The following is a 115343-nucleotide window of genomic DNA, read 5'->3' on the forward strand; positions in this document are numbered from 1 at the left end:
AGGAATACGCTTTGTCGTACTCTCTGTCAACCAGCTGCTTACGCCTTTTTTGTTTCTATTCTATCAATTCCTTCAATTCCCGCAACGCGATTTCAATGCCCCGCGCGTTGGCCCGGGCCGCATAAGCGGCAAGTGCTACGGTAATAGCACCAACGTTCATGGCAACAGGCAGATTCTCCATTTTCTGTATGGTTGTACGGGCCTTGTCGGTAGCTTCCAGTATTTGATTTGCCATATGATCTGCATTCGTAAAAGCCGGTCGGCAAATGCGGGTCTGAATATCCTGCGCCCGGTTGAGCAGGCTATTCTGGTATGCATTTAAATCTAACTGCTGCTCGTGGGTAAGTTCAGACCAATGCTGGGCCTGAAACTGATTTAATGAACGTGCCATGTTACCGTATGCCGTTGCTATTCCATCGAGTTGTTCAGATGTAAAATCTTCCATACGCTAATCTGACCTGAATCAGACTATTTTAATGATTGGTGTGACTTTTGACGGAAGATAAGTCCCTTCCAGACGATTATCTTCCAATTGATTCGACTTTTGAACGAACGGTCAAATCATCAAAACTGCAAGCTGGTCTTTTTAGTTAATTGTGCATGGAATCAACAACTGTAAATACTGGATATGCGTGCATAAACCTCAGTCTCCAGGCCGATAAAATCACCTCGAATCGAGGAATGATTAAAAAGACTTTTACAGAAAAAGGAATTGTCTATGCATCAGAACTGGCATTGAAAAACGTGCAGGATTTATTGAAAATCGTGGACTGGAATCTCGAAAATGGGTTTAAACTGTTTCGTATCTCATCCGATATTTTCCCCTGGTCATCTGAATACAGAATTGCCAATCTACCCGACTACGCTGACATTCGCGAAACGCTGGAAGAAATTGGCAGTCGCCCTATTCGCCTGACTGCTCATCCCGGCCCTTTCAATCAATTGGCCGGGCAGGGCAGGGTTTTGGAAAACACGATTCACGATCTCGAATCACAATCAGAAATCTTTGATCTGATGGGTCTTCCGCCCTCACATTGGAACAAAATTAACTTTCACGTTGGCGGCACTTACGGCGATAAGACAGCTACACTTGCCCGATTTGCTAAAAATTTCAGCTTGCTTTCCGAAAATCTACGTGCCCGTCTAACTGTCGAAAACGATGACCGGGTATCGCTATATAGTGTTGCCGACTTGAACTATCTACACGAAATCATTGGCATTCCCATTGTTTTCGATTACTTCCATCACGCCTTGAACCCTGGCCAGCAAACAGAAGAAGAGGCCTTTATGATGGCCTATAACAGTTGGGATGTTCGTCCTGTTTTTCACTTTTCAGATTCCCGCCGGGACCATGAGGACCCTAATGCCCGACGCGAAGCTCATGCCGACTGGCTGTATTCACCCGTGAATACCTATGGTAAAGAACTTGATATTGTATTTGAAAGTAAAATGAAAGAACTGGCGATTCTGCGAATGAAACAGATAGTATTACCATAACGGCTAGTCGGGTTTTGGTAGGTTACCAGTAATTGTTTAAAAGGAAACCCCGCCGGTTTAGAGCGGGGCTTCAGGAAACTATTCGTGATTAATGTTTCGCTAGCGCTATGCTCATTTAATCAAGGGAAGAGTGAGGTTGAGCTTGTTGTCTACGCAACGGTCTGACGGCTGTGCCTGAACCAACTTTCACAAGCTCTTTAAGCGGAGCACCTTCACCCCTCAGCAGGTACTCGGCAGAAATTCTGGGTTCTGCTACACAAATTCGTTCCAGAATTTCTAACCCCGGCTTTGTCCTGCCACCTACAATATTGTATATAGTCATCCGATTAAAACGGTGTTGCGTCAGGAACTTGTGCGGGGTTGTATCAAGGGCAGCAAAAATTGTTTTGATTTTTTCATCGATTGGGATCATAGTTTTATATTTATGGGACTGTGTCAAATATACAACTGCGCCAGTAGCATAAATAAAAATTTATATAAGAAATTAAAAAGTATTTACTTAAGTAAATGGAAAATAACGGAGTGACGAATTGTGTAATCCAGAAATCAATACTGTTTGCCTGATTTGGTCAACATGTTTAAATAAGTGGCCTTTTTAAATATAAAGTCTGATAACAGACATCAGCTTGGTTGGGTATATAAAAAAGCCCGCTGCTCTCTTACGAAAGCAGCGGGCGGAAATCAGGTGGTAGTCAGGCTTGTCCGAAAAGATTGACCACACGTAAGTTGAGAAAGTGTATTAAGCTGCACAAAAGCAACAGACGCTACACAACAAACAGTTTAGTGTTGAATTGCAATGCGACTCGTAAATTTCTTCTCATTTGGGCCAACTACGAACGTGTAAGCACCATCAGGAAGACCTGATAAATCGAATCGACGAACCGAGCCTTTAAACGTATCGGTCTGGACCAGAACATTCTGCGCATCATAAATGGCAACGTTGGCTTCATCAATGTTCTTGGCTGGCAAGATCACTTCGATTTTATTCTTCTCGTAAGCCGTCAGGGTTGGATGGGTCAATTGTTGCAGGCTGCGCTCGTCAACATTAACCGCATTGGCTTTGATAGTTAATCCCTGCGACATCCACCAGGCACTGTTACCGGCAGTCAGATAATACTGACCATCCGGCAGGTTGTTCAAGTTGAATGCTGTTGCCCGTTTGGCATTTTTTGAAATGACTCCCCGGTACAGAACGTTGCCGTCGACATCAATAATTGCCACGTCAACCGATGCTCCCGGCTGTGTATAAATGCGTACTTTCTTTTGCTCGGACTTCTCAACTTTCACACCATTCATTCCTGATCCTGTGTCAGCTTTTGCATCTCCCATGCTAGCCAGACTCATTGCTGATAATAGAACAGCGATTGTAAATTGGAATTTTTTCATTGGTTTGAAATTTTTGTTTTACCGGGACAAAGGTGTGGGCAGAACGTACATCAATGCAATAGGACGACCACTGGAAACCAACGTTTTACGAAATATTCATTTTTAAATTATATTCCTTCTGAGCAAATTAGGGCGTTTATTGGAAAAGTACAACAAGTCCCTATTTTATACTTATGAATTGTATTTTTCTAATATTTCTATATTTTAGGACGATCTAGTTTTGAGGGTCTAGTTTTCATGCTTATAATCCTATTTTCACAAAAAAGTACAACTAATTGATTTTGAACGCTGACTGCCTGAAGGGCATTTCGCACCATTAACAGTTGATTAATTTGTTGGTCAGGCTTGGTTAGGTCTGTACGTTTCAATCCATATTTACAGAAAAACAGACTTCGCGTGGTGCGTAACAAAATAACCCGGTAGTCGCTTATTAACTAAATCGTTAATGAACTTCATGGAACAGGTATTAAAAGGACAGGTCGCCGTAATTACCGGAGCGAGTAGTGGTATTGGCGCAGGTGTAGCAAAATCATTGGCTGATGCCGGAGCCACAGTTGTTATAAACTATCCTGTTGAGGCTACGAAACCCGCTGCCGACGCTGTATTAAAAGAAATCACAGATGCAGGGGGAACCGGAACGGTTGCTCAATGCGACGTTAGCAAAGAAGATCAGGTGATCAAGATGTTTGCCGATGTGGTCGCTCAATACGGTACCGTCGATATTTTGATTAATAATGCGGGCTTGCAGCGTGATTCGAAATTCCACGAAATGACGCTCGATCAGTGGAATACTGTTATCAATGTTAACCTGACAGGGCAGTTTCTCTGTGCGCGTGAAGCGATTCGGGAGTTTTTGCGTCGGGGCCCACGTCCGGATGTGTCGGCTGCAACGGGTAAAATAATTTGTATGAGTTCAGTGCATGAGCTTATCCCCTGGGGTGGTCATGTTAACTATGCTACCTCAAAAGGTGGTATCAAAATGCTGATGCAGTCCCTGGCGCAGGAGTATGGAGATCGCCGGATTCGGGTAAACAGCATATGCCCGGGAGCCATTCAAACACCTATAAACCGAAGTGCCTGGGAAACCCCCGAAGCGCTGAACAGCCTGATGAGCCTTATACCCTATAATCGGATAGGGCAACCAGCAGATATTGGCAATCTGGCAGTTTTCCTGTCATCCGATCAATCTGACTACATTACAGGTGCCAGCATCTTCATCGACGGCGGCATGACAGTGTTCGAAGGCTTTGCGACAAACGGATAAGAGAAGACCCATATCTTATAGCTACAAACAGTTGACAATCGAACACAATCGTCTTGAAGATCCTGCCTGGAGGCAGTGGGGACCGTATGTTTCCGACAGGCAATGGGGAACCGTGCGTGAGGACTATAGCGCCAACGGCGATGCTTGGAGTTATACAACTCATGATATGGCCCGCAGTTATACCTATCGGTGGGGCGAAGATGGTATAGCGGGTATATCGGACGATAAACAGCAGCTTTGTCTGGCATTGGGCCTGTGGAATGGAAAAGACCCTATAATAAAAGAACGCTATTTTGGCCTCACCAATGCCGAAGGAAATCATGGTGAAGATGTTAAAGAGCTTTATTATTACATAGATAATACGCCTACGCATTCGTATCAGCGGATGCTATACAAATACCCACAGGCAGCTTATCCATACGAAAAGCTACTAGGTGAAAACCACCTTCGTACGCGCCAGGACCCCGAATTTGAGCTACTGGATACAGGCTTGTTTGATGAAGATCGGTACTTCGATGTCTTTGTGGAATATGCAAAAGCAGGCCCGCAGGATATTCTGATGACTGTTACGGTGCATAATCGTGGGCCGGAAGAGGCTGTGCTGCACGTATTGCCAACGCTTTGGTTTCGGAATACCTGGGTGTTTGGCGACGACTCAGACGGTGTTCCAAACTATCGACCTTCGCTGGTATTGCAGCACGACAACACGGTGTCGGTCGAAGATTCTGCATTGGGCCGGTATGTTTTACACGCAGAAGGTCGTCCAGATTGGCTGTTTTGCGAAAATGAAACAAACTTGGCCAGGCTTTATAATACGCATACCGGTTCCCGCTATCCGAAAGATGGCATTAACGACCATCTTGTGCATGGAGCTGATACCGTAAATCCAGCTCAGACGGGCACCAAAGCATCGGCACACTACAGTCTGACCATTGCACCCGGCAACTCAACGGTTGTTCAACTTCGGCTCGAATACACTGGGCAAACCGGCACAGGTTTGGCTAAACCGTTTGCTGATTTTAGTAAAATATGTGCCATTCGTAAAAAGGAAGCCGACGAATTTTATGCTCAAATTCAGGCTGCCGAAGCGACTCCCGACGAAAAGCTTGTGCAACGGCAAGCTTTTGCCGGGATGCTCTGGAGTAAACAGTACTATTACTATGACGTGTCGAGGTGGCTGGCCGGCGACGAAAACGGCCCGCCACCGCCACCCGAACGATTGAACGGGCGTAACCACACCTGGTTACAATTGATTAATGCAGGCGTTATATCCATGCCCGATAAATGGGAGTACCCCTGGTATGCGGCCTGGGACTGGGCGTTTCATTGTGTTACACTCTCGATCATAGACCCTGGTTTGGCAAAGCAGCAATTAATGATGCTTACCAATGAATGGTTCATGCACCCAAACGGGCAATTACCAGCCTATGAGTGGAATTTCTCGGATGTGAATCCGCCGGTGCAGGCATGGGCTGCCTGGCGAATTTACCACCTCGAACTGGAACGGAAACCTCCCGGTGAAGAGGATTTGACGTTTTTGCGCGGCATTTTTCATAAACTGATGCTCAACTTTACCTGGTGGGTAAACCGGAAAGATGAATCGGGGAACAACATTTTTGAGGGGGGATTCCTGGGTCTGGATAACATTGGCGTATTTGACCGAAATACCGTGTTTCCCGGCGGCAGCCACCTCGAACAGGCAGATGGAACAAGCTGGATGGCTATGTATGCCCTGAATATGATGCGAATTGCCCTCGAACTGGCCCGGCATGATTCGGTGTATGACGAAATGGCAACGAAATTCTTTGACCATTTTCTTTACATCGCCGGGGCAATCACCAGTATTGGAAAGTCCAATATAGGGTTGTGGGATGAGGAGGATGCGTTTTTTTATGACCAGCTACGACTTGACGATGGTCGTGTGCAGCGGATGCGGGTTAGAACGCTGGTTGGCCTTATTCCCATGTTTGCTGTTGAGGTACTGGACAACGAACTACTTCAGGCCAACCCTGAATTCGTGAAGCGTATGGGCTGGTTTCAGGGCCACCGCCCCGATTTGTACCATCAGGTATCGCGTTATACGGAAAAAGGCATCGACGAAAAACGATTACTTAGCCTTCTGCGTGGGTTTCGTCTAAAAGCTCTGTTGACAAAGATGCTGGATGAGAGCGAATTCCTAAGCCCACATGGAATCAGAGCTGTCTCGAAAGTGTATCAACATAACCCATATGAATTTACTTTAGACAATACAACTTTTCGACTAACCTATACGCCCGCTGAAAGCGATAGCGGCATGTTTGGCGGGAACAGCAATTGGCGTGGACCGGTTTGGATGCCTGTAAACTATTTATTGGTCGAAAGTCTGGAGCGATTTTATCATTACTTCGGAGATAGTTTTACGGTAGAATACCCAGTAGGGTCAGGGCAGCAAATTACCCTAAAGGCAGTTGCCCGGGAGCTCACTAACCGGCTTATAAGCTTATTCACAATTGACTCAGATGGCAAACGACCCGTTTTTGGGCAGCATCCAAAATATCAGGATCCTAATTTCCGGGACTACGTGCTATTCTACGAATATTTCGACGGCGACAATGGCCGTGGCGTAGGAGCAAGCCACCAAACAGGCTGGACTGGCCTGGTGGCTGAACTGATTAATAGAAAATACAAAAATTTGAGCCTTTCCAGTAAGCCATAGGTTATCATTCATTTCCAGTAAAACTGTGCGCCTTCAGGACGTGATTTAGTAGTGCTTAACCACCATTATATCAAAAATACCTAGTATGTATATAAGATAATTACAACTAGTTGAATGAGAGATATTGTTAACAACAAGGACTAAAAAAATTTTGTATTGGCTTAAAATATTTAGACAAGTTCCCGAAATAGGCTATTTTTCGCCATAATTAGCCATGAGTTGCCATTCGGCTCTCAACAAACTCACCTGCATATGGCAAAGATATTGGTGGTTGAAGACGATGAGCAGCTTAGAAAAAATATCCAGGAACAACTGGAGCTAAATGACTATGAGGTTCGAGTGGCTAGTAATGGACTGAAGGCACTTGATCTGTTGCCTTCTTTTCAGCCTGACTTGATTTTATGCGATGTTTTGATGCCAGAAATGGATGGCATTGCTTTCATTCGGGCAGTAAAAAGCAATAAAAACTACAGGTTTGTACCGTTCATATTTCTTACGGCAAAAGTAGCTCAACAGGACATGTTTCTGGGGTTGGAAGAGGGAGCTGTCGACTATTTATCGAAACCGTTTCTGCACCGGGAATTGTTATTAAAGGTTAACAACATTACTCGCCAGCGGGCAGAATTTATTCTACATAATTTACAGAATTCCACTGAAGAGGAATCTGATTTTCAATTTGTCAAGCAGTTTTGGCCCTTGCTAGACGGACACTTCGATGATTCATCGCTGACAATAAGTAAGGCTGCCGAAGCAATGAATATGAGTTTATCGGCTTTTCAACGGCAGATAAAAACATTTTTTCCAACAAATTTTAACGAGTTACTCAAGGACTATCGTTTGCAAAAAGCTACGCACTACTTAACCCAAACGGATCAAAATCTTCAATGGATTGCGAACCGTTGTGGGTTTAGCAGTTTGTCGTATTTTTCGTTTTGTTTTAAAAAAGCCTTCAAATTGTCGCCCTTGCGTTTTCGAATGAAAAGCCGATTGTAGTCTTATACAATACACAACTGATAAGACGCGCGGCAGTCAGTACCCTGATCGTTTATTGAAGCAGATCGCTTAAATTAACCTGGTCAGTATAAGCTGTCAGCTGGTCTAAGCACGCTGGTTTATCGACAAATGCATTTACTTTATAGGGTTCCCAATGGGCACCCAAACCCCGATGTGTAGGCCATCGGTAGTAAATCTCCAGAAAATGATTGGCCCAATAATACAGTTTGACTTGATGATTATTACTTTGTCGTTGAGCCATGAAGCGTCCATTTATAGGAATTAGCACAACTTGTTCAGGCAACGTTAATTGATTAAAAAGAGTAACATTCATATTTACATTAGGTCAAAATGAAGTTGAAACGTCAGGTGCGATTGTTAATGGAAATAGTGTTGTGTAACTAAATCATCAATTGATTTATTTAACTGCTTTATCATGCTAACATGCTTGCTAAAAATAACTTTCTGAGCATCATATGGGCGAGTTTTTGGTTCATCTAATTCGCTTATAAAACGTTCCAAAGCAGTCATTAACCCCTTTTTTATATACTTAAAGTTAGATCTTGATTCGTTCGATAATTTTGTTGACTGATTCAATATCAAATCAATTAAAAAATAATTTCTATACAATTCTCGTATCTCTGCCTGCCAGGTAAGAAAGCCAGATATCTGACTAGTTGCAGTTTGCGATTTCTTAAAGCATGTGCCGTACATTGTGTTAAAAATCAATGAGTTGATTAGTCTTCTGGCTAAACAACCCTACAAACCTTTTTGTTAGAAAGGAATTTTTTCAAAACAAAATTATACAGATTTTTTTTTGATTTCGTGTCTCTTTTTTGTGAATCCTATTATGTATACTCTTGACTATGGTAATCACTGCGTATTTGGTGAGGATGCAAGTAATTTAACAGGATTTATATATTTTATTAAAAAAAATATATACATAATTAATGTTCATTAAGAGCTTTTTTTAAAGAATTGCTTTTTATTTATTTCAGACGAACAATGAATTACCTTGAGCAATCTTCTCCTTCAACAAAACAATTACCGGGTCAAACAAATGCTGTGGACCAAACGGATCTATTAAAGGAGAACTATGATTTAAGAACATTCTTTAATCTTGACAATGAACTGCACTGTATAACAGATCGCAACGGTAATATCTTGAGAATAAATCGAGCTTGGGAAATATTATTGGGCTACAGTCAAGCCGATCTTTTAAACCTTAATTATCTTGTTCTGGTCCATTCGAATGATATGATAGCGGCCTTGACCGGAACACCTTACCTGTCTCCTCATCAACCCGCACAGATCAAGCGTTTCAGATTACGCAAAAAAAATGGTGAGTACATGTCAATCGAATGGCACATCAGTTTTGTTGATGATCACGTATATGCCTCTGGTCGTGAACTAACCGGGAAGCGACAGTACGAGCAGGAAGAGTTATCTACAAATGGTGAGCCGGTCGATAAAGTAGCTATATGGGATGCCAGCATAGAGCGAAAGCAGGCTGAAGAAGCCCTACGCCAAAGTGAACAGCGGTTTCGGGCTATCTTCGATCTGACCTATCAGTTTATTGGCCTGATGAGGCCGGATGGCATTTTGTTGGAGGTAAATGAAACGGCTTTACAGGCAGCTGGACAAACGCTTGGTGATGTGATTGGCAAACCGTTCTGGGAAAACTTTTGGTGGCAAATTTCGGAGGAGGAGCGGCAAAAACTCAAGCGCGCCATACAGCAGGCTGCTAATGGCGAATTAGTTCGGTATGAAGTGGAGATACAGGATGCTAACCACGAAGTGCTGGCCCTTGATATGTCTATCAAGCCAATACTAAATGAACAGGCGAAAGTAGTATTGCTCATTTCGGAAGGCAGAGATATAACGAAAAAGAAACGAGCCGAAAATGCGCTACGAGAAAGCGAGCAGCGTTTTCGGGAAATTGCCGAAAATGTCAATGATGCCTTATGGATTCACTCAGCCCAGCCATTTCAGCTTTTATATATTAATCCAGCGTTTGAGCGTGGTGTGGGCTACACGGCTCAGCAGTTACGGGAAACCCCCGAATTACTGTTGGAGGCAGTTACTGGAGAGGATCGCACACGGTTTATGGCCGACTTTGTCAGGTATGGAAATGGAGAGGTATTGACAGGTCAGTATCGATTGCTTGGGGCTAATCGGATGAATCGGTGGTTCACCATTCGCACTTTTATTATGAAGGACTGTCAGGGCCGACCTCTTCGTTATATCGGTGTTGCCAGCGACATTACCAGTCAAAAAGAAAAGGAACTGGTTTTGCAGCAATCACTTGCCAGAGAGCGAGAGCTTAATAGATTGAAATCACAGTTTGTTGCCATTGCCTCCCATGAATTTAGAACTCCTCTGGCAACAATCCAATCCAGTGTTGATCTGATAAGTCTTTATCTGGACAAGCCAGAGTTAGTTGATAAGCTGTCAATTTATCGCCACATATCAGTCATTGAAAATGAGATTGTAGCTTTTAGTAAGCTGCTTACCGATGTGTTGACAGTAGGTAAAATGGATGAAGGGAAAATTACATTTACACCTCGACTGGTAGATTTCGTAGATTTGAGTCAGACTATTATTTCTACCCATTTTAGTCAATACCGCGATATTAGAGCAGTTCAACTGTCAATTGAGGGTGCGCCTTACCACGCTTTTATCGATGATAAACTAATTAAGCATGTACTAATCAATTTGCTGACAAATGCATTTAAGTTTTCGACGAGTGGCCCTGAGCTGCGTATTTTATTTACCGAAAAGCAGCTCATATTCTCGGTGACCGATTTTGGTATAGGTATACCAAAAGAAGACATGCCCTTTCTTTTTGAGCCTTTTTTCCGGGCAGGAAACGCCGAAACAGTGCAGGGTACAGGCTTGGGGCTAGCTATCTCCCGCCAATTTGTTGTGCTCCACGGCGGGCATTTTACGGTTTGCAGCGAACAACATCAGGGCGCTACGTTTACAGTTACTATACCAATAACTAACACCTGAAAGAGAATAAAGAACATTTTCCGGGTAAACTATATATAAAAAAGGGTTCTGAACTATCGATTAGTAGTTCAGAACCCTTTTTTATGTAGTCGAAAAATTTATCTCCGCGCAGGCCGTAGTACCGTATAGCGTTGCTGCAACAGATAATAACTACCAAACAGAACAGCGCTAAAGAACAAATCGCCTAGCAAGCCATTGAGGAAGAACGAGGTATTATTATAAAAGGCTAATCCTGCCGCGTAGCAAGTCATTAAACCAGCCGCCGTTTGCGGGTAATAGGTGCTGCCGTACCATACCGCGAAGTTCGTTATCAGAAAAAACAGCACAGAGGAAACAAGCGAAACTACAGCAATGCGTCCGGCTGTTGGCCGTTGTAAGGCTATGAGACCCAGTACCCAGGTTAGGCCAAAGCTTGCATATACTGCGCCCATGCTTCCATGAAAACCAATCAGGGTATCGCTCAATAGCATAGCTACCAGCGGGACTGCCAACCCAAGCCATTTCCGTTCGAACATTGCCGCACCAAATAGCGCTAAAGCCGCAATTGGTGTAAAGTTAGGCCAATGAGGTACTAAGCGAAACAAGGTAGCCGAAAGAACAAGTATAGAAAGGGTAGTTAAGCGAATTTGAAGGGGCTTCATGGTAAAATCAACAGTTAATGTCCAGACAAATAAAGGGCATTGCAAAACAGAAAGTATGATGCCGTAATGCCCAACAGGATTAACAAAGGTAACTCCTTAAATACACACAGCAAAGCGCTGAACGAGCAGACTCGCTAAAGAGCCTGTTTCGGTCTACAGTCAGTTTGATTATTGGGGTTAAGAGGTACAATAATTTAAGTGAGGCCTACCGATGGTATCAGACGTCTTTACTGCAAAAATTAGTTATCCATTACGAAAGTCGAGTTGAAATCCGCCTATCCGCAAAACGGCCATTCATCATTAACGATAACCACTGTTATATACTTAGGCAACTGTCTAAAGAAATAATTAGATAATTGTCGAACTATTTAATAGTACGGCAATGAACACCCTTTTTATAGCCTTAAGTGATCCAACCCGTCGGCAGATCCTGGACCTCTTGCGTGGGAGCGACCAGAATGCCGGTGAGATTGCCAGGCGATTCGATATGACTAAGCCAAGTATTTCTCATCATCTCGATTTATTACGACAGGCCGGACTGGTTGAAGCTACCAAACAGGGGCAGTTTATCAACTATTCTTTAAACACGACCGTTCTTGACGAGCTGCTGGTATGGCTCATGAGTTTTCAGAAAACCGAGGCAAGTGCTACCGGCTTTAACGCACCTGAAAAAATAGCTGGAGACACCTTTTAATTCATTTCCTCCAAACGCTTTATTTACGTTAAATTTCTATCAGCATGAACCGTTCTTTTGCTTTTGCTTATTATCTGTTTTTCATTTCTTCTTTTGCGGTTGCCCAAACAGAAGAGCCAATGCACTATAAAATAACTGTGCCGGCTGGAGCTGAATTAACCCTTGACGGTACATTGGCCATACCAAATAACCTAAAAAAAGCGGTGCCGGTAGTTTTGCTCATCGCTGGCTCCGGTCCAACCGACCGCGACTGTAATAGTCCCTACGGACTAAAATCAAACTCATTCAAAATGCTGAGCGACAGTTTGGTTAGTAAAGGCATTGCTGTTGCCAGGTACGATAAGCGGGGGTCAGGCAATAACATACAGGCTGCGACCAAAAACCTTAAATCAGAAGACCATCGGTTCGATTTTTATGTGAGTGATGCCGTTGGATTTATTCGCCAGCTCCAGGCCGATAAACGATTTTCGTACCTGATTGTTGCTGGTCATTCTGAAGGTTCTCTAGTGGGAATGCTGGCTGCTGAGCAGACAAAGGCAAAAGGCTATATATCCATTGCCGGTCCAGGGCGTAACATTGCCGATGTATTGAAAGCACAGGGACGCGCAGGAGGAAATCCGAAGGATATTCAGGCTGAAGTGGATAGCGCTTTGGATTCCCTGCGGGATGGCCATACCGTACACCCTAGAAACCCGCTTTTACAGGCCCAATTACCGCTTAAAGCGCAAATGGGTTTTATTTCCTGGATGAAGTACGATCCAGCGGCAGTAATTAAAAAGTATGGGGGTAATGTGCTGATTATTCAGGGTAAGAAAGATTTACAGGTAGCCGTGGCTGATGCCGAGTTGCTGAAAGCTGCCAGACCGGACGCAAAATTGGTTTTGTTCGATACTATGAATCATATTCTTAAAGACGTTGATGGACTGGACCCCAAAGAAAATTTTAAGACCTACAATAATCCTGAATTACCAATTACGCCAGGATTGGCAACTACAATTGCCCAGTTTGTGAAGCAATGACAGCGCTAAAAAAGGTGAGTAAACTTGTTTGCTGGAAGTCTACTGCCCTAAAAGAAATTAGTTGGCAGAGTAGTAGTGTAAATAAGAAATTAATCGCTCGAAACGAATTTGTTCGTGTCTGTTCTGTGTCTGGGCGAGAAGTAAATGACGATAAGTATCAACCAGAGCATCGAAGTGAGTATTATGATTCAGGCGGGCCGTAATCAGGCCTTTATAATAGCGATGCATTTGGTTAAATACATAAAGACAGGGCTGGCCCGGTTGATTATTTAGTAATCGATCGAGGGCAAGCAAGGAACTGGAAGCAGCTAGAAAATCAAAGCCTGAGGTAGCGAAAAAATGTTCAATTTGTTCACAAACGCTCAAGAGTTCATCTTCAGAATGAATGCAAAACCGGTCTATTGTAAAATCGCTGAACTGCCCGATCGAGATGAGCAACGTATTTGTATCAAGTTGGCTTATCGACTGGCTTGTTAAAAACTGTTGGGCAATTTGTTCAATCTGTTCATTTCGGCAACCGAGCCTGACAGCCAGCGTCGTTTCATGGGCATAAAAAGTTGGACAAAGCAGGATATGCTGGAAACCCGTATCCGTCGTTTTTCGGTATTGTTTCTTTTCTGGCAACAGCAAAAATTGATGCCGTTCGAAAAAAGGCGTCAGGTGTTGATACAGTGAAGTTTCAAACGAAGTAGAGGTCATCAGCGTAGTGCCAAAAGAGCAAAATACGGCTATTAGCGACTGTATAACTGGTTTATGAGCAAGAAGTTTTGATTGTACCTACAAAAAAAGGCACGTAACAATAATGTATAAACGTCGAACCAAAGACTATTGATCCGGGTTACTTACCTGCACACTCAAGTTTTGTGTGTCAATTTGGGGACGACCGGAATTGACAGCTTGCTGAGGTCGCGTGTAAGCATGCCAGGAGTTGACGGTATTTCCTGCCCAAACAAATCGTCAAAACAATAACTGGCGAATATAACTACGCCATGGCTGCCTAATCTGGAGGATTAAGCATTAGCCATTGTCTCCCCGGCCTACGTGCTGCTGGCTGGATCAGGAGGCATCGACTCGCAGCGCTGGCTCGGTTTATGGTGTTAACGGCCGAGTAAGACACAAGCACCTACGGATGACGCTTGGTTTGGTATACACCGGGCCGATTCCCGACAATCCCAAGTATACCTAAGCATGTAGAAGGCACGACGGGTTCCTTGACTGGACGAGAGTTCGAATCTCTCCGTCTCCACACTAAAAAGTCGGCAAATCATTGATTTGCCGACTTTTTTTGTGCCCTGACGATGATTATCTACTTTACTTTTATAATCTCGCCGAAGTAGTTCATCGTTACTAGGTAATCCAGGGTTTTTTTTGTGCCTGGTTCAATCAGCCTCATATTTACGGTAACGTATTTCTGACTGTTAAAGGTGGGTTTGTAGGTTACCGACTGAAGGATTGCCTGCTCAATAGATTTGTCGGATTTGGTAAAATACAATAAGTCATCTTTAAGAAGTGTCCGTTTAAATACCCGGCTCCCAGTCTTTTTTGTTGCCAGAATGGTAACGGTATTATTAAAATAACATTCGTCGGCAACTTGCATTGAACTGGTATCCTGGTCTACTGTTACCGATACTTTTATTGGTTTGGCTGATTCCTGATACTCATCTGATTTACCCAGTTTCTCGGGTTTCACCACCGACAGGCAACTCTTGGATGTCTGCGTTGTAGCTGTAACAGAATCAATTTTTGCGGGATTGCTTTTTTCTTTAGCGTTTTCTGTATGGCCACAGGCAACTAAAAGATTAGCAAGTAGGAGTAATAAAAATGAGCTTCTCATGCTGCAAATTTCGCTTTTATCCTGTTCTCAAACATAGGTTTTAGAAATTGTTTCTCAAACTCAGAAACTGGTTCGATAATTGATATTCAAATAAAATAGGCAGTCTACCGCTTATTATACTTGTCAAGGCGCAATGACTTGCCAACTAACTCAGGGTTTCGACCGTGCGTTAATCAAAACATACGTATACATTAAACTAATTTCACATTTGGCCAGCGAACAACAAGCTAAAATGTATTGAATTTCGTTTATTGTATTATACGGCTTATTATTTGTACTCTTATGAAACGATCTCGCTCAGTTTCCCTTGATCCAGTCAATACAATTGCCTGGGTGGGTATTTTCACAGTCTCTGTTTTACTTGCAGCTGGCCTTGCAAAAGTTTTGTTTTAGTTCTGTGCAACGGCTACAATATATCCCTCTGGCTGTAGTGAATCTGGCTACTGCCAAAGTACTCATGCGTGCAAACGAGGTTGACAAATTGCCAAATGTTGTTACTGATCCTAACATAGGGGTTTAGACCTGATATCTCTATCAGGTATGTCCGATCTGTGCTCAGCTATCCGGAGTTCTTATAAAATGTTTATTTCCGGTTTAAATCAGCTCTACTAAATCGGTATAGGCGAAAACTACACTCTATCCATTGTAGTTAGCCGCAAACATACCTGAAGTTTCCTAACCCTACTCCAGAAATGATCGAACAGACGATTTGGACGGATTTATTGGTAAAATTCATATATTTTCCTCCACTACATTCAAGTCATAAAACACAAGTGAACAGATAGACTATCTGTTCACTTGTGTTTTATGCTGTAAGTTGTTTCTGATGTGAAAAGGTCGATTGATAGTAGTTAATTTGCTGATAGATAGATAAATATGGCCATTCAAGCTTGATGAAATTAACTGGTGAAAATGGGAGTATATATGGTTGAAACTGGATAGCCGCTTTTATTATTACTAATAAAATTATAAACACATAACTACGTATTTTGAAAGTACACAACTAAATACTAAAAATAAAGTGCCTTGAATTTATCATTAATTATGGTGGCAGTTGATCAAGCTTTATAGTGAAATCCCAGTATAAATTCAGTAGTGTTAAGGTTAACAGATCGGTAACTGAACCATGGCTGGCAGAGTCTCCTGCTTAAGGAAATTGACGCATAAATAAACTATATTCGGAAAACTAACTTTACTTCTATATACATAAGGGTAAAAAGTTAGCTATAATTAAAATGCGATTCTCGCTTGCAAACTAATTTTCTGTTAATTTTTCAATACTTATTTAATAGATTTATTTTTTTGAAAATCAGACTTTGTATATTTGCATCGTCTGTATCTAAAAATAATCCATTTACTGTCAATGAAAGCTAAACAAATACGGTTCTTTTCTCCAGATGAGAATAGTGAATCAACAAAAAAAATTGAGAAAGCTGTTGTTAAGGCATCACCTGTAACGGGCTATATTTCATCGACGGGCAAATTGGTGTTTCCTGCCAAAGCTATTTCACAGTTAGGATTTGATCCGAATAATAATCGGTTCAAAGTAGGTACCCAGGAAGGAAAGCGGAAAATAAAATCGCTATTTCTGATCCCGGGTGATGATGGGCAAGAGCAAACGTTCGAGCTGACTCAGGGGGCTAAGAGTTACGGTATTTCACTGCCCTACATTCTACAAAAGGGCGGAATCGACTTTGCAGAGGCAAAATATAGTTTCACTGTTAAGCCATTTGACTATGATGAGAACGTAACAGGATACGAGCTAAAATTGTCGAGCGATAGTCCAAAACCAGAGTATACTGGCAAGCCACGTGGTCGGAAAAAGCTAAACTCAGCGGTTGAATAGTCTCTCTTTTTGATTGCCAGATTGGTCTTGAAGGAAATTTTTTTGTAACAAGAATGAGAAAGCGGATGAGTAATCCGCTTTTTTATTGAGCCATGTAGTAGTTGTTTTATCAAAGTAATCTGCATCTGGTCCGAAAGTTGGTTTAACTATTAGTTCGTTAAGCTATAATTATGTTCTGAAAATTTAATTCAACTAGAAACGATGGGCCAGGGTTGATGTTGATTTCAAGCCTGTTGTATAGCACCGTTAAAATTAACGTTGTTCTGGAAAGGAGCTAAACAAAAATTCTGATAGCTCTTTCTCAGTGAGTTGTGAGCATATTTAGTTAATCGGAATAAATTAGGGGCTCACCGGTACTACGAGAAAAAGTAGTACACAGCTAATTTGATTTCATTAGTTGATTTCGTTACAGGATAAGAAATTATTTATAAATAAGTCGTTAAGTTTTTTGATAGATGTTGATTTTTTCATTTGACTTGCCTGTTTGCGTTGGTAATAAATACCTATAGGCAATTGAATCGTTCGTTTACCCATAAATGATGAAATTGAAATAGAAAAATTTAATCCGTTTCTTGAACTGATCACCGCCTTAATATCATAAAAAGTCTAAATTGATGACTTTTGTGCCTCAGTAACTTAAGGGATGAGCAGGACAAATTGCTATAGAAGCTTTACTGAACTACCAGATAGTAATCAGTATTAAAAAATCATCCGTTAATAATCGGTACAGGTGGTAGTTTGTGTAATATATTTTATCAAAATTGGATGAAGAAGCAGGTATTATCAGTTAAAGAATAAATGCTTGCGTGCCTATTTTTCTTCTTATGACCCGTAATCAACTTGATGATTTAATAAGTCAGGGCGAACATACACGCCTGGAGTTCAAGCGTACTCTTTCGTCAGCCTACCGTATTGCCCGAACACTGGCCGCATTTGCCAACACGTCTGGCGGTACACTCCTGATTGGTATTACTGACAGTGGAAAAACAGTTGGTGTTGTATCGGAATTTCGGGAGATCGATAAAATTGAAGAAGCTACCGACAGGTTGGTAGAGCCATCCTTAGTTGTTAGCTACGAAACGCTTGCGCCAGATGGGCGGCTTGTCCTTAGTATTACTATTCCCGAAAGCAGCGAAAAGCCTCATTATGTTCTGGATGAATCTGGTAAACGAACAATTTATGTTCGCGCAAAAGATAAATCGGTGCCGACCAACAAGCTCATTATCACGCCTGAAATGGCGGACCGTGAATTACTAAAATCACCCATGGCCCGAACATTGATTCAATACCTTCGTAAGAACGATCATATTACGGCCGATAAGTTTGCGAAACTGATCAATATATCAGACTATAGAGCCGGCAAATTGCTCCGACAACTAGCTGAGCGGGGATTACTGATCCTTATTGATAAACCTCGCCCGGTTCGCTATGCCCTTAAACTGGCAGAGTAATCCTTGTTGTATCTTTGTGAGTATGATAACGCAGGAAGAAACGGTTTCTAAAGAAACAATCACCGATTTTTTTAAAGACCTTCAGGATCGAATCTGCCAATCGCTGGAGGAGGCCGACGGTGCGGCAACATTCCGTGAGGACGCATGGCAACGGCCGGGTGGGGGTGGAGGCCGCTCGCGGCTGCTCACTGATGGGGCTGTTATTGAAAAAGGGGGTGTTGGTTTCTCGGCTGTACATGGCGACGCAACGGAGGCTACACTTCGCACATTGAAACTGACAGAACCCGCCGAGTTTTACGCTACAGGTGTATCTATCGTGTTGCATCCTCGCAACCCAATGGTGCCCATTATTCACATGAATGTCCGGTATTTTGAAATGAGCACGGGGCATAACTGGTTTGGGGGAGGCATAGATCTAACGCCGCATTATGTTGTTGATGCAGATGCCCGCTTGTTTCATCAAGCGCTGCAATCCGTTTGCGACCGTCACGATCCTGCCTATTACCCGAAATTCAAGCCCTGGGCTGATGATTATTTCTACATACCACACCGCCAGGAAACGCGGGGTGTAGGGGGAATCTTCTTCGACTACTTGAAGCCGACAGATTCGGCTCATAAAGTCAGCTTGTTTGCTTTTGTACAGGAGGTGGGCAACTCGTTCGCGCCAATTTACACGCATTTCATGCACCAGAATCGGGATATCCCATATGGTGAGCGCGAAAAAAACTGGCAGTTGCTTCGTCGGGGACGATATGTCGAATTTAACCTGGTTTGGGACCGGGGCACCAAGTTCGGGCTTGAAACCAATGGCCGTACAGAATCTATTCTGATGAGTATGCCTCCCCAGGCGAACTGGATTTACGATTTCAAAACCGAAGCGGGCAGCCGCGAAGAGCAAACACTGAATCTACTTCAAAAAGGTATCAACTGGGTATAATAGGTCCATTCCAGTCAAATCAGACTGTATCTTTAGTGGTCAAACGATAAACTTAAAAACAATTAATTTCATCATTCATCATGAAGAGTATAAATTATCCGTCAGTAGCCGTAGTTATCCTGATTACACTCTGTTCGCTCTCGATCGCTCAGGCTCAGCTTAGAGTGCCGGCAGCCAGTCCTGTTCAAACCACCAAACAAAGTTTCGCCCTGGGCGATATTACACTGGAGTACTCCAGACCGGCGGTTAAAGGACGGGCGATCTTCGGTGATTTGGTCCCTTATGATAAAGTATGGCGTACGGGTGCCAATGCGACATCCAAGATCACTTTCTCATCGGATGTGAAACTCGAAGGTAAAGAGGTCAAGGCGGGCACCTACGGGTTATTCACGATTCCGGGTAAAACCAGTTGGGAAGTAATGCTTTCCAAAGACCTGGACCTGGGAGCTAATGTGGGCGATTACAAAAAAGAAAATGAAGTTGTACGGGTTCAGGTGAAACCGACTACGCTTGCCAATAAAGTAGAGACCTTTACCATCAATATCGCTGACATTTTGCCTAATTCGGCCGTGCTGGAAATTATGTGGGACAAAACCCGTGTTCCCGTTTCTATCACAGCCGATATTGATCAAACGATCGTGAAAAATATTAACGCTTCGCTCGCTTCTGATAAGCCTGCTTATTTTGAGGCAGCCAGTTACTATTATGATACGAATCGGGATTTGAAGCAAGCCCTTGGCTGGGTGACCAAAGCCACGGAGCAGAATCCGAAAGCCTTCTGGGTAATGTTGCTGAAAGCCCGGATTGAACTGAAACTTAAAGAAAAAGCCAGTGCGATCACCAGTGCTGAGAAAACAGTTGCACTGGCAACGGAAGCAAAAAATGCGGATTACGTGAAAATGGCGAATGACCTGATTGCTTCTGCTAAAAAATAGATGTCGATTCCCGGAAACGAGTTTGTTGGAGCCTGTTTTAAACATATTAACAGGAATGCCCGTGCAACCAGCGCGGGCATTCCTGTTTTATACCCTCTTGACTACGCTTTTGAGCCTGTCTGTTCACTACTATGTAGTTTCGTGAGCTTTGTGGCATCATAATCGCTTTCAGTGGGGTTGTCCTCACTACTGCTCTCACAGGTAACGGTGCGACCATTATCTTTAACAGATTTAACGGTCATAGGCGAACTGCCATCTAAAAGAGCGACCTGGTCGCCGGGCTGAAATTGAATGGGTAAATCTGCCATGTTTTGAAAAAGAAAAGGTTAACTGATTCGTTAAGATTGACTCTCCCAAAACTGGTTTGCCATACAAATGTTCAGGACCGATCAGAACCTGAAATCATCGGGTCGTTGAACAGACACGGTGCTTTTTGGTCTCAATTCTGGTACTTAATCACACCAATTGTCAGTGATTGTCTTGATAAGATCAATCATGTCCATATAAGTAGATGGTTTTGTGTAGAATTGATCGGCGCCCAAGGCCAGGGCTGTTCGTCGATCTTCGTTTGTAACCCACGATGAAGTCGTAAGCACGACCACCGTAAGATTATCATAACTTTGATTATCTCGTATTTTCTGTAATATATCCAGACCGCTCACCCGGGGCATATTAAGGTCCAGTAAAACTACTCTAGGTAATAAGTTGGTTTTTGTCATTCTGGATAGCAGTTCTTCACCATTGTCGAGCGTTATTACTGGAATATCGGGGCGAACGCTGTTAAACGCGGACTTGATAAAAAACTGATCGTTAATGTTGTCATCCACTACCCAGACAGGAGCTACTTTATTGACCAGCATGTTACTTAACCTGCTTTCTGCCGATTCAGGTAATTTGTAAACTCTGTGTACCTGTTGAATATAATGCGAAAACAATTCGTTAATCCGCTTGACAGTATAGTTTTCACTTGTTTGAGGAGAGTGATTCATAGGTATAGTGATTAGCTAAGTAATTATACTTACAAGATAAAATTTATACTAGCTAAAATTCAATTTCTTATTCTATGGTTTTTCTATTTTTTCGGTTAAAATCTCCCTTAAAATCAAAGTACATAAAGCCCCGAATAACACATTCCCAATCAAGAGATGAGCAAAAGCCAAAACCATCAGCCTATAGTTGTGTTACCTACGTGAGTGCCCCAGTTGACTATTGTGACACAGAAAAGCAATTCCATTTGCACATAACGTCCTTAGCCGGAGAAGCTTTACGGTATAGTGATACTGGTTACAATACGATTTAATGAAGAACCGTTTTTACTAACATAATGGAGCAAGCAGTAAAACCCCATCAGGCCGAGCGTGGACAGAAATCAACTTTAATAGGTATTGCCGTCAATATTGGACTGGTGTTGGTTAAAGGACTGGCAGGATGGCTGGGTAACTCCTATGCCCTGATTGCCGATGCCATGGAATCAGGTACCGATATTGTTACCTCAATTTTTGTCTGGTTCGGGCTTCGAACAGCCTCAAAGGCACCCGACCAAAACCATCCTTATGGCCACGGGAAAGCCGAGCCATTGGCTGCTATAGTTGTGTCGATGGCCCTTGTGGGGGCGGCTATATTGATTGCAGTGCAGAGTATCCGTAATATTCAGGTGCCTCACGAAATCCCGGCTCCATTTACCCTGGCCGTCCTGGCAGGCGTAGTACTGGTGAAAGAAATCCTGTTTCGTCGAGTTGCTAAAGTAGGGGTTGAAACAGAAAGCAGCGCCGTTAAAGCTGATGCCTGGCACCATCGCAGCGATGCCATTACGTCTTTAACGGCGTTTGTGGGTATTAGTATCGCGCTCATTGGTGGGCCGGGCTACGAGAGCGCCGACGATTGGGCTGCTTTGCTGGCTTCTGGTTTTATAGTCGTCAACGCCTATCTTATTTTTCGCCCTTCCTTTGGCGAAATCATGGACGAAACCCCAGCTGGCGATTGGCAGCAAGAACTCAGTACCATTGCGTTGACAGTGCCCCAGGTCAGGGGAATTGATAAATACAGGGTTCGAAAAACTGGATTTGAGTACTTTGTTGATCTTCACATAGTGGTAGCGGGCGATCTGACAGTCAGGCAGGGGCACGACATCGCCCATGCCGTAAAAGCGGCTATACTCAGTGAAAAGCCAGCCGTATACGACGTACTGGTGCATGTCGAACCGGTATAAGCAGCTAGATAAACACCAGAGCATGGTTGAGTCTAAGTTGCTAAAACCGATTCCTGTTTAGTTAGAATGTATATTGAATTGGAGGAAGCGTAATGGTTTCCCACCAATAAGAACGAATTTCCTGAAAGTACGAAAGCCAGTCTTTGAAATCAGTTGGTTTAACAACATAGGAAGAAACGCCAAGCTGATAAGCCGTTGAGATGTCTTCGGCACTCGACGACGAGCTGAACATCACAATAGGTATGTGATTGAACGGCGATGGCATGGTTTTAATTTGTCTCAACAATCCCCATCCTTCCTGACTATCCGGTAAATACAGATCCAGTAGGATTAATTTAGGAATTTCCCATTCCTGAAATTGCCAATCGCTCAGCAAGTCTATCGCTTGCTCCGGAGTGGACGCTCTTATTGGAGTTACTTCAGAAAGACACTCCTGCATGGCTCTGCGAATCAACATCCATTGATCGTCGTTATCATCAATGATCAATAATTTAGCCCGGCTAAAGTTGGCTTTAATTCTTGACTGGTCATCATTAGTTTTCATAACGTTTGTGAGTTAGGGAACCCTACTAGTTACCAACTAGCAATTAAGCTATTTGATTAATTTATTTGTTTTCATCTGCTGGTAATTGCGTATAAAATAGCATGTTGGCATCCAATAAACGACTAGTGCAGGGATTTTTCCGCCAACATCATATCCTTGATATTGTACCAGATATAATAGTTGCATAACCGAACCAGACCATTTAGTACGACGGTTGAAACTCTTATCAGAGTTTCCTGTATGTACCGCATAGGTATAACCGGTACATATAGTGAATGCTCAGAGAAAGTACCTGCTTAGGGATCAGGAGAGACAATTGCGGAAACGTTTATCCCGATAGCTGAGTCAGGCGAATCAGAATAACTTTATGGGAAATCTCGGCCTTGATCAGCCAGACTCGATTCCGGCTTATCATAGATTCGTATTGACTAATAACCCTAGATTTTAGTGGACCCGAAGAAAAATTTTTCTGTGTGCGCTGCAACAAATGCTCAAGCCGGTCAATCATCTTCTGGTAATTGGCGATCTTCTTTTCAAACTGTTTGACTCGTTGTTGAATAAGCAGGATAAGTTCATCACCGTTGGCTAACGATAAGGTGGCGGGTACCGTCAACAGGGATTGCCAGTCTTTCTCCAGTTCCTGCATAGCTGCCAGGAAAGGCTCGCCATCAAAAACCGCAATGGGTAAGTCGGTTCGTTGGCCATCGTCCAAAATGTATGCTTGTGACAGCGTGCTTCCTTTGGCCACGATATCGCTCAGAAAATCGAAGGCAACTTCGAGCGTATCCAGCTGACAAAAAAACTCACGGTCCTGGGATTTGTGGTCTATGGACGTCAAATAAAGCATCATGAGCCACTTCGTTTATCGGTTTTCACGAAACCCTACCAACAAATAAACAGAATACAGCGGCAAATGGATACAACAAAAAAAATAAATGTACAGATGATCGAGCTGGCATGGTATGTCAGCATGGAACGTTTACGATAAGCTTGTGCCTTATTGGCTTACGCCATCTTTTGGAATCGTATTCTTGGCAGAGTCACGGTTTTGAACCAGTAGTGCCGCAAAGATCTTAAATATGCCACCCAATCATTAAAGCAGGAGGGCTTGATGGTAAAGGAGGAGGCACCTAATGAATACGCATTATCAATATCAGCCTGAATTTGGCTGACCGTTAGAATCACGACAGGTAAATAGCGAGTTTCTGGATTACCACGCAAAAAGGCAAGAAAGTCCAACCCATTTTCCCTGTCCTGTAAATAGCAGTCCAGCAGTACGAGTTTTGGCCCGTAGCCGTCCAGGGATTTGATATAGGTGATTGCCTCGGCAGTACTGTGAACCTGCAGGAAGGATGCTTCCGGAAAGCCAAGCAGCGAAGACTGACTTAAAATCTCAGTAAGCAGCGGATCATCATCGACGATGAGGATAGGGAAGTGGTTCGGCATAGTTTTGTTACGGATAAGCAATGGCAAGTTAACTAATTTCCACAAAGTCTACATAGACACATTAGTAAACGGTCGATAATGGTTTGCATTTATGGAAAAATAAATGATTATCGTAACAAAATCGATATAAAGTAAACTTTTCGTTTCGCAAAATGGCTCGATTGGTCAGTCTACTCTCAATACGCACTCAATAATAGAATAGTTTCGCTATAAAAGAAGCTCCATCCCCAGAAAAAGAAGTAACTACCGTACCGCTGATGCCATTGAGGACCATCAGGCGAGTATATAAACAAGAAGAAGGGAAGCCAATAAATTGACAGATTCAGCAAAAGACTAGTTGCCAATCAAGATCAATTTAACTGATGGCGCTGAAAGTTAAACTGCCTCTAAAGGCATTAGGGGAGATTGGTGCGATGACTGTGATTCAACAAATCGGCTGTGAGAAGCGGGACTCTATTGATCAGCTGTAATATAAAAAATGCAAATGGTATTCAGTTTGGTACGACGGGAAGTAAACACCCGTTAGAGTCAAAGCTATTAGTCTGGCTAGTGCATTAAACCAGCAGCTTGACAACGCCGTACCAAAACAGGACAGACGACGAGACCAATACGGCCCAGGCGACAGCATTCTTAACGTCGGTAACCGTAAGGCTTGTTGTAATGATGATACGGATTTTCATGGCTATGCTAGTTGGGGTAGTCGATTCAACTAGTTTTCAGCAAAGTCCGTACCAGAAATAATGGGAATGGTAAAGTAATGGGCGAAGACAGCTCGTAATAGAATTAACGGAAAAGACTAAACCAGTGAGGAGTTTAAAATACCTACGTGCTGAACGCTTTAACGGTCGTGTATATTATCACAAACTGTGTCTCCACTGCAACAATAAATATGAGTGTGTTAGAATGGATTCCGCTTTCGGCTGTAATGGGTGTGCTAAAGCCGCAAGGAGGAAGCGTAAACTTCAATTTGTATAGTACCTTGTCAAATTATGATATTTATTTAAATGCTCTTGTTTAAAAGGCATTTTTTGTTTTTCTGTTGATATGATATGATATAATATATCAGATTCTCATACATAAATTTTATAATGCTACAAACTGTTTTATCTCCAATAAATAATTTAGAACTAAATGGTGATTCATAATTCTAATCTGTTTATTGAAGATAAAACTTTATGTACAAATTAATTAATTCCTTGTTAGCATTTCCAGCTTTTATGTGCGTTGTGAGAGACTCTACAACTTGTGGAATTTCTTTTAGCTTTTTATGTATATATGAATCATGCATATAATTTAGCCAATTTGGATTAAAGTTGTTATAATTATACTTTTCAGGCGACAAATAAAATTTCATATAGTCTTCACTAATAAATTTAGATTCATATATTTCATCAGTAATAGTAATATTTAGAGAATAAACAAGTCTAATTAAATTGAGAAAATTATAATTTATTATTTCTCTTTTTTGTGCTTGTTCAGATAATAAAGTATAAATATCATTAAATGAGTCAAAAGGAGTAGTATTGTTTTTTATGAAGTTTATATAATTTGGAAAATGTTCTTTATAATCAATAATATTATTGATAGAATAATCCCAATAAAGGCTATCTGAAAAATCTTGATTTAACTGATGTGTAATTTTATCTATAATTAATGGCTTTATATTATCATCTACCAAATACCATAAATAAAATAAGTATTTGTTCGTTTTAGACCGAACGCCACTATTGAGACCTTCTTGATTTAAAATAATTTTTTCAATAAGGTTAACTTCGTTGATTTTTTTTTCATTAGTTCTTGTTGAAAATATTCCTGCCATTGACTTAAATATTTCTTCGGTAATAAGTTTTGGCTTACGACAAAGCGCAGATAAAAAATTGTGATAAAAGTCAAGAGATAAATTATTTTTATTTCCCTCAATAAAAAAAACTAGACAATTAATATTATACCAATATAAAGTTTCAGTCGCATTTATAAAATCTATAAACTGATTGCCAATAAACTCAATTTCTACTTCATTTATGTCTACAATTCTTAATAGTAAGCAGATATTGTCGAAAATATCAGTAAACTTACTTTTATGGACACCAGCTTTTTGAATTTGGTAAGTGAATTTTTGATTCGCTTCAACATCTCTCCCAAAAATATTATTTTCAGAATATAAAGATTTGAGATAGTTATTGATAATTTTTGGTAACTTTATTTTTGCATCTTCATCAAGATCAATATTCTTTATCTCATAATTTCTTAATACTTTTTGTAATTTCTTAAAATTTCCATAATTAATAAAATAAGTACAAAATGAAAGATTAAGCGTCTGTCCACCGCGTGAATATTTTTGATAAATTTTATGATTCAATAATAATGCTTCAACACCGGTATTAAATAAATTCCTGTATTCGCTAAAAATATCGCTTACTATACAATTTCTTTCATAAAACATCTCAACACTACCCAAGTGAAAGTCTATTATTTTTGAGGAGTCGTGGGTATTATAAGAAGTACCTTTTTTGATACTTTCAAATAAGTCTTTTATTTTCTCATATTCATCATATACATTATTCACTGACCTTCGTAGTACTTCATCATCTCTTATAATTTTTAAAAGTTCAGATTCTTCCTTTGAAACATCATTTATTTGCCTATACACAGCTTCTAAATCAATTAAGCTAGCTTTAGCTTCTAACTCAGTAGTTAGTTTTGCTTCAATATTATTATATTCGTAAAGGCCCATATTATGGCCGAGTTTTATTAAATTAGACTTTGCGATAAAATATATTATATATTTCTCCATATGCCAAGCTTTCTGTGCAATATCTTCAAACATATTGAATGCCTGAAAATAATTTGACATCTTATAGTGAGAAAAGGCTAATAGAGAATCTTCTTTAATGTCAGTTGCATCTGTAATTTCTCCAGTCTGTATGAAATTGATTAACTTGTCAAATTTTAGATTATTTATTAAACAATTAGGACATTCACAAAATTTCTCAATACTATTTAAGAGAACTATATCATTTCTTTCAATAGTACCATATTCATTTACTGTTTCTTTTGAATGTAATATTGAAATTGCTGAATAGTTTAGAATTTTTATTATAAATTCACTAAATTTATTTATTTCTTTGGCGTAATTAATATTATTTAGTTGTTTAATATATTCATCTGTAATTTTAGTATTTCCGTTATTATAAATTGTATTGTTGTATAAAAAGTTTACCAACTCCGAATTATTTACTTTTAAAGAATATGTTTCATGCTCATTATAGTAAGTCTGCTTATCAGTGTTATTAAATGGATAAACATTTGCTATGAAAAAGTAGGGTAATGAATTTAATTCAGAAAATCTCTTTAAAGATAAATACATTTGTTCAAAATAATCTTTCTTCGCTAACCCTTCTATAAATCTATCATATTGATTAATAAAAGTAATTAAATCTAATAGTTCAATTCCTTTGTCTAATAAATTTGTACCTTCTCTTTTAAATGATATACTGTTAGCATTTTCACCCTTAAGAAATTTTTCTACAACTTCTTTGTTAGGTTCATAGCTTATGACATTTACACCTTTCTCTTTTAAATAATTTATTTTATACTCACTAAAATATTCGGGAGCTAATAAATATGAGCTTTGAAAATCCTTACCTAAGATGTTTCTTACTTTTTGTAAGATAATTTTTAAGTCTATGTCGGAATAACTATACCCGACAAAGAGTACAAGTTTTGTTGAGAAAATTGACTTAATGAATGCATCAAATAAAGGATGCTTAACATCATAATCAAGATAATCTTCTTCCTTCAAGGTAAAATCATCATTATCTAAATCTCCATGAATTTTTACTAAAAGGTTTGAATTAGAGGCATAAGGGAACTCTGAATCTTTTTTAATTATTGAAAAAGGTAATGCCCTATTTCTTACTACTTGTTCAAGTAAGTCGTCAAAATTAGTAGTTATAATATGTTCGGGTTGTAAATCAAAAATTGCTTCATTAATTTGATTATATTTTTTCTTCTTATGATGAAGGATATGTCTTATTTTCTGAATGTATTCTTTATGCTTCTTTTCGTTGAAATAAATTTGAGCAACCTGAAGGGGGTCTTCGGTATCCTCATTTTCTATCCCTATATCATCTTTAAGTTGATTTACCATATTTGTCCAGCTTGGTATACCAGAGTTCATAGAAACACCTGCTCCAACGAAAACGGGTGCATTTCAAATTGTCGCCTGATGTCGTTAGCTTAGGGCATGACTGAAGATGAATACATAGCCTTGGCCCGCCAAAAATATCAAGACCTGCAACAACTTAAAAGCAAGCCAACTTTCTACGACTATGAAAAGTCGTTCGATGAAATTTGGCAGGAATTGGGTCGGCAAGTCTTGGAAAAAAGCCTGAGTGATGTGCCAACTGACCGACGTAAAAAAAAAGATGACAACGCGTTACGGACAGATACAAATTGCTAACAGTGAATTATTTAGCCAACACCCCAACGGATTTGGCCTAGCTAGCTAGTGAATCTGCTACTTTAAACTGGACACTACAGTAAGAAACAGCTGCCTAAAAAAAGGTAGCAAGTCCAGTTCTAAACTAAAGACCCCATCCGTGGTTCATGCTAGGTTGTCTAGCGAAAAACTGACTAACCTAAACAGACTATCTGACTGCCTACTACGTATGACTCTGACTTATAGCCGGCGTGGGTCCGGTAAACCACTTTTGCTGCTTCACGGCATTGGCAGTTCCCTGAAGACTTGGGATCTCATTCTGGATGAGTTGGCCACCCAGCGGGATGTAATCGCGCTGGACTTACCCGGTTTCGGCCAATCGCCAGCCTTGGTCGGAGAGGTTTCTGTTCCCACCCTGGCCGATGCGGTGACCGACTTTTTAACCCAGCACCAGCTGCTGGGCATTGATGCCGTAGGGAATTCGATGGGAGCCCGGCTGGTGCTTGAACTCGCCCGGCGGGGCCAAGTTGTGGGAGCCGTCATATCCCTAGATCCAGGGGGCTTCTGGCAAGGCTGGCAGGTCGCCTATTTCTATCAGTCGGTTCGGCTATCGGCCCAATTATCCCAACTCATCCAACCCGTCTTACCACCCCTGGTCAACAATCCGGTAAGCCGTACGCTGCTGTTTGCTCAATTTTCAGCCCATCCCTGGACGATCCCAGCACAGGTGGCTCTTAATGAATTTCGGGAGTTTTTACCCACCCCCAGCTTCACCAAGCTGCTGGATAGTCTGGCTCATGGTCCCCCGCAGCAGGGTGCAGCAGTTGGTTCCATCCCGAACCTGGTCATTGGCTGGGGTCGTCAGGACCGTATTTGTCCACCCAGTCAGGCGAAACGGGCCTTAGAGTTGTTTCCTGACGCGCAGCTTCATTGGTTTTCGAATTGTGGTCACGTGCCCCAATTGGATGTGCCCGACGAAACGGTGGCGCTTATTCTGGCCGTAACGGAGGGGCGTTATGAAGCCCATTCCCAAACGCCCACCTTGGCTAAAGCGTCTGAGGTTTCAGGAAAAATCTTTGTTGGTTTAAGTGCTGCAGTGCTGGTGGTTGGCCTGTTTCTCGCCTTTGGCAGGAAAAAGTAAGGGCAACCCTGACCAAGCTTTAGCTGGTTAATCATTGCAGATTAATTAGCTACAGCTTGAGGTTAGTGTCAGTAAAGCGTAATCTATCTACGTTTAATTTATTGTTTAGGGTAGTGGCTAAGATCGGGAAGCTATGAGCAATCATAGTCGAAATGTACCATTTTCGAGGTCTCAAATTTCTACTGAAATTTATCGTCTTCTTCTAGAATAAATACAAGTTATAATTTTACTTGATTCGTTCACGAAAACGCTTCGACGAATGAACAAGATTTAATGGTTTTCAGTGCAGCTCGCTTAATTGCCTTTGAATCTAAAAGCGTTCACGAAAAGGTTACGTTTTCTGGACGATTACTATGAAAAGTACAAAATTTAACCCTCTCAACTTTGGCTTGATCTTGTCTTGAACAGATTTGTAAAGTGCAAATTTAGTGCCAATGAAATTGATCTTTGCCATCAAGCGAAAAAAAGCCAATACCCTACCTAAACGATGGTTTATCGTTTAAGCCAGAGCGAAATTTCTTTAATAGCTATATAAAAAAGCCGTTAAGCATAGAGCTTAACGGCTTTTGTCTTCGAAGAATCTAAGGTCTATTTCAATGCTTTTTTCAGCTCATCGGCGGCTAGCCTCTGCGCATCTTTCGCTTCGGGAAGAACCGTAGCCATGCCGAAGAACTCGTGAGTCACCCCAGTGTAGAGTTTGTAGGTAACCGAAACACCAGCGGCTTTCAGCTTATCGGCCAGGAGCTTGCCTTCAGTTTGCAACGGATCTAATTCGGCCGCAATCAGCGTGGTGCTTGGTAAACCCTCTAATTTAGCCTTAACAAGCGAAATTCGCGGATCACTGCTCAGCGCTGGACTTGTCAGGGTTTGTTTCACAAAATAGGCCATCATCGGCTTGTCGAGTGGTTTAGCCCCCGCGTATTTGGTATACGATTCACTGGTCATGTCGTTGTTGGCAATCGGGTACACCAACACCTGATGCTTGGGCATGGTTATCTTTTTATCGCGGGCCATAATGCTGACGTTAGCCGCCAGATTACCCCCCGCGCTCTCGCCAACGAGCGCTACCTTTTGGGGATCACCCTTAATCGAAGCGGCATTCTTTATCACCCATTCATAGGCGGCAAACGCCTGGTTATGCTGCGTCGGAAATTTGTGTTCCGGAGCCAGATCATACCCTACCGAGACAACGACCGCACCCACCTGCTCGGCCATGCTCTGCGCCGAGACATTATAGGTGTCGATATCGGCAATCACCCAGCCGCCCCCATGGTAGTAAACGATGACGGGGAAAGGCGCATGGGCTGACTTTGGGGTATAAATTCGAGCGTGGATGCTTCGCCCACCGCCCACCGGAATGGTTTGCCCGGCCGTATCCACCCGGGGCTCCGGCATAGTAATGTTATAGTCCTTCATGACTGCCATAACCGCCATCGTTGGGGTAGGATTCATCCGGGCTTCTTTAGGTGGAAGCTGCGGAATGGGCTTGGCCTGATAACTGGCCAGCTTTTCGAGGACGACCTGCATCGGCGGGGTGATGTCAGGTGCCCAGCCAGGCCCAGCTCCTTTAGGTTTCAACTCAGCGGGGCTACCGGATGCGCTATCGCTACCCATCGCCGTTTGGGTACTATCGGAAGTTTCCCCTGCTGCTGATTTCTTGGATGGAGTACAAGCTGCCAAATTCAGGATAGCCATTAGACATGCACCAGCTGTCCAGTGGTTTAGCGGAATTGAAGTGTATTTTTTCATCAATGTTGGTTTGTGGTTTAATTCCGATTAACCCTGGATAGAGGCGGATGTTTTGGCGATTAAACTAACTGCAGCCCGCTAACAGCCATTAACTTCTTTTTTTCAACCAAACTCCTTCGGGCTGGTTAAATAAAATATTCTCTATTAATCATCTATTATAGCCCGTTTATGCCGCTTAAGTTCTGCCCAAGAATAGCACTCGTAGTCAGTCTCATACTACCTTTAGTAGCTCAAGTAGTCCTGGCCCAATCTCCCAAAATGGAGCCCGTTTTTCAGGACAACACTTATCAGATAACGGGTGTAGCGGTGTCTAAACAGGGACGGGTCTTTGTGAATTATCCCTACTGGACAGATACCTATCGGTATGCCGTTGCTGAAGTGGGTAAAGATGGCTCGGTAAAACCCTATCCAACGGCTACCTACAACACCTGGCGGGAAGGACAGGCCGTTAGTCCTGATAAATGGATTTGCGTGCAATCTGTTCATGTCGATGCTAAAGACCGATTATGGATAGTCGATGCAGCTAGTCCTAAGCAAAACGGGGTCGTGGGTGGCGCGCATCGGCTCGTTTGCCTTAACCTGGCCACCAATCAGGTCGAAAAAGTCTTTCCCATGCAGGGCATTGTTGGTTCAGACAGTTACCTCAATGATATTCGGGTCGATACCGACCACGAGGTAGCTTATGTTACCGAATCGAAACAGGGTGGTATTGTGGTGGTCGATATGAAAAGCGGTAAAACGCGATTGCTGCTAAAGAACGACTCATCCGTAAAGGCGGATCCGAGCTATAAATTTGTGATCGATGGGCGTGAGCTTCGGGACAATCTAGGCCCCGTCCGGTTCCAGTCAGATGGGCTGGCGCTAACACCGGACTTCACCTATTTGTACTATAAACCCCTTAGTGATAATAAATTGTACCGCATTAAGACCGAACATCTTCGTGATTCGGCTTTATCGGCACAGGAAGTGTCAGCCCGGGTGGAGGATTTAGGCCAGGTAGCCTCGACGGATGGTATGATTACGGATAACAATGGAAATTTGTACCTGGGCGACGACCAGACGTACACACTTTACCGCATACCGGGAGCATCGTCGTCGGGAACCTTTAAACCAACCAAACAAGTCCTGTTGACCGACAAAAATCGGCTGATGTGGCCCGACAGCTACGCGCTTTACAACGGTTATTTGTACCTGACCACCTCACACATCCAGCACATGGCTAAACATAACGGGGGCAAGTCCACTCGCAAAGGGCCCTATGAAGTGCTGCGATTAAAGATTGAGTAATACGAATGTAGTAGAGAACAACCTTATTCGACTACGCAACGAATCTAATCAAGAATCATTCACTCATCTGTACCCGATCAACGTATACCTCCGTTGAATTAGTCGGATAGTAACCAATTTTTGACACGCCTTAACTAGAATAGTGTCAGCGGGTCAAGCTAATATTCTGGTTGGAACGTAGGAAACGTTGCTCAATAACCGGGTAAATCATGCTCTGGTTGGCTTACCAACCGGATATTGGCTCCATACGCTCCGATTTTTTACTATTAATTCACTTGTTTATATGACCCTTCGCCAGCATGCCTACGTCCCCTATTCGGACGACATCGAAGTCAAACAACCCAACGAAGACGAGCAAACCCGACAGGTAGTCGAGTCAATGGCCCGCGTGAATCGACTGATGTTTGAGAAACATCGCCATGCCATCCGCGATGCTCACGCCAAAAGCCACGGCATTCTACGAGGTGAATTACAGATTTATGACAACCTGCCCGAGCCACTAGCCCAGGGCTTATTTAAGACGTCTGCTACGTACCCCGTTATCGTTCGCTTATCGACGGCACCGGGGGCCATTATGCCCGATGGACAGCCCACCTTTCGGGGCATGGCCATCAAGGTGATTGGCGTCAATGGTCCCAAGTTCTTGCCCGAAGAGGCCGATGCGCTGACCCAGGACTTTTTACTGGTTAATCATCCCGTCATTCCAACCGGTACGGTGGAAACCTATCTGAAGCAACAACTGAAGCTGGAACAGCAAGCCCGTCTGCCCCAGGAACTGCAAGAAGCCCAGTCGAAGCTCATGACGGGGGTTCATAAGGTCCTTGATGCGGTTGGTATTCACCCAGAACCTAATGATCTGGGCATTGGCAAGGCGAACACCCACATTCTGGGTGAAACCTTCTTTAGCATGGCCGCTCTTCGCTACGGCGATTATATCGCTAAACTATCGGCAGTACCGGTATCGGATGAGTTACAACCCTTGCGCGGGCAGGAAATTGATGCCCGTAACGAGTCAGCCTTGCGTGACTTAGTGGTCTCCTACTTCATAAACCATGCAGCCGAGTATGAATTACAGGTCCAGCTCTGCACGGATCTAACCAGCATGCCGGTGGAAGATGGGTCGGTGGAGTGGCCCCAGGATCAGAGTCCGTATCAGCCAATTGCCAAACTGGTGATTCCGGCTCAGAACGCCTACAGCCCGGCCCGGCGGGTCTACGCCGATGACGTACTGACGTTCAATCCCTTTCACTGCCTGCCCGAACACCGGCCCCTGGGCAGCATCATGCGCGCCCGACGACTGGCCTATGACACGTCGAGTCGCTACCGGCACCAGATGAACGCACAGCCCCGCCTGGAACCACGTAGTATTGACGAACTGCCCGATTGACGGAGCGTAGTGAACCGGCCATGCCTACCACCGCTTATTCCCCTTTTTACGCAACGAACAGACGAATGGCACAACCCTTTAGTATCCACATTGACAAAGCGGTGTTGGCTGATTTACGCCAGCGCATCGCTGCCACGCGCTGGCCCGATCAAATCGAGGGAGCCAACTGGGACTACGGCACGAATGAACCGTATCTCAAGGAGTTATGCACGTATTGGGCTTCGGCGTTTGACTGGACAAAACAGGAAACGTACCTCAACAGCTTCCAGCACTTCAAGACGACGATAGACGAGAGTGGCCTCCATTTTATCCATCACCAGGGACAGGGCAAAACGTCGATCCCCATCCTGCTGATCCACGGCTATCCCGATAGTTTTGTTCGATTTCTCACCATCATTCCGCTGCTGACGCAAGCTGATGAACAGGGATTCTCGTTCGATGTGGTGGTACCCTCAATTCCGGGTTATGGCTTCTCGGACCGGCCCACTGAACCCGGTATGAATCCCAAAAAAATAGCAAGCCTGTTTGCGGACTTAATGGATGAGCTGGGTTACCCTAAATTTGTGGCCCACGGGGGCGATTGGGGCAGCAGCATTACCGAAAATCTGGGCTTATATCATGCTGATTCATTACTAGGCATTCACCTGACGGATGTGCCTTCTCAGCATGCCCTGATGCCCGTTGACGATCCGACGGCGGCCGAAAAGAAGTACCTTCAGCAGCGCCAGGAATGGATGCAGACGGAAGGCGGCTACTTTCAGATTCAGAGCACCAAACCCCAAACGCTGGCGTATGGCCTGATGGATTCGCCGGTGGGACTGGCGGGCTGGATTGTCGAGAAGTTTAAATCCTGGAGCGATAATGATGGAGAGGTGGAGGACGCTTTTACGAAAGATGAACTGCTGACCAACATTACCCTGTACTGGGTTACCCAAACGATTCATTCAGCGATTCGGATTTATTACGAAGCCAGACAGGACCTGCAGCAAAGTCAGCATAACCCCTTAATGAAGCTAAACCCGTTTGATAAGACAGGCGATAAATCGACCGTGCCAGCCGCCTTTGCGCTGTTTCCCAAAGACATATCCTCACCACCCAGCGAATTTGCCGAACGGTTCTTTACCATCAGCCGATGGACAAAGCTAGCCAGGGGTGGGCATTTTACCGCGATGGAAGAGCCGGAGCTACTGGCCAATGACATCCGGGAATTTGTCCGATCGCTACGCCAATCCGGCAGAACGACCATTACCCTCTGAGGTAAAAACTAATCTAGTAAATCTATATACGTTGCTAAATCAGCTCTATGACAACGCCTTATGTCTTATACAGTCCCCAGGTGGAGACAATTGACGAAAACGAGAATCAGGTCATTGACGACATTCTAGCCTCGATGCACCGGCTGGATGGGCGTACCCGGGAAATGTACGGGCACCATGTGCGGGTATCCCATGCCAAACCGCATGGTCTAGCCGTGGGTGAACTGACCGTACTGGACAGCCTGCCCGAACACCTGGCGCAGGGCTTATTCAGCCAAGCCGGGACGTATCCGGCGATTGTCCGGCTGGCCAATGTACCGGGTGAGGTAATCACCGATGCCGTGAATACCCAGCGGGGCTTTGCCGTCAAAATTCTGGACGTTGAGGGCCCAATGCTGGCGGGTCATGAGGGGCAAACGACCCAGGATTTCGTGCTGGACTCCGGCACGAGCTATTTTCCCAATGCGGATGCGACATCGTTTCTACGGCAACATCGCTTAGCCGAGCATTTTCCTCAGTTCCCGGATGCCGTTAAAGAAGCGGTATCGACCGTGTCCCGGATCACCAACGAAGCCCTGCAGGCGATGGGCACCGACAGTGCCAAGCTGGATTTTTTCGGTGACTCACGGATTCACCCGATGGCTGAAGCCTACTACAGCCAGGTACCAATCCGCTACGGGAAGTATATCGCCAAGCTGGCCGTCGTACCCGTTTCGCCCGCTCAGAAAGCCCTGGCCGAGGCGGCGGTTGCCGTCGATGGGGATAAAGACCCGAACGCCTTGCGAACGGCCACGGTGAGCTACCTACAGGCGAATGAAGCAGATTTTGAGATTCGGATCCAGCTCTGTACGGACTTAGCCAAGATGCCCGTCGAAGAGGCCACCAAAGAATGGAGCCAGGAGGAAAGTCCCTATTTACCCGTCGCTCGCCTTCACTTACCCAGGCAGGAGGCCTACAGTGAGGCCCGTCAGCAGTACGTCGAAGCGCTATCGTTCAGCCCGGCCCATAGCCTGGCCGCCCACCAGCCGCTGGGCTCGATCATGCGGGCCCGGCTGCGGGCTTATCCAGAACTGTCCCGGCTGCGCCGTTTGGGGAACCAGCAATCACTGGAAGAACCCTCCTCGATTGATGCGGTGCCGGCTTAGGCCAACTGGCCTATGTCTGAAGTTTTGCCGGTTCGGGCGTAAAACAGCCGTGGCCGTTGGTCATGGCTAGCCCATTTTTTAAGTAACGGTTTACGACTAAATGGGCCATTCTTCTCCAGATAAGCTAGCCGGCAACTCGTACTAAAATTATTTGTTTAACTAACCTGTCTGATTCCCAGTAGAAACCAGAGGAGAACTTATACGCTGGCGGAGGCAGGCAACCAAACACTCCGGTGCTCTGAACGGTACCTAAACGACATTTGATACCGATAACCTGGGTGGTCGATGGCGGGACGTTGGCCTACTTCGTTAAACCATCTTCGTCAGCCGTAGTTTAGGTTTCGCATAGTTACTTATTCCGTTTCATTTTATGAAAGCAGCCGTTTTTCACAAAGCCGGAGACATCCGCTACGAACAGTTTGAGGACCCTAAAATCGAAGATTCACGCGATGCCGTTATCCGCGTTACCTCCACGGCCATCTGTGGCTCAGATCTACACATCTACGACGGCTTTTTGCCCCAACTCCGCCCCGAAGTACTCGGCCACGAGTTCATGGGCATCGTCGAAGAAGTAGGTTCGGGCGTGACCAATCTACGGAAAGGCGACCGGGTGGTCGTGCCCTTTACCATCGCCTGTGGGCACTGCTTTTTCTGTCAGCATCATCAGGAAATGCACTGCGAAAATTCCAATAAGGAAGATTACGGACCCGATGGCGGATTATTGACCGAAAAAGGCGGGGGGCTTTTCGGCTACTCAGATCTTTATGGTGGCTACAATGGCGGACAGGCCGAAGCGGTGCGCGTACCCTTCGCCGATTACAGCCTTCGCCACGTGCCCCAGCAGCTAAAAGACGAACAGGTTTTGTTTTTGACCGACATCTTTCCCACCGGCTGGAGTTCGATCGAGTGGGGCGAATTGAAAGGGGGCGAAACGGTGGCCATTTTTGGGTCGGGCCCGGTAGGGCTGATGGCGCAAAAGTCGGCTTGGTTACAGGGAGCGGGCCGCGTCATCGCCATCGACCCAGAGAATTACCGCCTGGAGCGAGCCCGCCGAATCAATAAAGTCGAGACGCTCAATCCGCACGATGTAGATGTAGTGGAAGTCCTGCGCAGCATGACCGAAGGCCGCGGCCCCGATTTATGTGTCGATGCGGTGGGTATGGAAGCCGAACGCTCCTTGCTGGACAAGGCAAAAGCAGCTCTTAATTTAGAGAAAGGCACCGTAAGCGTACTGGAAACTTGTTTTCGGGCGGTGCGTCGGGGCGGTATCGTCACGATCGTGGGGGTGTACGGGACGCCTTTTGATAATTTTCCGGTGGGCCGCATGTTCGATAAGGGGGTAACCATTCGGCAGGGTCAATCACAGGTACATAAAAATATTGATTACTTACTGGACCTGGTGGTGCAGGGTAAAGTAGTGCTGGACGATATCATCTCGCACGTGCTGCCATTAGCCGACATTTCACGGGGCTATGACATCTTTAAGAACAAACAGGACGACTGTACCAAAGTTATTCTCAAACCTTAACCAGTTCACCCTCGTTAGCCTCAATCGCTCTAGGTCGCCATCCACATGACCATAAGCTAAAGGACGAGCAGGGCTGACGATGTATTCTTATCTCAATTCGTATGGAACCACAACCCAATGCTAAGACTAAGACCGTTCTGATTACAGGCGCAGCGAGCGGCATCGGCCAGGAACTGGCCCGGCTTTTTGCCAAAGACGGCTACCGGCTCATTCTGGTCGACAAGAACCAGGAAGGTTTAGACACGCTGGCCAGCCACTTTCAGAATCAGTACGGTAGCTCAATAACCCTCATTGCCAAGAATCTTGCCGATCCAGAAGCCCCCCAGGAAATTTATGACCAGACGACCGGGCAGGGCCAGGTGGTTGACATACTAGTTAATGACGCCGGTTTTGGCGTATACGGTTTATTTGCCACCGAAACTGATGTTGAGCAGGAAAAAGAGATTGTGCAGGTCAATGCCGTGGCGTTGATGCACTTGACCAAGTTGTTTCTCCGCGACATGGTCGCCCGCAACGAGGGCAAGATTTTGCTGCTGGGTTCGGAAGTCTCGGTGGCGCCCAGTCCGATGCAGGCCGTCTACGGGGCGACCAAAGCGTTCATCAAATCGTTCGGTGAATCGGTACGGAGTGAGTTGAAAGGCAGTGATTCGAAGGTAACGATCACGGTTCTGATGCCGGGGGCTACCAATACCAATTTCTTTAAAACGGCCGGAGCGGCCCATGTCAAAGGAGCCGATCCCCAAAAGACGGCTAATCCGGCCGATGTCGCTAAGGAAGGCTATGAGGCCCTGATGGCCGGCAAAGACCACGTCGTGGCGGGCTGGATGAATAAAGCCCGGGTGGCGATGGCTCATTTGCTGCCTGACCCCTTGGTGGCGGCCAGTGCCCGTAGGGATATGATGCCCAAAGAAGAAGCCGAACAGCAGCAACGTCAGACGATGATTGTGCTGGGTGTAGCCGCCGCCGTCATTGGCGGTATCTGGCTGTTAACGCGCAATAACTCGTCGGCCTTGCCAACGATCAGCGCTTACGACAAAGCCCGTTACCAGGACAAAGCTGGCAAGGGTAAACGGTCGGCTCATAAGGCGCTGACTTCCGCTACTGCCTCGGTAAAGGGCGCTTATGACACGGTTAAAGAAAACCTCGAGGACGCTCTAGCGTAATCAACAGCCCAATTGATGTCTCCCCGCTTTTGCCCTTGACTCGTATTACCCAAGTGGCACTACCAATAAAGCCCATGTAGTCACGGGCTTTATTGGTAGTAGTCCATCAGGCAGCTTAGACTTAGAATGTGTTTGGGAATTATCTTTTGCAATTCAAATAATTCGTTGCAACATGATCTGAAAGTTAGCTAAGTACAGCCAGCAGACCGAAGATGATACGGTATATTCATAATCTTTGACAATCCGCCGAAAGTAATTCGTCCAAGCAATGGTGCGTTCCACTACCCACTGCTGTATCTTGGAAATAGTCTACTTCTATAGCATCATTTTTTTTTAACGCTACATCAATTCATATCTTGACAAAATACAATACTCGAATTTGTAAATTTCGTTCATGAAAACCCTTCAATAATTGAACTACTAACCTGGGTAACCAACCTGCCAAGTCCGCTAACTTGTGAACCTAAAATCGTTCACGAAAAGGTTGCCTTTTATGGACGCACGCTATGAAAAGTACAACTAGTTAACAAACTCAGATCGCTTGTTGCTTCAATCGTAATAACGGAAAAACTTTACTTTGAGCATTCGGTCAGAGCGGTGCTGGTACGAAGATCAACAAAGGCCTATTCGCTACTGTATTTCTTCAATTAACGGTCGTGAATGCGTTGCCCCTTAACCAGTTTAGATACCTTAATTTAATCCAGCTTTACTCCCTGTAAATTCCAGGTAACCGACTTACCCCTACACAAAAAGAACAGGCTTTGGCGGCCTGTTCTCCCCTTGACTGCCTACAGACCGACCCGATGGCCTTAGGTGCGTTTGACGTTGACCGCATTCAAGCCCTTCTTACCCTGCTCGACATTATAGGTTACTTTGTCGTTTTCCCGAAGTTCTTCGCTGGTCGCTGAAATGTGCACAAACACATCCTCACCCCCGTCGTCGGGTTTAATAAATCCGAAGCCTTTACTCTCATTGAAAAATTTGACACTCCCTGTTGGCATTGTAATACGGTTAAAGTTTGGCTCAAGGACGCCAGAAGTGGCCAACTTACCAAACAGGGTTATTAAATGGTAGGCTTCTGATAGCGTGTTTGCCTAGTAGCCTAGTTCTTCCGTGGCCTTTAAGGTCTGACTAATTTTGGATGAAAAGTCGTTAAAGTAGGCTATGCAGCAAAATGATTACGGAATTGTAAATTGTACAATTCTTAGTCAAGTTGCATATATTATCTTATGTTAAGAAACTTTTCCAAGATTGACCACCCTATATGAGCCGTGAAAACAGGTTGAATTGTAACTTGGAAAGGGAAGAAAAAAGTCTTGGATTATGTTAAGGAGATATTTCTAGACGGGTCCTGGTAATGGTGAGTAAAACCCCGCCGGAAGAAAAAGTGCAAGCTAGACAACATCAGGTCACCTGGCTTTCTTTTCGCTCTACGCACAATTCTATAGCTGCTTTCAAGTGCCTCTAAAAGTACTCCGAGTGAAGTGTAGTGTGTGTACTATATCTTTATAAATAGTTTTGATAACTTAGGCACTCATGGCAAAAGCCGCAGCTAAACGAATAGCTATACAGCTAGAAGAGCTAATTGATAAAGTTGACTTATCAGCTCTCCCCTCCGATGAACAGGATAAGTTTAAAGTTTGGATGGCGAAAAGCACTAGCATGCAGGTCACGATCGAAACGGCATTGCGAAGGGGACATGTAGTGAAAGCCTATTTGAATAGTTATCGTAAACAAACGGAATACTGGGTAAAAATTGAAGATCCAAGGCATTAAGGCTAATTGATAGTCGTATGGATAGAAAGCTAATAAAATCTACGAAAACGTTACTTATTATAATCGCTTTAACTTTAGTCGTCTTGATAACGGTTGGGCTTCTGCAGTACGATCAGCTCTCTAATTTTGTCCTAGCCCTACTTAATAAATTGAAAGCCAGAAAGTAAGTTCGCCGCCTGTTATCGGTTTCTGTGACGTACCGCCACAGGTTTTTTCAGGCATACAGTACCCCTAACTGTATTAAAAGAAAAAACGGCCGCATTAAGCAGCCGTTTTTTGAAAATCCCACCATTCATTACACATTCTAAAATCTAAGAGATAACACTCTGTTCTCTATTTTGCTTTTTTTAGTACAGTTAGGGGTACTGTATGCCTGAAAAAACCTTGGGCCTTAAGGCAAAGCCCTAATAATTAATACAGCGTCGTAGACTCCGTTTAACATAACATTTACTTATACAACAATTAAAATCTATTTAGTGAGCAGAATAAAAATACCCCAACAAACAGGTAAAAAAATATTTGCCTTTGATTTAGATGGCACTCTATTCAGAAGTGATAAATCAATCTCTGATCGAGCGTTGAATACTATTAATCAATTGGCGAAGCAAGGCCATTTAATTGCCATTGCTACGGCTCGTCCACCTCGAGACATAGCTCGGTTAGTTCCAGCTAACCTACTTTGTCATTATTTGATTTGTTACAATGGGGCTCAAGTTTTTAAAGGAACTGCTAAGATTTTTGATCAATCTATTCACCCTGAATTAGCTTATAAGCTCATCGGCCAATTAGCCAGTTATCAGTCTACTTTGTTCATTGGTGTTGAGTCGCAAGATACCTTTCATGTCAATCAATCACCCCAACCTCTGTTTGGAGAGGTAATTCATACCCTTACCGCTTTCACTAACCCAAACCATCCTGTTTTTCAAGAAGGCATCACTAAAATCATTTGTGGAGGAGAAGCTAGTATACTTGACTCGTTGCCCATAGGACCATTGGCTGACATTTGCTCAGTTAGCCATACCGACAATGGGTTAATCATCCAAGTTATGGCCTATGGGGTTAGTAAATGGGTCGCTTTAGAACAAATAGCTAGAGAGCAGGGAGTCGCTATAGAGAACTTAGTAGCCTTTGGCGATGATCATAATGATTTAGCCATGCTGACCTCTTGTGGAGTGGGCGTTGCCATGGCTAATGCTACTCCATCCTTATTAGAAGTTGCAAGGTACGTAACGAAGTCAAATGATGAAGATGGGGTAACGTTGTTTTTAGAAGCTAATTACCTGTAAACGAACATAGGTTTAATACAAAAAACTGTAGATTATTTATATACTGAAGTATTATACTTTACAAGGACTAGTTGTATAACAAGACTTACGTTAAGAAACTTTTCTAAGATTTGATCGGCCAGTAGTCAGGCCATTTCAACGGGTTTAAGATTCATTTCTAACCAATATTGACAAATGATAGCCATCTGAGTTTTCATTGAGTCGAAATCGATTGACTTCTGTAAAATTGAATTAGCACAGGCTTCATAGGAGCCATTAATTTCTTCAATAGAAGCGTCAGCGCTCATCATCACCACCGGGATTTTCTTATAGATCGGATGCTCTTTTAGAAAAAGCAGCGTTTGATGGCCATCTAAGGTAGGCATATGCCGATCTAACAAAATCAGGCTTGGTAGCGGGTCTAGTTGAGAAAGCCTGTCTAAGAAATCGCTTCCACCGGGGAAAAAGGACACCGAATAAGCGGGAAAATGGCGGCTAAACAGTTGTTTAAGAATTAACCGGTAATCGGCTGCATCATCAACGATGCAGACCAGCGGAGTCGTAGTCATACAGTTGGACCGCCAATGCGGTTGTTAATTAAATTGAGATTTATCTGCATAACCCGCCAGACATGAGCTTGTAAGACGATATTGTTTTGCAATGAGGCAAAGGTCTAAACGAAAACAAATACGCTTTCGCTTAGTAACAGAAGGAATTGTCTAGGTTTATCTAGAGCTAACCGGGTCACAGCTTCACTCCCTATGCCATGAATGAGTACGACAACTCGCAGACCACCGTTCGGCGTAACCTTCGCCGGGCTAAAATTTTGCTGGTTGAAGACAATCCGGATCATCAACTTTTGATCCGGACCATCCTACGAACGCTGATGCCCGAAGTTGAGTTGTTGACGGCTGCCACAGTTGAGGAGGCCCTGGCCCAATTGGCCGCCTGTAGCAGCCTTCCCTCGCCCTTCCCCCGCTTGATTCTGTTAGATGTCTACCTGCCTAGTTGCGACGATGGATGGACCTTACTACGACACTTGAAAGAACCCACATCTGTTTTCCGACTCATTCCAGTAACGCTCTTGAGTCAATCGGATAAATCCGCTGATATTCAGACGGCTTATCAGTTGGGTGCTAATTCGTATATCGTTAAGCCGGTCGATCTTTCCCAGTGGCAGGCTTACTTTGAATCCCTCCAGCAGTACTGGTTGCATACGGTTACCTTACCCCTGCTTGGCCAAACGCAACGGTCTTAGACTGTCGGGTGAATCGGCATTCGAATGCGAAATAAAGTACCCCGCCCGGCTTTGCTTTCTACATCCAGATTCGCATCCAGCAGCTCACACAATCGCTTGACAATCTGTAAGCCAACCCCTTCCCCTCCCTTCGTGGGCCTGGTTGAAGCGTCCATGTCCGCCGGGGCTGGTATGGGGGGCAAGTCATCGGGTAAAACCGCTACGGGTTCGCTCTGATCAGGGCCTAACACACTAGTCGGCTCGACGGTTGGCTTAAGTTGCTGACCCAGTGTACCTACCGTCGTTGGGGGTAGGCCAGGTCCCGAATCCTGAATGCTAAACACCCATCGATAGTCCCCTTCCACTGACCAGGAGACCGCGACAATAGCCGTACGCTGAGGCGTCGCCCTGGTGTACTTGAGGGCATTGAGGAGCAGGTTTTGTACAATCCGCTGAAGTTTAATTCGATCGGTTTTCACCATCAGGCTAGGGGGGCCATCGGCCTGTAAGATGATATTCCGCTCGGCGGCCACTGGCTGTGCACTGGCCACCATCTCTTGGAGTAACCCAGCGGCATCAAACGATTCGATTTGCAGCGGCTCCTGACCCGCTTCCAGTCGGGACAGATCCATCAAGCTGGTAAGCATGGTCTGGACCGTGCCCAAATTGCGACTGAGCATATCGACAAACTGCTGTCGCTCTGGCTCACTAAGTCCTTCGTCCTTGAGCAGGTAAGCCGCTGAATTAATAATGCCGAAGCTGCCCCGAAGATCATGGGTAGACTGGCGCAACACGTCTCCTCGCTGCTGGGATAGCTCGGCCATTTGATCGACGGCTTGTTGTAGGGTGTTGGCCCGGTTGGTGGCTTGCAAGCGTTGCAGTTTATCATATTTGGCCACGCTGCCATCAATGGTCTCCTGCATCAGCCCACTGATGTGTTGTTGCACATCCAGCAACACATCCCGCTCCACGCGGGGAAACAATTGGCCGAATAGCCTCAGTTCACTGAAGAGCGTCTGGGTCAAGTGGTTCAACTCGTGCAGCGTGTCCATCAAGCCGTGGGCTTTGTGCCAGCGGTGGAGCCCATGCGCCTGCGCGGTGGTAGTAGCATCGACTTCTGAGGGTTTGTTCAGGATGCGTTCTTCGAGGATGTTCAGCACCAGGGGCAGCAGGTTGTTAAACTCTTCGCGGCTCAAGGCGGAGACCCTGCCTAAAGTGGGGTCCTGTTCGCAAGCCGAACGCCACTTGTTTAGAATGGATTCTCGTCGGGTAAATAAATAAGCGGCTAACTCAGCTAAGGCCTGTGGAGAATCAGCAGTATTCGCAGTGTGGGTTGCCATGAAGGGCTAGTAAGGGATCAACATCCGGTTGTGCGGTTCGTTCCGGAAGTGGTGAGTCCCAATAAGGCGACCAGGCGAAGAAAGTTAGTGGATAGTCAGTATAATGTTACTATCCACAACTCCGTGAACGCGATGATACAGGAATAGTTCAGATAGAATAAGCTAGCGGTCTGCTACTTAGCCGATGATCCATATTGGCGGCCGTTGTGCCCATCGAGCTTGATTCATCGGACACCTCTACTGAAGTAAGCTATGGAAGGTCGCTACTTGTTCATCCAAATACTTGACCTTTTTCTCACTACCAAACACAATACAGAGTGGACCCAAGTTTAGGGACAACAGACACTAAACCAAGTATAACTATGCCACGAGGAGACAAATCAGCGTACACCGACAAACAAAAACGGCAAGCTGAACACATCGAAGAAGGTTATCAAGACCGGGGTGTACCCCAAGAGGAAGCCGAGCACCGGGCTTGGGCTACGGTCAATAAAACGTCAGGCGGTGGTAAACAAAGCGGTTCAGGCCGTGGCCATAGCGAGAACAAGGAACCTGAACACAAGGGTGGGCAAAAAGGAGGAACTGCTTCCGCTTCGCGTAGTGCCAAAGAGCGGTCAACCTCGGCCAAGAAAGCGGCTGCCACCCGCCAGAAAAATGCGGATAGTTAGCCGCGTAATCCAGTACTAGAACCCGAGCAAGTAACGATAAGTAATAGTTTAGGCGTATGGTAGAGCAACTGTTGGGTGATTTGTTTCATAAAGATGATTCGTTAACCGATGGGCAAATGATGGGTCGGGCCTTGATCACCTTCTTGCTCGCGATTATCCTGGTTCGGTTAGCGGGCCGACGCGCCTTCGGTCTGCGCTCGCCTTTTGATACGGTTATTTCCCTGCTACTAGGCGCTACATTGAGACGGGGTATTGTTGGCGCTTCTTCGTTTACGGGCACCCTGGGTGCCTGTTTAGCCTTGGTTATTCTCCATCGAGTCCTGGCCTATGTATGCCTCCATAGTGACTTATTGAGTCGTTTGGTGAGTGGAAACGATAAAGTGCTGTACGAGAATGGGCAACTTCACCGGAGCAATATGAGACGTATGCTGGTCAGTGAACAAGATCTAAAAGAGGCTGTTAGACGCATGAGCAATGAAGCCACGCTGAGCGATATAGAGCGCGCCTTTATTGAGCGTAATGGAGAAATTAGTATTGTTAAGAAGAAAATTTCCAAAACTAAACGCGCCTACGTCTAACTCGCAAAGCCGTCAAGTACTATGTAAATAGTACTTGACGGCTATAGAATCTGTGTGCTTATGAACATTGGGGTAGAAGCTCAGTATTACCTAGTTCTTGCGTATGCTACTGATTAGATTGGACAGATATTAAAATCACCGTAAGAGGCCCTCGTATTGCACATTTCCGTACCTCACCTTTTTATAAGGGTACCATCGTAATTTGACTTTACGTTTTCGCTGGTGCATCTGGTGCGGGGTTAAATAATTCAGCGAAGCGTGCGGACGAACCGTGTTATAAGCGGTAATCGCTCGTTCAACACCCTCGGCAGCCGCGGTAAAAGAGGTAAACGTACGGCTTAGTTTGCAGTCGTCTTTCAGGGACTGAAGAACCCGCTCAGCCAGGGAGTTCTCGTTCGGATCACCCGACTCGGTCATACTTATGGTGGCATTCACCTGGCGCAATCGTTGAACATACGCCCAGGAGCAGTATTGGACGCCCCGATCAGAATGATGAATTAAGGACTGGCTGATATCTTTTCGAGCTAATAAAGCCATATTCAACGACCTTAATGCCCCTTTTGCATGCATGGTCTTTTCAAACGACCAGCCCACGATCTTACGCGAAAAAGCATCCATAATGATGTAGAGATACGCGTAAGTTGGCCCAACTGAAATGTAAGTAAGATCGCTCACCCACAGCTCATTAGCCCGAACGGGAATCACATTCTTGACCTTATTGGGGTATTTAAAATGAGTATGATTCGATTGAGTCGTGGTAACTTTATGCGCTTTTCGTTTAGCCAACATGCCATTCTCTTTCAAGAGCGCGTGCAAGCGATCCCGACCCAGCTTAATATGATGGCGGGTTAAAAATACTTGCATTTCATGATGCAGTTTGTGGGTACCCATGCCCGGAATGTCACGGCGTATTCGCCTGACCTCCTGCAGGATAGCATCCGTCTGAAACCCCACTTTCTCCTGTCGCCGGGTAGCCGCATACCAGGCTTGTCTCACTCGGCCAAACAGCTTGCAAATCAACTCCATCCCCACTAAGGGGTAGCGACGAGTTAATTTTTCGGCCGCCTGGCGCCAGGCTTTTTTACGATTGGAATGTTAAACTGCTCTTCGGCGATCTGGATCACCGTTTGGTAGGCCTCAGCCTGTAAGCGGAGAAACTGATTCTCCTTCTCCATGTCAGCTAGTTTGCGTTCCAGCGTTTTGACATAATCCGCGTCTCGTTTCATCGTTTTTCGGCGGTTTTTGGGTTGTAAAAGGGGAAGTAAGCGTAATCTGAAGTAGTTGCGGTTAAGACGGCGTAGCTCCCTCATAGGGATGCCCAGGGTTTCTTCCAGTTCGGAAGCCTGAACTCGTTCGGCCCGATAGGCTTCGACAACCTTCCATCGGAATAGGTGTCGAGTTTTCTTTTTCTTATAGCCTAATAAGTCATTAAGATGCGTATTCATACTGGATTTTGACTAGATTTTCCAGTAGCATACGAATCGTGCCAATAATCAGCGTTACAGACACCGTAAACTGTAGGACCACCAATACCCGGCGGGGTAGCGATGCAAATCGCCCTGCCTTGAATGTTCCTTTCAGCACACTGAGTGGATTGAAGGCCGATAGATACAGGGCTGGATAACTCCCGGCGACTAGGCCCGTCAGCAGACAAAATACAAGGCTTACAATCCAATACGCAGGATTCGACCAAGGGATAGCCGTCTGTTTATCGGCGATGTCGTTGAAAAAAGGCAGAGACAACACGGTCCCACTCATGGCCAACACAAACGAGAGGGCGACTACCAAAATCGATTCGCTGAAAAACTGACCAATGAGTTGCCCACGTAACGAGCCAACGGCCTTGCGGATACCTACTTCTTTGGCTCGTTTCTCACTCCGGGCGGTGCTGAGATTCATGAAGTTGATGCAGGCCAGCAGCAAGACAACTAAACCAATAATGCCGAAAAGCCAGACGTACTGAATGCGGCCACCCACGTTTACGCCGTTTTTCCAGTCCGAATGCAAGTGCCAGTGAGCCATAGGCTCCAGAAAGATTTCAGGTTTTGTCAGGGCGATATTTTTGTCAACATGCTCAAGTTTACTATTTTTAAGCAGCCTCGATATAGCCCCCATATCGGCTTTATCCGCCACTTGGACAAAGAGCTGAAATGAGTTATTGTCCCACTGCTGACTGGCCTGCCGTACCGATTCATCGTTGTTGAGCAGCAGATCCCAGGGTGCAATGAAGGTAAGGTCGCGGAAGGTGGTATTGTGGGGCAAATCCTGATAGACACCCGTTACACGAACGGCCATCTTATTGTCGAGTTTGAGGATTTTGCCCATTGGGTCGGTGTCGCCGAAGTAGGCTTTGGCCACCGATTCGGCCAGTAGAATCGACCCTGGATCGCGCAACCCCTGCCGGGTTCCTTTGAGCATCCGTAGGGATAGCATTTCGGGGGCATCGGGTTGCATAAAGCCACCTTTCTTGACAAATTTCCGGTCGCCCATGTCCAGCACATGTCCATAAATCCACGAAGTCAGCACAATGCGTTTGATGGGACTATTCTCCCTATACTTACTTCGTAATTCAGCCTCCAACGGAAGCGGGATTGAGTAATTTGTACTGACCTGCCCATCAACCGTTTGGTGTTGCATCACCTGAGCAATGTGGTCGTAGTGAGTGTGGTAGGTATCGAACGATAGCTCGTCATAAATCCATAAGCCGATGAGCATCGCCACGGCCATACCCACAGCTAGACCACCTATGTTAATGACCGAATAGGCTTTGTTATTGAAAAGATTTCTCCAGGCGATTTTAAAATAGCTTCGTAGCATGGTCGTATGGGTTGGATTGGGATATTCACTCGATACTCGTTTTGGCTCACGTCGGCGCGCAAAAGGGGGCAGTACCGATACCACATTTAGGACATAGCGCAGGGTGGCCTGGGTTTTGCCCGCCTGGCCATGCCAGTACGCATAGAGTTCGTCCAGATCGCCCTCCACTTCTTCGAGGGTGTCGGCGGGGTGCAACTGCCTGAGCAGTCGTTTGGCCCAGCGTGGTGGGGACGTGTCGGGAGCGTTCATAAGCCACTGAGCCGAAGTGAGTGGGGCGGCACCAGGTGCCAGAGCTGCTGGCGAAGCTGCTGAACCTCCTCCAAAGCCCGGCTACCCAGGGCCGTGACCCGGAACAGCCGCTTGCGTCGACCACCCCGTTCGGCGGTGGCTCCCCCCAGTTCAGACTGTACAAAGCCTTTCTCTTCCAGCCGGATGAGGGTGTTGTGGACGGTGCCGAAGGTAACCACCCGACCCGTATGTTCTTCCAGCGCTTGACTGACCGTAACGCCGTAGCCTTCCCCATCGAGAATGGCTACCATCAGGAGCACCACTTCTTCAAACTCGCCCAAATAGGTTCGACGCATTTCCCCAACTGATTAGTTTATATTTTATCGTACAAATCTGTTGCCAAAGGCAAAAAGGCCTATTTCTACGTGAAATAGGCCTTTTTGAAGATAACCATTGTCCACAAACGGACAGTTTCTGTACGATCCTGGACAGGCAATAGTATATTTAGGGAGTGACGCTCAACACGACTAGATTCTCATCCAAAGGTTGTGTTAGTCCAATCTCACAAAATGCTTCCCAAAGTGAGACGAAGGAGCATTCATGTATATGCTTCATAAATAGGGCTTTTAATGAGACGGTATAATAAGGCGATGTATGCCTAAAATAAGAGTAAAGAAGGGACGCGATGGCTGCCCGCCCCATTGACACTAAGATCTTCTTCACCAGAGATAAAATCATTAGAAAGCATTTAAATTTGCTGTTTAACAAACCCCCAGTTTTGTTAAACAGCAAACGATGATAGAGTATGCCATTTGATCCCACCAATCCCGTTATTCAACTCTGTGTGAAAGGCATGGAGATAGAAGCCAAAAGCCCAGAGCTAGCCAAAGATCTGTTTATACAGGCATGGAACTTAGCCACCACGGATGTTGAAAAATTTACGGCCGCTCACTATCTGGCCCGACAGCAGGATTCAGTAGCTGAAAAATTAGACTGGGATCTGAGAGCCTTACAACTGGCGCTGCAAAGTCAAGACGATAGTCTTACGGCTAGCTATCCATCCTTGTATTTGAATGTGGGAAAAGGGTACGAAGAACTGGACGATCCAGAACAGGCCAAGAGCTATTATCAACGGGCTCTTTCGTATACGCATCACTTACCAACGGATGGGTACGGGAAGATGATTAAGCAAGGAATCGAAAGCGGGTTAAAGCGGTTGATGGTATAGCCCTATTGCTGACCAAAGTCATAAGCCAATCAGTTCAACTTCTTAGTTGAATTTCATAGCCTAAGAGTATGTTTTGGATAGGACAAAATCGAGAATCGGTCGTATCTTGAAATCGCCAGATTATCAAGATTATGAACGAAGCCGTCCAGGAACTGACCGATTCTCAGTGGAAACTTATCGAAAAAAATTGTAGACGACCAACGCCAGCGTTGGCATTCGTTGCGAACGATTATTAATGCTATCCTGGCCATCAACCGAACAGGTGTTCAATGGCGTGAGTTGAATAGCAAGTACCCGCCTTGGCAAACGGTTTTCTACCATTTTCGGCAGTTCAAGCTGCGCGGCATCTGGGAAGAAATGCTGGATAAACTGGTTGTAAAAGAGCGAGTTCGCCAGCATTGCCAGGAGACTCCCAGCTTGTTAGCTATTGATAGCCAGAGTGTTAAGATTATGCAATTTATTGAAGAGGAGACGGGTATAGATGGTAACAAAAAGATTAACGGGCGTAAGCGTAGTATTGCAGTTGATCGGTTAGGCTTACCTTGGTCGTTGGCTGTTACCTCCGCCAGCACCTCGGATAATGAAGCCGGGCGATTAGTCGTAGACCGCTTGCGAGGCAAAGTACCTCGTCTGAAAGTTGTTGCTGCCGACCACGGCTATAAAGTTAGTTTCATCGAGCATGTTGAGCAGCATCACGGCTGGAGAGTTGAGATTGCACAAAAGCCCGAAAGCAGTCGGGGCTTTGTACCAGAAAAGAATCGTTGGCCAGTCGAACGCAGTCTTGGCTGGCTCAATTTTAGACGTCGTTTGTTTAGGGATGTGGAGAAAACGGTAGAAAGTTCGGAGGCCATGCTACGAATTGCCTTTATTTCCATTATCCTAAATCGCTTTGCCAAATAAACTACCAAAACAAACTCTAATTCTAGTTCTACAACATACCTAGGAATTATGCTAAAGTAGTTCCTATAGACTGCCTTTCAAAAACTAGATTATTTTCATATACCGGACTTAACCAAGCGAAGCAGATATTGGCTTGAAGATCTCCCAATGATGACCAAACGGATCAACAATACGCCCAAGCCGATAGCCATACTCTTAGTCACTGACTGGGTAGATTTCTGTGGCTCCTGCCGCTACAGCACGATTGACAACCGCATCAGGATTAGCCACCAGTAAACCCAGCCGTATACTGATGCCCCCTAAGGATTCAGGACTAAAATTGCCATGGTCAACCGCTTCGTCAGCCGCTACCAATCGGGCTCCTCCAATCGAGAGTTCAGCGACCACCGATCCATCGGGGTCCGTATTAGTCATCAGTTCAATGGCTCCGAAGGCTTGCTTATAAAAATCAATAGCCGCTAAGCCATTTTTAACCGAAAGGGTCGGAATAATGGCCGTTTGGAGGTCACTTTCTGGATTATCATTCATGAAAAAGTCCGGATTTATGATTAAGAGGTGATTACAAGAGGTAGCTTAGGCTAGTTAAATTTCGGAAAGCTAGTATAAGTGAGTACATTCTCAAAATTCTCTCCCCCATGAGACGAATGAAGCAAAGCGTATCTGCTCATTAATTCATACATGCTATGAGATGGAATGTTACTTATACTTTATAGACCGTACTCTTTCAGGAGATAGACAAAACAACTCGTATTCTCACTATTCTTACCTCAAGACTGATTTTTGCTTTATCCAGTGGGCTCTTTTTTATCTACTTACCCTTTCAGTTAACCATGCCAGTATATCACCCATGACCGTTTCTTTCTCGAGGTCATTGAGCAAGTCATGGTAATGGCCTTCATAGAACTTGAGTGTTTTATCGGGCGAGGAGGCATGGTCATAGAAATACTGGCTGCCACTGGGTTTGGTGGCTTTGTCAGCCGTTCCATGAAGAATCAGCAAGGGGAGTTGGATAGCCGACATCTCTGTCTTGAGCCTCTCGTCTGCTAGCGATAACTGCTGCACGGTTTTGGTCGGTTGCACTTCGTTGGCAATCAGGGGATCAGCGTTCATGAATTCAACGACTGCCGGATCGCGGGAGAAATCTTCATTGTTCAACCGCAGCACGTGGGCATGAGGAAACAGGTGGCTGAGCCCTTTCAGGACCGCCACGGCAAAATCAGGAGCCGGTACCTGGAAGGCGAAGCTTTCACAAATGAACCCCTTAAACTTAGCCTGATGCTCCAGGACATAGATGGCCGCTAAAACGCCCCCTGCGCTATGACCCAGCAGGAAAGTTGGCAAGCTTGGATAGGTGGTTTGGGCAATAGCAACGAGCTTATCCAGTTCGTTAACAAACTGTTCATAGTCGGCAATGTAGTAGCGTTCGCCATCGGAGTCTCCCCGGCCCGGAAAATCAATGGCATACACCTCAAAATTCTGGGCCGTCAACTGGTGGGCAGGCCATTGAAAATATCCACTATGGGAATTAAAGCCATGCGCAAAAACCAGGATTGCCTTCGGGGGATTGACGGCCTGCCAATGGCGGTAGGCCACGTTTAATCCCTCTTCAGAAAGAAAGGACTCGGATTGATGTTGAGGGAGTGGTTGCATAGTTTTCTATCCTGATAAAAAGTGAATGGCCAAGAGGGGTAAATTTTTCTAGTTGGGCGGCTTACCTAACAGGCAGAGGGCCCGTTGATTCAGCCCGATAAAGTTGGCCAGAAGTCGCTTATACTTATCGGTATAAAGTGACGAAAAAACGGTACAATTAGCGGTTTTTGGACTAGAACTCTACTAAAATGGAGATTCTTGTACCCAGGTGTCAGTTATTTGCAAGGACATCACCGCACCATCTCTTTACACTATAAACTGACGCCTACGTTAATCGCTCCGCGAGCTTCTAAGTAGTATAATGCAGGAAAGTCAATGATCATGAAACGCTCCCATTTGAGACGAAAGAATATTCATACATCTGCTTCAGGAAAAGGGCGTTTTCAGAACTAGTGTATCTTAAAAGGTAGTCTGTCGGCTCGTTTTGCTTTTGAGGCATAAAACCTCTTTGAGCATGATTAAGCACCGGATCAAACTACTTCCTGATGAACGGGTTGAGTTACTGGCCAAAGTCCAAAAAGGAAAAAAGCGGCTGCCAAAATCATTCAGAAAGCACAAGTGCTTTTAGCTAGCGATGAAACAGTTGACCGGCAAAGTCAAACCTACCTTGCCACGACTTATCATCTCTCAACCCGTAGCGTAGAGCGGATTCGCAAAGACTATTCTGAGCAAGGCATGGCTCTGTTTCAACCCAAACCGCGCCAGCCTCGCTCGGACAAAAAGCTGACCGGTGAGTTGGAGGCCCATCTGATTGCCATTGCCTGTAGTGAGCCTCCGATGGGTGAAAGCCGCTGGAAACTCCAGGCCATTGCGGATCGACTGGTTGAGCCACAAGTAGTTGAGAGTCTATCGCACACGAGTGTAGCGACGGTACTAAAAAAAATGAACTCAAGCCCTGGCGGGTCAAAGGCTGGCAGGGCCGCCCTTTAGGTTCGTAGCGTGGTAAGATTCTAACATTTAGTCTAGCTTGCCAATCAGCAAACAGGGTGGGCTACCCTATAGGGCCGCAGAGTGTCAGCTCTATGCTCAGATTCAGGACCCACCCTGTTTTACTTGCTTAAGGCTCGAATGGAAATTAGGGCAACTAGGCCCACTAGCAAGGGTTTGAGCACCGAAGCAAGGACTTTTCAACCCCCTAAATTACGATCTCTCATGACTATTCGCCATTTCATTGGTATTGACGTTTCGAAAGCTACACTCGACTGGGCCGTCTTTGATGGCAAAACCATAGTCTTGCAAACTCAATCGACTAACTCACCAGCAGCGATTAGGGCAACCGTCAAATTAATGAAGGCATTGCCTGGCTTTACAGTGGCTGAATCGGTCAGTTGCCTAGAGCATACGGGTATTGTGCGACACGAAGTTGCACGTTTTGAGTATGGATAATGATCCATTCGGTTAGTGCTCGAACCGATCTCCAATCCGTAGGGGCGTCACTGGTAACGGTGGGGTCTGTTGCAAGCGGATAAAGCCTAAGATGCGCGTCAATCCTTGACGCAAGTCGGGCCAGGAGAAGACCGAAAGGGTGAATGAGAATGAACCTCCTATGAGCCGGGCCGATTTCTATGGTTCAAACAAGGGTTGGCGTATAATTTTTGTTATATTTTTTACCCCGCTTGACGACTGCATAGACCCGATGGATGAGTTTGTTTCTTAGTGCGTTGATAACTAACATCTTATTCTTGCCTTCTTTAACTTTTCGCTGGTAATACTCCTGTAATTCACCGGGCATTTGAAGAGCCGACATAGCCGCCATATGCAGTAAGGTTTTCAGTGATTTTCGGGCATGATGATTCACGCGAGTCTTACCCCCTACACTACTGCCCGAGGAGTGCTCAAAGGGAGCTACGCCCGCATGGCAAGCTAGTTTTTTGGGATCATTAATGGCTTTGAACCGCACCGGCGGCCCGGTCATCACTGGCCAGGATTAATTCAGTGGCCACGACTTGACCAACACCGGGGATAGAAGTAACCAGATCGAAGAGCGACTTAAGGATAGGATCGTCAGTAATAAGCTGTTTGATCGCCTTTTCAACCCCTTTCAGATCACTCAGTAGGGCCTTTAGTGAGCTACTGCAATGCTGACCTAGTTGGGTAGTCAGGGCTCTGTCGCCAAATCGTTTTTGCTCATTCAGAGGCACTTTCAACTGGCTGATCATACCTTGCAGACGCTGACGAAGTCGAGTAAATTCAGCCAGTTTTTTCATGACGGGTCGAGCAGGCTTCCAGAGCCGAGTCCGGTCTTGAAAGCGATAAGCGTACTCAGCAATGCGCTGAGCATCAACGTTATCTGACTTTCCTCGTTGCAGTCCGCCAGCTTGTTTAATATGCAGGGAAGCTTCCAGCCAAATTGGTAATTGAGCCTGAAAAAGCACCTCCAGGGCATGTGCGTTGTAAAGTCCAGTATGTTCCATGCAGACCACACAGTTTGCGATCTGGAAGTTGGGCAAAGCCAGGAGTTGTTTGATAATTGCCCGAATGGCCACGGGTGAATTTTCCGATTGGGTTTGCCAGATGATGCCTTTATTGGCATAAACAGCCCAGTCAAGAGTGTTCTTAGAAACATCAATACCAATGAAATGGCGAATGTCCATTGAAGTGTTTACTTTTAGGGTTCAACAATCAGACAGCTTACTCATCACTCGTTACCTTGCTAATGGGTCACAACACCCTAATTTCTATTCGAGGTTAAGTAAGAAAGACCGAGCGGGACCTGAATCGGCCCATAGGTTGCGAGCCTGGCCGGAGACGCTAGGGAAGCCCGCTCGGTTGTCTGTCTGGCAAGCTACCTAAATCTTGGTTTCTTACCAGCCCTCAAACCTAAAGGCCGGAGCGGGGATCTTCGGTAAAAACGAACTACTCCAACTTATCGAAGATCCCCGCTCCGGCGGCCCGGTCCTACGTCGGGATGACAAGAACTCCCCTGCATTATCGTCTAAAAATCAGGCGTTTGTTGTCAATATTAGCCATTATTCACGTTAATTTATTAGCCGCTTCGCGACTCAAACAGCTAGAAGCTGTTTGGTACAACCAATCAACGAGGTACTAACTTCTCTCTTAAGTCACCAATTACCTGTCGTGTCTTGTCAATTCGCATTTTGAGTCCTTTCTTGTAATACCAGGCCCGAAACTCCGGGTTGTCGCTGTGTGTGTCCAATTCCTGTTCCAATTCGAGCAGGTATTTTTCGCTTTGCGTAAGATAGCTCCCGACGGTTTCGGGGTTGTGAAATCCTCCCCCATCGACGCTTACATAGACGGGCGTTGTATGGGCCGCCTGCTTCCCACTTCCATAACAACGGGCGGCCACCCATAGCCCCTTTGTGACGGAGGGTAATTCGAGCGTGATGGTCAAGCGGCCCGACGATTGGCCGGGGTCATTTTTCGTAACACGCCCTATAACCTTGCCATGTGCCACCAGTTCGAGGGTTTCGAGCGGAGTTTTCACCGGATGACCGAAAGCTTTGGCCTTTATAGTCATTTTGTCGCCTTTCACCAACGCCAGTTTGTCGCCGGGTAGTGTATTATTCACCCTGAGATCAAGAATAGGCCCGCTCGTTACAAACGTATGTCCGGCAGCTACGGCCTCTTTCCAGGCTCCATAACTGAATGGCTTTTTCAGGTAAGTATAAAAACGCGCGTTACCAATCCGGGCCGATTGCTCGGGCGGGCCCTTATCGTGGTCATGCCCACACCAGGGGAAATCTGACCCTGCGGTAGCGGTCAAAGGAACCCCCAAATCGAGCATCCGGTAATAATTTTCGGTGTGCAGCGGCTGGTCTGACACGCAGTATTGGAGCAGTTCCAGCATATCGACTTTGCCGCGCAGTCCGTCGAGTGTCAGACCCCGATACCCATGAAACGATTCGGCCTGATGCGCATAGCCGGTCAGGCCACCGCGCCGGTGTAGTTCATCAAATACCTTGTCGTAGTAATAGTAGTCCTGTTTGTAGCGTACTGAACCCGTAGCCCCAAACCCAAGCGCGTGGCCAAGTTCGGGCGTTCTCGGGTCTTCCTGTCCGGGTGTGAGCAGGTAGTTGCCCTGCTGATAATTACCTGTTGAACCGAAAGCATATTGGGGATAATACGTCTCCCAGAAATCGCCCATTTTCAGAAAAACGCCCACGTTGACGTCTTCAGCCTGAATCCACTGCATCAACGGCTGGTTTTCGCCCGGTGACCGCCGAATATGAATATGATCGTCGGATGAGTACCATCCTCGTGCGGCCATGTGTATCCAACGGTTCAGCGTATAAGTTTTTTGGAGAGCCTGACCTGCCTTAACGACCAGGGTATGTTGCTGATTAATGTATTCATTGCCTTTCATCAACATAAGCTGATAAGTTCCCGGCGGCAGTTGAAGCCTGAATTGGCCCGATACATAAAACGAACTATCGGGTTGAAAACCATAGCCATCAGCATGATCCCATAACCCATACGAAACGGCCACCGCTTCGCGGGGAAGACTCTTTACGGGTTTACCCGCCTGTGTGAGCCGCACCCGAACGGGAGTCAGGTTGCCGGTTTTAGCATCGCGTACATCAATATGGATTGAGCCGAGTGGCGTTTTTTGCTGTGCAGAAGTGGTTGTTAGCGACAACAGGCATAAGATGCCAAACAACAAAAGGCTGTACACTGGTAGTTTGTACGCCTGTGGTTTGTACGCCGGAGTGGTACTCCGGTGNGCCGACAGGCCAAAAGGGATGCCAAATAGGCCTGACGGCCCACCGGAGTACCACTCCGGCGTACAAACCACAGGCCTATCGCCATTTATACCAGCTAACCTTAAACGAAGCATATAGGAGACAGTGTCTGTATTTTTGTGCTATTTGCGGCCAATGGACCAAGTGACAAATACAACGCAACCCCTCTCTATACTGTATCAGGATACAGAACTGGTTGCCATCAATAAACCGCACAGCCTCCTGGTTCACCGGTCGATGATCGCGAGCGATGCCAGCGAATTTGCCGTTCAGCTCCTCCGTGACCAGTTGGGGCAACGCGTTTACCCCGCTCACCGGCTCGACCGCAAAACGGCGGGCGTCCTTCTCTTCGCCCTCTCCGAGTCCATGAACTCCATTATGCAGCAACAGTTTATGGATGGGTTAGTACACAAAACGTATCTCGCCATTGTTCGCGGCTACACGCCCGACGAGCAGGCTATTGATTACCCCCTCCGCAAGGACGATGGCAACGGTGGTGGTGCGGCATCCCGACTGGGCGTACTTCAGGATGCTTTTACACACCTGAAAACTCTACAACGCACGGAGATTGCATTACCGTTTGGCAAGCACCCAACTTCCCGCTACTCGCTGGTGGAGTTAACGCCCACCACGGGCCGGATGCACCAGTTACGCAAACATATGGCCCATATTCTCCACCCCATCATCGGCGACCGGCCGCACGGCTGCAACAAACAAAACAAGTTATTCAAGGAGCGGTTCGAGATGAACACCATGCTGCTCCACGCACAACAACTAACGTTTACTCATCCTATCACGCAGGAAGTAATAACGATTAAGGCCCCGTTTCAGAGCGAGTTTGAACGGATTCTGGGGGTGTTGTTTGGAGAGGCCTCAGTACCTACCGTTTCCTAAAGATAACTTGCTCTCTATAAACGGCCTGTATACATTCACGAACTAAAACAGATTAGCCTGTGATCTCCCTGGTTTAGGTCCTACGTGGCCCGTATGCTGTTCACCAGCATACATTATCTCCGCTTTCAAACCCGCGCTCCTGTGGGTCATTCATTCTTGTGCCGTCTCTGCGCGACCTGCCAGACACGGAGTCTATCCGCACGCAATTTTCTATCTCCTGTCATGTCGATGCGCTTTATCGTATTGACCATGCGTATCATTTTTTCCCAGACAATGAACACAACGATTTATAACGAATGGTATACAGAGTTTTTTTCGGGCTTAAACTGCGAAATGTGGGAACGAGCCGTTTCGGCAGAATGGACAACGAGTGAAGTAGATTTCCTGATCGAAACGATGGGAATCAAACCCGGAAATTCCATTTTAGATATTCCCTGCGGGTATGGCAGGCACGCCCTCGAACTAGCCAAACGAGGGCTTCAGGTAACGGGCATCGACATATCTGCCGAGTTTCTTCAGATGCTACGAAAGCAGGCTGGGGCAGACAAGTTATCCGTCCACGTGATTCAGGGCGATATTCTGACAACAGACGTTGGTTATTCGTTCGACGGAGCGTATTGCCTGGGTAACAGCTTTGGTTATGTCGATTACGAGGGCATGAATCAGTTTGTAGCGAGAGTAGCTGGTGCATTAAAACCGGGAGCCCGCTTTGTGATCAATTCGGGCCTGGTCGCTGAAAGCATACTGACCCATTTTCCTCAAACGGGCCACCACGTCCTCGGCGACCTGACGATGGACATCCGCAATTCGTACGTAATTGGCGAGAGTTATATGGCCACTGAACTTACGTACACAAAGCCAGATCGAACAGAAACGCATTACTTTAAGCACTACGTATTTACGCTGTCTGAAATAAAACGGATGCTGATCCAGCACGGCTTACGGACGATTGCCGTCTATAACTCAACCGAAAAGCTGGATTATCATTTGGGCGATCAACAGATGTACCTAGTTGCTGAGAAAGAGTAATGGTGTAGTGAAAGAATACTGACTGGTAAGAGATTATGGGTCAGTATTCTTTTTAATAAAGTTAGTTGGCTTGATTTGCCCAAGAATTATCGCTCCTAGGCAACCAGTAAACGAACCCGTCTAACCACCATATTTGGGTCTAATAACATGTTCAGTTAAAAACATCCTGCCCTTGAAAGTAAAAAAAATGTCTGTCAGTCTTTTCTCTAGTAAATCAGTTCAATATCTGTTTTCTTATGAATAAGTCAGATAACTCAACGCCCCGTGTAGATTCGTCCGAACAGACGAACTCCGGCACGTCACGGCGTCAATTTATGCAAACCGGAGCGTTGGCTGCGGCAAGCTTCTTCATCGTGCCCCGCCACGTACTGGGCGGCAGAGGGTTTATTGCCCCTAGTGATAAACTAAACATTGCTGGTGTCGGCTTCGGTGGCAAAGGGTTTAGTGATACCAACAATTCGTATAACAACGGCGCTAATAACATGGTGGCCCTGTGTGACGTTGACTGGGGACTTGCCCGCGTGAAAGAGAACTTCACCAAGCACCCTAATGCGAAACGCTATAAGGATTTCCGGGAGATGCTGGATAAGGAAGGCAAAAATATTGATGCCGTAACGGTGTCAACCGCCGACCATACCCACGCCGTGATTGCGATGGCCGCTATGCAGCGGGGCAAGCACGTCTATGTGCAAAAACCTCTGACGCACAACATTTACGAAGCCCGGATGCTAACCGAAGCTGCTCGTAAATACAAAGTCGTTACGCAAATGGGTAACCAGGGCTCGTCCAATCCACAGCAAAAACAAATGGTGGAGTGGTTCGATAAAGGATTAATAGGCAACGTACACACCATTAACCTCTGGACTAACCGGCCCGTTTGGCCGCAGGGTATTCCTGTTCCACAACCTGCATCCGAAACCCCCGTTGATCTGGATTGGGATCTGTGGCTCGGGCCCGCTCAAAAAGTGGGTTATACTCCTGCCTATCACCCGTTCAAATGGCGCGGCTGGTGGAACTTCGGTGCCGGTGCTCTGGGCGATATTGGTTGCCACATCATGGACGTACCCTTCCGCGTGCTTGGCCTTAGCTATCCAACCCAGGTTGAAACCAGCATCGGTCAGGTATTTCTGAAAGACTGGACACCGGAGTACATTCCCGAAGGATGCCCACCTTCCTCGCACGTTGAACTGAAATTCCCGGCATCGAGCAAAAACAAGTCGGCGGTAACGTTGATCTGGGAAGATGGTGGTCTGCGCCCTTTCCGCCCGGATATGCTGCCCGAAGGCGAAGCCATGCCCGAAAATGGTGAAAATGGGGTAATCATGCAGGGTGATAAAGGTATTATCGTTTGCGGCATGTACGGCGACAACCCGCGGCTATACACCAAAAGTGGGGAAAAACTTGTAGCAGCTCCCAAACCAACGGGTGGCCTACCTGAAAACGGTCACCAGGTGTTGTGGACCGAAGCCTGCAAAGCGGGGTTCAATAGCAAAGAGCACAAAGCACTTACATCTTCGTTTGATTTCGCTGGTCCCCTCACCGAATCAGTGCTGATGGGTAACCTGGCCATTCGCAGCTACACGCTTCGCACCCAGAATGCCAACGGCAAAGGCTTTGACTACCCAGGCCGTAAAAAACTGATGTGGGATGGTAAAAGCATGAAAATCACAAACCTCGACGAAGCGAACCAGTTCGTTAAGCGCGAATACCGTCAGGGCTGGTCGTTGACGGCGTAGATTTTGGTTGTTAGTAGAATAAGTGAAATGGGTGGAGTAAGTGAAGTCAGTCAACAGACTCCACCTGCTCCACCCATTTCACTTATTCCACCTATTTCACTCCTCTACCTACTTCACCAATAGCGACTGCACCATTGTCCGCAAGCGCCCGTGGGCTACGTAGGCCCAGATCAGCAGCATGTACATCGAAAAATCCTGATACGACACCGGGAACGCCATATTGTTGAAATAATAGCGAGTGGCCGTGAGGTCGAGCGAAGGCGTAAATCCAATGAGGTTTTCGTAACCTAATACAAGCGTCAGGCCCAGCGCATAGAACAGGTAGTGCGGCTTACGGAATGCCCATAAAACACCTGCCAAGGCGGTGGCACCAAAGCCTATATAATGTTTCCAGGTGAGTGATAAATCAGTAGTTGACGCTACGTAAACCGAATAACTCTGAACGATTATTAAAACGGCGAGGATGAGCCCATAGCCATAAAATTCTTTTAATTGAGCACGCTGCATAAACAGATTGTTACGGGAAGAGAAAAAACGCATCATAAAAATACGTAAAATCTGTAATGCATATAGACTAACAACTTCTATTTTTTCAGGTTACCTTCATTAAAAAATACAAATAGGCCATCCTTACCTGCTACGACTATATCTTTTCTGCCGGTTTTGTGCAAATCGACCACAGCAAAGTAAATGCCTGTTCCCTTGCCGACCCCGGCCGGCCCATATGAAATATCATGTTTCATAAACTGCTTTTTTGACGCTTCCCACGTGAAGTAATACAATCCAACGGGATCTTCTTCACCCGGATCTCTGCCGTTGTGCGCCCGAAAACGTTTACCCGTTAATAACTCAGGGCGGCCATCGCCCGTAATGTCAACCCACTCCAGACTGTGATACTGCGAGTTTTTATCGTCAATCAGATGCTTCGTCCAGCCTCTTTGCCCACTGGCATCGCGGGTTTGTTCGTACCAGTGGAGTCCATAGCTATGCCCTTGCCCGACAATAATGTCGTTGCGTTTATCGCCGTTCACATCGGCCACGATGATGGGCACACTGGCCGTGCCAAAAGTAAACTCTTTGTGTAGTTTCCAAGGCGTTTCTTCCCGATTGGCCGGTGCTTCGAGCCAGCCATCGCTCACAATAAGGTCACCCCGGCCATCGCCATTGACATCGCCAAAGCCCAAACCATGTCCCTGCGTCGGTGCAACGGTAACGGTCTTGAATACGCCGGGGCTTACCAGTTTAATGTACTTAAGTGGATGACTAGGATTGTTCGGCACAATGTCGATGGTCCCATCACCATCAACGTCCCAGGCGCGGGTTGTTTCGACGTTGCCGACTTTACCAATCTCATGTAAGGGCCAGGTAGCTCCTTTTTTACCCGGGTTTTCGACCCAGCGAAGGGTTTGATCAAACCAGCCACCCGTTACAAAATCCATTCGGCCGTCGGCGTTGACATCAAGCGGAATGGTCGAAAAATCATCATAATACTGATCTTTTCGCGGCTCATTTCCAATCAGATGCCGGTTTCTAAAACGCGGCCCTTCGTACCAGAAATCGCCGGACACAAGATCGAGTGTATCATTTTTGTCGACATCAAACACCCCCACTGATTCATAGCTTTCGGCAGCCACAAAATAGCGGTTGAAGCGTAAACCGGGTTCGGGAGCCGTTGCGCCGATTAGAATCAGCAAGATGAAACAGCTACTTAGTGTGCGGAGCATACATGAGTTTGTTTTATCTGATTAAAGCTAAAGGACATAAATCCCTACTTCATAGACCTGGTTTCAACATATACTTTTAAAAAATGCACCATCCTATCCATTAGTCTCTACTCATACAGTAGCCTACAAAACTAAACTAGTATAAATACTCAAATAAATAAACATTATTCAATTCATTTATATCAGTTCCACAACCATCCATGACCAATTTTTGTCTTACTCACATTTAAATTAACTTTTAATTATTTTTTAATTTAATATGAGTAGACAATTACAATTAGCTGTTTTTTCCATAAATATTGCAATTAGTGAATGCATAAAGTTCATATTTATTCACCATAATCACTTTTAGCAGCTTACTCATGAAAACACACTTACCTCCTCAAGTCAGACCTGGCAGGCAATTAAGGTATCTGATTACTCAAGTTTTTTTTGCTTTCATCTGTGTAAGTTTTACTTATGCAAAAATCCCATTTACACGCACATCAACCTTACCTAATCCTACCTCTACTGCTGACAGAACGCTTGCAGGACGCGTTACGGATGAGAAGGACGAAGCCCTACCTGGTGTGAGCGTTATTCTGAAAGGAACCCAGCGAGGCACCGTTACCGATGCTGACGGCCGCTATAAGGTGGAAATTCCTCCAACTGGCGCAACCCTTGTTTTCTCCTTTGTTGGCTACCTTTCTCAGGAAGTGCGCATCGGTAACCAAACAGCAGTCAATATAAGCCTGAAAGCCGATAGCAAAGTTCTCGACGAGATCGTCGTTATCGGGTACGGAACCGCCAAAAAGTCCGACCTCACCGGCGCGGTCACCAGCGTGAAGGAAGCCCAGCTTCAGGAACGACCTACGTCTTCTCTCAACCAGGCTCTCTCCGGACGCATGCCCGGTGTGCAGGTCAACACCAACTCGGGTCGTCCGGGCGGACGAACAACCGTTCGGATTCGGGGATTTAGCTCCATCAACTCATCCAATAACCCGCTTTACGTTGTGGACGGTGTCATGCTTCCACAGGGGACCGGCGACCAGTTCAGCAACCCGATCGACTACATTAACCCCAACGATATCGTAAACGTGGAGGTCCTCAAGGATGCCTCCTCGACGGCCATCTATGGAGCACGGGGAGCCAACGGCGTTATTCTGGTCTCGACCCGCAAGGGAAAGGCCGGTGAAAGCCGCGTTACCTACGACGGTCAGTTCAGCGTCAACACCATTGGGCCTAATAAGCCAAAAGTGCTCAATGCCAGGGAGTACCTGGCTACCGAAGACCTAGCCTATACCAACATGGCCAAGTATGACCCCGTAGGCTGGGCTGCTGGCAAGTGGTCGTATCTAGACCCAAAAGTGCGCCGGACCGCTTTCAGCGCGGCTCACCCCGGTGTTTTCGATGCTAATCTCAACCCGCTTTATGACACCGACTGGTTCAAAGAATCAGCACAGAACAAGCTTTCCCAGAACCACCAGTCAGGCTTCAGTGGTGGTAACGAACGTACGCAGTACTCGCTCTCGCTCAACTACCGCGACGATCAGGGCCTGATCAAAACATCGTATATGAAACGTTACTCTGGTCGCTTCTCGATCGACGATCAGGTCAAGAGCTGGCTCAAGATCGGTGGTACACTGAGTTACAATAACCAGACGGAAAACCTGGTAGACGTCAACGATGCGGTAGCCCGTCAGATCGTGGAAGACTTCCCCTTCCTGCCCGTGCGCTACCCCGACACCGGTGTCCTTGCCGAGAACCGTGATTATCCGTATGCAGAAGGAACGATGAGCTCGGTCCACCGACTGCTGGACCGCCGGTACATCCAGAATACGCAAACCACGCTGGGTAGCCTGTTTACCAACATTACGTTAGGAAAAGGGCTGGAGATGCGTACGGTGTTGGGTGCCAACGTCCAGACGCAGGAGATCAACCAGTCGCAGACCCGTACCCTTAACATCGGCGGTAACGGCAACGCATCGACCAACAACAACCGTACGTCGTTCTGGTCGCTGGAGCACTACCTGACCTACAACAAGCAGTTCGGCCAGGATCACTCTTTCAACGCTTTGTTGGGTCTGTCGTGGCAGGAAACCAACACCTTTGGCATCGGTGCCAGCGTGAGCGGATTTGCTACCGATTACTTTGGTTTCAACAACCTGGGCGCTGGTGCCACCAACCCGTCGGTCAGCTCGGGAGCTTCGCGGTTCGCGTTCAACTCCTACTTCGGACGGATCAACTACGGCTACAAAAACAAGTACCTCTTCACGGCTACGGGCCGGGCCGACGGTTCGTCGAAGTTTGGAGAAAATTACAAGTTTGCGTTCTTCCCCTCGGCAGCTCTGGCCTGGCGTGTATCGGAAGAAGACTTCCTCAAAGGCAACCCCGTTATCTCCAACATGAAAGTCCGAGCCAGCTACGGCTTGACGGGTAACTCCGAGATTCCGCCCTATCAGTCGCTGTCGTTGCTCAGCTCGAACTACTCGACTATCTACAACGACGGCCGCGTTGGCGGTACGGGTATCAGCCGTCTGGCCAACCCCGACCTGCGCTGGGAGAAAACTGCCCAGACCGACGTCGGTCTGGAAGTTAGTTTCCTCAAAGGACGCATTACCCTGGAAGCCGACTACTACTACCGTCTGACGACCGACATGCTGCTGGACGCCCCCGTGCCACAATCGAGCGGCTACGCAACCATCCGGCGTAACGTAGGCTCGATGGAGAACAAAGGTTTCGAGTTTGGGTTGAACACGGTCAACATCAACCGGGGTAACTTCAGCTGGAATACGAACTTTAACATCTCTCTCAACAAAAACAAAGTTCTCTCGCTGGCAACGCCCTCCGACATCTTCGGCGTTGGTGGTCCTAACTTTATCAACCAGACGAATATCATCCGGGTGGGTGAGCCCGTGGGTGCTTTCTGGGGTCTGACGCGTTTAGGTACCTGGAGTGAAGCCGAGCGGGAAGAAGCGGCTAAGTTCACCAGCTACCGCAATGGTCTGACCATTCTGCCCGGCGACCTTAAGTACCTCGACGTGAACGGCGACAAAGCCATTACCGATGCCGATCGCAGCATTATTGGTAACGGTAGTCCCAAGGGCTGGGGTGCCATGACGAACAACATTCGTCTGGGCAACTTCGATGCTACTCTGGAACTCCAGTATATGTTTGGTAACGACGTCATGTTGATGAACCTGCACCCCAGTGAAGACCGGCAGGCCCTGGCCAACAGCTACGCATCGGTACTCAGCGCATGGACACCATCTAACCAAAACAGCATGATTGCTTAAGTGCGCGACACACGGGCGGGCTACGTGACCAACGTCGACAGCCACTGGATCAAGAACGGTTCGTTCCTGCGGGGTCGTAACCTGTTGTTTGGCTACACCTTCCCGGCCGCAATGACCACCAAACTCAAAATGAACCGCCTGCGGATGTATGTATCGGCTCAGAACTTCTTCCTATCAGTCGAAGACCCCATCGTAGGTGATCCTGAAGTAACGCCTACTAACCAGGGTTCTGGTAGCAGCGCCTTCTCACAAGGTCAGATCTGGCACAATTATCCCAAACCAACCACCTACATGTTTGGTCTTCAAATCGGCTTGTAATCCACCAACGTATTTAATTAACTGACATGAGAAGCAAATTTGTAAACTATATAAATCGGGCACTACTCTGCGGCATCGCTCTGACAGGCCCTTTCGGTTGCACCGAGTTTCTAAAAGAGCAGGCCCCATCAAACCTGACGCCGGATAGTTTTTACACTATCCCTGACCATGCCGAAGCCGCTTTGGCGTCTACTTATGCCAGCCTGCGGTTCATGGGTGATGGAGCGGGTATCTTCTCCAGCAACTGGCAGCTGCTTGAAGCCCTGACCGGTACATCCACCACCGAAACGGCGCAGAACTCCGACCTTAATAACCTCTATGGATTGGTTCATGACGGCAACACCGCCCACGTGGTGAACTACTGGAACGGTCTGTACCGGGTCATTGCCAATGCCAATCAGGTAATCGAGAAAGTGCCGGGCATTACGCCGATGGATGCCGCTCAGAAAACTAAAATCATTGGTGAAGCTCGATTCTTACGGGCTTCGGCCTACTTTACAGCGGTACGCTTATGGGGCAATATTCCCCTGATTACCAAGCCTCAAACGGCTGCCTCGGACGATTTCTTACCCGCGCGGGCAGCACAGGAAGACGTATACAAAGTAATTGTCGACGACTTACTGGTGGCTGAAGCGGCTGGCTTAGCCTGGATGGATGCAAGTGGTCGGGTCAACCTGGCTGCAGTGAAAACCCAGCTCGCCAAGGTCTACCTCACCATGGCCGGGTTCCCCCTCAGCAAAGGTGCTTCGCATTACAAACTGGCGGCTGATAAGGCACTGGAGGTCATCACCTACGCCAATGCCAACCCATCGACAATCAACCTGTTCACTACGTATGATGACGTTCACCGGGAAAGCACCGAAAACCGTGTCGAGCACCTCTTCATGCTTCAGTACAACACGACTGTAGCGGGTAACCCCATGGACAACTTCTTCCCGAACTTTAAACCCGTTACTTACAACGGGCCGGGTGGAACGGGAAGCTCCGTGCCCACGGCAGCCTTCTACAACTCCTACGAGCCAGGTGATCTGCGGACAAAGGATCAGGCGGGGTATTTCTACACCACCTACTTCACGAACGGCAACGGAGCGCCTTTTGCGCTGGGTGCCCCCTACGTCTTCAAACACTTCAACCGGACGGCCAATGGTACGGCTGGGGTAGCTGGCTCGCGGCAGAACAACCTGAACGTACCCCAAATCCGCTTCGCCGAAACGCTGCTGATCTACGCCGAAGCGCAGAACGAAGTGGGCAGTCCTACCCAGGCGGCTTATGATGCGTTCAAGCGGATTCGGGATCGGGCCACGCTGACCACCCCGGCCCTGGGCGCCTATACGCAGGCCACTTTTCGGGAAGCCGTCTGGAGGGAGCGCTGGCGGGAACTGTGCTACGAGCAAATCACCTGGTTCGATATGGTACGCTTGCGGAAAGTGTATAACGAGAAAACCAATGGATTCGACAATTTCGTGGGCCACATAAACCTGAGTTCCAACCAGGCGTTGCAGGAAAAACACCTGCTGCTTCCGCTGCCTAAGCAGGAACTGCTGAACAACCCCAACCTGAAAACACAGAATCCAGGTTACCCGGGCGTTTAACTGCGTTAATTTGTCAACCTAAACCTATAAGGTCTCAAAGACCTTATAGGTTTTTTTTATGTATCATTCTATCTATAAAGCCTGATACCGATTGAATCAAATCGGATTTATACTTAAGTAGTAAAGTCAAGTTTCCATAGCGTCATAGCGACTATTTTTTCATCTATAACTATATGTTAAAACTATCAAAACGAGCAATATTTATTTTAATACTCTTTAGAAGGGACTTGAAGAACATCATACCTACTTAAGTGTAATTACTCAACTAATTTTGAGTAATTATCTCTATATATTTTTTTACAAATAAACAACTGTAAGTATATTTTTTTAATAACCCTTAAATTATCTTTTAATTATTTTCTAATCTACACGAGTAGTTTAGAAGCACTATGTTATTATTTCTAAAAATAATCCTCTCATTGTCTAATTTTCTTTTCCTACTAATCTTAGACGGTTACTTTCTTGTAACTTTTTTATGAAAAAACACTTACCACCTCAATTCATGTTCGATAGGATAATTAAAGGGCTAACTACTCAGCTTTTAGTAGCTATACTATGTGTTAGCCTTACCTATGCGAAGAGTCCGTTTGACCGCAATCCACGTACAGAACGTCCCGAAGCCACTGCCGACAGAACGCTGACGGGACAGGTCAGAGATGAGAAAAATGAAACCTTACCCGGCGTTAGTGTCATCCTGAAGGGTACTCAGCGGGGCACCGTTACCGATGCCGATGGCCGTTATAAATTAGATGTGCCCGATGGTGGTTCTACACTTGTGTTTTCGTTTGTCGGTTATCTAACGCAGGAGGTACGCCTTGGCAATCAAACATCCATTGATATTAGCCTGAAAGCCGATAGTAAAGTATTGGACGAAATTGTCGTTATCGGATACGGAACCGCCAAAAAATCAGATTTAACAGGGGCAGTTTCGGGCGTAAAAGAGGCTGAGTTGCTTGAACGGCCCGCGCCTTCACTCAACCAGCAGCTTTCGGGCCGCATGCCCGGTGTGCAGGTCAACACCAACTCGGGTCGTCCGGGCGGACGAACAACCATTCGTATTCGGGGATTTAGCTCCATCAACTCCTCCAACAACCCGCTTTACGTTGTGGATGGTGTCATGCTTCCACAGGGAACCGGCGACCAGTTCAGTAACCCAATCGACTACATCAACCCCAACGATATCGTCAATGTCGAAGTATTAAAAGATGCTTCATCGACGGCTATTTACGGGGCACGGGGAGCCAACGGCGTTATTCTGGTATCGACCCGGAAAGGAAAAGCGGGCGAAAGCCGGGTTACTTACGACACTCAGTTCAGCGTCAACACCATCGGGCCTAACAAGCCCCAGGTCTTGAATGCAAAAGAATATCTGGCTACCGAAGATCTTGCCTATGCCAACATGGCCAAATTCGATCCCGTCGGCTGGGCCGCCGGCAAGTGGACTTATCTGGATCCCAAGGTGCGCCGGACCGCTTTCAGTGCCGCTCACCCTGGTGTGTTCGATGCCAATCTGAATCCATTATACGATACGGACTGGTTCAAAGAATCAGCACAGAGCGTACTATCGCAAAACCATCAATTAGGATTCAGCGGAGGTAACGAGCGCACTCAGTACTCGCTCTCGCTCAACTACCGCGACGATCAAGGGCTGATCAAAACGTCGTACATGAAACGTTACTCGGGTCGCTTCTCTATTGACGATCAGGTAAAAAGCTGGCTTAAGATCGGGGGTACACTGAGCTACAACAACCAGAGTGAAAACCTGGTCGACGTCAATGACGCCGTGGCCCGCCAGATTGTTGAGGACTTTCCGTTCCTGCCTGTACGCTATCCCGATACCGGTGTTTTTGCCGAAAACCGCGATTATCCATATGCCGAAGGAACGATGAGTTCGGTCCACCGCTTAATGGACCGCAAGTACATTCAGAATACGCAAACCATTTTGGGTAGCTTATTTACAAACATCACGTTTGCGAAAGGGCTGGAAATGCGCACTGTACTGGGTACCAACATCCAGACCCAGGAAGTTAATCAATCGCAAACCCGCACGCTGAACATCGGCGGTAACGGCAATGCATCGACCAACAACAACCGTACGTCGTTCTGGTCGCTGGAAAACTACCTGACCTACAACAAGCAGTTCGGCCAGGACCACTCGTTTACAGGGCTGCTGGGTCTGTCGTGGCAGGAAACCAACACCTTTGGCATCGGTGCCAGTGTGAGCGGATTTGCTACTGACTATTTTGGTTTCAACAACCTGGGCGCTGGTGCCACCAACCCATCGGTTAGCTCGGGGGCTTCGCGGTTCGCGTTCAACTCGTACTTCGGACGGATCAACTACGGCTACAAAAACAAATATCTGTTTACAGCTACGGGGCGGGCCGATGGTTCTTCTAAATTCGGAGAGAACAACAAATTTGCCTTTTTCCCCTCAGCGGCTCTGGCCTGGCGGATCTCGGAAGAAGACTTCCTGAAGGGTAATCCGATCGTCTCGAACATGAAACTTCGTGCTAGCTATGGCCTGACAGGGAACTCGGAAATTCCCCCTTATCAGTCGCTGTCGTTGCTTAGCTCTACCTACGCTACCATCTACAATGACGGACGTGTTAGTGGAACGGGGATCAACCGCTTGGCCAACCCTGATTTGAAATGGGAGAAAACGGCTCAGACCGACGTAGGTCTGGAGATTGGTCTGTTCAAAGGGCGGGTTAATGTAGAACTTGATTACTACTATCGCTTAACCACCGACATGCTCCTTGATGCACCTGTTCCACGCACCAGCGGCTATGCTACTATTCGCCGGAATGTAGGATCGATGCAAAATAGAGGCTTTGAATTTGGCCTCAACACGGTAAACATTAACAAGGGTACTTTTAGCTGGAACACAACCTTTAACATCTCGCTGAACCGCAATAAAGTATTGTCGCTGGCTACACCATCCGATATCTTCGGCGTAGGGGGACCAAACTTCACGAACCAGACCAATATTATTCGGATTGGTGAGCCAGTAGGTTCATTCTGGGGCTTAACCCGCGCAGGTGTGTGGAGCGAAGCTGAACGCGAAGAAGCAGCCAAGTTCACCAGCTACCGCAATGGTCTGACCATTCTGCCCGGCGACATCAAGTACCTGGATGTTAACGGCGACAAGGCCATCACCGATGCCGACCGCAGCATCATTGGCAACGGCAGTCCAAAAGGCTGGGGGGCCATGACCAACAATTTCCGCTTTGGCCAGTTCGACGCTACACTTGAACTACAGTACATGTTCGGTAACGATGTATTGCTCATGAACCTGCACCCTAGTGAAGACCGGCAGGCGCTGGCAAACAGCTACTCATCGGTACTCAATGCCTGGACACCAACCAACCAGGGAAGCCAGATTGCCCAGGTTCGGGATACACGTGCGGGCTACGTGACCAACGTCGATAGCCACTGGGTAAAGGATGGATCATTCCTACGGGGTAAAAATTTACTGTTTGGTTACACCTTACCCCCTGCGGTTACGAACAAGTTGAAGCTAAACCGGCTCCGCGTATATGCTTCTGCGCAAAATTTCTTCCTGCTTGTGAAAGATCCTATTATTGGCGACCCAGAGGTGACGCCTACCAATCAGGGTACCGGGGATAATAATAGCGCCTTCTCGCAGGGTGAAATCTGGCACAACTACCCAAAACCAACTACGTACCTGCTAGGTCTCCAAATCGGATTATAATCCACAAACGCATTTAACTTATCTGACATTTCTTTTCTAGTATGAGACATACACTCGTAAAACATATAAGCCGGGCCTTGCTATGCGGAATTGCCCTAACCGGACCAATTGGCTGCAAGGATTTTCTGGAAGAACAAGCTCCATCGAACCTAACGCCTACCAGCTTCTATACAATTCCCGACCATGCCGAAGCGGCTCTGGCATCGGTATACGCCAGCCTTCGGTTTATGGGCGACGGAGCGGGTATCTTCTCCAGCAACTGGCAGCTGCTCGAAGCTCTGAGTGGTACATCCACCACCGAAACGGCGCAGAACTCCGACCTTAATAACCTCTATGGATTGGTTCATGACGGCAACACGGCGCACGTGGTGAACTATTGGAACGGCCTGTACCGGGTTATCGCCAACGCCAATCAGGTAATCGAGAAAGTGCCGGGCATTACGCCGATGGATGCCGCTCAGAAAACCAAAATTATTGGTGAAGCTAAATTCCTTCGGGCTTCGGCCTACTTTACAGCCGTTCAGCTTTGGGGAGATATTCCCCTGATTACCAAGTCACAAACGGCCGCTTCAGATGATTTCCTGCCCGTTCGTTCCTCTAAAGAGGATGTGTACAAACTGATCGTTGATGACTTGACTGCTGCTGAAGCGGCTGGTCTGGCGTGGATGGATGTGAGCGGTCGGGCGAATCTGGCTGCGGTGAAAACCCAGCTGTCCAAAGTTTACCTGACAATGGCCGGATTTCCCCTCAGCAAAGGCGCATCGCATTACAAACTGGCTGCCGATAAAGCCCTGGAGGTGATTACCTACGCCAATGCCAACCCATCGGTAATCAACCTCTTCACGACCTACGAAGATGTCCACCGCGAGAGCACGGAAAACCGCGTTGAACACCTGTTCGAGCTTCAGTACAATACGCTGGTAGCGGGTAACCCTATGGATAACTTCTTCCCGAACTTCAAACCCGTTACTTACAACGGGCCGGGTGGAACGGGAAGCTCCGTGCCCACGGCAGCTTTCTATAATTCGTATGAAAAGGGCGACTTGCGGGCCAAGGATCAGGCGGGGTATTTCTACACCACCTATTATACCAATGGCAATGGGGCTGCCTTCGATCTGGGTGCTCCCTATGTGTTCAAACACTTCAACCGGACGGCCAATGGTACGGCGGGCGTTGCTGGCTCGCGGCAGAACAACCTCAACGTACCCCAAATCCGGTATGCCGAGACGCTGTTGATCTACGCCGAAGCGCAGAACGAAGTGGGTGGACCTACCCAGGCGGCTTACGATGCGTTCAAGCGGATTCGGGACCGGGCCACGCTGACCACCCCGGCGCTGGGCGCTTATACACAGGCTACCCTCCGGGAAGCCGTATGGCGGGAACGCTGGCATGAACTGTGCTACGAGCAAATCACCTGGTTCGATATGGTGCGGCTGCGGAAAGTGTATAACGAGAAAACCAATGGCTTCGACAATTTTGTGGGCCATATAAACCTGAGTTCCAACCAGGCGTTGCAGGAAAAACACCTGCTGCTTCCGCTGCCTAAGCAGGAACTGCTGAACAACCCCAACCTGAAAACACAGAATCCAGGTTACCCGGGCGTTTAACTGCGTTAATTTGTCAACCTAAACCTATAAGGTCTCAAAGACCTTATAGGTTTTTTTATTTTATATCCCCTGCAAAGGCTGGTACAAAGTCCATCGGCATGAAATGTCACCCCGTTAAGAGGAGGTCTCCGGCTCGGTATGATGCATTACCTTGAATAAGCTCCCTGCTTCGGGCTCTATTTTTTTTAATTGACGTTTCATAGTATATGAGTATTGTTACACAGAGATGCACGGAGAAAAACGGAGATACACAAAGAAAAAATTATAGAAACTCTGTGTATCTCCGTTTTTCTCCGTGCATCTCTGTGTAACAATTTTACCAAAGAAACTGTAATTCATTTTCAATCGTTTATATAGCAACATACTACTTCACAAAACGACATGAAACGAATTCACATATTGGCGCTCAGCCTGCTATTGATGGCAGGATGCGCACAGGGCCAATCGAAAGACTATACACCCGCTAAACTTCCTGAGTTAAAAAATGGTGAAGCGGTGGCAACCTTTGCGGGCGGCTGCTTCTGGGCTTTGGAGGAAGGTATGAACCAGCTCAAAGGGGTTCGGGAAGTGATTTCCGGTTATGCCGGAGGAAACGTTAAAAATCCGACCTACGAACAAGTTGGTACCGATGAAACCGGTCATGCCGAATCTGTGCAGGTTTACTACGACCCTAAAGTCATTAGTTATGCTGAACTGCTTGACGCTTTTTTCGCTGGCCACGACCCCACCACGCTGAACCGTCAGGGGCCTGACGTAGGTCGTGATTACCGGTCAGTGGCATTCTACCGGACGCCTGCTGAAAAAACGGCTATTATGGACGCGATCAAACGCACCAATGAGTCGAAACATTATGCCAACCGGGTTGTAACAGAGGTGACACCCTTGACGGCTTTTTACCCCGCTGAGAATTACCACCAGAATTACTTCGCTCTGCATCCAAATCAGCCTTACATCCAGAGTGTTTCGTTGCCTAAAGTTGAAAAGTTACGGAAGGCAATGGTAGGGCATCTTAAAAATAATACGTCGTTAACAATGAATGACTGATTATTAATAACAAACCGGCAATACAGCATTAGTACAGGATAATAGATTATGAAAATAGCCGGTTCGAACCGGCTATTTTTGCAATATGAATACATCTACCTCTTTACCTAAATCACATAAAAACCGCTTCATCCAAAACTTACTGACGTTCTTTTTGAACCGACAGGCAGTGGCGGTCGGGTTGGTCTTTGCCTCCGACAGTATCCTTTTCGGTAGCTGGGTGGCGCACATTCCGTTTGTAAAAGCCAAACTTCAACTTTCGGATGCTGAACTAGGTCTTACACTGTTTGCCATGCCAATCGGCTTGCTGGTCATGAACCCACTAACGGGCTGGATCATTGCCAGACTTGGCGAAGCACGGGCCTGTTTCTGGTCGGCAGTGGGCTTAACGCTGGCTGTTTGTATTCCGCTTAATGCCCCCAATCCGGCGGTTCTGGCGGTTGGTCTATTTTTAATGGGGCTGAATGCCGCCCTGATCAATGTGGCGATGAATACCACAGCCACAAATATTGAGCGCACGCAGGGCATCGTGATCATGTCGTCGTGTCATGGCATGTGGAGTTTGGGCGGTCTTTTTGGTTCGGGCATTGCCGGAGCCGTTATTGCCCTCCATGTGTCGCCACCGATACACATTGCTGTTATGGCCGGGCTGATATTGATCATGACGTTTGTGCTGCAACCGGTACTGGCGCAAATACCGTCGAGCAGCCGGACAGAAACGGGCGAAAAAGCCGGTTCGTCGTTTGTAAAACCAAACCTTGACTTGCTGCTAATGATTTTCATTGGCCTGGCATTGGCTATGGGCGAAGGCGCTGCCTTCGATTGGAGCGCGGTTTACCTGCGCGAAACGCTCGGTGCCAGTAGTCAGATTGCTGCACTGGGTTTTGGTGCTTTTTCGCTGACAATGACCAGTTTTCGCTTCCTAGGCGACGCTATCATCCCACGAATTGGCGCCAAACGCTGGCTGCAAGTTGGCGGTGTGGTGGCCGCTTTGGGGCTACTGTTTGCCATTGCCCTCCCCTATCCGTCAACTGCTCTGATCGGATTCGGCTTACTGGGGGCAGGCTGTTCGCTTGGGGCGCCGGTTTTATATGCGGCTTCCATGCGCGTGCCGGGCATTCCACCCGCAGCGGGCCTGGCTACCTTTGCAACGTTTAGCTTTATTGGCTTTCTGGCCGGACCACCCATTATTGGCTTCGTAGCCGAAGCTTTTGGTTTGTATTATGGGTTGGGGTTCGTGGCCGTTATTTTGCTCATCTCGGCAGGACTGGCCAAAGTAGTTAAGCTGTTTTGAAGGCGGCCCATTTGTAATCCTGTCCAAAAAATGTGTCCTATTGTTCACCAAACGTAATTAACGAATCCATGACAGTAGCCGTTGCAACAGCACCGAAAAAGCGAACGAAATCGGGGGTACCAGCCTACCTGATTTACGAGACGCTCAATGGGCGTGCGCTGTATTACCGTGGTTACCGTGACGTAACCACCGGAAAAAAAACGCCTGCCGAAATTATGGGAAGTAGTTCATTACAAGCCATACTTGTATCACTAATACATGGCTTTCTATTCACGCACATTGACCGAAAACACTATTTACTGGCAACTAATGAGTCGGGTATTCACCTCGACAGGGGGACTGATCTTTCCAACGACATTGCCATTTTCGATAAATCCACCGGTCTGACACTGACGGATAAGTATTTCGACATACCGCCTAAAATCGCTATTGAAGTAGACGTACGTATTGAACCAGGCCAATTTGAAGGGAAAGAGTCGGGGTACGTATATGAGAAAACAGAGCGTTTGCTCGCCTTTGGCGTCGAGACCGTCATCTGGATTACCACCCAGCCCAAAAAGATAGTTGTGGCCACACGCACTTCGCCCTGGTTAATTCAAAACTGGGATGCAACCGTACCCGTTCTGGACGATGTGGTTCTGAATCTGGCTGATTTATTACACGAAGAAGGAATCGAGTTTTAAGTGTTTTATTACTCTTCGTTGACTGCTACGGCCAGCAGATACCAAGCCGCATGTGGTAACCATTGTTCGGCCCATCGCCAGTCGCTATCCTTCCCGGTCATTTTATATGACAAGTTAAAATCAATATCGTCTTCATTCGTCATACCGGATGTGATCCCATTCACGATACCACCTGGCGCATTCGTATATTCAAAAGTGCCAAAAAATCCGTAAGTCGGGTTGTTATGCCCGGCCCCTTGCAGCATACAGGCGTCATACGGATTCATCCCCAATATCCAGTTTAATTGATCCATCGCAAACCCTTCTAACTGAGTACGAAGGAGTTTGTCATCTTCAAACAGTGTAGCCGCCAACCGGGCCGCCGTTGCCATTGATGCAATTCGGGCGTTTTCGCCCTGCCACCAGGGGGACGCTTCGCTGCCGTGCGGAAAGAAAAACGTGCTGCGTCGGTTGCCTACTGTATCCTGCACCAGTTGCCGACTATAGCCAAAGGGATTCTTGACTTCGTGCGTGATGGACAGTTCATGCTGGATCGACAGTTTGATGACCTGCTTGATTTTTTGCTGCATATCGGAAGTTGCCAGCGGGTAATAATACACCAGACTAATTAAGGGCAACCCAGCATCTGAAGGGTGAAAAAACGGTCTGTCCTGCTCATCGGCCCGCCAATAATCTTTATAGTTTTTCCAGGACGAAAGTCGATTCAGAAGCTGCTGTGCCCGTTTATCAGCGGCTTGCCTATAATTATTTTTTTGCGTGGCCTTATATAATTCAGTCGCTGCACTCAAAGCACAGTAGTCATCAACGATGTTTTCTTTGCCATCATTGGTCATGGTTACGTTTTCTTTTTCCAGAAAGGCAAAGGCATCCTCGGCTGCTTTCCGGTAGTCGGCGGGGCTGAAATCTCCCGATAGTTCGCCAGCATAAGTCGATGCCATTGCCAGAGAAGCAATCGCCAGCCCACCACCCGACCGGTAGCTAACCTGGTAGTTTCGCCAGTTCGTTTCGTCGGTTGCGCTGGCAAGGGTTTGATCTTTAGTTTGTTTAATTCGGTATGCTTTATCCTCTGCCTGTATGACACGATCTTTTGCCAACTTACCCGGCCCTGGTGCTTTTACGGACCGGTAAAACGAGCCATCTTTAGCCTGCACCCGCACCAGATAATCGGCCCCATACATGGCTTCGTCAAGCAACCGGCGTGTATACTGCCGAAAATCCGTACCTGTCCGCTTGGTCAATTGAGCATGTGTTTTCAGTAAACTCCAGGCTGTCAGCGAGATTTGCTGGGGATTAAAATACGACGTGAACGTCAGATGTGACAAGTGCTTGCCGTAATCGCCGGTAGCATCGTACCAGCCACCGTGTACATCGAGCGTGTCGGAAGGGCGCCCTGCCAATATTAATTTATGATCGGCTTTATCCAATAATCCCGAGCTGCGCTGGCCTTTGAAATAGTAGACTACATCCGACAAAGTAAATTGTTCCAATACATTTTTACTGATCGAAAATGGATAGGACGAGACAGGCTTACCTTGCGCCATAACCTGAACCTGGTAGGTTCCTTCAGTAGTATAGTCGCTGAAATCGATTGTCCAGAAAAGCCAGTTTTTCCACTTATTTACGGGGCCGCTAAATACAGGTTTTCCGGAATAGACAACGTTGGCAGTTGACGTGTTGATGAGTTGAAACGTTGGAATTGAAACGTGTTGTTCGGCCATGATAACCGCTCGCTTGGCCTTACTCCCCTCATAACCCACCTGATTAGTTAAAACCTTGACAGATTGCGCGTTGAGCACGTATGAACTATGAATAAGCAGAAATAAAAGTAGTTTTTTTGCGGAGTGATAACGCATTGACTTCTGGGTAATTAGATGAGGGTGTATGATCGGTTGACAATTATAGGCAAGAAAGAAGCAGTTACTTTTTTGTGCCCGCTGCCCAAAAGATTGCATTTCGGAAGATGGTCAAGAACGCCTGATTTTGAAGTAAGTTGGGGTGATGGCCCATGAAAATGTAAACGTTACGCGCCTTCATGCGCTCATTAGACCATACGACCGGGTGGTCGCCCATTTTGAGTTCTGAGTCAGGCGAGTAGGTTGACTCATCGACAGTGGCCAGCACATTTACATTAGGGCGTGGGCTTTTATCATAGGTATACCACTCCTCTTTCTGCACCTCAAAGGCAACCGGTACGCCTTTCATGACAGGGTGCTTTTTCGCTTCTACATGAACGGTTGCTTTAGCGAAACTGGCAATGTAATTTTTATAGCGAATTCCACCCATAAAATCGGAAAACCAGGGCCACATCTGATATCCATCAAACTCGCCCAGTAAGGTAGCGTGGTGAAAGCCAATCCAGCCGCCTTTTCCTTCAATAATGTATTTCTGGAAGGCCGCTTTTGCGGTGTCGCTCCACATGTAAGGCGGGTAATTCAGTTGGATAAATAATTGGTAACGAGCCAGAAACGCATCATTAATAGGCTCCGTGTTTTCGATGTAATCGATTGTGAAGTTATTCTCAGCCGCTTCGTTTGCGAGCCATGTTTTTGCGGCCGACACGAAAGGCGCATGAATACCGCCCGCTTCGGCTATAGCCAGTACGCGAAATCGAGGTTTCTTTACCTGCCCAATCGTTAAACCACAGAAACCAATACTAAGCAGAAGCGTAAATAAACCGACCCGTCGCATAAGGTATTTCATCATCCATGAATAAGGGCAAAGAAACACACAAACAAACGAACCTTCATAGAAAAACAGTAGTTGACACCCAATTTTCAACGAATCAAACTGAGCGGCCCCTGCTTTTGACCAGACTTTACCTTTCCATGTTGATTTAGCCGGTATTGTATACTCCAGGCATACACGCCCGTATCGCAACGTTCGCCGTGATAATAGCCATCCCACTCAAACGGCGCAGTTTTAGCCTGAAAAATAACCTCCCCCCAACGGTTGAAAATGAGGAGCGATGTAATTGTAATATCACCGCAGGCATACGCCAGAAAGATATCATTCTGCCCATCGCCATTGGGCGTAAACGTGTTGGGCGCATACAACACGCAATCGCAGGCGCCATAATCGATCATGACCGAGTCCGTAACGGTAGCGCAATCATTTTGAACAGAGGCTTTGTACACACCCGAACTACTAACTGTTCGGTCAACACCAGCAACCTGGTCCAGCCAACTAAACTTACCCTCGGCAACCGTTGGCTTAATCGTAAATAATTCCGCTCCACATAGCTCCTGATCGGGCCCTAATTCCAGTTGAGGACGCTTGACATAGTGTACCTGAATCGTATCTGCCGCTACACAACTGGCCTGTGTTACCTGAATACTATATTGACCCTCCTGCCTGACCGTGAAGGTATTTTTCCGGGAACCATCCTGCCATCGATACGCTGATGTAGCACTGGCCGGAACATTCAGCGCGAGTGTTTGCCCGTTGCAAATTGTGGTGTCGGCTCCCAGTTCGAAGTCGAGCGAGTAGTCGACGGTGATGGTATCGGTCAGCGTTTTGCAGGTTGTTACGGCTGTTACGGAGTATTTACCTGGCTTGGTTACCAGCAGCGTAGGGTTGGTACTACCATCACTCCAATAGTAGTAAGAGGCCCCTGGCGTTGTGCCATCGAGCAACAGCGTACTTTTATGACCGCAAAGCGTAGTGTCTTTGCCCAGGTCAAGAGTAATGGGAACCAGTGAAATATCGTCGATAACTAAATAGTTGGAATAGCCCAGAAAAGGGGCATCCTTATAAAAGCTGCCGATTGTTACATATTCTTCCCCCCCTTTGGCCAGTAAAAAACCGGAGATGCGTTGCCACTGTAAGCGAGCAATGGTATTTTGAGGTTGGGTATCCAGAATTTGCGGGCGCACCGGCAATCGGTCGGTTGTTGTGCGGTCAATGGCCGGATTGACCGAAAAATAAGCGCCCATCGTTTCTGTCAGGTATTTACCGGGCGAATCGGTCGCGATAAACATCTCGAAATAGTAGCAATCATTGGCTTTAAGCGGCTTTTTCAGGCGAACGCCCATATATTCATTGAAGCCTTCGGCATAAAACAATTGTCCCAAACCCTGGCCCGAATGGGGACGCATGAGCATTTGCGCCGACGAAAAACAATCGTGAAAAAAATCAGGGGTAGCTTTCGTAGGATTATACCAGGGTGTCGCTTCTACGAGTTGATTTTGCTGATGCGGGCAATTACGATACGTTTCAAAGCCACCATTGGGAATGAGGTTTTGCCCTACAGCCAGTTTAGGAAGAAATAGTATAAACCAAACCAGCAGCCAACTATATCCGTTTTGCATAGCCCAAATGCCATTGCCTTGGGATGGCATCGATTGTCGAACGACCAAACAAGGGGTATCTAAGATACAGGTTTTTTCCCAATACGGAAGATGGGCGGGTAAGGTTGCTTGTCAATTGGCACAAAAGCCGCGAGCCACCCTTATAGAGAGTGGCTCGCACGGTGTGGAGGTATATCTTTTATTTGGTACTGAACCAGTGTTTGCCCAGAGGCAAACCTGGTTCAGCAAGAGGAAGGTTTGTGTAAATGACTCAATAAAAGTAACGGGTGTGCCTACTATTCGCCCGAAAAAAGCAGTGGACAACAGTAATTGGTAAGTGAACTGGCCAAATTAAGATGTGAACAGTTTTTCAACTATCAGAAAGTTGATCGAAACAGGTTGCTTGTATACAGCATACGCTCGTCAGTAATGATTAAATCGCTGTAAAAAGTCTTCCTTGTAGCTCCGGCTTAACGGCAATGATTGTGTGCCGATACTTAATTCAACATCGTTAAACGAATCCACTTTATGAATGTTGACAGCATACGATCGATGAATACGAACCAACGCAGGCAGATTCATGCGTTCCAGAATGCCACTCAAAGTTAACCGAATGACATATTTTCGATTGGCCGTAACAAGGGTTGTGTACACGTTATCAGCTTCCAGATATAGTAAATCACCCGTATTTATCTTGACGAACTGGTAATTCTGTTTGACAAATAAGTGGTCATTGATTTGTAAAATTGATTCCCGGTCTCGTGTTGCGCCCCGTTCCAGAGGCATAGCTGCTACCGGAACAGGTTTTATGCGCTGGCCAAAATTATGGATCGCCAGCTCGATAGCAGTTCTCAGGCTAGCCAGTTGGTAGGGTTTATTCACATAAGCCGCTGGGTATGTTTGTTTAGCCCGTTCCAGCGTTTCTCGGTCGGTAAGAGCGGTTAAATAAATGACAGGGATGGGGCGTTCAGCAGTCATTCGTCGAACGGTTTCGATGCCGTCCCAATCGCCTTTGATCGTAACATCACAAAGCAGTAAATCAACCCGTTGCCGCTGAAACAAATCGAGTGCTTTCCGGCCATTGTTAGCAATTCCTACAATGAAGTAGCCGTCGGCTTCCAGGCTATCGCTCAATTCCATAGCCAGAATACCCTCATCTTCAACTATTAATATATGTATACGTTCGTCACTGTTCATTAAAGGTTTCGGTTTTTCGGGATGGATCAGGTCTAACGTTAAGCGCTATCGAAACAAGGATTTATAACTAACCCTTGTTTCGTGTACATTATTTTCCAGCACGGCAACTTAGAAAATAGGTGTGTCAGTCAGCGAGTATATTTACCCATTGGTCTCGAAAATGCGTAAATGGCACCGAATGCCTGTCTAAAACAATATATTAACTTATATTGTTGCATGTTGTTAGAATACGGCCCGACACTGTGTGCGTATATTAACCTATACTCTGTGTGGACGGGAAAGCGAATCCAGGGAAGACTTCGTTGGTGTTTCTCTGCTATGGTCTCAGGCCGCCACACGGGTTTGTGGTATATGCAGTCGGCATAAGGTACCATTGTTGCTATACAACTCAAATTGACCTTCTAACTGCTCGGTGAGCGAAGTGACCAGACGTCTTCCGAAAGATGCTCGGTTGCCTGATGTATGCCAATCGGTGGTTTTTATACCGGGACCATTATCCTGCACTTCCAGTGTAATACCAGGGTGTGAGGAGCCATCCGCATAATCCAGTTTAATGCGCAGGAACGGGCGCTCCTGATGTGCAAAGGCATACTTAAACGAATTTGTTATCAGTTCGTTTACGATTAATCCAAGCGGCATCGCTACATCGACATCAAGCTCTTCCAGCGCTACATCAACCTGAAGGTCGAAGGTGGCAGGTTCATAGCCGTAAGCCTGCATAAGACTTTCGGCCAGATCGGTGAGGTATTCGCGTATATTAACGATAGTTACCTTATCGGTCTGGTACAACCGCTGGTGAATGAGCGACATGGCCTGTACACGTTGCTGTCCTTTCCGAAGGGCCTGTATAGCTTTCTCATCTGTCAGGCCATTCGCCTGTAAAGTAAGCAGGCTCGACACAATGGCTAAATTATTTTTAACCCGGTGATGCAATTCTTTCATCAGCGTACGCAACTGGTCAGACTGGCTGACAAGTTGTTTGCTATTGCTCGTAATAATCTCATTTTGAGCAGACAATCGCCGATTTGCCCTGCGCAACGCCCAGTACAAACCTACTAAAATACTTAGCAACAGCCCCAGTAGCCCCAGGATACCCGCCATATATTGAACTTTTCGTGTCTGCTGCTGGCTTTGCTGATCGAGAATTGAAATTTGATTAATGCGTTTCTGCGTTTCGTACTTAGCCTGAACCTCGGCTATGGCCCGTGTTTTTTCAATATCGGCAGCGGCTCGTATCTGCTCGATTCGTCGACTTTTTTCAGCCTGAATAGCCGCAATCTCTTTCTCTTTGATCGACTCGATCCGCGCAATTTCCCGAGCCTTAGCCAAAGCCAGATTTGCCTGAATAGTGGCTAATTCATTGGCTTTTTTTAGGGTATACTGACCTTCAAGGCGTGCTATCGTACGTGTTTTGTCAAGGTTCATCAACGAATCTTCGATTCGTTTCTGCTGTACACTGTAATAATAGGCCTTATCATATTTCCCCGTGCTTGCATACATCTGCGACATCATTTTATACACAGACCGGGTCAAGGGCGCGTCCTTACTGGTTTCGACGAGGGCTATTGCTTTTTCACCATATTTTATGGCCTGTTCAGGCTTTTTCAGGGCCAGGTAGGCAGTCGACAAGTTGCGGTAGTTATGTACAAGACTGGTTGTTCGGTTCAGATCCAGATTGATAGCCAATGCTTTGTTCAGATACACAATGGCCTGATCATACTGACCCTGCACCGTATAGTTTTTACCAAGATCATTATAAATAACCCGGTAAGCTTCTGGTTTGGCATGAATCGCGTCGTTGATAACCAGTGCTTTAAAGAAACAGTCTTTTCCTCTTTCAAACTCACCCAGGTCTTCGTAAATGATGCCCAGATTAACGTAGTTTTCAGCCAGAAATCGGTTCGCCTTCAACGCTTGATTAATACTGATAGCCTGAAACATATAGGAGCGTCCCTTTTCGAGGTGAGCGCGTACCTTCTGGTCTTCGCCCATCGTTTTGTAGAGCAACCCCAGGTTATGGTACACTTTCGCCACTGAACCAAGCTTATGACACCTCGTAAAATAATTTATAGCTGCCTGAGCACATAAGATTGACTCTTCGAATAAGCCCTGATGCAATCGTACGACCGATGTAAGCAAATTGTAATCCCCTAACCCAGCCAGATAATGTGTCCGCTGGCAGTGACTTAACATGGGTTTCAGATAGTACAGCGCCGAATCGAGCTGGCTTTGTTTGTAGAAGGTATTTGCGATATCGTAGTACGTGGCTGCCCGGGCTGTATCGGGCATTTTCTGTCTCAGTGTCGTTTTAAGACTGTCAATCAAGCGACGCTGGGCCTGAGCAGGGTAGTTTATTATCAGTATAAGTGCCAGCAGGCAACCCAGAACCCCCAAATGTCTTTTCATACTGAAGAACGAAACGTTATTGAGTAAAAGAGGCACTATTCGTTATGCTATTGTATAACTACAGGGAAAGATACGACAAAATTTAAGTTGTCCGGTGGTTAACGTATGTAATCGAAAATGGGACTTACTTATATTTTTTGTGCTGATTCACTGGCGTTTACAAGCTTTTATAGCCTGTTTAGCACCGTTGGCATCATTTTGCATTCAGTTTATTAAAATCGGCCCAGCGTTTTACGCGCAGATTAATAAACCGTTTCAAGTACAGCTCATTCAGAAACGTATTCGACCAATCGTCAAATCGCTGCATTTGAACGCCCAAATAAAAGAAATACACACTCAACCCTAACATGGGCAACAGTCTTTTTTCTTCATCGCTGATTTTGGTAATCGACTCGTATCCAGCCAGAAAACTTTCTTTCTTTTGCCTGAATTCATTCTCGTCGGTTTCTGTACTATGAATCTGCAAAATGTAATACGCAATGTCGAGACACTGCATGCCATTCCCGCAGAAATCAAAATCGAAGAGGGTTATCTGCCCGTCTTTGTCAATATTGAGGTTATCGAACCAGATGTCTAAATGCACCACTCCCTGCCGTGTTTTCGTTAAATCGATACCCGCAAACTCAGCTAACAGGTATCGTTGGGTATCCAACATAAATCGCATTTCGGGCGTATTCGCTGGAAGAAATAACGCCAACTGCTTCAGAGAATCAACCAGTAAACGTTGGGGCGTGTATGTTACGCGGTCTAGTGTCAGGTTATGCGTGAGCTGATGAAACCGCGCCATAATCTGCCCAAGTTTATAATGGAGATCAGCGGAGAAGGTCAACAGTTTTTCGCCTTCGGCAAACGAGAACAGAACGCCAAATCGCTTGCCCTCGGGCGCGGCTATTTCCTGAATATACTTCCCCGCTGCGTCGGCCAAGGTATAGGAAACAGGCAGACCGTTTTCTTGTAGCAGCGTTAATAGTTTTATTTCTTCGCCAATGTCGGTTTCCGTTCGCCAGTTCAGGCTGTACACCCGAAAGATCGCCTTCGTCAATCCACCGGTAACCAGATACGAATGGTTTACACCGGCTTTTACTAACTGGCACGTTGCCGTTGGCGATAAGTTATATGCACGCTGTAGAAATTGAGCGAGGTGTGTTTTCGATAAAATGGATGAGGTTACCGGGAAGGTGGACATGAGCGGGCCGTAAAAAAATTCACAAGCGTATTACGTTAGCCCCGTTTAAAGAAAAGGCTAAGTCTATTCGGGCAAAAAATGGTAGTGTAATTATCGGAGCTGATATGCTGCTCAATTAGCAGGACTGTACCGGGCGGCATCTATAATTGACCACAGATGAATGATCCATCCCATCAGGAAAAACCAAAGGGCACCGGCCAGAATAAATTGCAGAATCGCCATCAGCAAACGGCCTTGCAGAAGTTGCCCTAAGCCCGGAATAAAGAAGCTACAAAGAGCAGCGAGTACATTACCACCCGAACCTTGACCAGCCATCGTGTTTGTGTATTAATTTTTTAAACAATTTAGAGAATTTTGTTATAAATCAAGCCCTTTCTTTAGTCGGATTTTTTCAATATCTCTCTTCTTATTCTCTGACATTGACAATAGTACATAATCTATGCTCCAATCCTCAATATGCTCAAATCTAGTCTGCCAGAAAAATATTCTCAACCGGATCAAATTATAAACTTTATTAGCAAGTTCAACTAATATTTCAATTTCATCCATTGTAATATATTGAGTTTTGGATTTTTTGTCTATGTGTGCGTAAACTTGGTCCCTCAATGCAATGACTCTATTAATCAATTCATTATGAGAGCTTAATAGGCTTCTAACTTCAACAACTAAGCCTACAACTTCAGATTTCCCCTTCACCTCTTCAGTTAATTTATCTTGGTTGCTTTCAAATAGTTCTTTCAAACTAGCTCCATATTCTGATGTTTCTAACTTATTGCATAGTCTATGAAAGCTCCTTTTTTCGTTTTTCTTAGGACTGAACAGTTTAGAAAGCTGAATAACAGATATAAACTTTAATTGATATATATGATGTTGAAAAAAACCATGTTCTTTAATTTTTCCCTCAAATTCGTATTTATCAATGAATAGTCTATTCATATTTTTGGCAGAAATATTTAGATCAATTATTAAATTACTTTGATCTTCTAAAAATGCTTTGATCTCCTGAAGTTCTAACATTGCTAGTATATATATAGATAGTAAGAAACAAAAAGTGTCGGGTCTGAGGACCCGACACCACAAAATTCTACATAGTAGTTCAATCTTATAATCCCAATACTTTCTTATTGAAAGCATCATCAGCACCAGTTCCGGCGAAGTCGTCGAATGCCCGTTCGGTAACGCGGATGATGTGATCCGAAATAAACGGTGCTCCTTCGGCGGCTCCCTGCTCCGGGTGTTTGATGGCACATTCCCATTCCAGAACAGCCCAGCGGTCGTAGTCGTACTGCGCTAGTTTAGAGAAGATACCAGCAAAATCTACCTGACCATCGCCCAGCGAACGGAATCGGCCAGCCCGCTCAACCCAACCCTGATACCCGCCATATACACCCTGCTTACCCGTTGGGTTAAACTCGGCATCTTTCACATGGTAGGCGAAAATACGCTCGTGGTAGAAGTCAATGAATTGCAGGTAGTCAAGCTGTTGCAGCACAAAATGGCTCGGATCGTAGTTGATACCGGCACGGGGGTGATTGCCCACTTTTTCGAGGAACATCTCGAAGGTGATACCATCGTGCAGATCTTCGCCAGGGTGAAGCTCATAGGCAAGATCGACACCCGCTTCGTCGTAGGCATTCAGGATCGGCAACCAACGGTCGGCAAGTTCTTTGAATCCTGTCTCGACCAGACCCGCCGGGCGTTGCGGCCAGGGGTAAACGAATGGCCATAACAAAGCGCCCGAAAAGGTTGGACTGGCTACCAGACCAAGGTTCTTGCTGGCTTTGGCGGTCATCATCAACTGATCAACAGCCCAGGCTTGTTGATCTTTTGGCTTACCCGCCAACTCGGCCGGACCGAAGCCATCGAACATGGGGCCATACGCAGGGTGAACGGCTACGAGTTGCCCTTGCAGGTGCGTGGCAAGTTCGGTGATTTCAACGCCGATATCCTTAAGTTTGCCTTTTAGCTCGTCGCAATACGTCAGGCTTTCAGACGCTTGCTTCAGGTCGATCAAACGGGAGTCCCAGGTTGGAATCTGGATACCTTTGTAGCCCAGATCGGCCATGTATTTGGCAATCGTTTCAAGCGAATTAAATGGGGCCGTATCGCCCAGAAACTGGGCAAGGAAAATGCCCGGACCTTTCATTGTTTTCATATCGATAAAGAGCGAAAGAGTGAAAGAGTGAAAGAGCGGAGGAGTAAAATCACAGACGGATTAGCACTCTTTCCTTCTTTCGCTCTTTCACTCTTTATTTCAGTCGCTCGCTGTTTTTCTTGATTTGGCTAAAATTTTCAGTATTTGATAACCCTCATCCATTAATTCTTGTAAGCGATGCTCGGGAATAATTTCAGTGAATACAAAGGTTTCCAGCCAGAAAAGAGATTCATCTAATTCTTCGAGTACAATACTGAGTTTAGCAAAGTATTCTTTTTGGCTTCTACCCCGACGAACAGCTCTAAAATTAGCCGCAGCCGATGAAGAGGAGCGAATAAGCTGATGGCCAAAGTGCTGCGCATCATAATCCTTAGGAAGAGTCCGGCAGACCTTAACACATCGAAGCATAAACACTTTAAGCCTTTTTTCAAGGTCATCCAGAAATTGGCCTTTTGAGTGAGCAGAATAATCTACCCAAGCCTCACTCACTAAGTCTCCTTCCTGATCCATGTTATTAAGGTTGCTTACGTTCCATCATTCGCTCTTTCGCACTTTCACTCTTAAATCTCCACCCACCCCTGTTTGCGGTTGGATTCGAGGATTTTTTCGCAGATAAGCAATTCGCGGTAGCCGTCGGCGAAGGTTGGGTACGTTGGTTTCTCGGGTTGTTTTCCGGCAGCAATGGCGTCATATACTTCTTTGAACAACTGCTTCGATGTGTCAGGGAAACCTTCGTTGTGGCCACCGGGAAAACTAATTACCGAGCGGGCTTCGGGGTGAGCCAGCGATGGGTCACGCATGAACGATTCGTTGGCACCGTCGCGGTTACCGATCCACATTTCGTTGGGGGCTTCGGAATTCCAGGCAAACGTTTTCTTCGAACCGGCAATTTCCAGTTTCATCTGGTTTTTCCGACCTGCCGATACCTGCGATACTGTGATAACACCCCGGTTTCCGTTGTCGAACCGCAGCAACACGTTGGCATGATCTTCGGTATTAATGGGAACATCGGCGTAGTCTTCGGGTTGCAGCATCTTACCCGAATACGTTTCAACGGGCTTGAGCGGCTTCTTCCGTAACTTGTGAATCGTGTTGAAGTCGGCCATTACAGCAACGGTTTTCAGGCCCGTGATGTATTCGAGGCTGTCCATCAGGTGAGAGCCGATATCGGCAATAGCCCGCGAATCGCCCGATTTATCGGGTTCCAGACGCCAGTTGTAATCCGTATCATAAAACAGCCAATCCTGTAGATAGGAACCAATTACTGAGTACACATCGCCCAAAGCATCCTGCTCGCGCATGACCTTCATCTGACGAACCAGCGGGTAATAGCGCAGGTTGAAATGCACCGCATTGACCAGACCCGTTTGGGCGGCCAGTTCAACCAGTTCTTTGGCTTCGTGCAAATCTTTGGCTAAAGGCTTTTCGCACACAACGTGCTTACCGGCCAGCAAAGCCGCCTTCGACTGCGAGAAGTGGAGGAAGTTGGGTGTACAGATGTGTACGACCTTAATGTCTTCCATCGCCAGCAGTTCATCGAACGTACAGGACCGTTCGATACCAAGCTGATCGGCTTTCTGACGAGCCAGTTCGGGTGTTACTTCACAAAGGGCAAGGACATTTGTGTTAGGAAGGCGACGCAGGGCTTCGATGTGCGCGGGCCCGATGAATCCAGTGCCAACGACACCGATATTGATTTTTTGCATGATTAGGGGTTAAAGGTTATGCCACAGAGATGCCCAGAGTAACCACAAAGACACACAAAGATTTTTAATACATTCTCTGTGTATCTCTGTGGTTACTCTGTGCATCTCTGTGGCCCAACATTTTTCATTACTGTACAAACTTAGTCCACTTTTTAGAATCATCCTGGCTCGACGCAATGACGGTGTCGATAAAGGCCAGACCACGAACGCCATCGGCGGCTTTGGGGAAATCGTAAATAGGGTCAGGATCGCGGCCTTCCATATTGGCTTTTACTGCGTAAGCAAAATTGCGATACAGATTGGCGAAGGCTTCAAAGAATCCTTCGGGATGACCAGCGGGCAATCGCCAGTGAGCCGATGCCGATGCCGACAGTGTGCCCACGTTTGGCCGGATAATCCGTTGGCCTTCCTGGGTTTTATATTTCAGGGTATTAGGCTCCATCTGGTGCCATTCCAAACCGCCCAGTTCGCCCCAGACGTAAATTTTCAGCGAGTTTTCTTCACCATTGGCAACCTGGCTGGCGTGCAAAACACCTTTAGCCCCGTTATCGAAACGCAACAGCACGTTACCATCGTCGTCAAGTTGGCGGCCCGGCACAAATGCCGTTAGGTCGGCACAGAGCTCGTCAATTTTCAGGCCTGTAACATACTCGGCAAGATTTTCGGCGTGGGTACCAATGTCGCCCATGCAACCGGCTGCCCCTGATCTGGCCGGATCAGTACGCCAGATGGCCTGTTTGTAGTCGTTATGTTCTTCATCCTTCGAGAGCCAGCCCTGCGGGTACTCAACGACAACTTTCCGAATTTTACCGAGTTTGCCATTCCGAACCATATCGCGGGCTTCTTTCACCATCGGGTAACCGGTGTAATTGTGCGTGAGTCCAAACACCAATCCCGATTTTTCGACTATGCCTGCCAGTTCTTTGGCTTCGGCCAAGTTCAATGTCATGGGCTTGTCGCACATCACGTGAAAGCCATTTTCGAGCGCCATTTTAGCCGGCGGAAAGTGCATGTGATTCGGCGTAACGATTGTCAGGAAGTCCATGCGTTCGCCTTCAGGCAGTGTTTTTTCCCGCTCAATCATCTCCTGAAACGAAGCGTAGACCCTATCTTCGGGTAAATACAGGGCGTGGCCAGTTGCTTTCGATTTATCGGGCGATGAACTGAAGCAGCCACAGACCAATTCGATTTCACCATCGAAACCAGCGGCTCGGCGGTGAACAGCACCAATGAAAGCATCGAGGCCTCCGCCAACCATACCCATTCGCAATTTTCTATGCATTGGTATTTGAGTTGAGAGTAAACAGGTTAGAAAAGGGGATTACGGGTCTGGGTTTACTGTATTAAGCGTATGGTAGCCTGACTCGCCAGCTCTTTTTTGCGCCAGTCCACTACAAACCGAATAGAGTAACCAGTAAACCTTTCCTTTTACGACCGAAAATTAGCTGTTTTCTCTTATTTTTCGGAAAATTTGCACAAAATCGACAACTTAGTAGGGAGTTTATTCCCTCCGTTGTCTTTTAATTTTTAATTAAACCTGTAACTAAACTCACTAAATACCTCTCTTACAGAAAATGAATCAAACTGTAAATCCCTCGCGCCTGTTTTTGGCTAGTTGCTTAGCCATTATAACAACGGCCTTCTCGTTTAGTATCAGGGCCGGTATCCTCCCTCAATTGGCCACTGACTTTGGTCTAACTGCCGAGCAGTTAGGGTTCATCAACTCGATGTTCTTTTTTGGTTTCCCTATTTCTATGGTCATTGGCGGCATCGTGTATCACTCGGTTGGCCCCAAAATCATTATGCAGGTAGCCGTTGTAGCGCACACGCTGGGAATTTTGATGACTATTTATGCGGGTGGCTACATAGGCCTGTTATTCTCGACATTCTTCATTGGCTTCGGTAATGGCTGTACAGAAGCGGCCTGTAACCCAATGATTGCCGACATGTACCCCAGCAACAAGCTGAACAAAATGTTTGGCCGGTTTCACATGTGGTTTCCCGGAGGCATTGTTATTGGTAGTCTGATATCTAAATTTATGACCAGTGCAGGCTTCTCCTGGCAGGCTCAAATCTGGGTCCTTATGCTTCCAACGGTAGTGTATGCATTCCTGTTTTTCGGTCAGGCTTTCCCAAGACCAAAGGTAGAAGGCGTTACATCGTTAGCGAAAAACTTCCAGGCTATGCTAACCCCTTTATACGCGGTTCTGTTCTTCTGCATGGCCCTTACAGCCATCACCGAATTCGGACCTAACCAGTGGGTAGCCGTTGTCTTGAGCAGTAGCGGAGCAGATGCCATGCTTGTTTTAGCCTTGACATTCGGCGTAATGACGATTGGACGGCTTTTCAACGGTCCGGTTGTTGCACAATTCGGTCAGACGGGTGTTTTACTTGGCGGGGCAATTTTAGCTACCATCGGTATTTATATGTTCAGTACCGTTACCGGCCCAATCGCCTATGTAGCCGCTGTTATATTTGGCCTCGGCGTATGTTTCAACTGGCCAACCATGATTGGGTTCGTGGCTCAGCGGGTTCCTTTGAGTGGAGCACTGGGCATGTCGATTGTTGGTGGCGTGGGCATGCTTTCCACGTCTATCTTCCAGCCTTTTATTGGCCGCTGGATTGATGAAAATCACACCGAAAAAGCAGCGGCAGGTCTTACTGGCTCAGCCCTGGAATTGGCAACCGGACAAGCAACGCTGGCCACGATGATGACATTCCCGATTATTCTGATCTTTGCCTTCACCGCCCTGTTTTTCTGGATGCGTAATCGCAAATCAGGCCCTATCGATGAAACGGTTGTAATGGAACAGCCACAGTTATAGGTTAACGAAGTATATTTTACATTAATGAAAATGCCTAAAACTTAACAGTTTTAGGCATTTTCATTAACTAAACAATTAAAAATCAATTAATTAGCCACTATCTATTAAACCTAACGGTCTGTTTGTTGTCAGTTACTTATCTTCCTGATCTAACTTTCTTAATATAGCAGGCCGTGGCTTTACTCGATGCGTACATAACGCCCCTGACAGCGTATCAGGTTGCTCATTTGCTTAGGCGGGCTACGTTTGGCCCTACATCCGATCAACTTAAAAATCTGACGGGGCAGACGGCCGCCCAGATTGTTGCGAAGCTTTTAACCGATCAACCAGCGCCTGCTCCTCCACTCGATCCAGCAACGAGCAAACCGTTTATTGATCAGCCCTTCGATTCGGTTAATACCGCCAAATTAAACGTTTATGTTAAAATGTGGTGGGGTAATTTGATGCTCAATCAATCGGTGTCACTGCTCGAAAAAATGACCCTTTTCTGGTCTAACCATTTTGTAACAAACAGTCTTACTGTTAAAGATTATCGATACATGTATCGGTATAATACTTTACTTCGGCAGTATGCATTGGGCAATTTCAAATCTTTCGCCGTGGCGATTACGCAGGACCCGGCCATGCTGCGATTTCTGAATGGCGATCAGAATATAGTTGGAACAGCCAACGAAAATTACGGCCGTGAGTTACAGGAACTTTTCACAATTGGCCGAAACGGTGGGTACACGGAAGACGATGTCAGGTCTGCCGCTAAAGTTCTTACTGGCTGGGTTGATACAGGCTATCGTGACACAACGAATGCCGCCATCAGTAGTTCATTTAAGTCAACACGGCATGATACAACTGACAAAACTTTCTCGGCTACTTATCAAAACACTGTTATTAAAGGACGATCAGGAGCCACAGCCGGTTTGGATGAGTTGAACGATTTACTGGCCATGATTCTTCGACAGGCCGAAACATCCCGCAATATCTGCCGGAAACTTTACCGCTGGTTTATCAATGCCGATATTCCGGAGGCTGTTGAAACAAACTTTATTCAGCCGCTTGCTGAGTTATTCCACAAAAGTAATTTCGACATAAAACCAGTCCTGAATGCGCTTTTTCAGAGCCAGCATTTCTTCGATCAGTCTTTGCGAGGAGCCGTTATCAAATCGCCAACCGATTTAGTTGTCGGCACGTTACGCTTCTGGGGGGTGCAAGCCCCGGCGCCAACCCAAAACATAAGTGGTTATTATCAGATTGGAAATTATATCTACGCCCGCGTGCTGGAACAGCAACAGGATTTGCTAAACCCGCCTACCGTATTTGGCTGGACGGCTTATTATCAAACAGGCTATTATCAACAGTGGATCAATTCCAATACGCTGGGACTACGCGGCTACTTCGGCGATGCGCTCACGACCAATGCCTTAAAGTTAACTGGCAAACCCGTTATTGATATACTGACGTATGTTAAGACGCTCTCCGATCCAAGTGATGCAGCCAAACTGGTAAATGACTTAACGACTCAATTGCTGGCCCTTCCGCTTGATCAAACCCAGAAAGATTTTTTGACGGATACTATTCTACTCAATTCCATTCCGCGTTATGAGTGGACCAGCGAATGGAATGACTATGCAAATGCGTCAACCGATGATGCTAAGAAGCAGGCCGTTCAGATTAAGTTGACGGCTCTTTTGCAATACATTTTTCGCATGGCCGAATATCAGGTAATTTAGCGAAAGAGCGAATGAGTGAAAGAGCAGCTAACGCGTCGTTTCATTCGCATTTTCATTATTTTGCTCATTCACTCTTTCACCTTATGAAACGTCGTCATTTTCTATACTATGCAGCATCGTCGCTGGCTCTGCCAGTTCTGGTTGACGGATTTGGAGCAAAAGCCTTTGCCCGTCCGTCGTCCTTTGTACAGGCACTCATAAAACTGGCCGATCAAACCGACCGGGTGCTGGTAATCATTCAGTTGCAGGGGGGTAATGATGGGTTGAACATGGTATTACCGCTCGACCAGATGAGTGTATATACAGCGCCGAATTTTCGGGGTAACATTGCCATTCCAGAGGCCAAAGCCCTTCGACTCAAGAATTTTGCCGGAACGGGCCTGCACCCTGCCATGACAGGCATGCAGCAACTATTCAACGATGGCAAGTTGAGTATTGTGCAGGGGGTATCCTATCCAACGCCTAATTTTTCACACTTCCGAGCCAGCGACATCTGGATGACGGCCGTCGATTCCACGCAGACAGCAACTTCAGGCTGGGCTGGCCGCTACCTCGATACACAATTTCCCGGCTTCCCTAACAATTACCCAACCGACAAAGCACCCGATCCACCTGCCATTCAGATTGGGTATGTAACGGCAACGTCATTGATTGGGTCAACAGATTCGATGGCTATTGTTTTGCAGGGACCAGACGCCTTTGCCCGACTGGTGGGCGATGCACCCAACAATCCTGTTACTACTCAGGCAGGTTATGCCGGTCAGCAAATTGACTACATCCGGCAGCAGCAGGCTAGTTCGGTGAGCTATGCCGGGCAAATTAAAACGGCGGCTGGTAAAGGCAAAAACCTGGCGACCTACCCGACGACTAACTCACTGGCGGCCCAGCTTAAAATCATTGCCCGGCTCATTAGTGGCGGTTTGCAAACGAAAGTGTATTACGTTACACTGGGCGGGTTCGACAACCATGCTAACCAGGTCGACGCAATCGATACCACAACGGGTACACATGCCACCTTGCTTCGAACTTTATCGGATGCCATTTTTGCTTTTCAAACCGATTTAGCTCAATTAAAACTGGAAGATCGGGTTGTGGGTATGACATTTTCGGAATTTGGTCGACGGGCAATTTCAAACGGTAGCCGGGGTACAGATCATGGCACCTCGGCGCCGATGTTTGTCTTTGGAACAGCGATTAAATCACCGATGGTGGGCAAAAACCCAAACCTGAGCGATTTAGATAACAACAACCTGAAAATGCAGACCGATTTCCGGCAGGTATATGCAGCTATCCTGACAGACTGGTTCGGCACTGAAGCAACTACAGAAACGGCAACACTTTTTCGGGACTTTCCTCTGGCACCAGTATTTCGACAAACTGTTACGGCTGTAGAACCACTGGCAGCAGATGCCCGACTTTATCCCAACCCGGCTTCCAGTGAAGTGATTTTTGAATCGGACTGGCTTTACAAAGGCGTAAAATCAGTACAGGTTTCGGATATGCAAGGCCGGTTTATATCCTTAAATTCCTCACAGCCAACGGCGGGCTTGGTTCGGTTCAATGTCAGCAGCTTACCGGTTGGCAGCTACGTGTTACAAGTTGAAACCGGCCAGGGGTTGCTTACAAAGCGACTGGTAGTAGCACGGTGAATTTTTACTTTTTCAACTTCTTGAAATCATCCAGCGTCCCCGTAATAGTTGAAATGAATTTACTATCGGCAAACGATGAATTACCTTTTTTATCGATGAGCTTACACCGAAACTTAACCTGATACGGTGTATCCTTCTTATCGAACAGCATTTTAGGCAATACACTCAGGGTTTTACCGGGCCGGGCCGTTACCGGAAACACAACCGGGGTCGTGCTATTCGCTTTTATCAGAATTGGCTCTCTTTGTTCACCATCGGCAATTTCCTTTCCATCAATGATAACCGTATAGTGGGCATCGGTTATGTTGAATGGCATCTTATTCTTGTTTGTAATGCTCACTTTTGCCGCCACGTCGGTTCGTTTCAGGCCCAGTTTGCCAAAGTCGATGTCATCAATCTTAATTTTCGGAAGATAAAGTGTGGGCATTCGCTTGTCGACGGTCGTCACGAATGTTTTCTCACCCAGAATAGGAATGTCAAGTGCAAACTTTGCCCGCATTTTGTAGCTGGTGCTGTCGATATCCTTGCGCTCAAGGGTTTCGAGCACTTTAGTCAATTTTTTATAGATCAGTTTAGCCGGCAACACAATCAGCGTACTGTCGCCGGACTTCACCTCAATTGATTTTTTGTATGCATCGACCATCACGGGAGTATTGGCAATGTAAAACGTATAGTCCATACTAGGCGATTTAAACCCGACTGGTAATGGATTATCAATGAGCATATACAGGTCCATCCGAATCGTATCTACCCCAATGTCAGTAATGGCAAAGCGGGTCATCTCCAGACGGGGCTTCAATGTGTTGTCATATGCTCCGCCATCGGCTACCCGCTTATCTTTTGTATTTTTATACCAAATGTAGGCGCCACCGATGCCAATCAGTAACAGCATAAGTACTATTAATCCTCCCTTTTTCATAACGTGTCGTTTGATGTAAAGAACACGTAACTGCCACCGGAAGAGGACTGTTCAAATCCAATACCGATTGTTGAGTTAGCTCATTGTATTAAACTTTTCAAGCCGCAGCAGGTCTTATAAACGAACCTCATTTATACAAATACCATGCGTACTGTTTTGCTTGGCTTATTACTCATGGCCACTGCCTGTCGCCGTCCTTCCACCCAGTTTGCGGCCATGCTTACGCCCGCCAATCAGGTAGACATTACTGATTACAGTAAACAGCTAAAAGCGGGCGACGAACTTATTGCAATGGGCAACAATCCAGCCTGGTCCTTAACGATTAACTCCTCAAAAGGTGTCCTGCGGTTTAAGGCGTTGGCTGGCGATAGTGTCAACACGGCTCCACCGGAGCGGCAAACCGACTCGGATGGTGTTTTTAGGTACAGTGTCGGTACTGCACCATCGCGACTAAATATCGTGTTCCGGCCCGACAGCTGTGTCGATAAATTATCGGGCCAACGGTTCGATTACCGGGTAGAAGTTGATTTTCGGGGCAAAAGCTATGTAGGTTGTGGATCATCCCTACTGCAACTCACGTTGCTCAACGATATATGGGTGTTAACCGATTTTCAGGGGAGCCCTATTACAGCCACGGATAACCGCAAAGAAGTACCCCGTCTGGAGATTTCACTGTCCGAAAACCGGGTAACCGGCACAACGGGCTGTAATCGACTAAGCGGCTCTGTTAAGGCCGATACACGCCAGATTCTATTTGGTCCTTTGGTAACGACAAAAATGGCTTGTCTGGACGATGCGAACCAATTAGAGTCCAAATTCCTGAACATATTAGCCAATCCACTTACCTATCGGGTAAGTAATGGGAGGTTAACGTTTATGCAGAACGGAAAGGCAGTGATGCAGCTCAAAAAAGTAGATTAATGCTCTTTTAACCTTTAATTTAAGTAAAAAACAGCACCACAGCGTTCGCTTTTTCGTTACTTTTGTTTCTTAATAAAAGTCAATAGAATCGTCAAATAAGTTAACAAGCTTGACTGACTTCTTACAGGTTTCCTAACAATCTGCATAAATTGAAAAACTCTATGAAAAACTCACGGCTTCCCTCCCGTGCCTGGTTACTGGCGGGTCTGCTGGCAGTTACTATGCCGGGCATAACTGCCGAGGCTCAAACAGCGGCCAAACGTACTGCGGCTACTAAACCCGCTATGAAGTCGGCCGAAAGTTCGGTTGCCTTAAACCGGGTGCTGGTTTTTTCCAGAACGAAAGGCTATCGCCATGCGTCTATTCCGGTTGGTAAACTGGCCATTATGAAGTTGGGTAAAGAAAATGGCTTTGCCGTTGACACCACCGAAGATGCCAGCAAGTTTACCGAAGCGAACCTCAAACAGTACAGTGCTATAATCTGGCTCAGCACCACCGGCGATGTGCTCGATGATGCGCAACAAGCGGCATTTGAACGGTATATCCAAGCGGGTGGCGGTTACGTTGGTATTCACGCAGCGGCCGATACGGAGTACGACTGGCCTTGGTATAATCAACTGGCCGGTGCCTGGTTTCTGAACCACCCTAAACAGCAAAATGCTGAAATCGAGATTGTTGACAAAAATCACCCGTCAACTAAAATGCTGCCCGACCGTTGGAAACGCTTTGACGAATGGTATAGCTACAAGAACATTCAGCCTGACCTCAAAGTATTGGGTAAGCTGGATGAGAAAACCTACGAAGGCGGCAAAAACGGTGATAATCACCCGTTTATCTGGCATCACGATTTCGAGGGTGGCAAAGCTTTTTATACGGGTGGCGGCCATACTGATGAGTCTTATGCCGATCCGCTGTTTTTACAGCACATTCTGGGCGGCATCAAATCGGTTATGGCGACAAGTCTGAAATTCGGTCAGGCGAAAACCCAGCCCTTCCCAGAAGAAAACCGCTTTGATCGTGAAGTTCTGACCGCCAATCTGGATGAACCTACTGAACTGGTTGTACTCGATAACGGTAAGGTACTTTTTGCCGAACGCAAAGGTGCGCTGAAACTGTACGACCCAAAAAAGAAAACGGTTAAAGTAGTCGCTAACTTTCCGGTGTTCACAAAATTTGAGTACGGATTGATGGGCTTAAACGTTGATCCAAACTTCAAACAAAACAAATGGCTCTACGCCTATTACTCCCCAAACACAGGTAAAACGGTTGCTGATACGGCTCAACATCTGTCGCGTTTTGTGTATGACGACGTACGCGATACGCTGTTATTGAATACCGAAAAAGTGCTGTTAACGATTCCTGTTAAACGCGATGGTTGCTGCCACACGGGCGGCTCTATTGCCTGGGATCGGAAGGGTAATCTATATCTGTCGGCGGGTGATGATACTAACCCATTCAATTCCCAAGGATTTGCGCCTATTGATGAGCGCAAAGATCGCGGAGGTTGGGACGCTCGTTTAACATCGAGCAACACGAACGATCTGCGTGGAAAAATCATGCGTATCCACCCCGAAGCGGATGGAACGTATACCATTCCCGAAGGAAACCTGTTTCCAAAAGGAACAGCCAAAACCCGGCCTGAGATTTATGTGATGGGTAACCGGAACCCTTACCGGATTTCGGTCGACCAGCGCACAGGCTTCCTGTACTGGGGTGAAGTTGGCCCGGATGCCGGGGAGAACAGCGAAAAATACGGCCCACGCGGTCATGATGAAATGAACCAGGCTCGTAAGGCGGGTTACTTTGGCTGGCCCTTGTTTGTAGCGGATAACCGTCCGTATCACGCCCGTACCTTTGCCGACAGCACCACCGGCCCCCTGTTTGATCCGATGAAGCCGATCAATAACTCTCCTCACAACACAGGGCTAACCGAGTTACCTCCCGCACAAAAAGCATTCATTTATTACCCCTATGCTGATTCGCCGGAGTTTGGTGCAATTGTTGGCAAGGGTGGTCGGAATGCAATGGGTGGCCCCGTTTATTACTATGACGACTATGCCGAATCGTCGGTGAAATTCCCGCGTGCTTACGATGGCAAGTTCTTCGCCTACGACTGGATGCGCGACTGGATTCACCCGGTTACGATGAAGGAAAACGGCGATTTTGTGAAGATGGAAACCTTCATGCCCAGCACAAAATTCTCGCACGTGATCGACATGCAGTTCGCCAATGACGGTTCGCTCTACACGCTCGAATACGGTCAACAGTGGTTTGCGGCCAATTCCGACGCCCGCCTGTCGCACATTACATACAATGCCGGAAACCGGAAACCCGTTGCTATGGCCAATGCCAGCAAAACCGTTGGCTCGGCTCCCCTAACGGTGAAGTTCGACAGCAAAGGATCAATGGACTATGATAATGACGCGCTGAAATATAGCTGGTCATTTGGTAATGGAATGCCGAAACAAACAACGGCAAACCCAACGGTTACCTTCTCGAAACCGGGCACTTACCCCGCTACGTTAACGGTAACGGATGCCGTTGGTAATTCGGCGACAAAAACAATGGACATTAAAGTCGGTAACGCTGAGCCACAGGTAGAAGTAGCCATTGCCGGAAACAAGACGTTTTATTTTCCTGATAAGCCGGTGAAATATTCGGTGAAGGTGGCCGATAAAGAAGATGGCACGTTGCAGAAAGGCATCAGCCCCGAAGATGTGACGATGACGATTGACTACCTCGAAGGTTTCGACAAAACGATGCTGGCTCAGGGACACCAAGCGAATCTGGGGTCATCGACGGGTAAGCGATTGATCGAGTTGAATGACTGCAAAGCTTGTCATTCGATCGACAAAAAGTCTATTGGACCTGCTTATATCGACGTAGCCAAGAAATACAAAGGTGCTTTCCAGATTGAAGGAAAACTAGCCCGCAAGGTTATCAACGGTGGTGGTGGCGTTTGGGGCGAACAGGCCATGAGTGCCCACCCACAACTAAAAGAAAGCGAAGCAACGGATATGGTACGCTACATTCTGACCCTAGCCGATGAGAAGAAAGTCAATCGTCAGCCACTGGCGGGTGATTACGTTCCGGCACAGCAGAAGAAAGACGGTTCATACATCCTGACCGCCAGCTACACCGACCGGGGCAATGGGGTTATTGGTCCCCTGACCAGTTCAAACTCATTGGCGCTACGTTCGCCATCTGTAAAAGCCGTTTCGGCCGATGTTAAACAGGATATTTTTCAATATGATATTCCTAAACTGGGGCCAGCCGCTATTGGCACGAAGTCGGGAAGCTATCTGGAGTTTAACGACATCGACTTAACCGGTATTCAGGGACTAACCCCCTCTGTCTTTGCCGCAAACGACCAGGTAGCTGGTGGCAAACTCGAAGCCCGGCTCGACTCACCCACCGGCACATTGCTGGGCGAAGCCGACGTGAAACAGGGAACAATGGGGGCCGTGAATTTACCATTCCGTCAACCGGTTTCTGGTGTCCATAAGCTGTATCTAATCTTTGTAAATCCCGAAGCCAAACAGAAACCGCTCTTTGCGCTAGACAAAGTACAGTTCTCAACACAAGGTATGTAAGTTTGAGTTAGTCATAAACAAAATCGCCCCGGACACTACTGTCCGGGGCGATTTTGTTTATGACTAACTCAAACTGGAAAAATATGGAATCTGATTCCATATTTTTCCAGTTTACAATAAGACATGTAAATAAAGAATGTCATTTAAACTGAACAGTTTAATTAGCTCTCTACAGCCCACACCAGTCTGAACTCATTCTCCGCTCGTTAATAGCGAATTCCTCCCCAACCGAATGGATTTTGCTGGGATGTCATCCGCTCGCTGATGTGCTGCTTAATCACGGCATCGTAGTTCGCATCGGTAATCTTTTTCCCCTTCTGCTTCGGTAGCTTCAGATCATTCGGAGTGAGCGGGCGGAAACTTACGTTTGTGGCTTCAATCACGACATCTCCATCATTAACATCCAACTCCAGAATCAGGCCCGGCAGGCCATTTACCCGTTCGGGACCGGCCGAAACCGGGATATCCTGCGCAAACCAGGCCGTGATTTTCTGCTTTTTAATTAGGTCTTCCGTTTCAGCTTTCATGCAGATGTAGCCCGCTACTTCTTTAATCTGGTTACCAATCTTCCAAACGGGGGCATGTAGCGAATCGTCAACAATGTATGTCTTACCGAGCATTTCGATAATATCCGTTTTCTTCTCTTTTTCGAAATTTCGGTATAAATAAAACTCCGACTTACGCCACGAATACCCCCCCTCTTCAGGTTCATCGCTATTGTAAGTATACAGACTCTCGTCGGGATTGAAGGCAAGCTTCATTTTGATGCCTTTGTTATCTTCCGCATAGTTTTTCCACGTTTGCGCTTCCCGGTCTTTCTCCTCCTGACTTAGAAACGTTAGGCGGTTGATGATTTTCAGCCAGTACTCTTTCCGAACGTAGGTAACAACGCCTTCGGTTTTTTGGGCCATTGTTACTGAACTGGTCAGCAGGCAAAGGAATATGAACAGTTTCTTCATGATATATAGCTATTTAAGATCAATAAAATCCATCCTGACGCATCTTGGCCTTAACTCCGCGCATGTTGTACGTAAAGCTCAACATAAAATAACGCGCCAGCGATTGAATACGCTCGGTACTGGTGTAATTCTGCCCGGCATACTGCGACACCACAATATTACGATTGAGCAAATCAATGGCCGATAGCCGTATTTCAGCCTTTTTGGCTTTTCCCAGAATATGATAAATGGCCGTATTCAAAATGGGAATCTGCTGATTAAACGCCAGTCGCTCGTTTTTATAGGTTGTGTAATTGAACGACGTATTGATGTAAATACTACCGGGAAGCTTCAGATTCAGATCACCCCGAAACGAATTATTGTAGATGATCTGATTTTGGGTAGTGTTGATTGAATAACGAGTATCTGTAATGCTGAAGTTTGCATTTCCGTAAAACGTGATCCAATCCTTAGGCGTTAATTCAAGCCGGGTACCAAACGAGTAATTCTGATTATTGGTCTCATTCAATACCGTATTCACGCGCGTCAGGTTGTGCCCGAAATTCAACTGTGAATTTAAGTTGAGGGTGGCTTTGGTTTTTTTGAGCGGAAAGCCAAAATCCAGATAGCTCCCTATGTTACGGCCACCTGTCAGGTTTTCGGGTATGGTCGTGATAATGTTCGTTTGCGGATCGACCGTTTGGCTGTAAATGATCTGGTTGACGTAGTAGGTTGTGTATATATTAGCCCAAACGTTCGTAAAACTGCCCGGATTGAAATAATTGAAATAGGCACTTACATTGTGGTTCAGCTGGGGTAATAAATTCGGGTTACCCCGCGTAACGACCAGTGGATTGCTGTTGCTCGTTACCGGTTGCAAATCCCGCGACGAGGGAATTTGTACCCCTACATCATAGCCTGCATAGAGTGATTTATTATTTTTCAGGGAATAATTAAGGCCTACATTTGGAATCACCGTCGTAAACGTTCGGCGTATTGACTGGAGCGGCTGGTCCTGATCTCTGGCGAATTTTCCGTCAAGCTGAAATTGCTGACCAGCCAGCCCTGCCGATATGTTCAACCCTTTGAACGAATACCGCAAGCTGCTTCCCAGTCGATTATACAGGTAATTGTTTTTGTAGTATAAACTCAACGAGTCGATTCGCCTGCGGCTATCATCGAGGTTAACCACATCGCGATCAACCTCGTCATTACGCAGACTAAAATTATAGAATGTCTCCCAGGTAAACTTTTTGCCAAAAGGCTCCACATATAGCAAATTGGCTTTATACTGGCTACTCCGCGAGTTCGTGCCCTGGTCCTGATTCAAGGAACGGAGCATATCATTGACGCTGGTTGCCTGGTAGAATTCATTTCGGGCCTTTAGCAGTAAATCACCATCATTTTTGTTGATCTGATAGGTGGCACTTGCGCCGAAACTTCGCCCCTTCTTCTTGAACTTCAGCCGATAAAGTGCGGTATTCGCCATGGCAAACTGATTTGCCGATGTGTTATTCAGCGTTTGACTATTTGTAGTTGGTATTTCACTGGTGGTTCCGGAATTCAGAAACACACGTTGCTGACTTTGCAGATTACTATTCCCGGTACCAAATCGGCCATTGCTGATAACGACCAATGTCTGCATGGAATCGAGTTGTTTCTCAAACCGAAAGCTTACCCGGTGATTGGTATTTAGATTGGCCTGGTTACTGGTATCCGTTGTACGGAGCGAGGCAGATGCCGGCAAATAGCGTTTGTTTTCCCGAAGAGCATCTAGCTGTACCTGTGTTCGGTTGAAGTAGTAACTCGTACTGAGTTTCGTTTTTTTAGTATCGTAATTATAATTGATTCCGCCCGCTGTATTTTTCGAAAACCCCCGCCCATCACCCCCGCCTACCGGTACCGTCAGGCTTTCATTATCGTCGCCAAAGTAAATATATCGGTTGGCTCCGCTGAAGCCAAAATCAGCATTATCGTTAAAATTAAAGGCATTACTTCCCCGAAAATCCTGATAATCGTTGAAAGATAGCCCTTGCTGGTTTGTATTATTGCCCAACAATAACGCCGAAAACTGCTGCTTGCTATCGAATTTATTATAGCTTCCTTTCGCGTCATACCGGGTTGATACATTATTGGAAGCGGGGCCTGCTCCCGCTGTAACTTTACCAAAACCCCCTTTTTTAAACTCCTCTTTCAGCTCCAGGTTAACTGTTTTCTCTTTCTTCCCGTCGTCAATACCAGTAAGTTTGGCCTGTTCCGTTTTGTCATTAAAGACCTGCACTTTGGTAATAGCCTCAGCCTGTAAGTTTTTGGTAGCCAGTTTAGGATCGTTGCCAAAGAAACTTTTCCCATCTACTGTCACCTTTTTTACCTCCTGCCCCTGCGCTCGAATGTTGCCATCCTGATCGATCTGCACACCAGGCAGTTTGCGCAGCAAATCCTCAACCGTTGAGCCGGGTGGCACTTTAAATGAACTGGCATTATACTCAATTGTATCGCCCTTAATGGTTAATGGGGCTTTTGCTGTTCTAACCACCACCTCCATTAGTTCGCGAGTAATGGGTTTCAACTTCAATTCACCTAAGTCCAGAACAGCCTCGGTGGCGGGCTTAATAACCTGATTATAAGGAATAAAGCCGACGAAGGAAATTTTCAGTACGTAGTTTCCCGACTTTAAATTTTTGAACGAAAATGCACCATTATCACCTGTTCGGGTAAAATTCACCAGCGATGAATCTTTGGCACTCAGCAGCATGACTGTAGACGATGCCAGCGGTGCAGCCGACGTGTCGACAGCTCTGCCCTGTAACGTGAATCGAGCCGGACTGGTAGGACTCTGCGCATAGAGCCCAGCCGTTAACAGGCATAGTACGGCCAGTAAGAAGAAATTTTTCATACATAAAAAGGTAAAGGTTGACCAGGTGTTAGGATGGCAAAGCTAAACGGAATAGAAACAAATGTTCATTCAGTTAACGATTTTTAACTAAATTTATAGTAGGCGATTTAGTTAAAGGTTAACTGCACTCATAATGAGTCACTTCCGCCATAAAGAGTTGCACGCACCAGCACATATGATGAAAACTTTCAACGGATTCCATATAATGGAAAAAACTTTTTAGGGAAAGGCGGTTTCAAGCTTCTTCTTACGACTCCAGCACATCCCGAATGGCTTTAGCTTTGAGCAAACATTCCTCCCATTCCTGCGCCGGGTCGGCATCGTAAGTAATGGCGCTTCCAACCGAGAAAGAAGCATATTGACGTTGAGCGTCGTAAAGCAGCGTTCGGATAACGACGCTGAAATCAAAATCGCCGTCGGGTGTTACAAAGCCCAGCGCCCCCGAATACACACCCCTCCGACTCACTTCCAGTTCGTCAATCAATTCCATTGACCGCACTTTGGGTGCGCCAGTCATACTACCCATCGGAAATGCATTGCGAATAGCTTCGGTCCACGAAACATTGGCGCGTAAGGTTACCGAAACGCTCGAAATCATCTGGAACACATGCTGGAAACCGTAAATACCAAATAGCTCATCGACGTGGACTGAGCCCGTTTCGGCCGATTTGGCGAGGTCGTTACGCACCAGATCGACAATCATTAAATTCTCGGCCCGCTCTTTTTCCGAGTTCAGCAGATAAGCACGCAGGGCAGCATCTTCTTCTGGCGTTTGCCCCCGCCGAACCGTTCCTTTTATGGGTTGCGACAAAATTTGGCGACCTGTTTTCTTTAAAAACCGCTCCGGCGACGCACCCAGTATATACCGATCACCTAGTTTCACAAAACTCGAAAATGGCATAGGCGACCGTTCATTCAGCGCACGGTATGTGGCCAATGGGTCCAGGTGGGCGTTCTCTTTAAAGAACTCAATACAGTAGTTCAATTCATACACATCGCCCAACCGGATATGTTCCTGAATCCGGCGAACATTGGCTTGATACTCATCGGGTGTGACACGGCAATGGGTGCTACTAATTGGGGCAACAGATGGAATAACCAGCGTAGCCATTGTCATGAATGACCGTAATTGATTCAGTAACGTGCTGACATCGCCTTCTCCCTGTATAATCAGCGCATTTCCTAAATCGTCGGATTTATCAAAATCGATAATCCACTCGGGTTCAACAAAATAAACGTCTGGAAACTGTAGCCGATCCAGGTTTCGGCTGTCCAGTTTCTCAAGTTGATTTTTAAGGTCGTATCCAAAATAACCCACCAGAAACGACGGCTTTTCGCGGTGTGCGTTTTGCAGTTCCTGAAAGGCATCTACCCCTGGCGCCTTCTCGCCCGAAAACGAAATGACCCTTTTCGCTCCGATAAATAGTCGGTTGGGAAAGGGGTCATTTGGGTATGGAATCCCATTATTTGTCAAAAATGCAACAAAACCGTCTTTGTGTGTCTGTTCAGTCACTGCCCAGGCCAGAGCCTGCCAACGCCAGCCCGGAAGGTCTTCGACAGACACACGAACACTATTCATTTTATGCAGGCAATAACCGAACGTCTACGGCAATATCTTTTCCTTCTGCATTACGGCCTAACGTGAACTCAACTTCATCATCTACCTGCAACTCATTAAAATCGGTATCAATCAGGCTGGTATAGTGAAAAAACAGGTTATTAGGCGGATAATTTACAAAGCCATAACCCGTTTTCAGGCTGCGGATCGTGCTGATTTTCCGGCCTTCAGGGTCTTCATCAACTGTGTCGGCGAGGTTATAGTTTGGCTCGTCGGATGGCAAATAGGCTTCTTCATAGGCATCGCTGGCACTAAGGCCACCAAAACTATGGCCGTTCGTGTAGGCATTACTATTGCTGGGAACGGCCGTGAAGGTTGGCCGTGCCTGTTGCTTCACAAATAAGTTTTGAATGACAATATCGTTCCGACGGCTGCGGTCGTCGATAAGCCCGTGCATACCCACAGGGTACGAAACTTCTTCCAGCAAATCCTGCGACGTACGCGTTACCTGCTTTTCACCCTGCTCATTCAAAAATTCAAAATCCCAGCTTAGTACCATAATACGGGAACCAAGCGTATTAAGTTTACGAATGAGGGGAACATAGTCACCATCGGACGTAATCAGTACGACAACATCGAATTTTTTATACTGAGCCAATTCAAATGCCTCAAGCGCGAGCCACACATCGATACCTTTTTCCTGACGGTAACCTTGATACGTTTTAACGGGCAAATAATGCGTTACGACCCCTTCTGACATTAAAATATCATCGAATAACCGGTCATAAAATAATTGGTTACCCCGCTGATTTGCTTCGTGAGCATTCAGTCGACCTCTAAAATAATGGGCGTCTACAATCTGACATAACCGTTCATTTACGCCCTCTTCTTCGGCTACCTGCCGACGAATAAATGCGTGTAAACCCGAAATACTAATACGACTGCGACGTTCGTGAGAATAGTTATAATAATTGCTTACGTGTAGAAAATAATTTCCGTCATAAAATACCCCAATACGGGTTAGTCTTGATCCTGCTGACATGTTATTTACTAAGTGTTGTTAGGTGTACAGTAATTATTAAATTAATTTAAAGTCAGTTCTTCTATTACTGTTATGTAGAGTTGGTATGAACGATAATAATACGAACAGCTTATTTTACAGGGACTTATTCAAACAGTACGGCAAAAAAGATAGCTGAAACGAATACATTAAATGATGATATGGATATTGATAGGAAACAGTAAAACCAGCTAGGCAGGAACTATGTTACAAAAGTAGCATATTTTCGTTTGTAATACGCGGTAACCGTATCTTTGTCGAATTTCTATTATACATAGTATGCAAAAGATAGTATTTGTTGACCGCGACGGAACGCTCATTGCTGAGCCACAGCCCGATCAGCAGGTTGACTCCCTAGCCAAACTCGACTATATTCCGAAAGCAATTTCGGCAATGCGTAAAATTGCCGAAGAAACAGACTATGAACTGGTTATGGTAACAAACCAGGACGGCCTCGGCACCGATTCTTTTCCCGAAGATACGTTCTGGCCTGCTCATATGAAAATGATGGACACGTTTGCTGGTGAAAATGTCAACTTTTCGTCCGTTCATATCGACCGCCATTTCCCACGTGATAATTCGTCTACCCGGAAACCCGGCATTGGTATGTTGACTCAGTATTTTGAGTCTCCCTATGACCTGGCCAATAGCTATGTCATTGGCGACCGGCTCACCGATGTTCAACTGGCTATAAACCTCGGCGCAAAGGCAATTTTATTCTTGCCACCCAACGGTCTATCGACTGTTCAGAGCGCCGATGTGGATGGACTGACAGAGGCTATGCAAAATGCCATTGTGCTTAAAACTAGCGACTGGGATGAAATTTATGAATTTCTTCGTTTGCCTGCCCGCACCGCTACCGTTGAACGCACGACCAAAGAGACTCAGATTCAGGTCGACCTGAATCTCGACGGGCGTGGTCGTGCCGATATCCACACGGGTCTTGGCTTTTTCGATCATATGCTCGACCAGGTGGCGAAACACTCCGGTGCCGACCTTACCATACGTGTCAACGGCGATCTGCACATTGACGAACACCATACTATTGAAGATACCGCGCTGGCGCTGGGTGAAGCCTACCGGCGGGCTCTCGGCGACAAACGTGGCATTAGTCGATATGGTTTTTTATTGCCAATGGATGAAGCACTGGCGCAAGTTGGCATTGATTTTTCCGGTCGCCCCTGGCTGGTCTGGAATGCCGAATTTCGACGGGAAAAAATAGGCGATATGCCCACAGAGATGTTTTATCATTTCTTCAAATCATTCTCGGACACAGCCCTTTGTAACCTGAATATTAAGGTAGAAGGCGATAATGAGCACCATAAGATCGAAGCTATTTTTAAGGCGTTTGCTAAGTCGATCAAAATGGCAGTTCGCCGTGATATTAATGAACTTGACAACATGCCGAGTACAAAAGGCGTGTTATAATCAAAAAACCTATAAGGTCTTTGTGACCTTATAGGTTTAAAATCCAACCACTCTCGTATTTTTGCGTCAGAATTCAACTGAAAATCGATATGGATTTATCAACACCTTTGACACTTCTGTTCTATGCAGTCCTTTTGATATCTGCATTCATCACTGGCCGCTGGTTAGAGCGCAACGACCGGAAGTATTAAAATGGTTTACAGTTTACGGTTTACGGTTTATGCTTCACAGTTTTGACGTAATCGCTATCAACTGCAAGGCTAACCAGTAAACCGTAAACGATAAACCACATTAATTTCATGCTGAGTACCCTTACCCGTTGGTTATTTAAAGTTTGGGGATGGCGGATTGCAGGTTCTGTTCCGATCGTACCAAAAGCGATTTGGACCGTTGCTCCGCACACAACCAACTGGGATTTTTTAATTGGTCTGGGCATTCGCCCAACCATTCATATCTGGATCCAGTTTCTGGCCAAAAGCTCCCTATTCTCCTGGTATTCAGGTTGGTTGTTTCGAGCCTTTGGCGGCACTCCCGTTTACCGGGACAAATCGAATAACTTAGTCGACGCCATGGCCGACGTTTTTAACCAGAACGAGCGTCTTCATATCTGCGTCGCCCCCGAAGGCACCCGCAGCAATGTATCCAAGCTAAAAACGGGTTTCTACTACATTGCCCTCAAGGCTAACGTACCCCTTATTCTGGTTGGCTTCGACTGGCCCCGCAAGCTCGTCATCCTGAGCGAGCCTGTCTACCTGACCGGTAATTACGAAAAAGATATGCTGCCTTTCTACCAGTTTTTTTCCCAGGTCCATGGCATCAAAAAAGACTGGCTGAGAAAATGGGAAGCGACAGGTGTCGTTGAGTGAATCAACCGCTTTTGTATTAGCGTAGAATTTTATTCTTTAAGGTATCTGTGTAGATAAACGTTTCACATGTCTTTTAGGTAACTCATTCTCCCTATTATGCAGAACCTCAAGATTGCTACCGCCCAATTTGAAAATGCCAGTGGCGATAAAGCTTATAACCTTCGTATCATTGACGCGCTCTCGGCAAAGGCAGCCCAACAAGGTGCTCAGGTTATTGCTTTTCATGAATGCTCAATTACAGGATATACGTTTGCCCGACATTTAACAAAAGAGCAACTGGTTGATATAGCCGAATACATTCCCGAAGGCAATAGCATTCAGGCTCTCATTCAAATTGCGCGGGCAAATGACATCGTTATACTAGCCGGTTTATTCGAGAAAGACCAGCAGGATCAGCTTTTCAAAGCCTACGTGTGTGTAGACAAGAATGGGCTTATAGCTAAATACCGCAAACTGCATCCCTTTATCAACCTACATCTACTGCCCGGCAATGAATATGTAGTTTTTGATTTATATGGCTGGACGTGTGGCATTTTAATCTGCTATGATAACAACATCGTTGAAAACGTCAGAGCAACTGCCTTGTTAGGTGCCGACATTATTTTTATGCCTCATGTAACGATGTTAACCCCGTCTACCCGGCCAGGAGCTGGTTTTGCAGATCCCGCTTTATGGTACAACCGCCAGAATGATCCAACATCACTACGTCTGGAATTTGATGGCATGAAAGGGCGGGCCTGGCTTATGAAATGGTTACCGGCCCGAGCGTATGATAATGGCATTTACGCCGTTTTCGCCAATCCCATCGGTATGGACGATGACCAGCTAAAAAATGGTTGTTCGATGATTATCGATCCCTTCGGCGACATACTTGCTGAATGTCGCGAGTTGGATAATGATATTGCCATAGCGACCTGTACACCCGAAAAGTTGCAGCAGGCAGGTGGATATCGCTATCGGAAGGCCAGACGTCCCGATTTATATAGAGACATAATTAGTCAGGAACACACACCCGAACAAAAAGTCATTTGGTTGCAGGACGATGATAACCAGATAATCTGATAGTTTAGTTACATGCGTTGACGTGCATAAACAGTATTCCAACTGTCTTGAAATACCCGACGATATACGCCTATCTGAGCCGGTGCGTTAACCGGAATATCGTAACTCGCATTCAGTCGGTGATCACTAATAATATAAGTGACGTTGGCTTGTTCAGCCCGTTTAAAAAACGTATTCAGCGGTATCGCGCCTTTTTCCCGTTCGAGCAAGTGGAAATAGGTCATCCCCAGAATTTTGTAATTGTCCATCTGCCCAAAGAAAAATTCGATAGGCGCAATTACAGGCGTATGCTTCTCTGGCATGTAGGAAGCCAACAGGGCGTTGTGGGCTTCGGTGTTTAGTGCCTCTCTATTCTCATTGATGACGTTCACAAATTGCACAACCGATACCAGGCAGTAAAGAACCAGTAAGACCTGTGCAGCTTTCCGTTGCCAGGCTGGCTGACGAGGCAGATAAGTCGTTAGCCAGAAAGCTATCAGAATAGCAAACCAAGGCATAATCAGCAGGAAATAAATGTCTGTAATGCTTTTGGTAAGTAGCCAGAAGGAGATGATCAGTAGCAGCGTATACAGAAAAACGGGCTGTGTCAAAGTAATATAGCGTCGGAAGGCAATGCCGCACAAGAGAACCAATACCGTTAGGGCAGTTTCATTCTGACCGTAGAAAAAGATTTGATGATAATCTGCAAGAACAGACAGTTTATCGCTCAAATGAAGATTTTGTTGCGTAGCTGGGTCGCCAAGAAACTGCTTCGCTAACACAGCCAGATTGCCATCCAGCCAGGCATCGAGCCCGTATAGACTTACAGTTAGCCCACCAGCAATGGAAAACAAAAAAGCAGGTCGCCAACCTATTCGTAAAACAAGCCAACCTGCTCCGGTAACTAAATAGATCAGGCCATTTAAATGAGTCAGGGCCGATAACCCAGCCAATATACCCGCCAGAATTGGTTTGGGTTTCGTGGAATCCTGTGTATCCAGCACCAGATAAGAAGCCAATCCCAACGCCATGCACATCGTTTCGGGCCGGTTAACGGATATGTATCGAATTAAGGTGCCACAGCCGAAATAGAGCAATACCGATAGCCATTGTTGCTCACGGGAAGCCTTTCGGCTGTACTGCCACACTAGATATCCGGCCAACAGGCCAAAAAATATACTTACTAATTTACTGCTCGCTACAGAAAAGCCTGTGAAATACATGGTTAGCGCACCAGCATAGACGAACAGCTTATGAAAGACGTATAAGCCAGTTTCCCACCCATTGTAGCCGCGAAATAATTCGGATCGAACCTGACCATCCCGTAAAAACCAGAAGGATTGTTCAGCAAACCAGGCTTCATCAAAGTATTCGGCCCTGGAGATAAATGTAATGAATAAAAATACTATCAGTAAGAAAAGACTACTAGAATAAGTACGTGAAGAGAAAAGCACAAACGGCATAGACAGGCTAAAATTTCAGCCAAACCTACTACCGAAAGAGAAATTCACTAGTCTATATTCTCATATTTACATACTAATTCTATCCAATGGATTTGGGTCTATCGGTGCATTTTCAGGTCCTCTACCATCAACCGACCGGCCCGTTCGGAAGCGCCGGGGCCACCCATTTTTTTCTGTACCTCAACGTAGCCATCCAGCTGAACAGTACGTCCCGTTTCGCCCGGAAGTATACGGCGGAGTTCGGTAGTAATTTGGTTCGGCGTAAGATCGTTTTGAATCAACTCCTTCACGATTTCGCGGTTAACAATCAGGTTAACAAGCGAAATAAACGGCACGGCAATCAGGTGTTTGGCTATAGCATAGCTGATACCGGTTGTTTTGTAACATACCACTTGCGGGATGTTAAGCAGAGCCGTTTCGAGGGTAGCAGTGCCGGAGGTAACGAGTGCGGCCGTTGCTATGTGCAGGAGATCATACGCGGCATCTTCTACCCGAATCACGGCAGGGTAATTGGCCAGCAAATTATCATACAGATCCTTCGGCAAATTACTTACCGTACCAACTACAAACTGGTAGGCCGGGAACTGCGCAACAACCTGAAGCATTGCGGGGAGGATAGAGGTAATTTCCTGATGGCGACTACCAGGCAGCAGAGCGACCACAGGTCGCGCATCTATGCCCATTTTTTCACAAAAAGCAGGATCAGGCCGAAATTCGGAAAGAGCATCGAGAAGCGGGTTCCCTACATACTCAACTTTATAATCGTAACGAGAGAAGAACTCCGTCTCGAATGGTAAAATCGTAAATAAATTATCGACGTTCGCCTTGATTTTTAATGCCCGTCGTTGATTCCAGGCCCACACTTTCGGTGATATGTAATAGAACACCCGAATGCCGTGTTTTTTGGCAAAGCGGGCCATCCGCAGGTTAAATCCCGCATAGTCGATCAGAATAAGCACATCAGGACGATGGGCCAATAGATCGGCCTGGCATTCGCGCATGATTCGGCGAATGGTACCCAGGTTCTTTACTACTTCCAGAAAGCCCATAAAGGCCATTTCGCGGTAATGCCGCACCAACACCGCTCCGGCGGCCTCCATTTGCTCCCCACCATAGGCCCGACAATTAGCTGCCGGATCATATTGACGAATAGCCCGAACGAGATTGGCACCGTGCAGATCGCCGGAGCGTTCACCCGCAATGAGGTAGTAGGTCATGAATATATAGGTAGAGACGCAAGGGATTGCGTCTCATATGCGTCAGCAAATATCATTCGCCAAAGTAGTCCACGAAGTTTTTCGGGGTTTCAATGAGTCGAAGTTGATGCAGGTGTGCGTCTGTAACGGGTTCGAGCGCACGTTCGAGAATTTTCCAGATTTCCATAACGAAGATTTCGCAACTGGCCATTTTGCCCTGCATAAAATCTACATCGAGATTCAGATTTTTGTGATCCACCTTTTCGATCACTTCCCGTTTAACGATATCGCCCAGCAACTTGAGGTCAATCACAAATCCCGTATCAGGATCGGGTTGGCCCTTCACTGTCACGATCAATTCAAAATTGTGCCCGTGCCAGTTTACGTTTGCACAAGGGCCAAATACCTCTTTATTACGCTCTTCTGACCAGGCCGGATTATAGAGCCGGTGAGCTGCGTTGAAATGTTCAACTCTGTTAATATATACCATTACTCTGGTTTAGATGGGGCGGTTGCCAGAAACGCCGATTTGACAATTAAAACGCAAAGGTACGAACACTTCAGACGCTATAAAAGCCTTATTCATTCGTAAACACAGACAGACATTAAGCTAGTACCATATAAAATAAATCCAATTTAATCAGGAAATACGCTATTCATTTGTGTATCTAAAAACCCGTATCTTTACAGCCGTTTTGCCCTGCTACACGTCACTACTTAACTAGTTATCACCACAAACACGTTTACGACCACCTCTTTATGATCATTGTTACGGGAGCCGCCGGTTTTATTGGGAGCTGTTTAATCAGCAAGCTGAATCAGGAAAATTTCAATTTCATCATCGCCGTTGATGATTTTTCGTATCCTGAGAAAGAAGCCAATCTGGTCGGTAAACGTATTCAGGAGCGTGTAGATCGGGAAGTGTTTTTTGACTGGCTTGACCAGAATTATCACGAGGTCGAGTTTATTTTTCACATTGGTGCCCGCACAGATACAACCGAGTTTGATCGGCAGATTTTCGAACACCTGAATGTTGAGTATTCCAAGCAAATCTGGAACCGCTGTATCGAGTATCAAATCCCGCTCGTATATGCCTCATCGGCAGCGACCTACGGCCTGGGCGAGTTGGGGTATGATGATAATGAATCGCTGATTCCGCAGTTAAAACCCCTCAACCCCTATGGCGACTCGAAAAACGAATTCGACATTTGGGCGCTGGAACAGGAACGTAAGCCGTTCTTCTGGGCAGGTCTGAAATTCTTCAACGTCTACGGCCCCAATGAATACCACAAAGGACGAATGGCCTCGGTCATTTTCCATACGTTCAAGCAGATCAAAGAATCAGGCAAAATGAAGCTGTTCCGGTCGCATAACCCCGATTTTGCCGATGGCGAGCAGATGCGTGATTTTGTGTATGTGAAAGACTTAGTGGAAGTTTGTTCGTTTTTAATGCACCATCGGCGCAACTCCGGCATTTATAATCTCGGTAGTGGTAAAGCCCGCACGTTCCTCGATTTAGCCAAAAATACGTTCTA

Annotated in this window: 95 protein-coding genes, 1 other RNA gene and 3 pseudogenes (1 of these 99 only partly in view); 49 read left to right on the forward strand and 50 right to left on the reverse strand. The window is 46.3% G+C overall.

Annotated elements, in window-relative coordinates; genetic code table 11:
* Positions 1 to 55 precede the first annotated feature (55 nt).
* Positions 56 to 445, reverse strand: a complete 390-nt coding sequence (locus CWM47_RS08070; protein ID WP_100987501.1) for a hypothetical protein — start codon at positions 443 to 445, stop codon at positions 56 to 58.
* A 155-nt stretch (positions 446 to 600) separates the two neighbouring features.
* On the opposite strand from CWM47_RS08070, the gene uvsE reads away from it, so the two are divergent.
* Positions 601 to 1497, forward strand: a complete 897-nt coding sequence (gene uvsE, locus CWM47_RS08075) for a UV DNA damage repair endonuclease UvsE (protein ID WP_100987502.1) — start codon at positions 601 to 603, stop codon at positions 1495 to 1497.
* 115 nt (positions 1498 to 1612) lie between these two features.
* Here uvsE and CWM47_RS08080 read toward each other — a convergent pair whose 3' ends face one another.
* Entirely contained in the window at positions 1613 to 1909 is a 297-nt protein-coding gene (locus CWM47_RS08080; protein ID WP_100987503.1) for a hypothetical protein, read from the reverse strand.
* Between the two features lie 368 nt (positions 1910 to 2277).
* Positions 2278 to 2883 carry a T9SS type A sorting domain-containing protein gene (locus CWM47_RS08085; RefSeq protein ID WP_100987504.1) on the reverse strand — a complete coding sequence of 202 codons (606 nt, stop codon included), beginning with the start codon at positions 2881 to 2883 and terminating at the stop codon, positions 2278 to 2280.
* A 454-nt stretch (positions 2884 to 3337) separates the two neighbouring features.
* Between CWM47_RS08085 and CWM47_RS08090 the strand changes: the two genes are divergently transcribed.
* From CWM47_RS08090 to CWM47_RS08100, 3 genes are all read left to right on the forward strand, one after another.
* Entirely contained in the window at positions 3338 to 4147 is an 810-nt protein-coding gene (locus tag CWM47_RS08090; protein WP_100993784.1) for a glucose 1-dehydrogenase, read from the forward strand.
* A 31-nt stretch (positions 4148 to 4178) separates the two neighbouring features.
* A complete protein-coding gene (locus CWM47_RS08095; RefSeq protein ID WP_100987505.1) occupies positions 4179 to 6842 on the forward strand; it encodes an MGH1-like glycoside hydrolase domain-containing protein in 2664 nt (887 codons plus the stop codon).
* 252 nt (positions 6843 to 7094) lie between these two features.
* A complete protein-coding gene (locus CWM47_RS08100) occupies positions 7095 to 7835 on the forward strand; it encodes a response regulator transcription factor (protein ID WP_100987506.1) in 741 nt (246 codons plus the stop codon).
* 52 nt (positions 7836 to 7887) lie between these two features.
* On the opposite strand, the gene CWM47_RS08105 is transcribed toward CWM47_RS08100, so the two are convergent.
* Positions 7888 to 8169, reverse strand: coding sequence for a hypothetical protein (locus CWM47_RS08105; RefSeq protein ID WP_100987507.1), 282 nt, complete (start codon positions 8167 to 8169; stop codon positions 7888 to 7890).
* Positions 8170 to 8840: 671 nt separating this feature from the next.
* Between CWM47_RS08105 and CWM47_RS08115 the strand changes: the two genes are divergently transcribed.
* A complete protein-coding gene (locus CWM47_RS08115; protein WP_100987509.1) occupies positions 8841 to 10847 on the forward strand; it encodes a PAS domain-containing protein in 2007 nt (668 codons plus the stop codon).
* Between the two features lie 98 nt (positions 10848 to 10945).
* On the opposite strand, the gene CWM47_RS08120 is transcribed toward CWM47_RS08115, so the two are convergent.
* Positions 10946 to 11488, reverse strand: a complete 543-nt coding sequence (locus tag CWM47_RS08120; protein WP_100987510.1) for a DUF6580 family putative transport protein — start codon at positions 11486 to 11488, stop codon at positions 10946 to 10948.
* Between the two features lie 382 nt (positions 11489 to 11870).
* On the opposite strand from CWM47_RS08120, the gene CWM47_RS08125 reads away from it, so the two are divergent.
* Positions 11871 to 12182 (forward strand): autorepressor SdpR family transcription factor, encoded by a 312-nt coding sequence (locus CWM47_RS08125; RefSeq protein ID WP_100987511.1) that lies wholly within the window; start codon positions 11871 to 11873, stop codon positions 12180 to 12182.
* Between the two features lie 44 nt (positions 12183 to 12226).
* Positions 12227 to 13201 carry an alpha/beta hydrolase family protein gene (locus CWM47_RS08130; RefSeq protein ID WP_100987512.1) on the forward strand — a complete coding sequence of 325 codons (975 nt, stop codon included), beginning with the start codon at positions 12227 to 12229 and terminating at the stop codon, positions 13199 to 13201.
* A gap of 57 nt (positions 13202 to 13258) precedes the next feature.
* Here CWM47_RS08130 and CWM47_RS08135 read toward each other — a convergent pair whose 3' ends face one another.
* Complete coding sequence (locus tag CWM47_RS08135; RefSeq protein ID WP_100987513.1) at positions 13259 to 13900, reverse strand: hypothetical protein; 642 nt, start codon at positions 13898 to 13900, stop codon at positions 13259 to 13261.
* A 176-nt stretch (positions 13901 to 14076) separates the two neighbouring features.
* Between CWM47_RS08135 and ssrA the strand changes: the two genes are divergently transcribed.
* Positions 14077 to 14450: a transfer-messenger RNA gene (gene ssrA, locus CWM47_RS08140) on the forward strand.
* 57 nt (positions 14451 to 14507) lie between these two features.
* Here ssrA and CWM47_RS08145 read toward each other — a convergent pair.
* Positions 14508 to 15035 carry a hypothetical protein gene (locus CWM47_RS08145; protein WP_100987514.1) on the reverse strand — a complete coding sequence of 176 codons (528 nt, stop codon included), beginning with the start codon at positions 15033 to 15035 and terminating at the stop codon, positions 14508 to 14510.
* A gap of 1363 nt (positions 15036 to 16398) precedes the next feature.
* Here CWM47_RS08145 and CWM47_RS08150 point away from each other — a divergent pair.
* From CWM47_RS08150 to CWM47_RS08165, 4 genes are all read left to right on the forward strand, one after another.
* Positions 16399 to 16881: a hypothetical protein gene (locus CWM47_RS08150; protein ID WP_100987515.1), complete on the forward strand. Its 483-nt coding sequence runs from the start codon at positions 16399 to 16401 to the stop codon at positions 16879 to 16881.
* 824 nt (positions 16882 to 17705) lie between these two features.
* Positions 17706 to 18332, forward strand: a complete 627-nt coding sequence (locus CWM47_RS08155) for an AlbA family DNA-binding domain-containing protein (RefSeq protein ID WP_100987516.1) — start codon at positions 17706 to 17708, stop codon at positions 18330 to 18332.
* 22 nt (positions 18333 to 18354) lie between these two features.
* Entirely contained in the window at positions 18355 to 19269 is a 915-nt protein-coding gene (gene hemF, locus CWM47_RS08160; protein ID WP_206170618.1) for an oxygen-dependent coproporphyrinogen oxidase, read from the forward strand.
* Between the two features lie 80 nt (positions 19270 to 19349).
* Complete coding sequence (locus CWM47_RS08165; protein WP_100987517.1) at positions 19350 to 20204, forward strand: DUF2911 domain-containing protein; 855 nt, start codon at positions 19350 to 19352, stop codon at positions 20202 to 20204.
* Between the two features lie 101 nt (positions 20205 to 20305).
* Here the strand turns inward: CWM47_RS08165 and CWM47_RS08170 are convergent, their stop codons facing one another.
* Positions 20306 to 20512, reverse strand: coding sequence for a hypothetical protein (locus CWM47_RS08170; RefSeq protein WP_100987518.1), 207 nt, complete (start codon positions 20510 to 20512; stop codon positions 20306 to 20308).
* A gap of 144 nt (positions 20513 to 20656) precedes the next feature.
* Positions 20657 to 21193, reverse strand: coding sequence for a response regulator (locus tag CWM47_RS08175; RefSeq protein WP_100987519.1), 537 nt, complete (start codon positions 21191 to 21193; stop codon positions 20657 to 20659).
* Positions 21194 to 21528: 335 nt separating this feature from the next.
* Here CWM47_RS08175 and CWM47_RS08180 point away from each other — a divergent pair, with 335 nt between their 5' ends.
* Positions 21529 to 22413, forward strand: a complete 885-nt coding sequence (locus CWM47_RS08180) for a cation diffusion facilitator family transporter (RefSeq protein WP_100987520.1) — start codon at positions 21529 to 21531, stop codon at positions 22411 to 22413.
* 61 nt (positions 22414 to 22474) lie between these two features.
* Here CWM47_RS08180 and CWM47_RS08185 read toward each other — a convergent pair whose 3' ends face one another.
* The 5 genes from CWM47_RS08185 to CWM47_RS08200 all read right to left on the reverse strand — a co-directional run bounded on the left by CWM47_RS08185 (position 22475) and on the right by CWM47_RS08200 (position 28553).
* The gene (locus tag CWM47_RS08185; RefSeq protein ID WP_100987521.1) at positions 22475 to 22957 is read right to left on the reverse strand and encodes a response regulator; all 483 of its coding nucleotides are present in this window, start codon (positions 22955 to 22957) and stop codon (positions 22475 to 22477) included.
* 328 nt (positions 22958 to 23285) lie between these two features.
* Positions 23286 to 23807: a hypothetical protein gene (locus CWM47_RS08190; protein ID WP_100987522.1), complete on the reverse strand. Its 522-nt coding sequence runs from the start codon at positions 23805 to 23807 to the stop codon at positions 23286 to 23288.
* Between the two features lie 155 nt (positions 23808 to 23962).
* The gene (locus CWM47_RS08195) at positions 23963 to 24403 is read right to left on the reverse strand and encodes a response regulator (protein ID WP_100987523.1); all 441 of its coding nucleotides are present in this window, start codon (positions 24401 to 24403) and stop codon (positions 23963 to 23965) included.
* A gap of 554 nt (positions 24404 to 24957) precedes the next feature.
* Entirely contained in the window at positions 24958 to 25083 is a 126-nt protein-coding gene (locus CWM47_RS39760; protein WP_262512008.1) for a hypothetical protein, read from the reverse strand.
* Between the two features lie 476 nt (positions 25084 to 25559).
* Entirely contained in the window at positions 25560 to 28553 is a 2994-nt protein-coding gene (locus CWM47_RS08200) for an SIR2 family NAD-dependent protein deacylase (protein ID WP_157815921.1), read from the reverse strand.
* A gap of 96 nt (positions 28554 to 28649) precedes the next feature.
* Between CWM47_RS08200 and CWM47_RS08205 the strand changes: the two are divergent.
* Positions 28650 to 28908, forward strand: a pseudogene (locus CWM47_RS08205) (ISLre2-like element ISRsl1 family transposase); the annotation flags it as partial.
* Positions 28909 to 29073: 165 nt separating this feature from the next.
* Complete coding sequence (locus tag CWM47_RS08210; RefSeq protein ID WP_100987525.1) at positions 29074 to 29985, forward strand: alpha/beta fold hydrolase; 912 nt, start codon at positions 29074 to 29076, stop codon at positions 29983 to 29985.
* A 588-nt stretch (positions 29986 to 30573) separates the two neighbouring features.
* Here CWM47_RS08210 and CWM47_RS08215 read toward each other — a convergent pair.
* The gene (locus tag CWM47_RS08215; protein WP_240625763.1) at positions 30574 to 31734 is read right to left on the reverse strand and encodes an alpha/beta hydrolase; all 1161 of its coding nucleotides are present in this window, start codon (positions 31732 to 31734) and stop codon (positions 30574 to 30576) included.
* Between the two features lie 258 nt (positions 31735 to 31992).
* Here CWM47_RS08215 and CWM47_RS08220 point away from each other — a divergent pair, with 258 nt between their 5' ends.
* The 6 genes from CWM47_RS08220 to CWM47_RS08245 all read left to right on the forward strand — a co-directional run bounded on the left by CWM47_RS08220 (position 31993) and on the right by CWM47_RS08245 (position 39500).
* Positions 31993 to 33021 (forward strand): L-dopachrome tautomerase-related protein, encoded by a 1029-nt coding sequence (locus tag CWM47_RS08220; RefSeq protein WP_157815922.1) that lies wholly within the window; start codon positions 31993 to 31995, stop codon positions 33019 to 33021.
* Positions 33022 to 33304: 283 nt separating this feature from the next.
* Positions 33305 to 34408 carry a catalase family protein gene (locus CWM47_RS08225; RefSeq protein ID WP_100987528.1) on the forward strand — a complete coding sequence of 368 codons (1104 nt, stop codon included), beginning with the start codon at positions 33305 to 33307 and terminating at the stop codon, positions 34406 to 34408.
* Positions 34409 to 34473: 65 nt separating this feature from the next.
* The gene (locus CWM47_RS08230; RefSeq protein ID WP_100987529.1) at positions 34474 to 35664 is read left to right on the forward strand and encodes an epoxide hydrolase family protein; all 1191 of its coding nucleotides are present in this window, start codon (positions 34474 to 34476) and stop codon (positions 35662 to 35664) included.
* Positions 35665 to 35711: 47 nt separating this feature from the next.
* Positions 35712 to 36809, forward strand: coding sequence for a catalase family protein (locus tag CWM47_RS08235; protein WP_100987530.1), 1098 nt, complete (start codon positions 35712 to 35714; stop codon positions 36807 to 36809).
* 370 nt (positions 36810 to 37179) lie between these two features.
* A complete protein-coding gene (locus CWM47_RS08240; protein WP_100987531.1) occupies positions 37180 to 38337 on the forward strand; it encodes a zinc-dependent alcohol dehydrogenase in 1158 nt (385 codons plus the stop codon).
* Positions 38338 to 38438: 101 nt separating this feature from the next.
* Entirely contained in the window at positions 38439 to 39500 is a 1062-nt protein-coding gene (locus tag CWM47_RS08245) for an SDR family NAD(P)-dependent oxidoreductase (RefSeq protein ID WP_100987532.1), read from the forward strand.
* 153 nt (positions 39501 to 39653) lie between these two features.
* Here CWM47_RS08245 and CWM47_RS40640 read toward each other — a convergent pair.
* A pseudogene (locus CWM47_RS40640) lies at positions 39654 to 39794 on the reverse strand (IS5 family transposase); the annotation flags it as partial.
* A gap of 515 nt (positions 39795 to 40309) precedes the next feature.
* Positions 40310 to 40501 carry a cold-shock protein gene (locus tag CWM47_RS08255; RefSeq protein WP_097124292.1) on the reverse strand — a complete coding sequence of 64 codons (192 nt, stop codon included), beginning with the start codon at positions 40499 to 40501 and terminating at the stop codon, positions 40310 to 40312.
* A gap of 535 nt (positions 40502 to 41036) precedes the next feature.
* On the opposite strand from CWM47_RS08255, the gene CWM47_RS08260 reads away from it, so the two are divergent.
* The gene (locus CWM47_RS08260) at positions 41037 to 41276 is read left to right on the forward strand and encodes a hypothetical protein (RefSeq protein WP_100987533.1); all 240 of its coding nucleotides are present in this window, start codon (positions 41037 to 41039) and stop codon (positions 41274 to 41276) included.
* A gap of 476 nt (positions 41277 to 41752) precedes the next feature.
* A complete protein-coding gene (locus CWM47_RS08265) occupies positions 41753 to 42562 on the forward strand; it encodes a Cof-type HAD-IIB family hydrolase (protein ID WP_157815923.1) in 810 nt (269 codons plus the stop codon).
* Positions 42563 to 42687: 125 nt separating this feature from the next.
* On the opposite strand, the gene CWM47_RS08270 is transcribed toward CWM47_RS08265, so the two are convergent.
* Entirely contained in the window at positions 42688 to 43110 is a 423-nt protein-coding gene (locus CWM47_RS08270; RefSeq protein ID WP_100987535.1) for a response regulator, read from the reverse strand.
* 197 nt (positions 43111 to 43307) lie between these two features.
* Between CWM47_RS08270 and CWM47_RS08275 the strand changes: the two genes are divergently transcribed.
* On the forward strand, positions 43308 to 43799 hold the full coding sequence (locus CWM47_RS08275; protein WP_100987536.1) for a response regulator: 492 nt from the start codon (positions 43308 to 43310) through the stop codon (positions 43797 to 43799).
* Here the strand turns inward: CWM47_RS08275 and CWM47_RS08280 are convergent.
* Positions 43796 to 45118, reverse strand: a complete 1323-nt coding sequence (locus CWM47_RS08280) for a sensor histidine kinase (protein ID WP_100987537.1) — start codon at positions 45116 to 45118, stop codon at positions 43796 to 43798. The two genes, CWM47_RS08275 and CWM47_RS08280, sit on opposite strands and share 4 nt — an antisense overlap.
* A 362-nt stretch (positions 45119 to 45480) precedes the next feature.
* Here CWM47_RS08280 and CWM47_RS08285 point away from each other — a divergent pair, with 362 nt between their 5' ends.
* Entirely contained in the window at positions 45481 to 45786 is a 306-nt protein-coding gene (locus CWM47_RS08285; RefSeq protein ID WP_100987538.1) for a plasmid stabilization protein, read from the forward strand.
* Positions 45787 to 45842: 56 nt separating this feature from the next.
* Entirely contained in the window at positions 45843 to 46364 is a 522-nt protein-coding gene (locus tag CWM47_RS08290) for a DUF421 domain-containing protein (protein WP_240625765.1), read from the forward strand.
* 135 nt (positions 46365 to 46499) lie between these two features.
* Here the strand turns inward: CWM47_RS08290 and CWM47_RS08295 are convergent, their stop codons facing one another.
* The 4 genes from CWM47_RS08295 to CWM47_RS08310 are packed head-to-tail and all read right to left on the reverse strand — an operon-like array spanning position 46500 to position 49765.
* Positions 46500 to 47390 (reverse strand): IS3 family transposase, encoded by an 891-nt coding sequence (locus CWM47_RS08295; RefSeq protein ID WP_100987539.1) that lies wholly within the window; start codon positions 47388 to 47390, stop codon positions 46500 to 46502.
* 23 nt (positions 47391 to 47413) lie between these two features.
* A complete protein-coding gene (locus tag CWM47_RS08300; protein WP_100987540.1) occupies positions 47414 to 47809 on the reverse strand; it encodes a hypothetical protein in 396 nt (131 codons plus the stop codon).
* Positions 47793 to 49430 (reverse strand): ABC transporter permease, encoded by a 1638-nt coding sequence (locus CWM47_RS08305; protein WP_240625767.1) that lies wholly within the window; start codon positions 49428 to 49430, stop codon positions 47793 to 47795. The genes CWM47_RS08300 and CWM47_RS08305 overlap by 17 nt, the downstream gene beginning before the upstream one ends.
* Positions 49427 to 49765, reverse strand: coding sequence for a PadR family transcriptional regulator (locus CWM47_RS08310; protein ID WP_100987541.1), 339 nt, complete (start codon positions 49763 to 49765; stop codon positions 49427 to 49429). Before CWM47_RS08310 ends, CWM47_RS08305 begins: the two co-directional genes overlap by 4 nt.
* Positions 49766 to 50214: 449 nt before the next feature.
* Here CWM47_RS08310 and CWM47_RS08315 point away from each other — a divergent pair, with 449 nt between their 5' ends.
* Complete coding sequence (locus tag CWM47_RS08315; protein WP_100987542.1) at positions 50215 to 50637, forward strand: rRNA adenine methyltransferase; 423 nt, start codon at positions 50215 to 50217, stop codon at positions 50635 to 50637.
* A gap of 186 nt (positions 50638 to 50823) precedes the next feature.
* Complete coding sequence (locus CWM47_RS08320; protein WP_262512021.1) at positions 50824 to 51537, forward strand: IS5 family transposase; 714 nt, start codon at positions 50824 to 50826, stop codon at positions 51535 to 51537.
* 195 nt (positions 51538 to 51732) lie between these two features.
* Here the strand turns inward: CWM47_RS08320 and CWM47_RS08325 are convergent, their stop codons facing one another.
* Positions 51733 to 52065, reverse strand: coding sequence for a VOC family protein (locus tag CWM47_RS08325; RefSeq protein WP_206170619.1), 333 nt, complete (start codon positions 52063 to 52065; stop codon positions 51733 to 51735).
* A 276-nt stretch (positions 52066 to 52341) separates the two neighbouring features.
* Entirely contained in the window at positions 52342 to 53187 is an 846-nt protein-coding gene (locus CWM47_RS08330; protein ID WP_100987544.1) for an alpha/beta hydrolase, read from the reverse strand.
* 558 nt (positions 53188 to 53745) lie between these two features.
* Here CWM47_RS08330 and CWM47_RS08335 point away from each other — a divergent pair.
* The gene (locus CWM47_RS08335; RefSeq protein WP_100987545.1) at positions 53746 to 54117 is read left to right on the forward strand and encodes a helix-turn-helix domain-containing protein; all 372 of its coding nucleotides are present in this window, start codon (positions 53746 to 53748) and stop codon (positions 54115 to 54117) included.
* A gap of 222 nt (positions 54118 to 54339) precedes the next feature.
* Positions 54340 to 54573, forward strand: coding sequence for an IS110 family transposase (locus CWM47_RS08340; protein ID WP_100987546.1), 234 nt, complete (start codon positions 54340 to 54342; stop codon positions 54571 to 54573).
* 184 nt (positions 54574 to 54757) lie between these two features.
* Here the strand turns inward: CWM47_RS08340 and CWM47_RS39135 are convergent, their stop codons facing one another.
* The 3 genes from CWM47_RS39135 to CWM47_RS08350 all read right to left on the reverse strand — a co-directional run bounded on the left by CWM47_RS39135 (position 54758) and on the right by CWM47_RS08350 (position 57982).
* Positions 54758 to 55102, reverse strand: coding sequence for an IS110 family transposase (locus CWM47_RS39135; RefSeq protein ID WP_240625769.1), 345 nt, complete (start codon positions 55100 to 55102; stop codon positions 54758 to 54760).
* Positions 55068 to 55781, reverse strand: coding sequence for an IS110 family transposase (locus tag CWM47_RS08345; RefSeq protein WP_240625773.1), 714 nt, complete (start codon positions 55779 to 55781; stop codon positions 55068 to 55070). The genes CWM47_RS39135 and CWM47_RS08345 overlap by 35 nt, the downstream gene beginning before the upstream one ends.
* Positions 55782 to 56221: 440 nt before the next feature.
* A complete protein-coding gene (locus CWM47_RS08350) occupies positions 56222 to 57982 on the reverse strand; it encodes a CehA/McbA family metallohydrolase (RefSeq protein ID WP_100987547.1) in 1761 nt (586 codons plus the stop codon).
* A 40-nt stretch (positions 57983 to 58022) separates the two neighbouring features.
* Between CWM47_RS08350 and CWM47_RS08355 the strand changes: the two genes are divergently transcribed.
* The 3 genes from CWM47_RS08355 (at position 58023) to CWM47_RS08365 (ending at position 61546) form a co-directional block, all read left to right on the forward strand.
* On the forward strand, positions 58023 to 58781 hold the full coding sequence (locus tag CWM47_RS08355; RefSeq protein WP_100987548.1) for a pseudouridine synthase: 759 nt from the start codon (positions 58023 to 58025) through the stop codon (positions 58779 to 58781).
* 249 nt (positions 58782 to 59030) lie between these two features.
* The gene (locus CWM47_RS08360) at positions 59031 to 59810 is read left to right on the forward strand and encodes an SAM-dependent methyltransferase (RefSeq protein WP_240625775.1); all 780 of its coding nucleotides are present in this window, start codon (positions 59031 to 59033) and stop codon (positions 59808 to 59810) included.
* A 236-nt stretch (positions 59811 to 60046) separates the two neighbouring features.
* Positions 60047 to 61546: a Gfo/Idh/MocA family protein gene (locus CWM47_RS08365; protein WP_100987549.1), complete on the forward strand. Its 1500-nt coding sequence runs from the start codon at positions 60047 to 60049 to the stop codon at positions 61544 to 61546.
* Between the two features lie 108 nt (positions 61547 to 61654).
* On the opposite strand, the gene CWM47_RS08370 is transcribed toward CWM47_RS08365, so the two are convergent.
* Positions 61655 to 62089 carry a hypothetical protein gene (locus tag CWM47_RS08370; RefSeq protein ID WP_240625777.1) on the reverse strand — a complete coding sequence of 145 codons (435 nt, stop codon included), beginning with the start codon at positions 62087 to 62089 and terminating at the stop codon, positions 61655 to 61657.
* Positions 62090 to 62130: 41 nt separating this feature from the next.
* Positions 62131 to 63270: an FG-GAP repeat domain-containing protein gene (locus CWM47_RS08375; protein WP_100987551.1), complete on the reverse strand. Its 1140-nt coding sequence runs from the start codon at positions 63268 to 63270 to the stop codon at positions 62131 to 62133.
* Between the two features lie 362 nt (positions 63271 to 63632).
* Here CWM47_RS08375 and CWM47_RS08380 point away from each other — a divergent pair.
* The 7 genes and pseudogenes from CWM47_RS08380 (at position 63633) to CWM47_RS08410 (ending at position 76795) form a co-directional block, all read left to right on the forward strand.
* A pseudogene (locus CWM47_RS08380) lies at positions 63633 to 66863 on the forward strand (SusC/RagA family TonB-linked outer membrane protein).
* Between the two features lie 26 nt (positions 66864 to 66889).
* Positions 66890 to 68455 (forward strand): RagB/SusD family nutrient uptake outer membrane protein, encoded by a 1566-nt coding sequence (locus tag CWM47_RS08385; protein WP_100987552.1) that lies wholly within the window; start codon positions 66890 to 66892, stop codon positions 68453 to 68455.
* A gap of 475 nt (positions 68456 to 68930) precedes the next feature.
* Positions 68931 to 72167 (forward strand): SusC/RagA family TonB-linked outer membrane protein, encoded by a 3237-nt coding sequence (locus CWM47_RS08390; protein WP_100987553.1) that lies wholly within the window; start codon positions 68931 to 68933, stop codon positions 72165 to 72167.
* A 41-nt stretch (positions 72168 to 72208) separates the two neighbouring features.
* Positions 72209 to 73774 carry a RagB/SusD family nutrient uptake outer membrane protein gene (locus CWM47_RS08395; protein WP_100987554.1) on the forward strand — a complete coding sequence of 522 codons (1566 nt, stop codon included), beginning with the start codon at positions 72209 to 72211 and terminating at the stop codon, positions 73772 to 73774.
* Between the two features lie 381 nt (positions 73775 to 74155).
* Positions 74156 to 74818, forward strand: a complete 663-nt coding sequence (gene msrA / locus CWM47_RS08400) for a peptide-methionine (S)-S-oxide reductase MsrA (protein WP_100987555.1) — start codon at positions 74156 to 74158, stop codon at positions 74816 to 74818.
* Positions 74819 to 74903: 85 nt separating this feature from the next.
* Complete coding sequence (locus tag CWM47_RS08405) at positions 74904 to 76112, forward strand: MFS transporter (protein ID WP_100987556.1); 1209 nt, start codon at positions 74904 to 74906, stop codon at positions 76110 to 76112.
* A 68-nt stretch (positions 76113 to 76180) separates the two neighbouring features.
* Positions 76181 to 76795 carry a hypothetical protein gene (locus tag CWM47_RS08410; RefSeq protein WP_100987557.1) on the forward strand — a complete coding sequence of 205 codons (615 nt, stop codon included), beginning with the start codon at positions 76181 to 76183 and terminating at the stop codon, positions 76793 to 76795.
* 8 nt (positions 76796 to 76803) lie between these two features.
* Here the strand turns inward: CWM47_RS08410 and CWM47_RS08415 are convergent, their stop codons facing one another.
* The 12 genes from CWM47_RS08415 to CWM47_RS08475 all read right to left on the reverse strand — a co-directional run bounded on the left by CWM47_RS08415 (position 76804) and on the right by CWM47_RS08475 (position 90995).
* Complete coding sequence (locus tag CWM47_RS08415) at positions 76804 to 78648, reverse strand: glycoside hydrolase family 9 protein (RefSeq protein WP_100987558.1); 1845 nt, start codon at positions 78646 to 78648, stop codon at positions 76804 to 76806.
* A gap of 64 nt (positions 78649 to 78712) precedes the next feature.
* Entirely contained in the window at positions 78713 to 79498 is a 786-nt protein-coding gene (locus CWM47_RS08420; RefSeq protein WP_240625781.1) for a ThuA domain-containing protein, read from the reverse strand.
* Positions 79499 to 79569: 71 nt separating this feature from the next.
* Positions 79570 to 81102 (reverse strand): T9SS type B sorting domain-containing protein, encoded by a 1533-nt coding sequence (locus tag CWM47_RS08425; protein WP_100993790.1) that lies wholly within the window; start codon positions 81100 to 81102, stop codon positions 79570 to 79572.
* 402 nt (positions 81103 to 81504) lie between these two features.
* Positions 81505 to 82278, reverse strand: coding sequence for a response regulator (locus tag CWM47_RS08435; RefSeq protein WP_100987560.1), 774 nt, complete (start codon positions 82276 to 82278; stop codon positions 81505 to 81507).
* Between the two features lie 324 nt (positions 82279 to 82602).
* On the reverse strand, positions 82603 to 84684 hold the full coding sequence (locus CWM47_RS08440; protein WP_100987561.1) for a tetratricopeptide repeat-containing sensor histidine kinase: 2082 nt from the start codon (positions 84682 to 84684) through the stop codon (positions 82603 to 82605).
* A 193-nt stretch (positions 84685 to 84877) separates the two neighbouring features.
* Positions 84878 to 85870: a phosphotransferase enzyme family protein gene (locus CWM47_RS08445; protein ID WP_100987562.1), complete on the reverse strand. Its 993-nt coding sequence runs from the start codon at positions 85868 to 85870 to the stop codon at positions 84878 to 84880.
* Between the two features lie 111 nt (positions 85871 to 85981).
* The gene (locus CWM47_RS08450; protein WP_100987563.1) at positions 85982 to 86185 is read right to left on the reverse strand and encodes a hypothetical protein; all 204 of its coding nucleotides are present in this window, start codon (positions 86183 to 86185) and stop codon (positions 85982 to 85984) included.
* Between the two features lie 42 nt (positions 86186 to 86227).
* Entirely contained in the window at positions 86228 to 86887 is a 660-nt protein-coding gene (locus tag CWM47_RS08455) for an AbiU2 domain-containing protein (protein WP_100987564.1), read from the reverse strand.
* A gap of 85 nt (positions 86888 to 86972) precedes the next feature.
* Complete coding sequence (locus CWM47_RS08460; RefSeq protein WP_100987565.1) at positions 86973 to 88025, reverse strand: sugar phosphate isomerase/epimerase family protein; 1053 nt, start codon at positions 88023 to 88025, stop codon at positions 86973 to 86975.
* 99 nt (positions 88026 to 88124) lie between these two features.
* On the reverse strand, positions 88125 to 88535 hold the full coding sequence (locus CWM47_RS08465; RefSeq protein WP_100987566.1) for a four helix bundle protein: 411 nt from the start codon (positions 88533 to 88535) through the stop codon (positions 88125 to 88127).
* 50 nt (positions 88536 to 88585) lie between these two features.
* Entirely contained in the window at positions 88586 to 89731 is a 1146-nt protein-coding gene (locus CWM47_RS08470) for a Gfo/Idh/MocA family protein (RefSeq protein WP_100987567.1), read from the reverse strand.
* Positions 89732 to 89858: 127 nt separating this feature from the next.
* Positions 89859 to 90995, reverse strand: coding sequence for a Gfo/Idh/MocA family protein (locus CWM47_RS08475; RefSeq protein WP_100987568.1), 1137 nt, complete (start codon positions 90993 to 90995; stop codon positions 89859 to 89861).
* Positions 90996 to 91305: 310 nt separating this feature from the next.
* Between CWM47_RS08475 and CWM47_RS08480 the strand changes: the two genes are divergently transcribed.
* The 3 genes from CWM47_RS08480 (at position 91306) to CWM47_RS08490 (ending at position 95929) form a co-directional block, all read left to right on the forward strand.
* On the forward strand, positions 91306 to 92556 hold the full coding sequence (locus CWM47_RS08480; protein WP_100987569.1) for an MFS transporter: 1251 nt from the start codon (positions 91306 to 91308) through the stop codon (positions 92554 to 92556).
* 173 nt (positions 92557 to 92729) lie between these two features.
* A complete protein-coding gene (locus CWM47_RS08485) occupies positions 92730 to 94280 on the forward strand; it encodes a DUF1800 domain-containing protein (RefSeq protein WP_100987570.1) in 1551 nt (516 codons plus the stop codon).
* Between the two features lie 83 nt (positions 94281 to 94363).
* The gene (locus tag CWM47_RS08490) at positions 94364 to 95929 is read left to right on the forward strand and encodes a DUF1501 domain-containing protein (protein ID WP_100987571.1); all 1566 of its coding nucleotides are present in this window, start codon (positions 94364 to 94366) and stop codon (positions 95927 to 95929) included.
* Between the two features lie 4 nt (positions 95930 to 95933).
* Here CWM47_RS08490 and CWM47_RS08495 read toward each other — a convergent pair whose 3' ends face one another.
* Positions 95934 to 96848, reverse strand: a complete 915-nt coding sequence (locus tag CWM47_RS08495; RefSeq protein WP_100987572.1) for an LEA type 2 family protein — start codon at positions 96846 to 96848, stop codon at positions 95934 to 95936.
* Between the two features lie 144 nt (positions 96849 to 96992).
* On the opposite strand from CWM47_RS08495, the gene CWM47_RS08500 reads away from it, so the two are divergent.
* Entirely contained in the window at positions 96993 to 97769 is a 777-nt protein-coding gene (locus tag CWM47_RS08500; RefSeq protein ID WP_100987573.1) for an META domain-containing protein, read from the forward strand.
* A gap of 161 nt (positions 97770 to 97930) precedes the next feature.
* On the forward strand, positions 97931 to 101362 hold the full coding sequence (locus tag CWM47_RS08505; RefSeq protein ID WP_100987574.1) for a ThuA domain-containing protein: 3432 nt from the start codon (positions 97931 to 97933) through the stop codon (positions 101360 to 101362).
* A 206-nt stretch (positions 101363 to 101568) separates the two neighbouring features.
* Here CWM47_RS08505 and CWM47_RS08510 read toward each other — a convergent pair whose 3' ends face one another.
* From CWM47_RS08510 to CWM47_RS08525, 4 genes are all read right to left on the reverse strand, one after another.
* Positions 101569 to 102321 carry a GLPGLI family protein gene (locus CWM47_RS08510; protein WP_100987575.1) on the reverse strand — a complete coding sequence of 251 codons (753 nt, stop codon included), beginning with the start codon at positions 102319 to 102321 and terminating at the stop codon, positions 101569 to 101571.
* 19 nt (positions 102322 to 102340) lie between these two features.
* Positions 102341 to 105196 carry a TonB-dependent receptor domain-containing protein gene (locus CWM47_RS08515; protein WP_100987576.1) on the reverse strand — a complete coding sequence of 952 codons (2856 nt, stop codon included), beginning with the start codon at positions 105194 to 105196 and terminating at the stop codon, positions 102341 to 102343.
* Between the two features lie 247 nt (positions 105197 to 105443).
* Positions 105444 to 106775 carry an aminodeoxychorismate synthase component I gene (gene pabB / locus CWM47_RS08520; RefSeq protein WP_100987577.1) on the reverse strand — a complete coding sequence of 444 codons (1332 nt, stop codon included), beginning with the start codon at positions 106773 to 106775 and terminating at the stop codon, positions 105444 to 105446.
* A gap of 1 nt (position 106776) precedes the next feature.
* Positions 106777 to 107796, reverse strand: a complete 1020-nt coding sequence (locus CWM47_RS08525) for an NYN domain-containing protein (RefSeq protein ID WP_100987578.1) — start codon at positions 107794 to 107796, stop codon at positions 106777 to 106779.
* A 297-nt stretch (positions 107797 to 108093) separates the two neighbouring features.
* Between CWM47_RS08525 and hisB the strand changes: the two genes are divergently transcribed.
* The 3 genes from hisB to CWM47_RS08540 all read left to right on the forward strand — a co-directional run bounded on the left by hisB (position 108094) and on the right by CWM47_RS08540 (position 111170).
* Positions 108094 to 109242, forward strand: coding sequence for a bifunctional histidinol-phosphatase/imidazoleglycerol-phosphate dehydratase HisB (gene hisB / locus CWM47_RS08530; RefSeq protein WP_100987579.1), 1149 nt, complete (start codon positions 108094 to 108096; stop codon positions 109240 to 109242).
* A gap of 299 nt (positions 109243 to 109541) precedes the next feature.
* The gene (locus CWM47_RS08535) at positions 109542 to 110108 is read left to right on the forward strand and encodes a 1-acyl-sn-glycerol-3-phosphate acyltransferase (protein ID WP_100987580.1); all 567 of its coding nucleotides are present in this window, start codon (positions 109542 to 109544) and stop codon (positions 110106 to 110108) included.
* Between the two features lie 96 nt (positions 110109 to 110204).
* Positions 110205 to 111170 (forward strand): nitrilase family protein, encoded by a 966-nt coding sequence (locus tag CWM47_RS08540; protein WP_100987581.1) that lies wholly within the window; start codon positions 110205 to 110207, stop codon positions 111168 to 111170.
* 8 nt (positions 111171 to 111178) lie between these two features.
* On the opposite strand, the gene CWM47_RS08545 is transcribed toward CWM47_RS08540, so the two are convergent.
* From CWM47_RS08545 to CWM47_RS08555, 3 genes are all read right to left on the reverse strand, one after another.
* Entirely contained in the window at positions 111179 to 112612 is a 1434-nt protein-coding gene (locus CWM47_RS08545; protein WP_100987582.1) for an ArnT family glycosyltransferase, read from the reverse strand.
* Positions 112613 to 112710: 98 nt separating this feature from the next.
* A complete protein-coding gene (gene lpxB, locus CWM47_RS08550; RefSeq protein WP_100987583.1) occupies positions 112711 to 113829 on the reverse strand; it encodes a lipid-A-disaccharide synthase in 1119 nt (372 codons plus the stop codon).
* A gap of 52 nt (positions 113830 to 113881) precedes the next feature.
* Entirely contained in the window at positions 113882 to 114298 is a 417-nt protein-coding gene (locus CWM47_RS08555) for a 6-pyruvoyl trahydropterin synthase family protein (RefSeq protein WP_100987584.1), read from the reverse strand.
* Positions 114299 to 114567: 269 nt separating this feature from the next.
* On the opposite strand from CWM47_RS08555, the gene rfaD reads away from it, so the two are divergent.
* A protein-coding gene (gene rfaD, locus CWM47_RS08560; RefSeq protein ID WP_100987585.1) for an ADP-glyceromanno-heptose 6-epimerase crosses the window boundary here: on the forward strand, positions 114568 to 115343 show its 5' portion. 190 nt of this gene lie beyond the right edge of the window; 776 of the gene's 966 nt are visible here — the first part of the coding sequence; its start codon is at positions 114568 to 114570; its stop codon lies off the right edge, out of view.

It is taken from the genome of Spirosoma pollinicola, assembly GCF_002831565.1.
GTDB classification, from domain to species: domain Bacteria; phylum Bacteroidota; class Bacteroidia; order Cytophagales; family Spirosomataceae; genus Spirosoma; species Spirosoma pollinicola.

Excerpts from the sequence above, each read along its gene's own strand:
- CWM47_RS08070 (WP_100987501.1), bottom strand. The coding sequence starts at position 445 with ATGGAAGATTTTACATCTGAACAACTCGATGGAATAGCAACGGCATAC.
- uvsE (WP_100987502.1), top strand. The coding sequence starts at position 601 with ATGGAATCAACAACTGTAAATACTGGATATGCGTGCATAAACCTCAGT.
- CWM47_RS08080 (WP_100987503.1), bottom strand. The coding sequence starts at position 1,909 with ATGATCCCAATCGATGAAAAAATCAAAACAATTTTTGCTGCCCTTGAT.
- CWM47_RS08085 (WP_100987504.1), bottom strand. The coding sequence starts at position 2,883 with ATGAAAAAATTCCAATTTACAATCGCTGTTCTATTATCAGCAATGAGT.
- CWM47_RS08090 (WP_100993784.1), top strand. The coding sequence starts at position 3,338 with ATGGAACAGGTATTAAAAGGACAGGTCGCCGTAATTACCGGAGCGAGT.
- CWM47_RS08100 (WP_100987506.1), top strand. The coding sequence starts at position 7,095 with ATGGCAAAGATATTGGTGGTTGAAGACGATGAGCAGCTTAGAAAAAAT.
- CWM47_RS08105 (WP_100987507.1), bottom strand. The coding sequence starts at position 8,169 with ATGAATGTTACTCTTTTTAATCAATTAACGTTGCCTGAACAAGTTGTG.
- CWM47_RS08115 (WP_100987509.1), top strand. The coding sequence starts at position 8,841 with ATGAATTACCTTGAGCAATCTTCTCCTTCAACAAAACAATTACCGGGT.
- CWM47_RS08120 (WP_100987510.1), bottom strand. The coding sequence starts at position 11,488 with ATGAAGCCCCTTCAAATTCGCTTAACTACCCTTTCTATACTTGTTCTT.
- CWM47_RS08125 (WP_100987511.1), top strand. The coding sequence starts at position 11,871 with ATGAACACCCTTTTTATAGCCTTAAGTGATCCAACCCGTCGGCAGATC.
- CWM47_RS08130 (WP_100987512.1), top strand. The coding sequence starts at position 12,227 with ATGAACCGTTCTTTTGCTTTTGCTTATTATCTGTTTTTCATTTCTTCT.
- CWM47_RS08135 (WP_100987513.1), bottom strand. The coding sequence starts at position 13,900 with ATGACCTCTACTTCGTTTGAAACTTCACTGTATCAACACCTGACGCCT.
- CWM47_RS08145 (WP_100987514.1), bottom strand. The coding sequence starts at position 15,035 with ATGAGAAGCTCATTTTTATTACTCCTACTTGCTAATCTTTTAGTTGCC.
- CWM47_RS08150 (WP_100987515.1), top strand. The coding sequence starts at position 16,399 with ATGAAAGCTAAACAAATACGGTTCTTTTCTCCAGATGAGAATAGTGAA.
- CWM47_RS08155 (WP_100987516.1), top strand. The coding sequence starts at position 17,706 with ATGACCCGTAATCAACTTGATGATTTAATAAGTCAGGGCGAACATACA.
- hemF (WP_206170618.1), top strand. The coding sequence starts at position 18,355 with ATGATAACGCAGGAAGAAACGGTTTCTAAAGAAACAATCACCGATTTT.
- CWM47_RS08165 (WP_100987517.1), top strand. The coding sequence starts at position 19,350 with ATGAAGAGTATAAATTATCCGTCAGTAGCCGTAGTTATCCTGATTACA.
- CWM47_RS08170 (WP_100987518.1), bottom strand. The coding sequence starts at position 20,512 with ATGGCAGATTTACCCATTCAATTTCAGCCCGGCGACCAGGTCGCTCTT.
- CWM47_RS08175 (WP_100987519.1), bottom strand. The coding sequence starts at position 21,193 with ATGAATCACTCTCCTCAAACAAGTGAAAACTATACTGTCAAGCGGATT.
- CWM47_RS08180 (WP_100987520.1), top strand. The coding sequence starts at position 21,529 with ATGGAGCAAGCAGTAAAACCCCATCAGGCCGAGCGTGGACAGAAATCA.
- CWM47_RS08185 (WP_100987521.1), bottom strand. The coding sequence starts at position 22,957 with ATGAAAACTAATGATGACCAGTCAAGAATTAAAGCCAACTTTAGCCGG.
- CWM47_RS08190 (WP_100987522.1), bottom strand. The coding sequence starts at position 23,807 with ATGATGCTTTATTTGACGTCCATAGACCACAAATCCCAGGACCGTGAG.
- CWM47_RS08195 (WP_100987523.1), bottom strand. The coding sequence starts at position 24,403 with ATGCCGAACCACTTCCCTATCCTCATCGTCGATGATGATCCGCTGCTT.
- CWM47_RS39760 (WP_262512008.1), bottom strand. The coding sequence starts at position 25,083 with ATGAAAATCCGTATCATCATTACAACAAGCCTTACGGTTACCGACGTT.
- CWM47_RS08200 (WP_157815921.1), bottom strand. The coding sequence starts at position 28,553 with ATGGTAAATCAACTTAAAGATGATATAGGGATAGAAAATGAGGATACC.
- CWM47_RS08210 (WP_100987525.1), top strand. The coding sequence starts at position 29,074 with ATGACTCTGACTTATAGCCGGCGTGGGTCCGGTAAACCACTTTTGCTG.
- CWM47_RS08215 (WP_240625763.1), bottom strand. The coding sequence starts at position 31,734 with ATGAAAAAATACACTTCAATTCCGCTAAACCACTGGACAGCTGGTGCA.
- CWM47_RS08220 (WP_157815922.1), top strand. The coding sequence starts at position 31,993 with ATGGAGCCCGTTTTTCAGGACAACACTTATCAGATAACGGGTGTAGCG.
- CWM47_RS08225 (WP_100987528.1), top strand. The coding sequence starts at position 33,305 with ATGACCCTTCGCCAGCATGCCTACGTCCCCTATTCGGACGACATCGAA.
- CWM47_RS08230 (WP_100987529.1), top strand. The coding sequence starts at position 34,474 with ATGGCACAACCCTTTAGTATCCACATTGACAAAGCGGTGTTGGCTGAT.
- CWM47_RS08235 (WP_100987530.1), top strand. The coding sequence starts at position 35,712 with ATGACAACGCCTTATGTCTTATACAGTCCCCAGGTGGAGACAATTGAC.
- CWM47_RS08240 (WP_100987531.1), top strand. The coding sequence starts at position 37,180 with ATGAAAGCAGCCGTTTTTCACAAAGCCGGAGACATCCGCTACGAACAG.
- CWM47_RS08245 (WP_100987532.1), top strand. The coding sequence starts at position 38,439 with ATGGAACCACAACCCAATGCTAAGACTAAGACCGTTCTGATTACAGGC.
- CWM47_RS08255 (WP_097124292.1), bottom strand. The coding sequence starts at position 40,501 with ATGCCAACAGGGAGTGTCAAATTTTTCAATGAGAGTAAAGGCTTCGGA.
- CWM47_RS08260 (WP_100987533.1), top strand. The coding sequence starts at position 41,037 with ATGGCAAAAGCCGCAGCTAAACGAATAGCTATACAGCTAGAAGAGCTA.
- CWM47_RS08270 (WP_100987535.1), bottom strand. The coding sequence starts at position 43,110 with ATGACTACGACTCCGCTGGTCTGCATCGTTGATGATGCAGCCGATTAC.
- CWM47_RS08275 (WP_100987536.1), top strand. The coding sequence starts at position 43,308 with ATGAATGAGTACGACAACTCGCAGACCACCGTTCGGCGTAACCTTCGC.
- CWM47_RS08280 (WP_100987537.1), bottom strand. The coding sequence starts at position 45,118 with ATGGCAACCCACACTGCGAATACTGCTGATTCTCCACAGGCCTTAGCT.
- CWM47_RS08285 (WP_100987538.1), top strand. The coding sequence starts at position 45,481 with ATGCCACGAGGAGACAAATCAGCGTACACCGACAAACAAAAACGGCAA.
- CWM47_RS08290 (WP_240625765.1), top strand. The coding sequence starts at position 45,843 with ATGGTAGAGCAACTGTTGGGTGATTTGTTTCATAAAGATGATTCGTTA.
- CWM47_RS08295 (WP_100987539.1), bottom strand. The coding sequence starts at position 47,390 with ATGGAGTTGATTTGCAAGCTGTTTGGCCGAGTGAGACAAGCCTGGTAT.
- CWM47_RS08300 (WP_100987540.1), bottom strand. The coding sequence starts at position 47,809 with ATGAATACGCATCTTAATGACTTATTAGGCTATAAGAAAAAGAAAACT.
- CWM47_RS08305 (WP_240625767.1), bottom strand. The coding sequence starts at position 49,430 with ATGAACGCTCCCGACACGTCCCCACCACGCTGGGCCAAACGACTGCTC.
- CWM47_RS08310 (WP_100987541.1), bottom strand. The coding sequence starts at position 49,765 with ATGCGTCGAACCTATTTGGGCGAGTTTGAAGAAGTGGTGCTCCTGATG.
- CWM47_RS08315 (WP_100987542.1), top strand. The coding sequence starts at position 50,215 with ATGCCATTTGATCCCACCAATCCCGTTATTCAACTCTGTGTGAAAGGC.
- CWM47_RS08325 (WP_206170619.1), bottom strand. The coding sequence starts at position 52,065 with ATGAATGATAATCCAGAAAGTGACCTCCAAACGGCCATTATTCCGACC.
- CWM47_RS08330 (WP_100987544.1), bottom strand. The coding sequence starts at position 53,187 with ATGCAACCACTCCCTCAACATCAATCCGAGTCCTTTCTTTCTGAAGAG.
- CWM47_RS08340 (WP_100987546.1), top strand. The coding sequence starts at position 54,340 with ATGACTATTCGCCATTTCATTGGTATTGACGTTTCGAAAGCTACACTC.
- CWM47_RS39135 (WP_240625769.1), bottom strand. The coding sequence starts at position 55,102 with ATGACCGGGCCGCCGGTGCGGTTCAAAGCCATTAATGATCCCAAAAAA.
- CWM47_RS08345 (WP_240625773.1), bottom strand. The coding sequence starts at position 55,781 with ATGGACATTCGCCATTTCATTGGTATTGATGTTTCTAAGAACACTCTT.
- CWM47_RS08355 (WP_100987548.1), top strand. The coding sequence starts at position 58,023 with ATGGACCAAGTGACAAATACAACGCAACCCCTCTCTATACTGTATCAG.
- CWM47_RS08360 (WP_240625775.1), top strand. The coding sequence starts at position 59,031 with ATGCGTATCATTTTTTCCCAGACAATGAACACAACGATTTATAACGAA.
- CWM47_RS08365 (WP_100987549.1), top strand. The coding sequence starts at position 60,047 with ATGAATAAGTCAGATAACTCAACGCCCCGTGTAGATTCGTCCGAACAG.
- CWM47_RS08370 (WP_240625777.1), bottom strand. The coding sequence starts at position 62,089 with ATGATGCGTTTTTTCTCTTCCCGTAACAATCTGTTTATGCAGCGTGCT.
- CWM47_RS08375 (WP_100987551.1), bottom strand. The coding sequence starts at position 63,270 with ATGCTCCGCACACTAAGTAGCTGTTTCATCTTGCTGATTCTAATCGGC.
- CWM47_RS08385 (WP_100987552.1), top strand. The coding sequence starts at position 66,890 with ATGAGAAGCAAATTTGTAAACTATATAAATCGGGCACTACTCTGCGGC.
- CWM47_RS08390 (WP_100987553.1), top strand. The coding sequence starts at position 68,931 with ATGAAAAAACACTTACCACCTCAATTCATGTTCGATAGGATAATTAAA.
- CWM47_RS08395 (WP_100987554.1), top strand. The coding sequence starts at position 72,209 with ATGAGACATACACTCGTAAAACATATAAGCCGGGCCTTGCTATGCGGA.
- msrA (WP_100987555.1), top strand. The coding sequence starts at position 74,156 with ATGAAACGAATTCACATATTGGCGCTCAGCCTGCTATTGATGGCAGGA.
- CWM47_RS08405 (WP_100987556.1), top strand. The coding sequence starts at position 74,904 with ATGAATACATCTACCTCTTTACCTAAATCACATAAAAACCGCTTCATC.
- CWM47_RS08410 (WP_100987557.1), top strand. The coding sequence starts at position 76,181 with ATGACAGTAGCCGTTGCAACAGCACCGAAAAAGCGAACGAAATCGGGG.
- CWM47_RS08415 (WP_100987558.1), bottom strand. The coding sequence starts at position 78,648 with ATGCGTTATCACTCCGCAAAAAAACTACTTTTATTTCTGCTTATTCAT.
- CWM47_RS08420 (WP_240625781.1), bottom strand. The coding sequence starts at position 79,498 with ATGATGAAATACCTTATGCGACGGGTCGGTTTATTTACGCTTCTGCTT.
- CWM47_RS08425 (WP_100993790.1), bottom strand. The coding sequence starts at position 81,102 with ATGCAAAACGGATATAGTTGGCTGCTGGTTTGGTTTATACTATTTCTT.
- CWM47_RS08435 (WP_100987560.1), bottom strand. The coding sequence starts at position 82,278 with ATGAACAGTGACGAACGTATACATATATTAATAGTTGAAGATGAGGGT.
- CWM47_RS08440 (WP_100987561.1), bottom strand. The coding sequence starts at position 84,684 with ATGAAAAGACATTTGGGGGTTCTGGGTTGCCTGCTGGCACTTATACTG.
- CWM47_RS08445 (WP_100987562.1), bottom strand. The coding sequence starts at position 85,870 with ATGTCCACCTTCCCGGTAACCTCATCCATTTTATCGAAAACACACCTC.
- CWM47_RS08450 (WP_100987563.1), bottom strand. The coding sequence starts at position 86,185 with ATGGCTGGTCAAGGTTCGGGTGGTAATGTACTCGCTGCTCTTTGTAGC.
- CWM47_RS08455 (WP_100987564.1), bottom strand. The coding sequence starts at position 86,887 with ATGTTAGAACTTCAGGAGATCAAAGCATTTTTAGAAGATCAAAGTAAT.
- CWM47_RS08460 (WP_100987565.1), bottom strand. The coding sequence starts at position 88,025 with ATGAAAACAATGAAAGGTCCGGGCATTTTCCTTGCCCAGTTTCTGGGC.
- CWM47_RS08465 (WP_100987566.1), bottom strand. The coding sequence starts at position 88,535 with ATGGATCAGGAAGGAGACTTAGTGAGTGAGGCTTGGGTAGATTATTCT.
- CWM47_RS08470 (WP_100987567.1), bottom strand. The coding sequence starts at position 89,731 with ATGCAAAAAATCAATATCGGTGTCGTTGGCACTGGATTCATCGGGCCC.
- CWM47_RS08475 (WP_100987568.1), bottom strand. The coding sequence starts at position 90,995 with ATGGGTATGGTTGGCGGAGGCCTCGATGCTTTCATTGGTGCTGTTCAC.
- CWM47_RS08480 (WP_100987569.1), top strand. The coding sequence starts at position 91,306 with ATGAATCAAACTGTAAATCCCTCGCGCCTGTTTTTGGCTAGTTGCTTA.
- CWM47_RS08490 (WP_100987571.1), top strand. The coding sequence starts at position 94,364 with ATGAAACGTCGTCATTTTCTATACTATGCAGCATCGTCGCTGGCTCTG.
- CWM47_RS08495 (WP_100987572.1), bottom strand. The coding sequence starts at position 96,848 with ATGAAAAAGGGAGGATTAATAGTACTTATGCTGTTACTGATTGGCATC.
- CWM47_RS08500 (WP_100987573.1), top strand. The coding sequence starts at position 96,993 with ATGCGTACTGTTTTGCTTGGCTTATTACTCATGGCCACTGCCTGTCGC.
- CWM47_RS08505 (WP_100987574.1), top strand. The coding sequence starts at position 97,931 with ATGAAAAACTCACGGCTTCCCTCCCGTGCCTGGTTACTGGCGGGTCTG.
- CWM47_RS08510 (WP_100987575.1), bottom strand. The coding sequence starts at position 102,321 with ATGAAGAAACTGTTCATATTCCTTTGCCTGCTGACCAGTTCAGTAACA.
- CWM47_RS08515 (WP_100987576.1), bottom strand. The coding sequence starts at position 105,196 with ATGAAAAATTTCTTCTTACTGGCCGTACTATGCCTGTTAACGGCTGGG.
- pabB (WP_100987577.1), bottom strand. The coding sequence starts at position 106,775 with ATGAATAGTGTTCGTGTGTCTGTCGAAGACCTTCCGGGCTGGCGTTGG.
- CWM47_RS08525 (WP_100987578.1), bottom strand. The coding sequence starts at position 107,796 with ATGTCAGCAGGATCAAGACTAACCCGTATTGGGGTATTTTATGACGGA.
- hisB (WP_100987579.1), top strand. The coding sequence starts at position 108,094 with ATGCAAAAGATAGTATTTGTTGACCGCGACGGAACGCTCATTGCTGAG.
- CWM47_RS08535 (WP_100987580.1), top strand. The coding sequence starts at position 109,542 with ATGCTGAGTACCCTTACCCGTTGGTTATTTAAAGTTTGGGGATGGCGG.
- CWM47_RS08540 (WP_100987581.1), top strand. The coding sequence starts at position 110,205 with ATGCAGAACCTCAAGATTGCTACCGCCCAATTTGAAAATGCCAGTGGC.
- CWM47_RS08545 (WP_100987582.1), bottom strand. The coding sequence starts at position 112,612 with ATGCCGTTTGTGCTTTTCTCTTCACGTACTTATTCTAGTAGTCTTTTC.
- lpxB (WP_100987583.1), bottom strand. The coding sequence starts at position 113,829 with ATGACCTACTACCTCATTGCGGGTGAACGCTCCGGCGATCTGCACGGT.
- CWM47_RS08555 (WP_100987584.1), bottom strand. The coding sequence starts at position 114,298 with ATGGTATATATTAACAGAGTTGAACATTTCAACGCAGCTCACCGGCTC.